The 108,002-nt window shown below is 68.9% G+C and carries 119 protein-coding genes, 1 tRNA gene, 1 other RNA gene and 4 pseudogenes (1 of these 125 running past the window's edge); 66 read left to right on the top strand and 59 right to left on the bottom strand.

The window, feature by feature from the left end; translation table 11 throughout:
- Position 1, top strand: a 1-nt sliver of a protein-coding gene (locus tag ASD38_RS20860; RefSeq protein WP_056463097.1) for an EF-hand domain-containing protein. The gene continues 335 nt to the left of window position 1, outside the view; only 1 of the gene's 336 nt is visible here; its start codon lies off the left edge, out of view; the stop codon is cut by the window's left edge — 1 of its three bases falls inside, at position 1.
- Between the two features lie 35 nt (positions 2-36).
- On the opposite strand, the gene lepB is transcribed toward ASD38_RS20860, so the two are convergent.
- Both lepB and ASD38_RS20850 read right to left on the bottom strand, forming a co-directional pair.
- A complete protein-coding gene (lepB, locus tag ASD38_RS20855) occupies positions 37-813 on the bottom strand; it encodes a signal peptidase I (protein ID WP_056463094.1) in 777 nt (258 codons plus the stop codon).
- A gap of 129 nt (positions 814-942) precedes the next feature.
- Entirely contained in the window at positions 943-3,327 is a 2,385-nt protein-coding gene (locus tag ASD38_RS20850) for a TonB-dependent receptor (RefSeq protein ID WP_056446274.1), read from the bottom strand.
- 236 nt (positions 3,328-3,563) lie between these two features.
- Here ASD38_RS20850 and ettA point away from each other — a divergent pair, with 236 nt between their 5' ends.
- Entirely contained in the window at positions 3,564-5,231 is a 1,668-nt protein-coding gene (gene ettA, locus ASD38_RS20845) for an energy-dependent translational throttle protein EttA (RefSeq protein WP_056445788.1), read from the top strand.
- A 73-nt stretch (positions 5,232-5,304) separates the two neighbouring features.
- Here ettA and ASD38_RS20840 read toward each other — a convergent pair whose 3' ends face one another.
- A complete protein-coding gene (locus tag ASD38_RS20840) occupies positions 5,305-5,736 on the bottom strand; it encodes a hypothetical protein (protein WP_056445785.1) in 432 nt (143 codons plus the stop codon).
- 259 nt (positions 5,737-5,995) lie between these two features.
- Between ASD38_RS20840 and ASD38_RS20835 the strand changes: the two genes are divergently transcribed.
- Positions 5,996-6,955, top strand: a complete 960-nt coding sequence (locus ASD38_RS20835) for a 2-hydroxyacid dehydrogenase (protein ID WP_056463091.1) — start codon at positions 5,996-5,998, stop codon at positions 6,953-6,955.
- On the opposite strand, the pseudogene ASD38_RS24795 reads toward ASD38_RS20835, so the two are convergent.
- A pseudogene (locus ASD38_RS24795) lies at positions 6,952-7,187 on the bottom strand (hypothetical protein); the annotation flags it as partial. The gene ASD38_RS20835 and the pseudogene ASD38_RS24795 overlap by 4 nt on opposite strands.
- 22 nt (positions 7,188-7,209) lie before the next feature.
- Positions 7,210-7,524, bottom strand: a pseudogene (locus ASD38_RS24790) (carboxymuconolactone decarboxylase family protein); the annotation flags it as partial.
- 31 nt (positions 7,525-7,555) lie between these two features.
- Here ASD38_RS24790 and ASD38_RS20825 point away from each other — a divergent pair.
- From ASD38_RS20825 to ASD38_RS20775, 11 genes are all read left to right on the top strand, one after another.
- Positions 7,556-7,951, top strand: a complete 396-nt coding sequence (locus tag ASD38_RS20825; protein WP_056446269.1) for a winged helix-turn-helix transcriptional regulator — start codon at positions 7,556-7,558, stop codon at positions 7,949-7,951.
- Positions 7,952-8,326, top strand: a complete 375-nt coding sequence (locus tag ASD38_RS20820; RefSeq protein ID WP_056445778.1) for a VOC family protein — start codon at positions 7,952-7,954, stop codon at positions 8,324-8,326. It abuts the gene before it with no gap.
- Positions 8,327-8,422: 96 nt separating this feature from the next.
- On the top strand, positions 8,423-9,400 hold the full coding sequence (locus tag ASD38_RS20815; protein ID WP_056463086.1) for an ArsR/SmtB family transcription factor: 978 nt from the start codon (positions 8,423-8,425) through the stop codon (positions 9,398-9,400).
- A complete protein-coding gene (metF, locus tag ASD38_RS20810; RefSeq protein ID WP_056463083.1) occupies positions 9,397-10,341 on the top strand; it encodes a methylenetetrahydrofolate reductase [NAD(P)H] in 945 nt (314 codons plus the stop codon). The genes ASD38_RS20815 and metF overlap by 4 nt, the downstream gene beginning before the upstream one ends.
- A complete protein-coding gene (gene blaCAU / locus ASD38_RS20805; protein WP_056445770.1) occupies positions 10,338-11,216 on the top strand; it encodes a CAU/MBL1b family subclass B3 metallo-beta-lactamase in 879 nt (292 codons plus the stop codon). The genes metF and blaCAU overlap by 4 nt, the downstream gene beginning before the upstream one ends.
- Positions 11,217-11,323: 107 nt before the next feature.
- A complete protein-coding gene (locus ASD38_RS20800) occupies positions 11,324-12,400 on the top strand; it encodes a homocysteine S-methyltransferase family protein (protein WP_056445768.1) in 1,077 nt (358 codons plus the stop codon).
- 11 nt (positions 12,401-12,411) lie between these two features.
- The gene (locus ASD38_RS20795; RefSeq protein WP_056463081.1) at positions 12,412-13,416 is read left to right on the top strand and encodes a D-alanine--D-alanine ligase family protein; all 1,005 of its coding nucleotides are present in this window, start codon (positions 12,412-12,414) and stop codon (positions 13,414-13,416) included.
- A gap of 2 nt (positions 13,417-13,418) precedes the next feature.
- Positions 13,419-13,820 carry a DUF4259 domain-containing protein gene (locus ASD38_RS20790; protein WP_056463078.1) on the top strand — a complete coding sequence of 134 codons (402 nt, stop codon included), beginning with the start codon at positions 13,419-13,421 and terminating at the stop codon, positions 13,818-13,820.
- Entirely contained in the window at positions 13,817-16,486 is a 2,670-nt protein-coding gene (gene metH, locus ASD38_RS20785) for a methionine synthase (RefSeq protein ID WP_056463076.1), read from the top strand. The genes ASD38_RS20790 and metH overlap by 4 nt, the downstream gene beginning before the upstream one ends.
- Positions 16,487-16,717: 231 nt before the next feature.
- Positions 16,718-18,541: a DUF885 domain-containing protein gene (locus tag ASD38_RS20780; RefSeq protein WP_056463073.1), complete on the top strand. Its 1,824-nt coding sequence runs from the start codon at positions 16,718-16,720 to the stop codon at positions 18,539-18,541.
- A 92-nt stretch (positions 18,542-18,633) separates the two neighbouring features.
- The gene (locus ASD38_RS20775; protein ID WP_056463070.1) at positions 18,634-20,082 is read left to right on the top strand and encodes a GH1 family beta-glucosidase; all 1,449 of its coding nucleotides are present in this window, start codon (positions 18,634-18,636) and stop codon (positions 20,080-20,082) included.
- Between the two features lie 48 nt (positions 20,083-20,130).
- On the opposite strand, the gene ASD38_RS20770 is transcribed toward ASD38_RS20775, so the two are convergent.
- Complete coding sequence (locus ASD38_RS20770; protein ID WP_056463067.1) at positions 20,131-21,042, bottom strand: hypothetical protein; 912 nt, start codon at positions 21,040-21,042, stop codon at positions 20,131-20,133.
- 370 nt (positions 21,043-21,412) lie between these two features.
- Between ASD38_RS20770 and ASD38_RS20765 the strand changes: the two genes are divergently transcribed.
- The 5 genes from ASD38_RS20765 to ASD38_RS20745 all read left to right on the top strand — a co-directional run bounded on the left by ASD38_RS20765 (position 21,413) and on the right by ASD38_RS20745 (position 25,496).
- A complete protein-coding gene (locus ASD38_RS20765) occupies positions 21,413-22,108 on the top strand; it encodes a J domain-containing protein (protein ID WP_056463064.1) in 696 nt (231 codons plus the stop codon).
- A 125-nt stretch (positions 22,109-22,233) separates the two neighbouring features.
- Complete coding sequence (locus ASD38_RS20760) at positions 22,234-22,521, top strand: hypothetical protein (RefSeq protein ID WP_056445745.1); 288 nt, start codon at positions 22,234-22,236, stop codon at positions 22,519-22,521.
- Between the two features lie 249 nt (positions 22,522-22,770).
- Positions 22,771-23,061 (top strand): putative quinol monooxygenase, encoded by a 291-nt coding sequence (locus ASD38_RS20755; RefSeq protein ID WP_056445741.1) that lies wholly within the window; start codon positions 22,771-22,773, stop codon positions 23,059-23,061.
- A 5-nt stretch (positions 23,062-23,066) separates the two neighbouring features.
- Positions 23,067-24,278 (top strand): acyl-CoA dehydrogenase family protein, encoded by a 1,212-nt coding sequence (locus tag ASD38_RS20750; RefSeq protein ID WP_056463061.1) that lies wholly within the window; start codon positions 23,067-23,069, stop codon positions 24,276-24,278.
- A 126-nt stretch (positions 24,279-24,404) separates the two neighbouring features.
- On the top strand, positions 24,405-25,496 hold the full coding sequence (locus tag ASD38_RS20745; protein ID WP_056463058.1) for an NADH:flavin oxidoreductase: 1,092 nt from the start codon (positions 24,405-24,407) through the stop codon (positions 25,494-25,496).
- A 129-nt stretch (positions 25,497-25,625) separates the two neighbouring features.
- Here the strand turns inward: ASD38_RS20745 and ASD38_RS20740 are convergent, their stop codons facing one another.
- The 6 genes from ASD38_RS20740 to ASD38_RS20715 all read right to left on the bottom strand — a co-directional run bounded on the left by ASD38_RS20740 (position 25,626) and on the right by ASD38_RS20715 (position 29,577).
- Positions 25,626-26,537, bottom strand: a complete 912-nt coding sequence (locus ASD38_RS20740) for an SMP-30/gluconolactonase/LRE family protein (protein ID WP_056463056.1) — start codon at positions 26,535-26,537, stop codon at positions 25,626-25,628.
- 85 nt (positions 26,538-26,622) lie between these two features.
- Complete coding sequence (locus tag ASD38_RS20735; protein WP_235523917.1) at positions 26,623-27,036, bottom strand: hypothetical protein; 414 nt, start codon at positions 27,034-27,036, stop codon at positions 26,623-26,625.
- Positions 27,033-27,548 carry a dihydrofolate reductase gene (locus tag ASD38_RS20730; protein WP_056463050.1) on the bottom strand — a complete coding sequence of 172 codons (516 nt, stop codon included), beginning with the start codon at positions 27,546-27,548 and terminating at the stop codon, positions 27,033-27,035. The genes ASD38_RS20735 and ASD38_RS20730 overlap by 4 nt, the downstream gene beginning before the upstream one ends.
- Positions 27,549-27,617: 69 nt before the next feature.
- On the bottom strand, positions 27,618-28,046 hold the full coding sequence (locus ASD38_RS20725) for a PaaI family thioesterase (protein WP_056463047.1): 429 nt from the start codon (positions 28,044-28,046) through the stop codon (positions 27,618-27,620).
- Positions 28,043-28,915 (bottom strand): thymidylate synthase, encoded by an 873-nt coding sequence (locus ASD38_RS20720; RefSeq protein ID WP_056463045.1) that lies wholly within the window; start codon positions 28,913-28,915, stop codon positions 28,043-28,045. The genes ASD38_RS20725 and ASD38_RS20720 overlap by 4 nt, the downstream gene beginning before the upstream one ends.
- 107 nt (positions 28,916-29,022) lie before the next feature.
- Entirely contained in the window at positions 29,023-29,577 is a 555-nt protein-coding gene (locus ASD38_RS20715) for a DUF924 family protein (protein WP_056463043.1), read from the bottom strand.
- A 126-nt stretch (positions 29,578-29,703) separates the two neighbouring features.
- Here ASD38_RS20715 and ASD38_RS20710 point away from each other — a divergent pair, with 126 nt between their 5' ends.
- On the top strand, positions 29,704-30,642 hold the full coding sequence (locus ASD38_RS20710) for an RcnB family protein (protein WP_056463040.1): 939 nt from the start codon (positions 29,704-29,706) through the stop codon (positions 30,640-30,642).
- Positions 30,643-30,687: 45 nt separating this feature from the next.
- Here the strand turns inward: ASD38_RS20710 and ASD38_RS20705 are convergent, their stop codons facing one another.
- Positions 30,688-31,635, bottom strand: a complete 948-nt coding sequence (locus ASD38_RS20705) for an NAD(P)H-dependent oxidoreductase (protein ID WP_082554861.1) — start codon at positions 31,633-31,635, stop codon at positions 30,688-30,690.
- Positions 31,636-31,802: 167 nt separating this feature from the next.
- On the opposite strand from ASD38_RS20705, the gene ilvC reads away from it, so the two are divergent.
- Together ilvC and ASD38_RS20695 are read left to right on the top strand one after the other, a co-directional pair.
- The gene (gene ilvC, locus ASD38_RS20700; RefSeq protein WP_056445712.1) at positions 31,803-32,822 is read left to right on the top strand and encodes a ketol-acid reductoisomerase; all 1,020 of its coding nucleotides are present in this window, start codon (positions 31,803-31,805) and stop codon (positions 32,820-32,822) included.
- A gap of 133 nt (positions 32,823-32,955) precedes the next feature.
- Positions 32,956-33,540, top strand: coding sequence for a YceI family protein (locus ASD38_RS20695; protein WP_056463037.1), 585 nt, complete (start codon positions 32,956-32,958; stop codon positions 33,538-33,540).
- A gap of 145 nt (positions 33,541-33,685) precedes the next feature.
- Here ASD38_RS20695 and ASD38_RS20690 read toward each other — a convergent pair whose 3' ends face one another.
- On the bottom strand, positions 33,686-34,498 hold the full coding sequence (locus ASD38_RS20690) for a CAP domain-containing protein (protein WP_056463034.1): 813 nt from the start codon (positions 34,496-34,498) through the stop codon (positions 33,686-33,688).
- Between the two features lie 50 nt (positions 34,499-34,548).
- Here ASD38_RS20690 and ASD38_RS20685 point away from each other — a divergent pair, with 50 nt between their 5' ends.
- Positions 34,549-35,112, top strand: a complete 564-nt coding sequence (locus ASD38_RS20685) for a nucleoside 2-deoxyribosyltransferase (RefSeq protein WP_056445703.1) — start codon at positions 34,549-34,551, stop codon at positions 35,110-35,112.
- A 28-nt stretch (positions 35,113-35,140) separates the two neighbouring features.
- Here ASD38_RS20685 and ASD38_RS20680 read toward each other — a convergent pair whose 3' ends face one another.
- Positions 35,141-35,803, bottom strand: a complete 663-nt coding sequence (locus ASD38_RS20680; RefSeq protein WP_235523924.1) for a tRNA1(Val) (adenine(37)-N6)-methyltransferase — start codon at positions 35,801-35,803, stop codon at positions 35,141-35,143.
- A 239-nt stretch (positions 35,804-36,042) separates the two neighbouring features.
- Here ASD38_RS20680 and ASD38_RS20675 point away from each other — a divergent pair, with 239 nt between their 5' ends.
- On the top strand, positions 36,043-37,053 hold the full coding sequence (locus ASD38_RS20675) for a polyprenyl synthetase family protein (RefSeq protein ID WP_162250259.1): 1,011 nt from the start codon (positions 36,043-36,045) through the stop codon (positions 37,051-37,053).
- 34 nt (positions 37,054-37,087) lie between these two features.
- Entirely contained in the window at positions 37,088-37,657 is a 570-nt protein-coding gene (locus tag ASD38_RS20670) for a hypothetical protein (RefSeq protein ID WP_156390817.1), read from the top strand.
- On the opposite strand, the pseudogene ASD38_RS24105 reads toward ASD38_RS20670, so the two are convergent.
- Together ASD38_RS24105 and ASD38_RS20665 are read right to left on the bottom strand one after the other, a co-directional pair.
- Positions 37,646-37,779 (bottom strand): annotated as a pseudogene (locus ASD38_RS24105) (hypothetical protein); the annotation flags it as partial. The gene ASD38_RS20670 and the pseudogene ASD38_RS24105 overlap by 12 nt on opposite strands.
- On the bottom strand, positions 37,778-38,632 hold the full coding sequence (locus ASD38_RS20665) for an FkbM family methyltransferase (protein ID WP_056463028.1): 855 nt from the start codon (positions 38,630-38,632) through the stop codon (positions 37,778-37,780). The pseudogene ASD38_RS24105 and the gene ASD38_RS20665, both read right to left, overlap by 2 nt.
- Positions 38,633-38,816: 184 nt before the next feature.
- On the opposite strand from ASD38_RS20665, the gene ASD38_RS20660 reads away from it, so the two are divergent.
- Positions 38,817-39,218, top strand: a complete 402-nt coding sequence (locus tag ASD38_RS20660) for a YccF domain-containing protein (protein WP_056445691.1) — start codon at positions 38,817-38,819, stop codon at positions 39,216-39,218.
- 41 nt (positions 39,219-39,259) lie between these two features.
- Here the strand turns inward: ASD38_RS20660 and ASD38_RS20655 are convergent, their stop codons facing one another.
- The 3 genes from ASD38_RS20655 to fumC are packed head-to-tail and all read right to left on the bottom strand — an operon-like array spanning position 39,260 to position 41,399.
- The gene (locus tag ASD38_RS20655) at positions 39,260-39,502 is read right to left on the bottom strand and encodes a type II toxin-antitoxin system CcdA family antitoxin (RefSeq protein WP_056463026.1); all 243 of its coding nucleotides are present in this window, start codon (positions 39,500-39,502) and stop codon (positions 39,260-39,262) included.
- Positions 39,503-39,556: 54 nt separating this feature from the next.
- Positions 39,557-40,003, bottom strand: a complete 447-nt coding sequence (locus ASD38_RS20650; RefSeq protein ID WP_056463024.1) for a GNAT family N-acetyltransferase — start codon at positions 40,001-40,003, stop codon at positions 39,557-39,559.
- Positions 40,004-40,007: 4 nt separating this feature from the next.
- Positions 40,008-41,399, bottom strand: a complete 1,392-nt coding sequence (gene fumC / locus ASD38_RS20645) for a class II fumarate hydratase (protein WP_056463021.1) — start codon at positions 41,397-41,399, stop codon at positions 40,008-40,010.
- Between the two features lie 128 nt (positions 41,400-41,527).
- On the opposite strand from fumC, the gene ASD38_RS20640 reads away from it, so the two are divergent.
- From ASD38_RS20640 to ASD38_RS20625, 4 genes are all read left to right on the top strand, one after another.
- The gene (locus ASD38_RS20640; RefSeq protein ID WP_156390816.1) at positions 41,528-42,082 is read left to right on the top strand and encodes a DUF1697 domain-containing protein; all 555 of its coding nucleotides are present in this window, start codon (positions 41,528-41,530) and stop codon (positions 42,080-42,082) included.
- Positions 42,083-42,281: 199 nt separating this feature from the next.
- Positions 42,282-43,475 (top strand): acyltransferase family protein, encoded by a 1,194-nt coding sequence (locus tag ASD38_RS20635; RefSeq protein WP_056463018.1) that lies wholly within the window; start codon positions 42,282-42,284, stop codon positions 43,473-43,475.
- Positions 43,476-43,604: 129 nt separating this feature from the next.
- The gene (locus ASD38_RS20630) at positions 43,605-43,928 is read left to right on the top strand and encodes a YbjQ family protein (RefSeq protein ID WP_056445672.1); all 324 of its coding nucleotides are present in this window, start codon (positions 43,605-43,607) and stop codon (positions 43,926-43,928) included.
- A complete protein-coding gene (locus ASD38_RS20625; RefSeq protein ID WP_235523916.1) occupies positions 43,928-44,326 on the top strand; it encodes a RusA family crossover junction endodeoxyribonuclease in 399 nt (132 codons plus the stop codon). Before ASD38_RS20630 ends, ASD38_RS20625 begins: the two co-directional genes overlap by 1 nt.
- Here the strand turns inward: ASD38_RS20625 and ASD38_RS20620 are convergent.
- The 8 genes from ASD38_RS20620 to ASD38_RS24960 all read right to left on the bottom strand — a co-directional run bounded on the left by ASD38_RS20620 (position 44,288) and on the right by ASD38_RS24960 (position 49,830).
- Positions 44,288-44,677, bottom strand: a complete 390-nt coding sequence (locus ASD38_RS20620) for a hypothetical protein (protein WP_056445666.1) — start codon at positions 44,675-44,677, stop codon at positions 44,288-44,290. The two genes, ASD38_RS20625 and ASD38_RS20620, sit on opposite strands and share 39 nt — an antisense overlap.
- Before the next feature lie 100 nt (positions 44,678-44,777).
- The gene (locus ASD38_RS20615; RefSeq protein ID WP_056463319.1) at positions 44,778-46,934 is read right to left on the bottom strand and encodes a serine hydrolase; all 2,157 of its coding nucleotides are present in this window, start codon (positions 46,932-46,934) and stop codon (positions 44,778-44,780) included.
- 110 nt (positions 46,935-47,044) lie between these two features.
- The gene (locus tag ASD38_RS20610) at positions 47,045-47,857 is read right to left on the bottom strand and encodes a C13 family peptidase (RefSeq protein ID WP_056463014.1); all 813 of its coding nucleotides are present in this window, start codon (positions 47,855-47,857) and stop codon (positions 47,045-47,047) included.
- Positions 47,858-47,864: 7 nt separating this feature from the next.
- Entirely contained in the window at positions 47,865-48,365 is a 501-nt protein-coding gene (locus tag ASD38_RS20605; protein ID WP_082560831.1) for a PaaI family thioesterase, read from the bottom strand.
- A 4-nt stretch (positions 48,366-48,369) separates the two neighbouring features.
- Complete coding sequence (locus tag ASD38_RS20600; RefSeq protein WP_056445661.1) at positions 48,370-48,855, bottom strand: SspB family protein; 486 nt, start codon at positions 48,853-48,855, stop codon at positions 48,370-48,372.
- 220 nt (positions 48,856-49,075) lie between these two features.
- Positions 49,076-49,440: a transfer-messenger RNA gene (gene ssrA, locus ASD38_RS23540) on the bottom strand.
- The gene (locus ASD38_RS20595; RefSeq protein WP_056445657.1) at positions 49,406-49,705 is read right to left on the bottom strand and encodes an Atu4866 domain-containing protein; all 300 of its coding nucleotides are present in this window, start codon (positions 49,703-49,705) and stop codon (positions 49,406-49,408) included. Before ASD38_RS20595 ends, ssrA begins: the two co-directional genes overlap by 35 nt.
- Positions 49,702-49,830, bottom strand: a complete 129-nt coding sequence (locus ASD38_RS24960; RefSeq protein ID WP_268761032.1) for a hypothetical protein — start codon at positions 49,828-49,830, stop codon at positions 49,702-49,704. Before ASD38_RS24960 ends, ASD38_RS20595 begins: the two co-directional genes overlap by 4 nt.
- A gap of 249 nt (positions 49,831-50,079) precedes the next feature.
- On the opposite strand from ASD38_RS24960, the gene ASD38_RS20590 reads away from it, so the two are divergent.
- Together ASD38_RS20590 and ASD38_RS20585 are read left to right on the top strand one after the other, a co-directional pair.
- Positions 50,080-50,988 (top strand): AraC family transcriptional regulator, encoded by a 909-nt coding sequence (locus ASD38_RS20590; RefSeq protein WP_056463011.1) that lies wholly within the window; start codon positions 50,080-50,082, stop codon positions 50,986-50,988.
- Between the two features lie 109 nt (positions 50,989-51,097).
- Positions 51,098-51,760, top strand: coding sequence for an aquaporin (locus ASD38_RS20585; RefSeq protein ID WP_056463009.1), 663 nt, complete (start codon positions 51,098-51,100; stop codon positions 51,758-51,760).
- A 6-nt stretch (positions 51,761-51,766) separates the two neighbouring features.
- Here the strand turns inward: ASD38_RS20585 and ASD38_RS20580 are convergent, their stop codons facing one another.
- From ASD38_RS20580 to miaA, 7 genes are all read right to left on the bottom strand, one after another.
- On the bottom strand, positions 51,767-52,207 hold the full coding sequence (locus ASD38_RS20580; protein WP_056445648.1) for a hypothetical protein: 441 nt from the start codon (positions 52,205-52,207) through the stop codon (positions 51,767-51,769).
- Positions 52,208-52,300: 93 nt separating this feature from the next.
- Entirely contained in the window at positions 52,301-53,164 is an 864-nt protein-coding gene (locus ASD38_RS20575; protein ID WP_056463006.1) for a hypothetical protein, read from the bottom strand.
- Positions 53,165-53,166: 2 nt separating this feature from the next.
- A complete protein-coding gene (gene ilvN, locus ASD38_RS20570; protein ID WP_056463003.1) occupies positions 53,167-53,718 on the bottom strand; it encodes an acetolactate synthase small subunit in 552 nt (183 codons plus the stop codon).
- Positions 53,719-53,871: 153 nt separating this feature from the next.
- Complete coding sequence (locus ASD38_RS20565) at positions 53,872-55,695, bottom strand: acetolactate synthase 3 large subunit (protein WP_056463313.1); 1,824 nt, start codon at positions 55,693-55,695, stop codon at positions 53,872-53,874.
- Between the two features lie 108 nt (positions 55,696-55,803).
- Positions 55,804-55,851 (bottom strand): hypothetical protein, encoded by a 48-nt coding sequence (locus tag ASD38_RS25175; RefSeq protein WP_369744215.1) that lies wholly within the window; start codon positions 55,849-55,851, stop codon positions 55,804-55,806.
- Positions 55,852-55,968: 117 nt separating this feature from the next.
- Entirely contained in the window at positions 55,969-56,451 is a 483-nt protein-coding gene (locus tag ASD38_RS20560) for a CinA family protein (RefSeq protein WP_056463001.1), read from the bottom strand.
- 60 nt (positions 56,452-56,511) lie between these two features.
- Positions 56,512-57,396 carry a tRNA (adenosine(37)-N6)-dimethylallyltransferase MiaA gene (miaA, locus tag ASD38_RS20555; RefSeq protein ID WP_056462997.1) on the bottom strand — a complete coding sequence of 295 codons (885 nt, stop codon included), beginning with the start codon at positions 57,394-57,396 and terminating at the stop codon, positions 56,512-56,514.
- A 130-nt stretch (positions 57,397-57,526) separates the two neighbouring features.
- On the opposite strand from miaA, the gene serB reads away from it, so the two are divergent.
- Complete coding sequence (gene serB, locus ASD38_RS20550; protein ID WP_056445629.1) at positions 57,527-58,396, top strand: phosphoserine phosphatase SerB; 870 nt, start codon at positions 57,527-57,529, stop codon at positions 58,394-58,396.
- Positions 58,393-59,058 (top strand): HAD family hydrolase, encoded by a 666-nt coding sequence (locus tag ASD38_RS20545; RefSeq protein WP_056462994.1) that lies wholly within the window; start codon positions 58,393-58,395, stop codon positions 59,056-59,058. Before serB ends, ASD38_RS20545 begins: the two co-directional genes overlap by 4 nt.
- A 6-nt stretch (positions 59,059-59,064) precedes the next feature.
- On the opposite strand, the gene ASD38_RS20540 is transcribed toward ASD38_RS20545, so the two are convergent.
- The 4 genes from ASD38_RS20540 to hflK all read right to left on the bottom strand — a co-directional run bounded on the left by ASD38_RS20540 (position 59,065) and on the right by hflK (position 64,151).
- Positions 59,065-61,404, bottom strand: coding sequence for a putative bifunctional diguanylate cyclase/phosphodiesterase (locus tag ASD38_RS20540; RefSeq protein WP_056462991.1), 2,340 nt, complete (start codon positions 61,402-61,404; stop codon positions 59,065-59,067).
- 4 nt (positions 61,405-61,408) lie between these two features.
- Positions 61,409-62,020: a hypothetical protein gene (locus tag ASD38_RS24230; protein ID WP_056462988.1), complete on the bottom strand. Its 612-nt coding sequence runs from the start codon at positions 62,018-62,020 to the stop codon at positions 61,409-61,411.
- A gap of 173 nt (positions 62,021-62,193) precedes the next feature.
- Entirely contained in the window at positions 62,194-63,042 is an 849-nt protein-coding gene (hflC, locus tag ASD38_RS20530; protein ID WP_056462985.1) for a protease modulator HflC, read from the bottom strand.
- A complete protein-coding gene (hflK, locus tag ASD38_RS20525; protein WP_056445617.1) occupies positions 63,039-64,151 on the bottom strand; it encodes an FtsH protease activity modulator HflK in 1,113 nt (370 codons plus the stop codon). The genes hflC and hflK overlap by 4 nt, the downstream gene beginning before the upstream one ends.
- A 110-nt stretch (positions 64,152-64,261) precedes the next feature.
- On the opposite strand from hflK, the gene ASD38_RS20520 reads away from it, so the two are divergent.
- On the top strand, positions 64,262-65,374 hold the full coding sequence (locus ASD38_RS20520) for an Mrp/NBP35 family ATP-binding protein (RefSeq protein WP_056462982.1): 1,113 nt from the start codon (positions 64,262-64,264) through the stop codon (positions 65,372-65,374).
- A gap of 88 nt (positions 65,375-65,462) precedes the next feature.
- Here ASD38_RS20520 and ASD38_RS20515 read toward each other — a convergent pair whose 3' ends face one another.
- The 5 genes from ASD38_RS20515 to ASD38_RS20495 form a co-directional block, all read right to left on the bottom strand.
- Positions 65,463-66,773: an outer membrane protein transport protein gene (locus ASD38_RS20515; protein ID WP_056445612.1), complete on the bottom strand. Its 1,311-nt coding sequence runs from the start codon at positions 66,771-66,773 to the stop codon at positions 65,463-65,465.
- A 273-nt stretch (positions 66,774-67,046) separates the two neighbouring features.
- Positions 67,047-67,955 carry an SDR family NAD(P)-dependent oxidoreductase gene (locus ASD38_RS20510; RefSeq protein ID WP_056445610.1) on the bottom strand — a complete coding sequence of 303 codons (909 nt, stop codon included), beginning with the start codon at positions 67,953-67,955 and terminating at the stop codon, positions 67,047-67,049.
- 200 nt (positions 67,956-68,155) lie between these two features.
- Positions 68,156-69,160 (bottom strand): HlyD family secretion protein, encoded by a 1,005-nt coding sequence (locus ASD38_RS20505; RefSeq protein WP_056445608.1) that lies wholly within the window; start codon positions 69,158-69,160, stop codon positions 68,156-68,158.
- A 21-nt stretch (positions 69,161-69,181) separates the two neighbouring features.
- On the bottom strand, positions 69,182-69,931 hold the full coding sequence (locus tag ASD38_RS20500; protein ID WP_056462978.1) for an ABC transporter ATP-binding protein: 750 nt from the start codon (positions 69,929-69,931) through the stop codon (positions 69,182-69,184).
- Complete coding sequence (locus ASD38_RS20495; protein ID WP_056445604.1) at positions 69,928-71,121, bottom strand: ABC transporter permease; 1,194 nt, start codon at positions 71,119-71,121, stop codon at positions 69,928-69,930. The genes ASD38_RS20500 and ASD38_RS20495 overlap by 4 nt, the downstream gene beginning before the upstream one ends.
- A 309-nt stretch (positions 71,122-71,430) precedes the next feature.
- Between ASD38_RS20495 and ASD38_RS20490 the strand changes: the two genes are divergently transcribed.
- The 4 genes from ASD38_RS20490 (at position 71,431) to ASD38_RS20475 (ending at position 74,741) form a co-directional block, all read left to right on the top strand.
- Complete coding sequence (locus ASD38_RS20490; RefSeq protein ID WP_235523915.1) at positions 71,431-72,192, top strand: EF-hand domain-containing protein; 762 nt, start codon at positions 71,431-71,433, stop codon at positions 72,190-72,192.
- Positions 72,193-72,336: 144 nt separating this feature from the next.
- Positions 72,337-73,617, top strand: a complete 1,281-nt coding sequence (locus ASD38_RS20485; RefSeq protein WP_056446253.1) for a NupC/NupG family nucleoside CNT transporter — start codon at positions 72,337-72,339, stop codon at positions 73,615-73,617.
- Between the two features lie 78 nt (positions 73,618-73,695).
- Positions 73,696-74,088, top strand: coding sequence for a bleomycin resistance protein (locus tag ASD38_RS20480; RefSeq protein ID WP_056445601.1), 393 nt, complete (start codon positions 73,696-73,698; stop codon positions 74,086-74,088).
- A 35-nt stretch (positions 74,089-74,123) separates the two neighbouring features.
- On the top strand, positions 74,124-74,741 hold the full coding sequence (locus ASD38_RS20475; RefSeq protein ID WP_056462975.1) for a glutathione S-transferase family protein: 618 nt from the start codon (positions 74,124-74,126) through the stop codon (positions 74,739-74,741).
- A 149-nt stretch (positions 74,742-74,890) separates the two neighbouring features.
- Here the strand turns inward: ASD38_RS20475 and ASD38_RS20470 are convergent, their stop codons facing one another.
- Positions 74,891-75,340, bottom strand: a complete 450-nt coding sequence (locus tag ASD38_RS20470) for a PaaI family thioesterase (protein WP_056445595.1) — start codon at positions 75,338-75,340, stop codon at positions 74,891-74,893.
- 102 nt (positions 75,341-75,442) lie between these two features.
- Between ASD38_RS20470 and ASD38_RS20465 the strand changes: the two genes are divergently transcribed.
- The 3 genes from ASD38_RS20465 to ASD38_RS20455 all read left to right on the top strand — a co-directional run bounded on the left by ASD38_RS20465 (position 75,443) and on the right by ASD38_RS20455 (position 77,606).
- The gene (locus ASD38_RS20465; RefSeq protein WP_056462971.1) at positions 75,443-75,778 is read left to right on the top strand and encodes a DUF3253 domain-containing protein; all 336 of its coding nucleotides are present in this window, start codon (positions 75,443-75,445) and stop codon (positions 75,776-75,778) included.
- Positions 75,779-75,977: 199 nt separating this feature from the next.
- A complete protein-coding gene (locus ASD38_RS20460) occupies positions 75,978-76,610 on the top strand; it encodes a glutathione S-transferase family protein (RefSeq protein WP_056445589.1) in 633 nt (210 codons plus the stop codon).
- 75 nt (positions 76,611-76,685) lie between these two features.
- Positions 76,686-77,606: a S1/P1 nuclease gene (locus ASD38_RS20455; protein ID WP_056445586.1), complete on the top strand. Its 921-nt coding sequence runs from the start codon at positions 76,686-76,688 to the stop codon at positions 77,604-77,606.
- Between the two features lie 19 nt (positions 77,607-77,625).
- Here ASD38_RS20455 and ASD38_RS20450 read toward each other — a convergent pair whose 3' ends face one another.
- Positions 77,626-78,000 (bottom strand): response regulator, encoded by a 375-nt coding sequence (locus ASD38_RS20450; protein ID WP_056462968.1) that lies wholly within the window; start codon positions 77,998-78,000, stop codon positions 77,626-77,628.
- A gap of 230 nt (positions 78,001-78,230) precedes the next feature.
- On the opposite strand from ASD38_RS20450, the gene ASD38_RS20445 reads away from it, so the two are divergent.
- Both ASD38_RS20445 and ASD38_RS20440 read left to right on the top strand, forming a co-directional pair.
- Positions 78,231-78,818 carry a uracil-DNA glycosylase family protein gene (locus tag ASD38_RS20445; protein ID WP_056445580.1) on the top strand — a complete coding sequence of 196 codons (588 nt, stop codon included), beginning with the start codon at positions 78,231-78,233 and terminating at the stop codon, positions 78,816-78,818.
- Positions 78,815-79,843, top strand: a complete 1,029-nt coding sequence (locus ASD38_RS20440) for an alpha/beta fold hydrolase (protein WP_056445577.1) — start codon at positions 78,815-78,817, stop codon at positions 79,841-79,843. Before ASD38_RS20445 ends, ASD38_RS20440 begins: the two co-directional genes overlap by 4 nt.
- Here the strand turns inward: ASD38_RS20440 and ASD38_RS24785 are convergent.
- A complete protein-coding gene (locus tag ASD38_RS24785) occupies positions 79,825-79,986 on the bottom strand; it encodes a hypothetical protein (protein WP_235523923.1) in 162 nt (53 codons plus the stop codon). The two genes, ASD38_RS20440 and ASD38_RS24785, sit on opposite strands and share 19 nt — an antisense overlap.
- Positions 79,987-80,070: 84 nt before the next feature.
- Here ASD38_RS24785 and ASD38_RS20435 point away from each other — a divergent pair, with 84 nt between their 5' ends.
- The gene (locus ASD38_RS20435; protein ID WP_056462965.1) at positions 80,071-81,132 is read left to right on the top strand and encodes a Leu/Phe/Val dehydrogenase; all 1,062 of its coding nucleotides are present in this window, start codon (positions 80,071-80,073) and stop codon (positions 81,130-81,132) included.
- A 127-nt stretch (positions 81,133-81,259) separates the two neighbouring features.
- On the opposite strand, the gene ASD38_RS20430 is transcribed toward ASD38_RS20435, so the two are convergent.
- A complete protein-coding gene (locus ASD38_RS20430) occupies positions 81,260-82,753 on the bottom strand; it encodes an MDR family MFS transporter (RefSeq protein WP_235523914.1) in 1,494 nt (497 codons plus the stop codon).
- Positions 82,754-82,804: 51 nt separating this feature from the next.
- Here ASD38_RS20430 and ASD38_RS20425 point away from each other — a divergent pair, with 51 nt between their 5' ends.
- Positions 82,805-83,014 (top strand): UvrB/UvrC motif-containing protein, encoded by a 210-nt coding sequence (locus ASD38_RS20425; RefSeq protein ID WP_056445570.1) that lies wholly within the window; start codon positions 82,805-82,807, stop codon positions 83,012-83,014.
- A 54-nt stretch (positions 83,015-83,068) separates the two neighbouring features.
- Here the strand turns inward: ASD38_RS20425 and ASD38_RS20420 are convergent, their stop codons facing one another.
- Positions 83,069-84,889: a CHASE3 domain-containing protein gene (locus ASD38_RS20420; protein ID WP_056445568.1), complete on the bottom strand. Its 1,821-nt coding sequence runs from the start codon at positions 84,887-84,889 to the stop codon at positions 83,069-83,071.
- A 265-nt stretch (positions 84,890-85,154) separates the two neighbouring features.
- Here ASD38_RS20420 and ASD38_RS20415 point away from each other — a divergent pair, with 265 nt between their 5' ends.
- Positions 85,155-85,838 carry a TetR/AcrR family transcriptional regulator gene (locus tag ASD38_RS20415; protein ID WP_056445565.1) on the top strand — a complete coding sequence of 228 codons (684 nt, stop codon included), beginning with the start codon at positions 85,155-85,157 and terminating at the stop codon, positions 85,836-85,838.
- Positions 85,838-86,191 carry a gamma-glutamylcyclotransferase family protein gene (locus tag ASD38_RS20410; RefSeq protein WP_056445562.1) on the top strand — a complete coding sequence of 118 codons (354 nt, stop codon included), beginning with the start codon at positions 85,838-85,840 and terminating at the stop codon, positions 86,189-86,191. Before ASD38_RS20415 ends, ASD38_RS20410 begins: the two co-directional genes overlap by 1 nt.
- 3 nt (positions 86,192-86,194) lie before the next feature.
- Here the strand turns inward: ASD38_RS20410 and ASD38_RS20405 are convergent, their stop codons facing one another.
- On the bottom strand, positions 86,195-86,875 hold the full coding sequence (locus tag ASD38_RS20405) for a UdgX family uracil-DNA binding protein (RefSeq protein WP_056445559.1): 681 nt from the start codon (positions 86,873-86,875) through the stop codon (positions 86,195-86,197).
- Between the two features lie 158 nt (positions 86,876-87,033).
- Here ASD38_RS20405 and ASD38_RS20400 point away from each other — a divergent pair, with 158 nt between their 5' ends.
- Both ASD38_RS20400 and ASD38_RS24355 read left to right on the top strand, forming a co-directional pair.
- Positions 87,034-87,909, top strand: coding sequence for a transglutaminase family protein (locus tag ASD38_RS20400; RefSeq protein ID WP_056445556.1), 876 nt, complete (start codon positions 87,034-87,036; stop codon positions 87,907-87,909).
- Between the two features lie 37 nt (positions 87,910-87,946).
- Positions 87,947-88,090: a hypothetical protein gene (locus tag ASD38_RS24355; protein WP_162250250.1), complete on the top strand. Its 144-nt coding sequence runs from the start codon at positions 87,947-87,949 to the stop codon at positions 88,088-88,090.
- 149 nt (positions 88,091-88,239) lie between these two features.
- Here ASD38_RS24355 and ASD38_RS20395 read toward each other — a convergent pair whose 3' ends face one another.
- Both ASD38_RS20395 and ASD38_RS20390 read right to left on the bottom strand, forming a co-directional pair.
- Positions 88,240-89,418 carry a vWA domain-containing protein gene (locus ASD38_RS20395; RefSeq protein WP_056445553.1) on the bottom strand — a complete coding sequence of 393 codons (1,179 nt, stop codon included), beginning with the start codon at positions 89,416-89,418 and terminating at the stop codon, positions 88,240-88,242.
- Positions 89,419-89,622: 204 nt separating this feature from the next.
- Complete coding sequence (locus ASD38_RS20390; RefSeq protein ID WP_056462960.1) at positions 89,623-90,156, bottom strand: GNAT family N-acetyltransferase; 534 nt, start codon at positions 90,154-90,156, stop codon at positions 89,623-89,625.
- A gap of 16 nt (positions 90,157-90,172) precedes the next feature.
- Here ASD38_RS20390 and ASD38_RS20385 point away from each other — a divergent pair, with 16 nt between their 5' ends.
- The 7 genes from ASD38_RS20385 (at position 90,173) to ASD38_RS20355 (ending at position 96,235) form a co-directional block, all read left to right on the top strand.
- Complete coding sequence (locus tag ASD38_RS20385; protein ID WP_056462957.1) at positions 90,173-91,093, top strand: histone deacetylase family protein; 921 nt, start codon at positions 90,173-90,175, stop codon at positions 91,091-91,093.
- 47 nt (positions 91,094-91,140) lie between these two features.
- Entirely contained in the window at positions 91,141-91,800 is a 660-nt protein-coding gene (locus tag ASD38_RS20380; protein WP_082554859.1) for a histidine phosphatase family protein, read from the top strand.
- A 120-nt stretch (positions 91,801-91,920) separates the two neighbouring features.
- Positions 91,921-92,178, top strand: a complete 258-nt coding sequence (locus tag ASD38_RS20375) for an exodeoxyribonuclease VII small subunit (protein ID WP_056445544.1) — start codon at positions 91,921-91,923, stop codon at positions 92,176-92,178.
- Positions 92,178-92,528, top strand: coding sequence for a tRNA-binding protein (locus ASD38_RS20370; protein WP_056445541.1), 351 nt, complete (start codon positions 92,178-92,180; stop codon positions 92,526-92,528). Before ASD38_RS20375 ends, ASD38_RS20370 begins: the two co-directional genes overlap by 1 nt.
- Entirely contained in the window at positions 92,525-93,409 is an 885-nt protein-coding gene (locus tag ASD38_RS20365; protein ID WP_056445539.1) for a polyprenyl synthetase family protein, read from the top strand. The genes ASD38_RS20370 and ASD38_RS20365 overlap by 4 nt, the downstream gene beginning before the upstream one ends.
- Before the next feature lie 17 nt (positions 93,410-93,426).
- The gene (gene dxs / locus ASD38_RS20360; RefSeq protein WP_056462953.1) at positions 93,427-95,343 is read left to right on the top strand and encodes a 1-deoxy-D-xylulose-5-phosphate synthase; all 1,917 of its coding nucleotides are present in this window, start codon (positions 93,427-93,429) and stop codon (positions 95,341-95,343) included.
- 31 nt (positions 95,344-95,374) lie between these two features.
- Positions 95,375-96,235 carry a glycoside hydrolase family 16 protein gene (locus ASD38_RS20355; RefSeq protein WP_056462950.1) on the top strand — a complete coding sequence of 287 codons (861 nt, stop codon included), beginning with the start codon at positions 95,375-95,377 and terminating at the stop codon, positions 96,233-96,235.
- Positions 96,236-96,261: 26 nt separating this feature from the next.
- Here ASD38_RS20355 and ASD38_RS20350 read toward each other — a convergent pair whose 3' ends face one another.
- The 4 genes from ASD38_RS20350 to ASD38_RS20335 all read right to left on the bottom strand — a co-directional run bounded on the left by ASD38_RS20350 (position 96,262) and on the right by ASD38_RS20335 (position 99,185).
- Positions 96,262-96,750: a hypothetical protein gene (locus tag ASD38_RS20350; protein WP_056445531.1), complete on the bottom strand. Its 489-nt coding sequence runs from the start codon at positions 96,748-96,750 to the stop codon at positions 96,262-96,264.
- Positions 96,751-96,795: 45 nt separating this feature from the next.
- Positions 96,796-98,283: an acetyl-CoA acetyltransferase gene (locus ASD38_RS20345; protein WP_082560830.1), complete on the bottom strand. Its 1,488-nt coding sequence runs from the start codon at positions 98,281-98,283 to the stop codon at positions 96,796-96,798.
- Positions 98,284-98,294: 11 nt separating this feature from the next.
- Positions 98,295-98,927 (bottom strand): glutathione S-transferase family protein, encoded by a 633-nt coding sequence (locus tag ASD38_RS20340; RefSeq protein WP_056462944.1) that lies wholly within the window; start codon positions 98,925-98,927, stop codon positions 98,295-98,297.
- Between the two features lie 182 nt (positions 98,928-99,109).
- Positions 99,110-99,185: transfer RNA gene (locus tag ASD38_RS20335), tRNA-Lys, on the bottom strand.
- An 81-nt stretch (positions 99,186-99,266) separates the two neighbouring features.
- Between ASD38_RS20335 and ASD38_RS20330 the strand changes: the two genes are divergently transcribed.
- Both ASD38_RS20330 and ASD38_RS20325 read left to right on the top strand, forming a co-directional pair.
- Positions 99,267-99,605, top strand: coding sequence for an Hpt domain-containing protein (locus tag ASD38_RS20330; protein ID WP_056445523.1), 339 nt, complete (start codon positions 99,267-99,269; stop codon positions 99,603-99,605).
- Positions 99,606-99,684: 79 nt separating this feature from the next.
- Complete coding sequence (locus ASD38_RS20325; protein ID WP_056462941.1) at positions 99,685-100,512, top strand: TIGR00266 family protein; 828 nt, start codon at positions 99,685-99,687, stop codon at positions 100,510-100,512.
- Positions 100,513-100,662: 150 nt separating this feature from the next.
- On the opposite strand, the gene ASD38_RS20320 is transcribed toward ASD38_RS20325, so the two are convergent.
- Positions 100,663-100,992 carry a chorismate mutase gene (locus tag ASD38_RS20320; RefSeq protein WP_056445519.1) on the bottom strand — a complete coding sequence of 110 codons (330 nt, stop codon included), beginning with the start codon at positions 100,990-100,992 and terminating at the stop codon, positions 100,663-100,665.
- Between the two features lie 49 nt (positions 100,993-101,041).
- Entirely contained in the window at positions 101,042-101,998 is a 957-nt protein-coding gene (gene gcvA / locus ASD38_RS20315) for a transcriptional regulator GcvA (RefSeq protein ID WP_056445518.1), read from the bottom strand.
- Positions 101,999-102,219: 221 nt separating this feature from the next.
- Here gcvA and cobA point away from each other — a divergent pair, with 221 nt between their 5' ends.
- From cobA to ASD38_RS20290, 5 genes are read left to right on the top strand one after another with little or no spacing between them, the layout of a single operon-like run.
- Positions 102,220-103,161 carry a uroporphyrinogen-III C-methyltransferase gene (gene cobA, locus ASD38_RS20310; RefSeq protein WP_056463310.1) on the top strand — a complete coding sequence of 314 codons (942 nt, stop codon included), beginning with the start codon at positions 102,220-102,222 and terminating at the stop codon, positions 103,159-103,161.
- A complete protein-coding gene (locus ASD38_RS20305) occupies positions 103,158-103,523 on the top strand; it encodes a DUF2849 domain-containing protein (protein ID WP_056445515.1) in 366 nt (121 codons plus the stop codon). The genes cobA and ASD38_RS20305 overlap by 4 nt, the downstream gene beginning before the upstream one ends.
- Before the next feature lie 5 nt (positions 103,524-103,528).
- Complete coding sequence (locus ASD38_RS20300) at positions 103,529-105,187, top strand: nitrite/sulfite reductase (RefSeq protein WP_056462938.1); 1,659 nt, start codon at positions 103,529-103,531, stop codon at positions 105,185-105,187.
- Positions 105,171-105,671, top strand: a complete 501-nt coding sequence (locus tag ASD38_RS20295; RefSeq protein WP_056445508.1) for a DUF934 domain-containing protein — start codon at positions 105,171-105,173, stop codon at positions 105,669-105,671. Before ASD38_RS20300 ends, ASD38_RS20295 begins: the two co-directional genes overlap by 17 nt.
- On the top strand, positions 105,671-106,462 hold the full coding sequence (locus ASD38_RS20290; protein WP_442857061.1) for a phosphoadenylyl-sulfate reductase: 792 nt from the start codon (positions 105,671-105,673) through the stop codon (positions 106,460-106,462). The genes ASD38_RS20295 and ASD38_RS20290 overlap by 1 nt, the downstream gene beginning before the upstream one ends.
- 77 nt (positions 106,463-106,539) lie before the next feature.
- Here ASD38_RS20290 and ASD38_RS20285 read toward each other — a convergent pair whose 3' ends face one another.
- Positions 106,540-106,944, bottom strand: coding sequence for a MerR family DNA-binding protein (locus ASD38_RS20285; RefSeq protein WP_056445505.1), 405 nt, complete (start codon positions 106,942-106,944; stop codon positions 106,540-106,542).
- An 88-nt stretch (positions 106,945-107,032) separates the two neighbouring features.
- On the opposite strand from ASD38_RS20285, the pseudogene ASD38_RS24780 reads away from it, so the two are divergent.
- Both ASD38_RS24780 and ASD38_RS25005 read left to right on the top strand, forming a co-directional pair.
- Positions 107,033-107,212, top strand: a pseudogene (locus tag ASD38_RS24780) (glutaredoxin domain-containing protein); the annotation flags it as partial.
- Positions 107,213-107,314: 102 nt separating this feature from the next.
- On the top strand, positions 107,315-107,791 hold the full coding sequence (locus tag ASD38_RS25005) for a MauE/DoxX family redox-associated membrane protein (protein WP_327019764.1): 477 nt from the start codon (positions 107,315-107,317) through the stop codon (positions 107,789-107,791).
- Positions 107,792-108,002: the final 211 nt, after the last annotated feature.

The following is a 108,002-nucleotide window of genomic DNA, read 5'->3' as shown; positions in this document are numbered from 1 at the left end:
AGCTGGGGACACGCCGCAAGGGCATGTCCCCGGCCGCTATTGGATCGGTTTTAGAAAGCGGTCCAACTGCAAGTTCAGCCACGTCCAGGGCTTGAGAAGCGCGGCTCCCGAACGCCAGGACAGCAGCACGAACTTGGCCCTGCCGACCAGGTTCTCGGCGGGCAGCAGGCCCACGCCCAGTTCGCGGGGAAAGCGGCTGTCCAGCGAGTTGTCGCGATTGTCGCCCATCACGAAATACTGGTCGGCCGGGACGACATAGACGTCCGTGTCGTCGCCGGGCTGGCCGGGGCCGCCGTCGTAGGTGACGTAGGCTTGGCCGTTCGGGGCGCGCTCGCCGATCGCCAACACCCGCCGCTGCGGCGCGTCGTGGTCCCGGGTCACGCCCAAGGGCGTCCGCGGGATGGCCTCGCCATTGACGAAGACCTGAGCGCCGCGGACCTGGACCCGGTCGCCGGGCAGGCCGATCACGCGCTTGACCCAGGTCTGGGCGGGATCGCGCGGCAGCCGGAACACCACCACGTCGCCGCGCTTAGCCGAGCGCCCCAACAGGCGTCCCTCGAACAGCGGCGGGTTCAGGGGAAACGACGCGCGGCTCCAGCCATAGGCCAGTTTCGAGACCACGATGTAGTCGCCCGTGACGAGGCCCGGCTCCATCGAGGACGAGGGGATGGTGAAGGGCTGAAAGACGACGACCCGCAAGGCCAGGGCGATGGCGAGGCCGGCGCCGGTGGTGCGGACGATCTCGATCACCTCGCGCCGAACGCTTGCGGCGGCGTGACGAGGAGCGGGGGAGGGGGAGGGTGTGTCGGTCATGCCCAGAGGACGGCCCGCCTCGCCGCGAAAGGCCAGAAAAGCCGTGTCGGGACAGTCGTGAAATCTTGTCCGGACACGAAAAGGGCCGGGATCGCTCCCGGCCCTCCGTCTGTTCGCTGACGCCGCGCCTTAGAACTGCTTGCGGATCGTCAGATAGGCCTGGCGCGGGGCGCCCGGCAGCAGGGTCATGGCCTGGCCGGTCGGGTCGGCCTTGGCCGCGCCGCCCGAGCCGACCGTCGAGATGTAGTCCTCGTCGGTCAGGTTGGTGATGTTGGCCTGGATATCCAGGCCGCGCAGCCAGGCGTTGGTCTCGCCGTCGAAGCGGTAGCCCAGCGTCAGGTCGGCCACCGTGAAACCCTCGACGTGGCCGCCGTTGTTCTCGAACGTATACCAGCGCGAGCTGGTGTAGCTGACGCCGAGATTGGCGAACACGCCCGTGCCCTTGTCATAGCTCAGCACCGCCTTGAACAGGTGCTCGGGCGTATAGATCACGTCCTTGTCCTTGGTGTGCATGGCCACCGCGCCGCCGGCGCCGGGGACATCGTCCTGGTAGGTCGAGCCGTTGTAGGCGTAGGAGCCGTACACCGACCAGGCGTCGGTCATCAGGAACTGACCGGCCAGCTCGACGCCCTGGGTCTTGACCGAGCCGACGTTCGACAACACCGCCGGCAGGCCCAGGATCGGCGGGGCCGTGCTGGCGCTGTCCAGGCGGTTCTCGAAGTCGACGTGATAGAACGCGGCCACGCCCTGGAAGCGGTCGGTCTTGTAGCGGACGCCGCTTTCGAAGGTCTTGGAGGTCTCGGGCTCGAGGTTGTCGCGGATGTAGTTGACGACCGACTGGTTCTGCGAGGCGAACGGACCCGAGGTGGCGGCCGAGACGAAGGCGGCCATGTTCTCGGTATAACCACCGAACAGCTCGATGCCGTTGTTGAAGTTATAGACGACGCCCACCTGGGGCAGGAAGCTGTCCTCGGACTGGATCTTGCCGTTCACGGCGCCGACGACCGAGGTCACCTCGTTCTCGACCTTCAGGGCCTTGAAGCCGAAATTGACCTTCAAGGCGTCGTTGATCGTCCAGACGTCCTGGATGTAGCCGGTCGTGGTCTTGGTGTTGAACTTGTACTCCCACTGCGTGAAGAACGGGTTGGACTGGAAGTCCAGCGGGTCGCGCGACGGAGCCGCCAGGGTCTCGGCGTAGAACCGGCGGGCCTGGTGGAAGTCGTTGTCCTCGGTCCAGAAGCCGGCGCTGATCGCATGCCCGCCCAGGTCGACATAGACGTTGCCGATCAGGCCCTTGCGGTCGATGTCGTACTCGGTGGTGCGGATCGACAGCGGCGCGGCGGTCGAGCCGGCCGTGCCGTAGCCGGGGCTGACGGTGTAGGGCGTGTACCACAGGCCCTGGCCTTGGTTCTTGTGGCCGTAGCCGGTCAGGTCGAAGCGGGCTGTCTCGCCCAGGTCGTGCTTGAGGGCGACGGCGTAGAGGTCGTCGTCGCGGATGCCGGCGCCGGCGTAGTAGGCGTCGTCAGGCGTGGCCACGCCGTACTGGGCGTAGGGGTTGGTCCCGACGCCGGTCCAGTAGCCGCCGCTCAGGATCGGGTTGGGGCCGGCGTAATAGGCCGGGTTGTTGAGCACGGCGCCGACGCCGGTCGCCTTGTTCCAGTCGGGCTGGAAATTGTCCCAGTCGCGGCCCAGGCGCTTGATCATGTCGAACGACATGTCCTGGTAGTCCTGTTCGCGACGCTCGGAGTGGTTCCAGAACGCGGTCAGCGAGCCGGTCTCGCCCAGGGGCAGCACGAGCTTGGCGTCGTACTGGCGCTGCTTCTGCTCGCTGCCGCCTTTCCACTTGTCGGCCTTCTGGTCGACCGCCGAGACATAGCCGCGCAGGCCGCCCAGGCCCTCGATGGCCCCGGTGTCGAGCCGGCCGAACACCCGGTGCATGTTGTCCGAGCCGACGGTGGCGTTGGTCTGGACGTGGAACTCGCGCGACGGGTCGCGGGTGAAGAACTGCAGCGTGCCGCCGAGGTTGCTGGTCGAGGCAGTCGACAGCGAGCCGGCGCCCTGTGCCAGCTCGACCTTGCCCAGGTCCTCGCTGGTGACCGCGCGGCTGACGTGCAGGCCGTTGTAGTTGCCGTAGCTCATGTCGCCCAGCGGCACGCCGTCCAGGGTGAAGCCCAGGCGGCTCTGGTCGAAGCCGCGGATGGCGACGCGGGTCGACCACTCGTAGGCGCCGAACGCGTCGGCCGATTGGAAGCTGACGCCCGGCAGCTTCTCGACGGCGCGCAGCGGGCTCGAGCCGGCGGCCAGCACCTCGATCTGGGTGGTGTTGATGGTCTGGACCTGGCGGCTCTGGCCCTGGCCCAGCACGATGACGGCGTCGACTTCGTTGGCGTCGGCCTCGCTGGCGTTGGGAAGGGCCGCGGCGGCCGCGGGCGCGGTTTCGGCGGCCAGGGCCAGGAGCGGCGCGGCCGACAGCAAGGCGCACAGGGCCCCGCCGAGCATCAGGTGTCGTTTCATGATTTGGATCCCCACGCCGACGCTCAAGGGAGCGGCGCCGGCTTGGAGAGCTGCGGTAACAGCGGCCGGCGACAGCGCGTCGACAGTTTGGTGTCGGGTTTCCGACGGGTCGGTGACAACCGGGTGACGGGCTGTTGCATGCGCGCGCCGGCCGGGAACATTGCGGAATCCCGTCCCGGAGGCTATCTGAGCGCCCGACCCCCGATCCCCCGCTCCAGCGAGAACCGACGCCCCCCATGGCTCAGCAATATATTTTCCAGATGCAGGGCCTGACCAAGGCCTTCCCAGGCGGCAAGAAGATCTTCGAGAACATCTGGCTGTCGTTCTATTCCGACGCCAAGATCGGCGTGGTGGGGGTCAACGGTTCGGGTAAGTCGACCCTGCTGAAGATCATGGCCGGCCTGGACGACCAGTTCTCGGGCGAGGCCCGCGCCGCCGAGGGCGTGCGCCGGGGCTACCTGCCGCAAGAGCCGGTGCTGGACCCGACCAAGGACGTCTGGGGCAATGTCATCGCCGACTGCGAGGACAAGCAGATCTTCGACAAATACAACGAGGCCGCCAACAAGCTCGGCGAGGAATATTCCGACGAGCTGATGGAGGAGATGACCAAGCTCCAGGAGATCATCGACGCCCGCGACCTGTGGGACATCGACTCCAAGGTCGAGATGGCCATCAACGCCCTGCGCTGCCCGCCCAACGACGCCAGCATCGCGGACCTGTCGGGCGGTGAAAAGCGCCGCATCGCCCTGGCGCGCCTGCTGCTCAGCAAGCCCGACATCATGCTGCTGGACGAACCGACCAACCACCTGGACGCCGAGTCGGTGGCCTGGCTGCAGCACCACCTGGAAAGCTTCCCGGGCTGCGTGATCCTGGTCACCCACGATCGCTACTTCCTGGACCAGGTCACCAAGTGGACGCTGGAGCTGGATCGCGGCAAGGGCATCCCCTACGAGGGCAACTATTCCGGCTGGCTGGAGCAGAAGCAGAAGCGCGTCGTTCAGGAGCAGTCGGAGTCCGAGTCCCGCCAGCGCGCCCTGACCCGCGAACTGGAATGGGTCCGCAGCTCTCCCAAGGCCCGTCAGTCCAAGTCCAAGGCCCGTCTGGCGTCGTACGAGGAAATGGTCGCCGCGCAGGAGAACGCCCGCGCCGCCCAGACCCACGCCCACATCCAGATCCCGCCCGGCCCGCGCCTGGGCAACGTTGTGCTGGAAGTCACCGGCCTGGAGAAGGAATACGGCGACAAGGTGCTGTTCAAGGACCTGTCGTTCAAGCTGCCGCCCAACGGCATCGTCGGCGTCATCGGCCCGAACGGCGCCGGCAAGTCGACCCTGTTCAAGCTGATCACCGGCCGCGAGCAGCCCGACCAGGGCACGGTCAAGGTCGGCGAGACCGTCAAGCTGTCCTATGTCGACCAGTCGCGCGACGCGCTGGACGCCAACAAGACCATCTGGGAAGAGATCAGCGGCGGCACCGACGTGATGATCGTCGGCAAGCGCGAGATCAATTCCCGCGCCTATGTCGGCAGCTTCAACTTCAAGGGCGGCGACCAGCAGAAGAAGGTCGGCCTGCTGTCGGGCGGTGAGCGCAACCGCGTCCACCTGGCCAAGACCCTGGCCACCGGCGGCAACCTGCTGCTGCTGGACGAACCGACCAACGACCTGGACATCGAAACCTTGCAGGCCCTGGAAGAGGCTCTGGAAGAGTTCGCGGGCTGCGCCGTGGTCATCAGCCACGATCGCTGGTTCCTGGACCGCCTGGCGACCCACATCCTGGCCTTCGAAGGCGACAGCCACGTCGAATGGTTCGAAGGCAACTTCGAGATGTACGAGGAAGACAAGAAGCGCCGCCTGGGCGCCGACAGCCTGATCCCCAAGCGCATCAAGTTCCAGAAGTTCGCGCGCTAGACCGCGGGCGCTTCGGGAGAAACATCGGACGGGGCGGCCTGCGAAGGCCGCCCCGTTGTGGTTTGGGCCGAGCCTACTTCGGTTCGGTCGGCGCGCCGGGCGTCGTGGTCGAGCCGGGCAGGTTCGAGCCCGGCGCCGGCGTGCCGGACTCCGGCATGGTCGGCGGCGTGGACGGCATGCTGGTCGAGGAGTCCGAGGGCATGCTGGTCGAAGCCGGCGGGTTCACCGAGGTGTCGGGAGCCGGGGTGGTGGTCGTCGTGGTCGTCGTGGTCGACGTCGTGGCCGAGGTGTCGGCCGACATGCCGGTCGAGGCCGAGCCGCTCCACCAGTCCTTGCTGGCCCGCGCCTTGGGCGAGGCCTTCAGATAGGCGTCCAGCTGGGCGTAGGGGATCGGCTGCGACGGACCGGCCACGACCCCGGAGGCCTTGGCTTGCGGCGCGGCCGAAGCGGCGCCCGAGACGAGCGCGGCCAGCGCGACGCCGGCGGCGAGCGTTCTGATCATCATGGGACTATTCTCCAGGCCTGGCGCGCCAACAGGACGCGTCGGCAGAAGAAACCCCTCGGCGCGGCGCCGGTTCACAGCTTGGCCTTTCGCGGCCGTGCTCGGGGACGTCAATCGATCACTATCGCGGGACCTGACCGGCAATGGCGTTCGTTAGGAACTGGAGTAGCTTGATCCCGCCACACTGATCCCGATCTTTCAGGAACAGGTTGCGGATGCGCGGCTCGCGAGTCGCGCGCGTTGTCCGGGATGGAGAAGACGAATGCCTCAAACCCCCGCCGAAAAGCCCCACATCGCTCTTTCGCACGAGATGCTGACGCCGTTGCAGCCGCTTCTCGAGGGGGCGTACCAGGTGCACCGGCTGTGGGACTATCCCGACCGCCTGGCGTTCCTGGACGGGCCGGGGCGCCAGGTGCGGGCCATCGTCCATGCGGGCGAGATCGTGCTGGCCAAGGATCTGCTGGCCGAGATGCCCCGGTTGGGCCTGATCGCCTGCGTCAGCGTCGGCTATGACGGCGTCGACGTGCCGTGGTGCAAGCAGCACGGCATCGCCGTCACCCATTCGACCGGCCTGAACGCCGCCGATGTCGCCGACCACGCCGTGGGCCTGGTGCTGGCCGCCTGGCGCGGCATCGTCGAGGGCGACCAGAAGCTGCGCAGCGGCCACTGGACCACCATGGAGCGGATGAGCCCTCGCCACGGCCTGCGCGGCCGCAAGGCCGGGATCGTCGGCCTGGGCCATATCGGCGAGGCGGTGGCCCAGCGCCTGGAGGCGTTCGAGCTGAAGGTGTCGTGGTGGGCGCCGCGTCCCAAGGAGACCGAACGTCCGCGCGCCAAGACCTTGCTCGATCTGGCCAAGGACAGCGACATCCTGGTGGTCTGCGCCCGTCCCGACGCCACCAACCGCCACATGATCAACCAGGCGGTCATCGAGGCGCTCGGGCCGCAGGGCCTGCTGGTCAACGTGGCGCGCGGCTCGCTGGTCGACGAGGACGCCCTGATCGCCGCCCTCAAGGACGGCCGGCTGGGCATGGCGGGGCTGGACGTGTTCGACCACGAGCCGACGCCCGCCTCGCGCTGGGCGGGCGTGCCGCACACCGTGCTGACGCCCCACACGGCCGGCGCCACCCTCGACAGCATCCCGGCCATGGTCGGGCTGACGGTCGAGAACCTGCGCCGGTTCTTCAAGGGCGAGGCCCTGGCCTCGCCGGTGGACGTCTAGGCCGGAAAGGGCGTGGCGAACGGCTCGGGCGCCAGCCGGAGGCCGTTCGCCAGCAGGCTGACCGTCCGGTAGAAGCCGGCCAGCATCATCAGCTCGATCCGGGCTTCCTCGTCGAAGGCCTCGGACAGGCGGGCCCACAGGGCGTCGTCGACGTCGGCCCTGGCGTTGACCGCGTCGCAGAACGTGATCAGCAGCGCCTCGCGCGGCGTCCAGCAGGCGGCGATCCCCGGGGTCGTCGTGGCCGCCAGCCGCTCGGCGTTCAGTCCGGCGGCGTCCGCGAAGATCGCCGCGTGCACGCCCCACTCGTAGGCCGCGCCGTTCAGGGCGCAGATCCGATGGATGACGATCTCGCGCTCGGCCAGGCTCAGATGGCCTTTGTCGAGCAGGCCGCCGCCCGTGAAGCGGGCGAACAGCCGCGGGTCGCGGGCCAGGGTGCGGAACAGCGACAGCGGCTGGTCGCCGGGCGTCTTCAGGCGATCGAGGGTTTCCTGGACGGCGGCGGGATAGGGCGCCTGGGCCGGTGGAATGCGCGCCGGGGCGATGCGGGTGTTCGTGGCGTGAGCGGACATGGTGGTCTCCTCGTGCTACAGAATCTGTATCATGGTGAAATCCGAGTCCGCTACAAAAATTGAAGCAATCACCGAAGCGCCGCTGCCCGGCGGGCCGGTGCGCGGCTCGACGACGGGCCGACCGGTCATGGCGGCGCTGGACCTGATGGGGCGACGCGGCGCGCTGCGGATCCTGTGGGAGCTGCGCGACGACGCGGTCCTGACCTTCCGCGCCCTGCAGGCGGCGGCCGAGCTGCCTCCTGGCACGCTCAACGCCCGCCTGGGCGAGCTGCGGGCCGCCGGCGTGGTGGCCGCGGCCGGCGGCTATCGCCTGACGCCGCGCGGCGGCCAACTGCTGGACGCCCTTGCGCCATTACAGGCTTGGTCGCAGGCTTGGGCCAAGGATCTGGGGGCGCCCGATCCGTGTTCCGATGCGGAGGAGGGCTAGATGGCCAAGGTGCTGGGCTTGGGCGGCGTGTTCTTCAAGGCCGAGGATCCGGCCGCCGTGGGCGCATGGTACGCGCGCGTGCTGGGCTTCGAGGTGTCCGAATGGGGCGGGGTCGCGTTCGAGCATCCGCGGGTCGGCGGCACGAACTGGTCGCCGTTCGCGGCCGACACCCACTATTTCGAACCGTCGCAGGCGTCGTTCATGATCAACTTCATCGTCGATGACCTGGACGGCGTGCTGGCCAGGGCGGCCGCCGAGGGGGTGGAGCCGACCGGACGTCAGGACGAGGACATGGGCCGGTTCGCCTGGCTGATCGACCCGGCCGGGGTGAAGATTGAGCTTTGGGAGCCGTCGAAAGAGCCTCCCGAGGCATAGTTTACCGCGCCGGCCGATTTGAAAGTCGACGTCGCGCGGGGCGGCGGGTTCGGATTTAGCTTGCCAAATCGGACATAAGGATATCTTTATGTCCCCATGAAGATAGCATCCGAACAGGTCGTGGATCTACTGCGCGCGGCGGGGGAGTCGACCCGCCTGCGCGTGCTGGCCCTGCTGGCGGCCGAAGAGCTGTCGGTGTTGGAGCTGTGCCGGATTCTGGACCAGAGCCAGCCTCGGGTGTCGCGGCACCTCAAGCTGCTGGCCGAGGCCGGGCTGGTCGAACGCTTTCCGGACGGCGCCTGGGTGTTCTACCGCCTGGCCCTGGAATCGCCTGGCCGAGCCGTGATCGGCCGGATCCTGGACCTGATCGACCCGCAAGATCCCGTCGCCCTGGGCGACGCCGAGCGGCTGGCCCTGGTGCGCGCCGAACGCGCGGCCGGCGCCCAGGCCTATTTCGCCCGTAACGCCGCGCGCTGGAACGAAATCCGCTCGCTCTACGTCGACGAGGCCGAGGTCGAGGCCGCCATCCTGCAGGCGGCGGGCGAGGGCCCCTTCGGCGAGATGGTCGATCTGGGCGCGGGATCGGGCCGCATGCTGACGCTCCTCGGCAGCCGCGCCAACGCGGCCGTGGGGCTGGATTTGTCGCAGCAGATGCTCAACATCGCCCGTGACGAGGTGGCCAAGGCCGGTCTCGTCCGGTGCGAACTGCGTCACGGCGACATCTTCGCCACCGGTCTGCCGAACGGTTGCGCGGATCTGGTGACCGTTCACCAGGTGCTGCACTATCTGGGCGACCCCGCCGCGGCCGTGGCCGAGGCCGCCCGGCTGGTGGCCGACGGCGGGCTGTTGCTGATCGCCGACTTCGCGCCGCACGATCACGAGTTCCTGCGCGAAAACCACCAGCACCGCCGCCTCGGCTTCGCCGACGCCGAGATCATCCCGTGGATCGAGGCCGCCGGCCTGGTCCCGGACGCCAACATCGCCCTGCCGCCGACCTCGGCCGAAGGGTTGACCGTGAAGATCTGGACGGCGCGCCGTCCCGCCATTCGAAACGCCGAAAGAAGCGCCGCATGACCGTTTCCGCCCCCCGCCGTGTTCTCGGTCCGGTCGCCCGCGCCGGCGAACGCACCGACCGTCCGCGCGTCTCGTTCGAGTTCTTCCCGCCCAAGACCGAGCAGATGGAAGAGAACCTGTGGGCGGCGATCAAGCGCCTGGCCCCTCTGGACCCGGCCTTCGTCTCGGTGACCTACGGGGCCGGCGGCTCGACGCGCGAGCGCACGCACCGCACGGTCAAGCGCATCCTCGCGGAGACCAGTCTGAAGCCCGCCGCCCACCTGACTTGCGTCGGCGCCAGCCGCGCCGAGGTCGACGAGGTGATCCGCGAATACTGGGAGAGCGGCGTGCGCCACGTGGTGTCGCTGCGCGGCGATCCGCCTCCCGGCGAGGGCGGCATCGGCGGCGTCTATGTGCCGCGCGAGGACGGCTACAGGAACGCCACCGAACTGACCGCGGCCCTGACCGCGATCGCGCCGTTCAACGTGCTGGTCGGCGTCTATCCGGAAAAGCATCCCGAAAGCCCGTCGATCGAACACGACATCGAGGTGCTGAAGGCCAAGATCGACGCCGGCGCCACCCTGGCCATCAGCCAGTTCTTCTTCGACACGGACGCCTTCCTGCGGTTCGTCGACAAGGTGCGGGCCGCCGGGATCACCATCCCGATCGTGCCCGGCATCATGCCGGTGACCAACTTCAAGGGCCTGTTGAAGATGTCGGCCGCCTGCCAGACGGCGGTGCCCGGCTGGCTGGCCAACATCTTCGACGGCCTGGACGAGGACGCCGACACCCGCCGCCTGCTCGCCTGCTCCGTTGCCGCCGAGATGTGCGCCAAGCTGCAGGAGCAGGGCTTCGGCGACTTCCACTTCTACACCCTGAACCGGGCCGACCTGGTCTATGCGATCTGCCGCGTGCTGGGCGTGCGCGAGGCCGCGCCGGCGCCCTCGGAGGCGGCGGCATGAAACGAACGGCGTCAATATTTCTGGCCGCCCTGGCCCTGGCGATCCCGGTCCAGGGAGCGACGACGATCGTCGACAATCAGCCGGCCAGCTGGTCCAAGCCGATCCGGCCCTATCGGGTCGTCGGCAACATCTACTATGTCGGCTCCGAAGGGCTGTCGGCCTGGCTGATCTCGTCGTCGCAAGGCCACGTCCTGCTCGACAGCGGGCCTTCGGCCGCGGGCGCGAAGCTGATCGAGGCCAATATCCAGGCGCTGGGCTTCAAGCTCTCGGACGTGAAGGTCCTGATCAACAGCCACGCCCATTTCGACCACGCCGGCGGGCTGGCCCAGCTCAAGGCCGACACCGGCGCCAAGGTCTGGATCTCGCGGCCGGACGAACCGGCGGTAAAAAAGGGGCAGCACTTCGGCGACAACGACAACGGCCTGACGCCGTTCCCGGCGGTCAAGGTCGACAAGGCGTTCGGCGAGGGCCAGAAGCTGAAGCTGGGCGAGACCACCCTGGTCGCCCACCTGACGCCGGGCCACACGATCGGCTGCACCACCTGGACCACCCAGGTGATCGACCGCGGCCGGCCGCTGAACGTCACCTTCAACTGCTCGACCTCGGTGGCGGGCAACGTGCTGGTCGGCAACAAGACCTACAAAAACATCGTCGCCGACTACCGCGCCACCTTCGCCAAGCTGAAGGCCCTGCCCACCGACGTGATGCTGCCCAGCCACGAGGAGCAGGCCGACCTGCTGGCCAAGCGCAAGAAGATGCTGGCCGGCGACGTCAACGCCTTCGTCGACCCGACGGAAATCGCCCGCTACGCCACCACCTCGGAGGAAGCGTTCGACAAGGAGCTGGCGCGCCAGGAAAGCGCTCGCAAACCGTGATCCTCGTCCCGGCGCCGGCCGGAGCGAGCAGAATTGAGTCCCGCTTCCTCGCGAAGCGCTAGAAAGACCCGAACGGCCGGAGCCCGATCCTCCGGCAGGAGCCGACCATGACCGATCTCACCACCCGAGCGGGGCGCATTGCCGCCCTGAAGGCCGCCGCCAAGGAACGAATCCTGATCCTCGACGGCTCGTGGGGCGTGATGTTCCAGAAGCGCAAGCTGGCCGAGGCCGACTACCGCGCCGAGCGCTTCGCCGACTACGACGGCCAGATGAAGGGCAACAACGACATCCTGTGCCTGACCCGGCCGGACATCGTCGCCGACCTGCACCACCAGTACTACGCGGCCGGGGCCGACATCTCCGAGACCAACACCTTCTCGGGCACCACCATCGCCCAGGCCGACTATCGGCTGGGCAGCGACGTGGTGCGCGACATCAACTTCGAGGGCGCGCGCATCGCCCGTTCTGTGGCCGACGAGTGGCTGGCCAAGGAGCCGGAAAAGCCGCGCTTCGTGGCCGGCTCGATCGGGCCGCTGAACGTGATGCTGTCGATGTCGTCGGACGTGAACGATCCGGGCGCGCGCAAGGTGACCTTCGACCAGGTCTACCAGGCCTATCGCGAGCAGGCGGCGGCGCTGCACGACGGCGGCGTCGACCTGTTCCTGATCGAGACCATCACCGACACCCTGAACTGCAAGGCCGCGATCAAGGCGATCATGGACCTGGTCGACGAGGGCTACGAGGAGCTGCCGATCTGGATCAGCGGCACCATCACCGACCGCTCGGGCCGCACCCTGTCGGGCCAGACGGCCGAAGCCTTCTGGAACTCGATCAAGCACTGCAAGCCGTTCGCCGTGGGCTTCAACTGCGCCCTGGGGGCGGACCTGATGCGCCCGCACATCGCCGAGATGGCCCGCATCGCCGACACGCTGGTCGCCGCCTATCCCAACGCCGGCCTGCCCAACGCCATGGGCGAGTACGACGAGGAGCCGCACCAGACCGGTCACCAGCTGCACGAGTGGGCCAAGGACGGCATCGTCAACATCCTGGGCGGTTGCTGCGGCACCACCCCCGACCACATCAAGCACGTGGCCGACGAAGTGCGCGGCGTGAAGCCCCGCGCCATCCCCGAGCGCCCGAAGGCCATGCGCCTGGCGGGCCTGGAACCGTTCGAGCTGGCCTAGAGATCAAGACGATGCGTACGACTCTTCTTTTCGGCGGCATGAGCCGCGAGCGCCTGGTGTCGGTGGCCAGCGCCAAGGCGTTGTCCGCCGCCTTGCCGGACGCCGACCTGTGGTTCTGGGCCCCCGACGACCAGGTCTATGTGGCCAGCGACGCCGTGCTGCAGGCCCACGAGCGGCCGTTCGAGATCGACCTGCCCACCGAGGGCGCGCCGATCGGCGGCGTCGAAGCCGCGCTCGACAAGGCCAAGGCCGAGGACCGCGTGCTGGTGCTGGGCATGCACGGCGGCGCGGCCGAGAACGGCGACCTGGCGGCCCTGTGCGAGGCGCGCGGCGTGGCCTTCACCGGCTCGGACAGCCAGTCCAGCCGCCTGGCCTTCGACAAGATCGCCACCAAGGCCGCCGTGGCCAAGGCCGGCGTCGTCGCGCCCTCGACCGTCGCACTGGCCGACGCCGAAGCCGCCCTGGCCAAGTACGGCAAGCTGGTCGCCAAGCCGGTGGCCGACGGCTCCAGCTACGGCCTGATCTTCGTCAACGAAGCCGCCGACCTGGAGACCCTGAAGGCCGCCGCCGCCCGCGAGGCCTATGTGATCGAGCCTTTCGTGGCCGGCGCCGAGGCCACCTGCGGGGTGCTGGAGCAGGACGGCAAGGTGTTCGCCCTGCCGCCGGTCGAGATCCGCCCGGCTGACGGCGCCTTCGACTATGTCGGCAAGTACCTGGCCAAGACGACCGAAGAGATCTGCCCGGCCACGTTCGCGCCGCAGGTCAACGCCGCCATGCAGGAGGCCGCCCTGAAGGCCCACAAGACCGTCGGGGCCGGCGGTTATTCGCGCAGCGACTTCATCGTCACCCCGAACGGCCCGATCTTCCTGGAGATCAACACCCTGCCGGGCATGACCGCCGCGTCGCTGTATCCCAAGTCGCTGAAGGCCCAGGGCATCGCGTTCCGCGACTTCCTCGACGGCCAGATCGCCCTGGCGGTCGCCCGCGCCAAACACGTCAGCGAAGGGGCGGCCTGATCATGAGCGCCTGGGCCCACGGACCTTTCGACAACGACGACGCCTTGGATTTCATCGACGACCTGGCCGAGGCGGCCGACTGGCGCACGGTGGTGCAGATCCTCGACCACGTGACCAGGACGGCGGGCTATCTGGAAGCGCCGGAGGGGCAGATCGCCGTGGCCGCCGCCGCCATCGTCGCCGCCTCGGTCGGCGACGTGACGATCCTGCCCGACAATCACCGCGAGCTGAAGGCCGCCCTCGGCGCGCCGCCGGAAGGGGCTGTCGCCCTGGCCCGCTCGGCCCTGGCGCGCGTGGTCGCCCCGGCCTCCGAACTCGACGAACTCTGGCAGGAGGGTGACGACCACGACGCGTGGCTGACCCAGATCGCCGCCCTGCAATCGACCTTGAGCACCGCCCAATGAGACCTGTCTTCGTCAACATTGGTGAGCGCACCAACGTCACCGGCTCGGCCAAGTTCAAGAAGCTGGTGGTCGAGGGCGACTATCCGGCCGCCCTGTCGGTGGCCCGCCAGCAGGTCGAGGCCGGCGCCCAGGTCATCGACGTCAACATGGACGAGGGCCTGCTGGATTCGAAGCAGGCCATGATCACCTTCCTGAACCTGATGGCGGCCGAGCCCGACATCGCCCGGGCGCCGGTGATGATCGACAGCTCCAAGTGGGAGGTGATCGAGGCCGGCCTGAAGTGCGTGCAGGGCAAGGCCATCGTCAACTCGATCTCGATGAAGGAAGGCGAGGCCAAGTTCATCGAGCAGGCCAAGCTGTGCCTGCGCTACGGCGCGGCCGTGGTGGTCATGGCCTTCGACGAGGTCGGCCAGGCCGACACCGCCGCCCGCAAGATCGAGATCTGCGAGAAGGCCTACCGCATCCTGGTCGACAAGGTGGGCTTCCCACCGGAAGACATCATCTTCGACCCCAACATCTTCGCCGTGGCGACCGGGATCGAGGAGCACGACAACTACGCCGTCGACTTCATCGAGGCCACGCGCGAGATCAAGAAGCGCTGCCCCTACGCCCGCGTCTCGGGCGGGGTGTCGAACGTCTCGTTCAGCTTCCGCGGCAACGAGCCGGTGCGCCGGGCCATCCACTCGGTGTTCCTGTACCACGCCATCGAGGCGGGCATGGACATGGGCATCGTCAACGCCGGCGACCTGCCGGTCTACGACACCCTGGACGCCGAACTGCGCGAGGCCGTCGAGGACGTGATCCTCAACCGCCCGCAGCGCACCAACGTTTCCAACACCGAGCGGCTGGTCGACATGGCCCCGCGCTACAAGGGCGACAAGAGCCAGGTCCAGACCACCAACCTGGAATGGCGCAAGGGCTCGGTGAACGAGCGCATCACCCACGCCCTGGTCAACGGCATCACCGACTATATCGATCAGGACACGGAAGAGGCGCGCCTGTCGGTCGAGCGGCCCCTGCACGTGATCGAAGGCCACCTGATGGACGGCATGAACGTGGTCGGCGACCTGTTCGGCTCGGGCAAGATGTTCCTGCCCCAGGTGGTCAAGTCGGCCCGGGTGATGAAGCAGGCCGTGGCCTGGCTGGAGCCGTTCATGGAGGCCGAGAAGGCCGGCAAGCCGCGCGAGCAGGCCGGCCGCATCCTGATGGCCACCGTCAAGGGCGACGTCCACGACATCGGCAAGAACATCGTCGGCGTGGTCCTGCAGTGCAACAACTACGAGGTCATCGACCTGGGCGTGATGGTCCCGGCCGACCGCATTCTGGAAGAGGCCAGGAAGCACAACGTCGACATGATCGGCCTGTCGGGCCTGATCACCCCGTCGCTGGACGAGATGGTGTTCGTGGCCTCTGAGATGGAGCGCCAGGGCTTCACCATGCCGCTGCTGATCGGCGGGGCCACCACCAGCCGCACCCACACCGCGGTCAAGATCGAGCCGGCCTACCACAAGGGCTCCACCACCTATGTGCTGGACGCCAGCCGGGCCGTGGGCGTGGTCTCGGGCCTGCTGTCGGCCAGCGAACGGGATCGCCTGCAGGCCGAGACCCGCGCCGAATATGTCCGCATCCGCGAGCAGTACGCCCGCGGCCAGACGGCCAAGGCGCGCACCAAGATCGCCGACGCCCGCAAGCGCAAGTTCGACATCGACTGGAACGGCTATGCGCCGCCCAAGCCCAGCTTCATCGGCGCGCGCGCCTTCGAGCCGTCGCTGGAGGAGCTGGTCCCGTTCATCGACTGGTCGCCGTTCTTCGCCAGCTGGGAGCTGATCGGCCGCTTCCCGCAGATCCTGGAGGACGACGTGGTCGGCGAGGCCGCCACCGACCTCTATCGCGACGCCCGCGAGATGCTCGACAAGGTCGTCGCCGAGAAGTGGTTCGGGGCCAAGGGCGTGGTCGGCTTCTGGCCGGCCCAGGCCGACGGCGACGACATCGTTCTCTATACGGACGAAAGCCGCTCGACCGAACTGGCCCGCCTGTTCACCCTGCGCCAGCAGATGGACAAGTCCGAGGGCAAGGCCAACCTGGCCTTGGCCGACTTCGTCGCGCCGATCGGGCAGGGGGGCGACTACATGGGCGGCTTCGCCGTCACCGCCGGCCACGGCGAGGACGAGATCGTCAAGCGCTTCAAGGAGGCCGGCGACGACTACAGCGCCATCATGGCCTCGGCCCTGGCAGACCGCCTGGCCGAGGCCTTCGCCGAGTGGCTGCACTACAAGGCTCGTGTCGAGCTGTGGGGCTATGCCAAGGACGAGCGCGAGGACATCGACATCATGATCGCCGAGAAGTACCGGGGCATCCGCCCGGCCCCCGGCTATCCGGCCCAGCCCGACCACACCGAGAAGGGCACCCTGTTCAAGCTGCTGGACGCCGAAGCGGCCACCGGCATGATCCTGACCGAGAGCTACGCCATGAGCCCCGGGGCGGCGGTGTCGGGCTTCTATTTCAGCCACCCGCAGTCGCACTATTTCGGCGTCGGCAAGGTCGATCTCGACCAGGTCGAGGATTACGCCCGCCGAAAGGGCTGGGACCTGGCCAAGGCCGAGAAGTGGCTGTCGCCGATCCTCAACTACGACCCCGGCGCCCGGGCGCGGGGGGAGGCGGCGTAATTTTCCCTCTCCCCTTGCGGGAGAGGGTGGCCTCGCGAAGCGAGGTCGGGTGAGGGGTTGAAGGACATCACCGCCGCGATCAACCGAAAGGCCGGTCGCGGCGGGCTTCGTTTGAGAGACCCCTCATCCGTCAGCCTTCGGCCGACACCTTCTCCCGCAAGGGGAGAAGGATCAGGTTCGTTCTGATGAAAAGCCGCGCTAGGACTCTCTCCGAATCCGGGGAGATCCAGCGTGAGCCAGTTCAATCGACGTGACGTTCTAGCCCTCGGCGCGGCCGCCGCCGCGTTCGGCGGGAGCGCTTTGGCCGCCGCGCCCGGCGACGCCGCCGCCGAGGCCCTGCTGTCCTCGGTCGCCGAGGACCTGATGCGGGAATATCCCGAGAACGCTTCCGCGCTCGGCCTGGACAAGGGCGCGCGGGCCGCCCTGAAGGCCACCCTGACCGACCGCTCGCTGGAAGGCCGCGGCAAGCTGGCCGCCGCCGCCAAGGCGCGGGTCGCCCGGATGAAGGCGGTCGACCGCAAGGGACTGAGCCCGGCGACCGCGCTCGATCTGGGCGTCGTCCAGACCGCCCACGAACTGGCCGTCGAAGGCTTCGACTTCCCGTATGGCGACGCCATCGGCCTGTCGTCGCAGTGGTCGTATCGCAACGCGCCCTACGTGGTGGCCCAGAACACCGGGGCCTTCGTCGAGACGCCTGACTTCCTCGACAGCCTGCACGGCGTGACGGGCGTCGCCGACATCGAGGCCTATCTCCACCGCCTGGAGCTCTACGCCGCCCAGCTGGACGGCGAGACGGCGCGCCTGAAGCACGACGGCGCCCTGGGCGTGATTGCCCCGGACTTCCTGCTGGAAAAGACCCTGAAGCAGCAGAAAGGCGCGCGGGCCGCGCCGATCGCCGACTGGGGCCTGGTCACCTCGCTGGCCAAGAAGGCCAGGGACATCCCCGGCGACCACGCGCGCCGCGCCGCCGCCATCGTCGAGGGCAAGATCGCGCCGGCCATGGACCGCCAGATCGCCGAGCTGACCGCCCACCGCGCCAAGGCCGGGACCGACGCCGGCGCCTGGAAGCTGCCCAACGGCGAGGCCTACTACGCCTGGGCGCTGCGGGCCGGCACGACCAGCCGCATGACGCCCGACGAGGTCCACCAGATGGGCCAGGAGGAGCTGAAGGCGCTGTCTTCGCGCATGGACACGCTGCTGAAGGCCCAGGGCCTGAGCCAGGGCAGCGTCGGCGCGCGGATGAAGGCCCTGGGCGAGGATCCCAAGAACCTGTTTCCCAACACCGACGAAGGCCGGGCCCAGATCCTGGCCTATCTGAACGGCCGGGTGGCCGACATCCGCGCGCGTTTGCCACGCGCCTTCGCCACGCTGGTTCCGGGCAATCTGCTGATCAAGCGGGTGCCGGTCGAGATCCAGGATGGCGCGCCGGGCGGCTACGCGGCGGCCGGCTCGATCGACGGCACGGTGCCGGGCAATTACTACATCAACCTGCGCGACACGGGCATGTGGCCGCGCTACGGCCTGCCGACCCTGACCTATCACGAGGGCCTGCCCGGCCACATCTGGCAGGGCGAATACACCTACAAGCTGCCGCTGGTCCGCTCGCTGCTGGCCTTCAACGCCTATTCGGAAGGCTGGGCCCTCTACGCGGAACAGTTGGCCGACGAGCTGGGCGCCTATGACGGCGATCCGCTGGGCCAGCTGGGTTACCTCCAGTCCATCGCCTTCCGGGCCTGCCGCCTGGTGGTCGACACCGGCATCCACGCCAAGCGCTGGACCCGCGACCAGGCCATCGACTGGTTCGTGGCCACCAACGGCTCGACCCGCGAGGAAGTGCAGGGCGAGGTCGATCGCTACTGCGCCTGGCCGGGCCAGGCCTGCGGCTACAAGGTCGGTCACAGCCAGATCGTTCGCCTGCGCGGCAAGGCCCAGGCCGCCCTAGGCGGCCGCTTCGACCTGCGCACCTTCGACGACGCGGTGGTGATGGGCGGCAACGTCCCGCTGACCGAGCTGGAGGGGGTGATCGACGCCTATGTGAAGGGGCGGCGGGCCTGACCTAAAGGGCAGGCTAGCCAAAGCTCGCGCTTTGCGTTCATCCTGACCCCGCACGAGGGCGTTCGACCCTCGGCGGGGCATAGGGGGCGAAGGTGGGCGACAGGGGCATTAGCCGCCGCGCGTTGGGCGCGCTGGCGGTCGGAGGCGCGGCCAGCGCGACCTTGAGCGGCTGCGACCGCGTGGGCCAGACAGAGGCCACGATCAAGTCCCGCCAGTTCCCGAACGACTTCGTCTGGGGCGTGGCGACGGCGGCCTTCCAGACCGAAGGCTCGCCCAACGCCGACGGCCGCGGCCTCAGCATCTGGGACACCTTCGAGAAGCAGCCGGGGCGGATCAAGGACGGCTCGAACGCCGATGTCGCCACCGACAGCTATCGCCGCTACGCCGAGGACGTCGACCTGATCGCCGGGGCGGGGCTTAAGGCCTTCCGCTTCTCGATCGCCTGGTCGCGGGTCCTGCCCACCGGCTCGGGGACGGTCAACGCCCCGGGGCTGGACCACTACGACCGCCTGGTCGACGCCTGCCTGGCCAAGGGGGTCACGCCCTACGCCACCCTGTTCCACTGGGACCTGCCCCAGGCCCTGCAGGACAAGGGCGGCTGGAGCGCGCGCGACACCGCCAAGAGCTTCGCCGACTACGCCGCCGCCGTGGCCGGGCGGCTGGGCGACCGGCTCAAACACTTCATCACCCTCAACGAGCCGGCCGTGCACACGGTGTTCGGCCACGTGCTGGGCGAACAAGCGCCGGGGTTGAAGGACATCGCCCTGCTGGGCCCGACCACCCACCACATGAACCTGGGCCAGGGCCTGGCGATCCAGGCCCTGCGCGCGGCCCGCGGCGACCTGCGGATCGGCACGACCCAGGCGCTGCAGCCGTGTCGGCCTTCGGGCGGGCCCCTGGCGTTCTGGAACCGTCCAGCGTCCGACGGGCTGGACGCCCTGTGGAACCGGGCCTGGCTGGACCCGCTGCTGAAGGGGACCTATCCGAAGCTGATGGACGACTTCCTCAAGGGGTGCGTCCGCGACGGCGACCTGAAGACCGTCCATCAGCCGATCGACTTCCTGGGGGTCAACTACTACGCCCCGGCCTATGTGAAGCTGGACCTGGCCAGCCCCAGCCACATCGCCCCCGGCGCGCCGCCGAAGGGGGCGGAGCTGGACGCCTTCGGCCGACAGATCGATCCGTCGGGCCTGGCGCAGGTGCTGGAGATGGTCCGCCGCGACTACGGCAACCCGCCGGTGATGATCACCGAGAACGGCTGCTCCGACCCGTTCGGCGATGGCCCGGCGGTGATCGACGACGGTTTCCGATGCCAGTACCTGCGCCGCCATCTCGAGGCGGTGAAGAGCGCGATGGAGGCCGGTTCGCGGATCGGCGGCTACTTCACCTGGACCCTGATCGACAACTGGGAATGGGACATCGGCTACACCTCCAAGTTCGGCCTGGTGGCGATGGACCGGACGACCGGCGTACGCACGCCCAAGGCGTCGTACGGGTGGTTCAAGCAGGTGGCGACGACGGGGTTGCTGCCGACGACTTAGGTGCGGCTGGGGACATGCCCATGGGCATGTCCCCAATCGGCGCCGGCCCTAGTCCGCCTTGCAGATCAGCACGTTCTTGCCGCCGCGCTTGGCGGGGATCAGGCTGCCGGCGCAGGGCTGGGGATTGGCGGGATCGATGATGACCTCGCCCTTGGCGGCGATCGGCATGGCCGCGGGCTTGGCGCCGATCGGCGGCAGATCGGCGGGCTTTTTGGCCGCCGTCTTGGTCGTGGACGGCTTGGCGGTCGTCGTGGCCTTGACCGGCGCCTTGGCGGGCGGGGCCTCGGCGGCGGGCGCTTCGGCCGCGGCGGGCGCCTCCGCGATCGGGGCCGGCGCCTCGGGCGCGGCGGCCGCTGGAGCGGCTTCTTCCTTGACGGCGTCTGGGGCGGGCGTCGGTTCGGCCGGGGCGGCGGCGGGCGCCTGGTCCTTCTTGACGTTATAGTTCAGGGCCTGGCCGAACAGGTTGGACTTGGTCTCCAGGGTCTTGGCGCGGCTGTCGCAGTCGCCGGGCGGGCTCCAGCTCATCCACACCTGGGCCAAGCGCGCCTTCTCGACCTGATCGGCGCCGCTCCAGACCGAGTGGCCCTTCTTGATCGCCGCCGCGCCATATTCCGAGATCGGACGGGGGCTGGCCTTCTCGGCCGCGACGATGGCCGAGCGGTAGACCACCAGGTCCTTCTTGGCCTGGTCGCGCAGCGCCGGATATTCCTTCATCGAGGCCGCGAAGCCGTCGGGACCGGGGAAGGCCTTCTCGATGCGGGTGACCTCGGGCATCACCTTGTCGTACAGCTCGACATAGCCGCCCAGCGCGCCATAGCACCAGCCGACATAACCGTAGTCGTCCGTCGGCGGCGTGTTGGCCGGAGTGGTGCGAGGCGGGGGAGCGGTGGCGGTCGGCGCGGTGGAGACGGGGGCATCCTGGGCGATCAGGGCCAGGGCGAGAAGGAAGGCGGTCGCCATGCGGGCGGAAGTCCTCTTATGGGGCGTCGCTCAGAGAGTCGGTCGCATTCGAATAGAGCATTTCCGGTCGCATTGGGACCGGAGCATGGCGCCGAGGTGTTTTGCACCGCGGTCGGTCAAGCGCCACCATAACGAACGGATCGGCCAAACGCTCCCGCTCCGGGCAAAGATTTCTGTGTGCAGCCGAGCGTTGCGAACCTTGGCCGTTCCTCCGTACGTTACAAAGTTTCAATGTGCGCCGCAGCAAGGACCGGGTGGGGACGCGACTTTTTTATGCTAGAAGGCAAAACGGGAGCGTGATCCGTTGAGAGGCGGGCGACGTATCGCCCCCGTCATACCTCCGCCACGCTTCTGGATTTTCGTCGCAACCATGACCTTCTGGCGCAACATCGCAACCCTGGCCGCGCGACGGTTGGACATGGCGGAATGCCAGGAATGTCCGCCCGGTCTGCCGGGGCAGGATCCCGCGTTCTCGACGGCGGTCACGGCGCTGGGCGCGAAGCTGGCCAAGGCCGACGGATCGGCCGACGGCGACGAATACGCCGCCTTCGCCGAGGTGTTTCATCCCGACCCGGAGTCGGAAAACAACATCCATCGCCTGTACGACCTGGCCCGGCAGACCACGCACGGCTTCGAGAGCTACGCCAAGCGGCTGGCCAAGCGTTATCGCACCTGCCCGCAGATCCTCGAGGACGTGCTGGACGGCCTGTTCCATATTGCCAAGGCCGACGGGGCGGTGACCCAGGAGGAGCTTAGCTATCTTGAGCGCGTGGCCGATCTGTTCGGCATGTCGCCGCTGTCGTTCCGCCGCCTGACCGCCACCCATGTCGGGACCGGGCCGGACGATCCCTACCGCATCCTCGACGTGCCGGCCGACGCCGACGACGCGGTGGTGCACTCGGCCTGGCGCGCGGCGATGTCGGAGGCCCACCCCGACCGCGCCCGGGCCCGCGGCCTGCCGCTGGAGTTCATCGAGGTGGCCGAGGCCAAGTCGGCCGCGATCAACGCCGCCTTCAGCACGGTGATGCGCGAGCGTCGCGAACTGGCGGGACTCGGCGCCAGCTAAACCGCCAATTCGCGGTGGTTAGCGCGGAATTCATTTTGCGGAATGATTGGTCGGGTGTTCAGTTGACGTTCAGTACTGGCGCCCCATCTTGAATCCATGGGCGGGGCACGCCTGCGAGGACGATGATGGAGACAGCTAAGGCTACCGGTATCGCTTGGCGCAGCCTGGCCACGCTGGCCGGTGCCGTCGCGACCTCCATCGCCGTCGCCGTCGCCGCTGTTATCGCGGTGGTGTTCGCCGCCACCCTGGTGGTCATCGGCTTCATGGCCACGGCCCTTCTCGGCCTCGCCGCCTTCGCCCTGCGCGGTCGCGGCGCGACCGCCGCCGCCCCCAGCGGCGACCCCGGCCTGATCGAAGCCCGCCACATGGGCGGCCACTCGTGGGTGGCCTACGGCTGGAACGAGCGGCGGTAGATAAGGCCTTCACCACAAGATCACCGTCATCCCGGGCCTTGTGCCCGGGACCCCTCTGTCTGCCGCAAGGGCAGGAGGGTGGCGCGCTGGCGCGCCATTCTACTTCACCGTCAGCTGAATCAGGGGTCCCGGGCACAAGGCCCGGGATGACGGTTGTGAAGGTAGAGCGCTAGACCCCTTGCCCTATGCCGCCGCTTCCCCGACACTGCCTTCAAACAAGCGTTTGGCCGAAGGCCTCGGGAGGACGACATGATCGGCGTGGTGGCGGTGCTGAAGGTTCAGCCGGACAAGGCGGGCGACTTCGAAAAGGTGTTCCTCGGCCTGGCGGCCAAGGTGAAGGCCAACGAGCCGGGCTGCCTGACCTATCAACTGACCCGCAGCAAGACCGAGGCCGGCGTCTACAAGGTGCTGGAGCTCTACGCCTCGGAAGACGCCCTCAAGCATCATGGCGGGACCGACTACTTCAAGGCCGCCGGCGCGGCCATGGGGCCGTTCATGGCCGGCCGCCCCGAGATCGAATATCTCGACGCGGTGGAGTAGGGGCCTTGGATCTCGCCTTCTCGGCCGAGGACCTGGCCTTCCAGCAAGAGGTCCGCGACTGGATCGCCACGGCCTTCGACGACGACCTGCGCCGCAAGGCGGCGCAGTCGAAGAACGGCTATCTGGACAAGGCCGGCCAGGTGAAGTGGCAGAAGAAGCTGTTCGAGCGCGGCTGGGCGGCTCCTGACTGGCCGGTCGAGCTGGGCGGGGCCGGCTTCACGCCGTCGCAGCGCTACATCTTCAACATGGAGCTGGCGCTGGCCGGCACGCCCAATCCCTCGCCGATGGGGCTGAAGATGTGCGCGCCGGTGGTCATGGCGTTCGGCACGCCCGAGCAGAAGGCCCAGCACCTGCCGCCGATCCTGTCGTCCGACATCTGGTGGTGCCAGGGCTATTCCGAACCCGGCTCGGGATCGGACCTGGCCTCGCTTCAGATGAAGGCCGAGCGCGACGGCGACGACTATGTGCTGAACGGCTCGAAAATCTGGACCACCCACGCCCAGTGGGCCGACTGGATGTTCTGCCTGGTGCGCACCTCCACCGAGGGCAAGCCGCAGGAGGGCATCAGCTTCCTGCTGCTGCCGATGACCCTGCCGGGCATCCAGATCAAGCCGCTGCCCACCCTGGACGGCCCGGCCGAGGGCGAGCAGGAGATCAACCAGGTCTTCTTCGACAATGTCCGCGTGCCGGTCGCCAACCGGATCGGCGAGGAGAACAAGGGCTGGACCTACGCCAAGTACCTGCTGGAGTTCGAGCGCGGCAACGCCTACGCGCCGGGCCTGATGCACATGCTGCGCAAGGTCAAGAAGATCGCGTCGGCCGAGCGGGCCGACGATGGCGGGGCGCTGATCGAGGACCCGGACTTCCGCCGCAAGATCGCCGAGCTGGAGATCGCCGTGGAGTCGTTGAACGCCACCGAACTGCGGATCTTCTCCGGGCGCGGGGCGGGCAAGGCGGTGGGGCCGGCCTCGTCGATGCTGAAGCTGGCGGGCTCGGAAACCCAGCAGGCGATCACCGAACTGGCGCTCGAGGCGGTCGGATCCTACGCCGCGCCGTTCGTGCGCGACACCTGGGCCCCGACCAACGACGGCCGCGCCGGGCCGGACTACGCAGGCCCCGCCGCCCCGGCCTATTTCAGCTACCGCAAGACCACGATCTACGCGGGCTCCAGCGAGATCCAGAAGAACATCATCACCAAGCTGGTGCTGGGGCTTTGATCGCATTGGGGACAGGCGCATACGCCTGTCCCCAGCCGTGCAATCGCCATTTCAGTTTTTCTGGGTGGTCCTGAAACGAAACCCACCGCATAAGCTTTTCAAACAAATGTTTTCTCCGGAGCCGCCATGGCCCTCGACGCCCTGTTCAAGCCGTTCGAATTCAAGTCGCTGAAGCTGCCCAACCGGGTGGTGATGGCGCCGATGACCCGGTCGTTCTCGCCGGGCGGCGTGGCCACCGACGAGGTGGCCGCCTATTACCGCCGCCGCGCCGAGAACCAGGTCGGGCTGATCGTTACCGAGGGCACGGGCGTGGCCCGGCCGGCCTCGCTGAACGACGCCAACGTCCCGCGCTTCCATGGCGAAAAGGAACTGGCGGCCTGGAAGACGGTGGTCGACGAGGTGCACGCCGCCGGCGGTCTGATCGCCCCGCAGCTGTGGCACGTGGGTTCGGCCAAGGGCAAGGACGTGCTGGGCAAGATCGACAGCCCCTCGGGCCTGTCCAAGGCCGGCGGCAACCCGTTCACCGAGCCGATGACCGACGAGGACGTCGCGGACACGATTCAAGCCTTCGCCAGCGCCGCCGCCAACGCCAAGCTGCTGGGCTTCGACGCCATCGAACTTCACGGCGCCCACGGCTACCTGATCGACCAGTTTTTCTGGAACGGCACCAATGTCCGCGGCGACGTGTTCGGCGGGCCCAGCATCGGCGAGCGCAGCAAGTTCGCCGCCGAGATCCTGAAGGCCGTCCGCGCCGCCGTCGGTCCCGACTATCCAGTGATCATCCGCCTGTCGCAGTGGAAGCAACAGGACTACGCGGTCAAGAACGCCGAGACCCCCCAACTGCTGGAGGCCTGGCTGCAGCCGCTGGCCGATGCCGGCGCCGACATCTTCCACTGCTCGCAACGCCGGTTCTGGGAGCCGGAGTTCGAGGGATCCGACCTGAACTTCGCCGGCTGGGCCAAGAAGCTGACCGGCGCCCCGACCATCACCGTCGGCTCGGTGGGCCTGTCGGGCGAGTTCATCGCGGCCTTCGGCGGCGAAGGCAGCCAGCCAGCCTCGATCGACGGCCTGCTGGAGCGCCTGGAGCGCGGCGAGTTCGACCTGGTCGGCGTCGGCCGCGCGCTCCTGCAGGACCCCGAATGGGTGGTGAAGATCCGCGACGGCCGCGAGGACGAGCTGAAGAGCTTCGAGCGCTCGGCGCTGGGGGTGCTGTACTAGGCGACTGGCCTGACAAGAACCTCCCCCCGTGGGGGAGGCGGCGCGACGCGCCGGTGGGGGGAGCAGACCCACCTCGGCAAACTCCCCCCTCCGTCGGCTGCGCCGACACCTCCCCCACAGGGGGAGGAACTACCCGTTGAAGTTCAACCTCAACCCCGCCCGCGGCCACCGCGCCTTGTACAGTTTCCCCGTCCCCGACGCGGTGATCCACGCGTCGCGCATGTCGGCCCCGCCGAAGCAGATGTTGGTGACGATCACGTCGGGCACGGCGAAGTGCTCGGTGGAGCCGTCCGGCGAGAAGGCGGTGATCCCGCCGTTGATGATCGTGGCCACGCAAACCTTGCCGTCGGCCTCGACCGCCAGGCTGTCCAGCAGCTGATAGCCCGGCAGGTTGCAGACCACGTTGCCGGGCAGAAGCGGGACCGGATCGGCCAGCACCCCTGGCGAGGCGATGTCGAACGACCACAGGCGGCCCAGCAGGGTGTCGGCCATGTAGACGGTCTTCTCGTCGGGCGAGAGGCCCACGCCGTTGGGCGAGACGAAGTGGTCGCGCCAGCGGGTGATCTGCGAACCGTCGGCCAGGGCGTAATAGAGGGCCCCGAACTTGCGGCCCTCGGGCGTGCTGCAGCCGTGGTCGGTGAACCAGAAGCCGCCCTGCCTGTCGAACACCAGATCGTTGGGGCCGACCAGGGGCTTGCCGTCGCATTCGGTGTAGAGCGTGGCGACCTTCCCCGTGGCGATGTCGACGCGCTGGATCGAGCCGCCCGTGTGCGAGGGCGGGGTGGGGCCGGGGACGTTCAGACCGCCCATGTCGAAGAACTGGAAGGCGCCGCCGTTGTTGGTGACATAGATCGCCCCGTCCGGGCCGACGGCCGCGCCGTTGGGACCGCCGGGGACCTCGGCGACGGTCTCCTTGCGGCCGTCGGGATGCACGCGGGTCAGGACCTGGCCCTGGATCTCGGTGAGGATCACCGAGCCGTCGGCCATGGCGATCGGGCCTTCCGGAAACCGCAGGTCCTCGGCGACGAGTTCCAGCTCCATGCGTCTCTCCCTGGGATGACGCCTCTAGCGGGCGTACAGAGGGAGTAAACGGGCGTTTGAACGGCCCCGCAAGGCTGACGATGCGTCAGTTCAGATCATAGAGCTCGTAGGCGATCAGCCCGCCGTCGCCGCCCAGGAAGGCGCGGCCGTGAGCCGAGCGCACCAGGGCCTCGCGGTCCACCCACTTGGGCGTGGCGTCCGAGGCGTCCGCGCCCTGCGTCGCGCAAGGCACGGTCAGGCGCACCGACTGCCGGGGCCGGAAGCGTTTGCCGCGCTCGGCCCGGATCGCCCGGCCGAAGACCCGGCAGGAGGCGACCTCGCCGCCGTCCAGCGGCCGCACCTTGACCACGTTGAACACCACCACGTCGGTGGCCGCGGCCCGCGCCAGGCTGTCGCTCTGGCCCAGGCTGACGTCGGCCGAGGCGACGCCGGTCAGGCCGACGCAAAGGGCGATAGCGCCGAGCAGGGCGGCCAAAGACCAGGAACGGGGTCGCATCATCGGCGCTCCAGCACACGAAAAACGAAGGCGTGGTCGTCGTCGGGACCCGCAGAATGCGCCTCGCGACGCACTTCCGTCCAGGCCGCCTCGTCGAAGGCGGGGAAGCTGACGTCGCCTTCGACCTCCGCCTGCACTTCGGTGAGGTACAGGCGCCTCGCCTTGGGCAGGGCGGTCTCGAACAGGGCGCGGCCGCCGATCACGCAGACCTCGTCGATGCCGTCCTCGGCCGCCTGTTCCTTGGCCATCTGCACGGCCTCCAGGAAGCTTTCGCAGACCACGGCCTGGGGCGGCTCGAACGAGCCGTCGCGCGACAGCACGATGTTCATCCGCCCGGGCAGGGGCTTCCTGGGCAGGCTGTCCCAGGTCTTGCGTCCCATGATCACGGGCTTGCCCATCGTGCACGCCTTGAAGATCGCCAGGTCGGACTTCAGCCGCCAGGGCAGGTCGTTGTCGCGGCCGATGACGCCGTTGAGCGAGCGGGCGACGGGGCCGACGGTAAGGATAACGGACATGGGCCCTGTTTACCCTGCGTCGGGCGATGCGGCCACCCGGTCTGTCGGGCGTACGACGTTAGCGGACGATCAGCCGCCGAACGGAACCACCATCTGCTGCGCCGAGGCGCGGGCGATCAGCTCGCCATCCGGGCGGCGGAAGTCGGCCTCGACGTGGATCATGCTCTTGGTCCTGGCGACCACGCGGCCTTCGATCGTCAGGATTTCCGCCTTGCCGACCCGGATGAAGTCGACCTTCAGGTTGCTGGTGCGGAACATGGCGTCGCCGGGCGCGACGGTCATGGCCGCGAAGGCCAGGATCTGGTCGGCCAGGGCGGCGATGTAGCCGCCGAACAGCGAGCCGTCGGCGTTCAGCAGCTCCGGCGCCGGGGTCCAGGTCTTGCGCGCCCAGCCCTCGCCCCAGTCGTCGAGACCGCCGAGCTGAAGCGTTTGAACCACCGGCGGCAGGACGACGTCGCCGCCCTTGAGTTGGTCGAGCCGGTCGGTGGCCCAGGTCAAACGGCGACCGCCGCCTTGATGTGCGGGTGGGCCTCGTAGCCTTCCAGCTGGAAGTCCTCGTAGTCGAAGGCGAACAGGTCGCGCTTGTCGGCCATCTTCAGGGTGGGGAAGGGCTTGGGCTCGCGCTGGAGCTGCTCGCGGGCCTGGTCCAGGTGGTTCAGATAGAGGTGCGCGTCGCCGAAGGTGTGGACGAACTCGCCGGGCTTCAGGCCCGTCACCTGGGCGACCATCATGGTCAGCAGGGCGTAGGAGGCGATGTTGAACGGCACGCCCAGGAAGACGTCGGCGCTGCGCTGGTAGAGCTGGCAGCTGAGCTTTCCGCCACCTTCTCCATCGGGGGCGACGAAGAACTGGAACAGGCAGTGACAGGGCGGCAGGGCCATGTCCTCGACGTCGGCCGGGTTCCAGGCGCTGACGATGTGGCGGCGGCCGTTGGGATTGGTCTTCAGGCCCTCGACCAGGTTGGCGATCTGGTCGATCGACTGGTTGCTCTTTCCGTCTTTGGCGGGCGCGGCCCACGAGCGCCACTGCTTGCCGTACACGGGACCCAGGTCGCCGTTCTCGTCGGCCCACTCGTCCCAGATCTTGCAGCCGTTGTCCTGCAGGTACTTTACGTTGGTGTCGCCGCGCAGGAACCACAGCAGTTCGACGATGATCGAGCGCAGGTGCAGCTTCTTGGTGGTCAGGACCGGGAAGCCCTTGGACAGGTCGAAGCGGATCTGCCGGCCGAACACGCCCAGGGTGCCGGTGCCGGTGCGGTCGCCGCGCTGGACGCCGTTCTCCAGGATGTCGGCGAGCAGGTTCAGATACTGCCGCTCGGGATGGTCGGCGGCGGCCTGTTCGGCGTGGATGGGCGCGATGGCGTTCATGGTCGGACTTTGGGGGCGAATCGGGCCGCTGGGTAGTGCGGCATGGACGATGGTCCACAGGCTCACGGGACTTTTCCCGCCCCTTTATGGGAGGGAAGGGCGGCCAATCACCCCGCGAACCCGCCCTCGTCCAGGAACGCCTGCTCGGCCGCCGTCGTGGTGCGGCCCAGGGCCTTGTTCCGGTGCGGGAAGCGGCCGAAGCGGGCGATGATGTCGCGGTGGACGATGGCCCATTTCAGGGTGTCGGCGTCGCCGGTGTCCTTCAGCAGCCCTTCGCACAGGGCGATGCAGGTCTCCTGGTCGGCCAGCGACTCCGAATGCTCGTAGGGCAGATAGAAGAACGGCCGCAGCTCGGGCGCGACGGCCTTGTCGTGGCCGGCCGCCACGGCGGCGACGGCGATCGAGCGGGCCTTGCCGTCGGTGGCGAAGGCGTGGCCGCTGTCGCGGTAGAGGTTGCGGGGGAACTGGTCCAGCAGGATGATCAGGGCCAGGGCGCCCTCGGGGTCGGCGGCCCAGGCGTCGTACTTGCCGCGCGCGGCGGCCAGGTGGACGGGTTCGAACTTCAGGCGGATGGCCGAGTCGAAGGCGTCTGACTTGGCGAACCACTTGTCCGGACCGGCGGCGGTCCAGAAGCCCAGAACGTCCTGCGGTTTGGCGGTCATGGCGGATCCCCTGGGTGTCTTTCGAAAGGGCGTCGTTCAAACGCGGTTCATGGAGCACGGGCGACACTCAATACAAGGGATGAGCGACAGGGCCGGCACAAGGCCCCTTGGAGCATTTGGAAAGCGATGAAACGTCTGATCACGACCGCCTTGGTCCTGTCCCTGCTGGGCGGGGCCTCGGCCCAGGCCGCCGGCGCGGGGCTGGGCGGAATGCAGGATCACCTGGATCGACGCGGCGGACGCGACTCGGGCGAAGGCGGCGGCTGGCGCCAGCAACGGTCGCAACCACAGCAACCGCAGACCCAGCCGCAAGAGCAACCGCAGGCTCAACCGCAAGCTCAAGCCCGGCCCCAGGGCGGCGATCAGGGCGGCTGGCGTCAATCCGGCGGTGAACGCGGCGATCGCGGCGCTCGACCCGACCGTGACGGCGGCGCTCGCCCGGCGCCCCAGGCCCAACCGCCGCAGCAGCCCGCGCCCGCGCCCCAGGCCCAGAGCCCGCAGCAAGGCCGCGAAGGCGGCTGGCGCCAGGGTGGACGCGGCGGCGGCGAGGACCGCCGAGATCAGGCGCGCGGCGATCAGAACCGGGGCGATCAGAACCGCGGCGACCAAGGTCGCTGGGACCAGAACCGCGGCGACCAGAACCGCGCCGATCGCGGCGACAGGAACCGCGACGGCCAGAACGGCGGCTGGGATCGCGGTCCTGGACGCGGCGATCAAGGACGCGCCGAACAAGGACGGGGCGGCCAGTACAACGGCCAATGGCGCACCCGCGACAATGACCGCCAGCGCTACGACCAGCGTCGCTACCGGCCGGCCTATCACGCGTCGCAGCGCTATCGTGTCGGCGCCTACCGCTATCCGCGCGGCTACTATGTTCGCCATTGGTCGTTCGGCGACTACCTGCCGGGCGGCTGGTACGGCCAGTCCTACTATCTGGACGCCTGGCAATATGGCCTGCCGTTCCCGCCGGTCGGCTGCGAGTGGGTCCGCGTCGGCAATGACGCCCTGCTGGTCGACGTCTGGAGCGGCCAGGTCCTGAGCGTCTATTACGGCCTGTTCTGGTAGACCGAAAAGCGGGGACGCGCGCCAGCGTGCGTCCCCGTCCGGATCTCAGAGGTTCGTCGTCGATTTCGCCGCCCGCTCGTCGTCCTTGGTCGCCACGATCCCCTTCAACGCCACGTGGGCGATGAAACCTTCGACCCAGGCGTCGAATTGAGCCACGTGGTCGGTCTCGGTCATCATGTCGTCGGTCTGGTCGTCGGCGTAGGGCTTGCCCTCGCCGAACACGCCCGCGGTCCATAGGGCGTCCGGAACCTCGATCCCGCTGTAGCGGCACTGCCAGACCAGGCCCTGATAGGCCATTTTCTCGTCCGTGTAGGGCTCCTGGCCCGGATCGAACCAGTCCTTGCGCCTGACCAGCCTGGGCCGCCCGTCCTCGCCCATCTCGTTGGCCCCGCCGTCGCAATAGGTGAAGAACGCCGCCGTGCGGCCTTCCAGGTGGTTCTTGGTCAGCCGCCGCCATTGAGGCGAGCGCTCCAGGGCCTGGGCCTTCAGCGTGTCCTTCTTGTCGATCAGGTCGGGGCGCGGATTGCCGCCGGCCGCGCAGACCAGGCGGTCGAACATCAGCTTGAAATTGGTCGTGGGTCCGTACCAGTTGGTCGGGCCGATGAAGGCCCAGGCGTCGGCCCGGGCCAGGCGGCCGTAGAGGTCCAGGTCCCACATCAGGTCGGGCTGGGTGGCGCTGCGCGGGCCGTAGCAGTTGCAAGGGTACACGCACAGCGCCATCGACGAGCTGACGCAGGCGTTGCAGGCCTGGATCTTGGGCTTGCCGTGCTGGTTGCCCAGGTCCTCGGTGTCGATCTGCCACTCGGGCGGCAGGGCCGCGGCCATTCGCAGCATCAGGGCCCGCGCCTTGGAGTCGAGCCCCGGGCAGCTGTTGTGCCGCCGTTGCGAGCCGGCCATCACCAGCACCCGAAGGGCGCGGTCCTCGCTGGGTTCGGGGGAGACGATGGGCGCGTCCTTGGACGTGTTTGAAGGGGCTTCTTGAGGACTAGCCATGGCGGTGGAACGCCCCAGCGTCTAAAACGTCGCCGCAGAGGCTTTCGGGTCACGGTGTTCTGTCGTCATCGCCTTGACGAAACGGCAAAAAAACGCTCAAACGCCCGGCCTTTGTCGCTTCGCTGTTGCGCGAGGCGGCCATATTTGACCAGTCCTGGAGAAAAAACATGCGCGTCTATTATGATCGCGACGCCGACCTCGCTCGCATCCTGGACAAGAAGATCGCGATCGTAGGCTATGGTTCGCAAGGTCACGCGCACGCTCTCAACCTTCGGGACTCCGGCGCCAGCAACGTCGCCGTCGCCCTGCGCGCCGGTTCGCCGACCGCCAAGAAGGCCGAGGGCGAAGGCCTGAAGGTCATGACCGTCGCCGAAGCCGCCGGCTGGGCCGACCTGATCATGATCCTGGCGCCCGACGAGCATCAGGCCGCGATCTACAAGAACGACATCGCCCCCAACATCCGCGACGGCGCGGCCCTGCTGTTCGCCCACGGCCTGAACGTGCACTTCGGCCTGATCGAACCCAAGGACACCATCGACGTGCTGATGGTCGCCCCCAAGGGCCCCGGCCACACCGTGCGCGGCGAGTACCAGAAGGGCGGCGGCGTGCCCTGCCTGATCGCGGTGCACCACAACGCCACCGGCAACGCCCTGGACCTCGGCCTGGCCTACGCCTCGGCCATCGGCGGCGGCCGTTCGGGCATCATCGAGACCAACTTCCGCGAGGAATGCGAAACCGACCTGTTCGGCGAGCAGGCCGTCCTCTGCGGCGGCACGGTCGAGCTGGTCCGCGCCGGCTTCGAAGTGCTGGTGGAAGCCGGCTACGCGCCGGAAATGGCCTATTTCGAGTGCCTGCACGAACTGAAGCTGATCGTCGACCTGATGTACGAAGGCGGCATCGCCAACATGAACTACTCGATCAGCAACACGGCCGAGTACGGCGAATACGTCACCGGTCCGCGCATCATCACGCCGGAAACCAAGGCCGAGATGAAGCGCGTGCTGGAAGACATCCAGTCGGGCAAGTTCGTCCGCGACTTCATGCTTGAGAACCAAGTGGGCCAGCCGAGCTTCAAGGCGACCCGTCGTCGCTCGGCCGAGCACCAGATCGAGGAAGTCGGCGGTCGCCTGCGCGCCATGATGCCCTGGATCGCCAAGAACAAGCTGGTGGACGTGGCCAAGAACTAGGCTTCGGCTTCATCGCTGAAACGACGAACGGCGGGCTCGAAAGGGCCCGCCGTTTTCGTTTGGGCGCTTGCCGTCCGCCGTCGCTCGCGTGAAGCTTGCACGATCCCGCTGAACGGGATGAGGGGAACGCTCGATGAAACGCCTGCTCGCCGTCCTGACCGCCTGCGCCGCCCTGGGCGCGACCACCGTGCCGGCCGCCGCCGCCGAGGTCGCCTACAAGCTCGACGAGGCCCATACCGAGACGACCTTCGTCATCGACCGCTTCGGCTACACCTCGGTGATCGGCATCTTCGCCAAGTCGGAGGGCACGATCTGGCTGGACGAGGCCGCGCCCGAGAAGTCGCGCGTCGAGGCCACGGTCACCGTCGACAGCCTGCTGACCGCCAACGCCACTCGCGACGAGCACGTCAAGGGCGAGCGCTGGCTGAACGCGGCCAAGAACCCGACCATGACCTTCAAGTCCACCAAGGTGGAGAAGACCGGCGACACGACGGCCAAGGTCACCGGCGACCTGACCATCATGGGCGTGACCCTGCCGACCACCTTCGACGTCAAGCTGAACAAGCTCGGCTCGGCCCCGAACAACAACACGAAGCAGGCCGGCTTCACCATCACCGGCGCGATCAGCCGCAAGGCCTTCGGCAGCGCCGGGGCGGCGGGCATGATCGGCGACGCCGTGGCCATCCGCATCGAGACGCTGGGCGTGGCGCAGCCTTAGGGCCGATCGGCTTTCGGCTTCGGAAGCGAAAACCTCGTCCTTCGACAAGCTCAGGATGAGGTTTTCTACTGCTGTCGCCTGCTCTTGGTCCTCATCCTGAGCTTGTCGAAGGACGAGGATCACGCACCGTGTCCGAAGGTAAGCCCTAGCCCAGCACGAACACCGGCCCCCAGGCCACCAGGTGCTTCCGCGCGCCGGTCGACAGGTGCGGGCGCAGCTGCCAGGCGCCCGGCGGCAGGGTCCGGGCGCCGGGGGCCTCGACATAAGTCTCGATCAGGGCCTCGGCGCCGGGTTCGGAGATCGAGAACTGGTCGATGCGCGGGACGGCGTTCGACAGGGCCGCGGCGATGGCGGCGACCGACGCCACCCGCAGCGGGGCGGGGGCGGCCAGGCGGGCGGAGACCTCGGCATAGGCCCCGACCGCGAGCACCTCGCGGCCCTGACGCAGCACGCCGTAGCCGACATGGGTGAAGCCGGGCGCCAGCAGGTTGGCGCGGTGGCCCGCGCTGCCCTTCCACTGGCCCATGATCTGGTCGGGCCGCACCGCGCCGCTGCCGTTCATCCGCTCGGCGATGTTCTCGCCCGGGGCGCCGATCAGGTCGCGGGCCAGCAGGCCCACCCGGGCGGCGGGGCCGAAGCCCTCGCGGGTCATGTGGTCGAAGACGCTCGTGCGGGCGACGTCGGCGGCGTGGGCGCGGGCCGCCAGGGTCAGGCCGGGGTCGTGCGCCAGCTCGGAGAGGCCCTGGCCGCGCCGGAAGATGTCGCCCAGGTCGTGCAGGTCGGTCTCGAAGTCGGGATCGAAGTCACCCCGGTTCTCGGCCAGCTGGCGACGCAGGCGGCGGTCATAGGCCAGCCAGGGGGCGCTCATGGCGGCCCGCGCGGGGTTGGGGACGAGACATGGCGTGACCAGGGCGGAAGCGGTCGCGGCGATCAGCGTGCGGCGGTTTGGGGCGTTCATGGTCCTCTAGGCGGTTGACAGCGTCCCGTTTCGGCAAGCTCTAAGGGTCTATGAGACCCGTACGTTCCATCTGGCTGTCCGGACCCGAGCCTTGGCTTCCTGATGCCGAGGCGCAAGGTTCGCGTCAGCGCGCCCTATGCCTAGACAACGGCTTCACCGGCCTGACCGCTCCCGCCATCGTCGAGATCCAGGCCGACAATGTCGAGATCCAGGCCCGCGAACTCTATGCCGAGAGGATGGCCAAGCTGCGACAGGCCGACGCCGGGATCATCAACCTGACCCCGTTCCGCGGCCCGTCCTGCGCCAGCGCCGCCGCTTTCGAGGCCGGGGTGCTGGCCGGACTGGGGCGGCCGATCATGGCCTATGTGAACATCGCCGACGAAAGCGAGGCCGAATATGTCGACCGGGTCGAGGTGCATGTCGGCGCCCAGCGCGACGAGCACGGCGTCTGGCGTGACGGCGACGGCTGCGTGGTCGAGGACTTCGGCCTGCCCGAGACCCTGATGCTGTGGGCCGAGGCCCGCCGCCTGTTCGTGATCATCACCGACGACCCGCTCCACGACCTGACGGGCCTGGAAATGTGCCTGGAGGCGTTGACGCTGTACGCGGAGTAGGGGGCAAGTGGGTGAGGTGAACCCGTCCCTACGTCCATCCTAGTCCAGCATCGCCCCGCAGGATCGCCTCGGCCGCCGCCGAATGTCCCGATCCCTCGCGGTCGTGCAGCACCAGCGGCGGCAGCAGGATCAGCGGCGCCTTGCCGGTCTTGATCGCCCGCACGATCACCCGCTTGGCCGGGGCGTCGGCGAAGGGCGCCACCGGGCGGATCTTGAACGAGCCGGCCTTGGGGGCCAGCAGGGCCAGGATGTCGGCCAGGCGGTCGGCGCGGTGGATCAGGGTGATGGTCCCGCCCTCGCGCACCGCCTTCAGGCAGAAGCCCGTCCAGGCCGCCAACCCGCCGTCGGCCATCCAGGCCCCGGATTTCTCGGGAGAGGGCGCGCGCAGGGCGCCGGGATCGTCGAAAAACGGCGGATTGCCGATCACCGCGTCGAACACCGGCAGGTCCAGGGCCCGAAAGCCGCGCTCGACATCGCCGGAGACGATCTCGACACGATCCCGCAGGGCGTTGAGCACGACATTGCCCCGCGCCAGGTCGGCGGCGGCGGGGTCACGCTCCAATCCGACGAATCGGGCGCCCGGCCGCCGGGCCGCCGCCGCCAGCAAGGCGCCGCCGACGCCGCAGCCGGCCTCGATCACCCGCTCGCCCGAACCGGCGTCGCAGGCGGCCGCCAAGAGAGCCGCGTCCATGCCCGCCCGGTAGCCCGCCACGGGCTGGCGCAGCCTGACGCGGCCGTTCAGGACGGTGTCTTCGGTGACCCCCGAGGGGTTCGGAGGGGCGGGTATCTCGTCCGGCAACGTTTCAAGCCTTGTGCTCGCCTTGACCCTGACCTATCCCGCCAGCATTGTCGCTCGCAACGGCTGATCAAGCCCGAGGGACGCGAGGCGCACGCCGACCGCCGGCGGGCGTCAGCAGGGAGAGTATGGTTTTGGACGCAGCTGCAGCGACCCTCGCCCGGGAGCCGGGATCGGTGGATCGTCTCGTGCGGCTGGCCGCCGCCGACATGGCCGGGGTCGACGCCCTGATCACCGCGCGCATGCAGAGCGAGGTTCCGGTCATTCCCGCCCTGGCCGAGCATCTGATCGCCGCCGGCGGCAAGCGCCTGCGCCCGCTGCTCACCGTGGCCGCCGCGCGCCTGGCCGGGTCGGACAACGACACCTGCCTGAAGCTGGCCGCCGCCGTCGAATTCATCCACACCGCCACCCTGCTGCACGACGACGTGGTCGACGGCAGCCAGTTGCGGCGCGGCAAGGTCGCGGCCCACCTGATCTGGGGCGCGGCCCAGAGCGTGCTGGTCGGCGACTTCCTGTTCGCCCGGGCCTTCGAGCTGATGGTCGAGACCAACTCGATGAAGGCGCTGGAGATCCTGGCCAAGGCCAGCCGGGTCATCGCCGAGGGCGAGGTGCTGCAGCTCACCCGCAGCCACGACCTGAACCTATCGCAGGCGCTCTATCTCGAAATCATCGGCGCCAAGACCGCCGAGCTGTTCGCCGCGGCCTCGGAAGCCGGCGGCGTCTCCGCCGGAGTCTCTCCGAGCCAGTCGGACGCCCTGCGCGCCTACGGCATGAACCTGGGCCTGGCCTTCCAGCTGGCCGACGACGCCCTGGACTACGGCGGCACGACCGAGGCCCTGGGCAAGAACGCCGGCGACGACTTCCGCGAAGGCAAGGCCACCTTGCCGCTGCTGCTGGCCATCGCCCGCTCGGGTCCGCGCGAGGCCGAATTCTGGGAGCGGGCCATCGGCCGTCGCGAGCAGACCGAGGCCGACTTCCGCCGGGCCCGCGAGCTGATCGTCGGCACCGGATCGCTGGAGGCTACGCTGGATCTGGCTGGAGGCTATGCCGACAAGGCCAAGGCGGCGTTGTCCGGCTTCCCGGCCAACGACTGGCGCCTGAGCCTGGAGAGCCTGGCCGACTTCGCGGTCAGCCGGCGAACCTGACATGACGTGGGCGGGGGGATCCAGGATCAGCAACATGCTTCCGCTGCCGCCGGAAGGCCCGCTGCCGTCCCTGAACACCGTCCTGAAGGCCACGCCCGAAAATCCCAGCGGCGATCCGCACGGTCATGTCCACCAGGCCGGCGGGACGGCCGGCAAGGTGGTCGGCGGGGGCTTGGGCGTGGTGGTCGTCCTGGGCGTGCTGCTGCTGATGTTCGGTCCGATGCTGTGGGCGCCGGTGGCGGCCGCCCTTTCGGCCGCCGTACGGGTCAAGGCCCTGACGCATAATGGCTGGGCGAGCGCCGGCGCGGCGATCGCCGCCGGCCTGGCCGTCGCCTTCGTCCAATTCCTGCTGCTGGTCCAGAAGAGCCCGCTGCTGCGCTATCCGGCCGTGCTGCTGTTCTCGCTGGCCTGGGTGGGCGGGCTGTGGCTGGAATTGACGGCTCCGCCGCACAACTGGCTGACGGCGCCGCCCTGGCATGCGCCGGGTCCCTGGGCGATTGCTCTGGTCGGGGTCGGCACGGCGGCCTATGCGGGCCTCTACCTGCTGATCCTCGCGCGCTTCGGCAAGGGCCCGTGGGCCAGCCGGTGGCAGCTGATCAAGTAGGCTGAACCTTCCTGCGTCCTTCGAGGCCCGCTGCGCGGGCGCCTCAGGATGAGGAACGTTTTGCTGAATTCCTCATCCTGAGGTGCGAGCCGAAGGCGAGCCTCGAAGGACGCAACGCGCCTAGGCCTTCGCCTTCAGGCACAGGTCCAAATGGGTGCCGTTGTCGTCCTCGACGTGGCGCGTCCAGGCCGCGTCGATAGCGGCGATCACCTCGGCCGCGCTGGCGCCCTTGACCGCCTCGCGCTTCTTCTTGCGGTGCAGGATCTCCACGCCGTAGCCCAGGTCCAGGAAGAAGCTCAGCAGGGCCGAACCCTCGGCGCGCGAGGTCTCGGCCTGGAAGGCCGGCGAATATTCCAGGAAGGTGATCGGCTTCTGCTCGGCCATGAAGGCCTTGGCGCCCATGAAGGCGCGGTATTCCATGCCCTCGATGTCGATCTTCATCACGTCGACCCGCCCGAGCTCGCCGCGCAGCAGGTCGATCGGCACGACCGGCGCGAAGTCGTAGTCGCTCAGGTCGTCCGGCGCGGCTTGGCCGGCCGGCTCCAGCTGGTGGTTGTTGTGCATGGTCTGGCGGCGCAGGAAGGCCGTCTCCAGCTTGTCGGACACGCCCACCAGGATCAGCCGGATGTTGTCGATGGCGTTGGTCTTGGCGCTTTCCAGGATCACCCGGCCGTTGCCCGGGCTCATCTCGATGGCGATCACCCGGCCGGTCGGCCCGACCTTCTTGGCGGCGGGCAGGGCGAAGGCGCCCCAGCTGGCCCCGACGTCCAGCACGGTCATGCCGGGCTTCAGGGTCTGCAGGAAATAGTCCAGCACCCAGGGCTCGTAGTCCTTGCCGTCCAGCAGCTGCTTGGTGATCACCCAGTGATCGGGCATGCGGAAGGTGCAGCCGCGGAACTTCACCGAGGCCGGGACCGGGGCGACGCCGACCGGCAGCGAGATCGCCTGGTGCTTCTTCTTGCGGAACAGACCCATGGAGCCCTCGTGGCGGCGCGGCGCCTTGGAATCAAGCGCGGCGGCTTCGTTTCTCGACCGACACATAGCGATAGCTTGTGGCAAGGTCACGTCCGCCGGGCGAGAAAGGTGAAGCTCGACATCGATCGCGATTCGTCGCACGCCTAGGCCGCGCCCTGGGGCCACGCTTTCGCCGGAGACCGTCATGATCCGCCTGTTGCTCAACATCCTGTGGTTCATCTGCGGCGGCTTCATCTCGGGCTGCCTGTGGCTGCTGGGCGGCGCGCTGCTGGCCATCACGATCGTGGGCCTGCCCTATACGGGCGCGGCCTGGCGCATCGCCGGCTTCGCCTTCTGGCCCTTCGGCAAGGAGCTCGTGCCGCGCGAGCTGGTCACCGGGCGCGAGGACCTGGGCACCGGCGGCCTGGGCTGCGTGCTCAACGTGATCTGGTTCCTGCTGGGCGGCTGGTACATCGCGCTGTCGCACCTGATCGCCGCCGCCGCCGAGGCCGTGACGATCATCGGCATCCCGTTCGCGATCAAGGACCTGCAGCTGGCCATCGCGGCCATCGCCCCGATCGGGCGGACGGTGGTGGACCGGCGCTAGGCGTCAGAAGCCGGTGAATAGGCGGTCGACGGCGCGGCGGATCACCAGGTTCGCAGATCGTCTCCGAACGCGCCGTGCTCTTCGACGAACCGGTTGAGTTCTTTGATTGCCTCGGCGTTCTCCTGTGACCACCTCCGCGCGCGTTCCTCGGCGCCGGCGGGGTCGATCTTCTGGAGGTGCAGCCGCAGCTGGGTCTCGCTCATGCCGGCGACGGAAATCCCCAGCCGCTTGGCCTGAGCCAGCAGTTCCGGATCGATGCCGATGTCGAGTTCGACCTTGCCCATGGGCGGAGGCTAACACGGCCCTCGACCGCCTGACAGGCGCGGAAACTGGCGTTTCTAGCTCGCGCTCCGCCGCAACACGTGCGTCCAAGGCCCCGTATCGTCCGGTGAAAATCCCTGCGCCTCCCAGAACGGGGCGGCGGCGGGGGAGGCGGCGGCGTTGCAGGTCAGGAGATCGACCTGGTCGAGGGCTTCCTGCACGAGGGCCGCCGCCAGGGTCCGCGCCACGCCCTGGCGGCGGAAGGTCGGGCGGACGTAGAAGCGGCGCACGCGACGGGCCGGCTCGTCGGCGGCGGGTTCGACCGACAGGCCGCCGATCCCCGCCAGCTCACCGGCCAGCAGCGCGCCCAGCAGGGCCTCGCCGTCGCCGTCGAAGCGCTGGCCGCCGCCGGTCCAGCCCTCGGCCAGCCGCGCCATGTTGCCGACGCCCTCGCTCGCCGCGTCGGCGAGGAGGGCGTCGAAGCCGTCCGGCAGGTCTTCAGAGATCCGGATCAGCTGGATCAAAGGGTCAGCCCGGCGAGATCATGTTCTCGGGGCGGACGTACTGGTCGAACTCTTCGTTGGTCAGGTAGCCGCCGCCGACGGCTTCCTCGCGCAGGGTGGTGCCGTTCTTGTGCGCGGTCTTGGCGATCTTGGCGCAGATGTCGTAGCCCAGCTTGCCGTTCAGGGCCGTGACCAGCATCAGCGAGTTCTCGACGCCCTTCTTGATGTTGTCGACGCGCGGCTCGATGCCCACGACGCAGTTGTCGGTGAAGCTGATCGCGGCGTCCGACATCAGACGCACCGACTGCAGGAAGTTGTAGGCCATCACCGGATTGAAGACGTTCAGCTCGAAGTGGCCCTGGCTGCCGGCGAAGGTGACGGCGGCGTGGTTGCCGAACACCTGGACGCAGACCTGGGTGAGGGCCTCGCACTGGGTCGGGTTGACCTTGCCGGGCATGATCGACGAGCCGGGCTCGTTTTCCGGCAGGCTCAGTTCGCCCAGGCCCGCGCGCGGGCCGCTGCCCAGGAAGCGGATGTCGTTGGCGATCTTGAACAGGCTGGCGGCGACCGTGTTGATCGCGCCGTGGCTGAAGACCATCGCGTCGTGGGCGGCCAGGGCCTCGAACTTGTTCGGGGCGGTGGTGAAGGGCAGGCCGGTGATGGCGGCGATCTGGGCGGCCACCTTCTCGGCGAAGCCTACGGGTGCGTTCAGGCCGGTGCCGACGGCGGTGCCGCCCTGGGCCAGCTCCATCAGCTTGGGCAGGGTGCTCTCGATGCGCTCGATGCCGTTGGCCACCTGCTGGGCGTAGCCGCCGAACTCCTGGCCCAGGGTCAGGGGCGTGGCGTCCTGGGTGTGGGTGCGGCCGATCTTGATGATCTTGGCCCAGGCGTCGGACTTGGCCTTCAGCGCCGCGTGCAGGTGCTTGAGGGCCGGCAGCAGGTCGTGGACGATCTGCTCGGCGCAGGCCACGTGCATCGCCGTCGGATAGGTGTCGTTCGACGACTGGCTCATATTGACGTGGTCGTTGGGGTGGACGGGCTTCTTGCTGCCCATCTCGCCGCCCAGCATCTCGATCGCGCGGTTCGAGATCACCTCGTTGGCGTTCATGTTCGACTGGGTGCCCGAGCCGGTCTGCCAGACCACCAGCGGGAAGTGCGCGTTCAGCTTGCCGTCGATGACCTCGTTGGCGGCCGCCACGATGGTCTCGGCGATCTTCGGGTCCAGCTTGCCCAGGGCCAGATTGGCCTCGGCGGCGGCGCGCTTGACGATGCCCAGGGCGCGGACGACGGGAAGCGGCTGCTTCTCCCAGCCGATCTTGAAGTTGCCGAGCGAACGCTGGGCCTGAGCGCCCCAGTACTTGTCGTTCTCGACGGCGATCGGGCCAAAGGTGTCGGTCTCGTTGCGCGTGGCGGTCATGCGGCGGGTCTCCCGGAAATCTGTCGAGCGGGGGTCTAGACCCAAGGCGGGCGGAGGGCAACGCTCCCGACTTGCGAAGCCGCACCGGCGACGCTACGACAAGAACGTTCGAGGAACGGAGTTCGCCGATGAGCCCCCACATCGCCCTGCTGCGGGCCGTCAATGTCGGCGGCCGCAAGGTGCTGAAGGACGACCTGCTGGGCCTGGCCAAGGACCTGGGCTTCGACGACGCCAAGACCCTGCTGGCCAGTGGCAACCTGGTGCTATGGGGGAAGGGCGGCCCCCACAAAAGCGATGCGGACGCCGACATCGAAAGGCGCCTGGAGGACGGTCTGGAGAAGCGCATGGGCCTGCGCACCGACTTCATGGTCCGCTCGCCCGCGGAGCTGAAGGCGATCATCGCCGCCAATCCGTTTCCGGATCTGGTCGAGGCCCGGCCAAGCCACCTGGTCGTCAACTTCCTCAAGCATCCGATCCCGGCGGCCGACGTCGAAGTGCTGCGCGCGGCGATCACCGGCCGCGAGCGGGTCGAGGGCGGCGGCAAGGAGCTCTATGTCGACTTCATCGACGGCATCGGCGAGTCGATGCTGGATCGCGACTGGAAGAAGACCAAGAAGGCCCCGGTCGGCACCGCCCGCAACTGGAACACGGTGATGAAGCTGGCCGCGATGGCGGGAATCTGAGGCGGGAAGGGCGGTCGTCCTGACCCGGACGAGAGAGCGTCAAGATCTTGAGATCCGGTCGTTTTCGCAGGATTTGACGGCGCCGCGCGCATGATCTGATCAGTCTGGTCGGCGCATGATATGTAACGGACAAATCCATTTCTGATTGACAGCGCTGTCTTTCATGGTCATATCTCTCGAAACACAGGGGAGGGCGACCATGGGCTCGGCGAAGGCTGGCGATGGACGGATCTTGGCGCTCGACGTCTTGAGAGGACTGGCCGTCGCCGGCATGATCCTCGTGACCAGTCCCGGATCGTGGGACCAAAGCTATGGGCCGCTCAAGCACGCGGCCTGGAATGGCTGGACCCCGGCCGACCTGGTGTTTCCCACCTTCCTGTTCTGCGTCGGCATGGCGATCGGCCTCTCGGCGCCGCGCCTGCGGGCGGGGGATCGGGCCTCGGCCGCGTTGTGGGTCAAGGTGGCCCGCCGGACCGGCCTGCTGATCCTGCTGGGCTTGGTGCTCAACGCCCTGCCGACCTTCGACCTGGCCCACCTGCGCATACCCGGCATCCTGCAGCGGATCGGCCTGTGCTACGCCCTGGCCAGCGCGGTCTGTCTGCTGCCCGCCAAGCCGGCCGCCGACGGAACGCCGCGGATCGATATCGGCGTCACCGCCCTGGCCGCCGTGGCGCTGCTGGTCGGCTATTGGGCGCTGCTGGCGTTCACGCCGGTTCCCGGCTTCGGCGTCGGGCGGCTGGACTCGCACGGCTCGCTGCCGGCCTTCGTCGACCGGGCCGTGTTCACGATCCCGCACCTGTGGCCCTACGGCCTGACCGAGGGCGTGGGCGTGACCTACGACCCGGAGGGCCTGCTCTCGACCCTGCCGGCGACCGTCAACGTGCTGCTCGGCGCGATCGCCGCCACGATGCTGACCCGGCGCTCGGAGCGGGGCGCGGAGGGGGCGGCCAGTCTCGTCCCGCTGTTGGTTCTGGGCGCGGCCCTGGTGGTCGCCGGCCTGGCGCTGGTTCCGGTCGTACCGGTCAACAAGCGGATCTGGACGTCCAGCTTCGCCCTGTTCAGCAGCGGCGCCTCCTTGGTCGCCCTGGTCGTCCTCCAGGCCGTCCTGAAGGTCCGGGCGGCCCGGATCATCGCGGCGCCGCTGAAGGTGCTGGGCGGCAACGCCATCCTGGCCTTCGTGGTCTCGCAGGTGCTGGGCGCCTGCGGCGGCCTGACACTGAAGCATCGCGCGGGCCTTCCGGACCTGACGCCCCAGGGCTTCGGCTTCGAGACGGCCCAGCGGCTGACCGCGGATCCCTACCTGGCCTCGTTCCTCTGCGCCCTGGCGATCCTGACCTTGATCACGCTGGTGATCGCCCCGTTGCACCGGCGCGGGATCCATCTGCGGCTCTAGGTATTTGTTTCGACGCATTTTCTTCACGCGAACCGATGTCCACTTCGCTCGAAAGTGCTCTAGTCATGGCGGGGTGCCGAGCGGTCCGATATAGGGGCGGGACGCACCTCCGCTCTTTGGGAGACTCCCATGCTCGTCGCCACCACCAACGACCTGCCCGGCTACCGTGTCGTCGCCCATCTGGGCCTGGTGCGAGGCGTCACCGTCCGCTCGCGCAGCGTGATCGGCAATCTGGGCGGCTCGATCCAGTCGATCTTCGGCGGCAAGCTGTCGATCTATGTCGACCTGGCCGAGGCGGCCCGCAAGGAAGCCTACGACCTGCTGGTGGCCCACGCGGCCGAGCTGGGCGCCAACGCCGTCATCGCCATGCGCTACGACGCCAACGAGATCATGGAAGGCATCACCGAGGTCCTGGCCTATGGCACCGCCGTGAAGGTCGAGCCCCAAGCTTGATGCCGGGGGGAATGGACGACGGCTGGACGCATCACGGCAAGGTCAGGGCCCGCGAGGACGGCGGCGAACTGACCCTGGTGGTCGACGGCCTGACCACCCAGGCCAAGTACTACAAGCCGCTGATCTACGAGTTCTTCCGCAAGGTCTGGCGCGGTTCGCGGCCGGCCTGGGGCGAGTTCTCGGTCGAGATCGGCATGGAGTTCGTCGGCGAGCCGCCGTGGATGGACCTGGACAACCTGGCCAAAGCCCTGCTGGACGCGATCAAGGGCTACGCCTTCCACGACGACGCCCAGGTCGCCCGGCTGCTGGTCGAGCGCCGCCCGGCCGAGCGCGAGCGGATCGTCATCGTGGTGCGGAAGCTAGAGTCGCGCTTTCTGCGGGCCACGCTCGAAGACTGACGCTCCCACCGCGAACAGCAGCACCAGCATGAAGGCGCCGTAGCGGCCCTGGCTGGCCGGGTCGTCGGACATCAGTTTCTGGAAGTTGGCCAGCACCAGGTCGGCGCCGGCCAGGATCGGCATGCCGTAGGCCAAGGCCGGGAACAGCCGCCGACCGCGCGGAATGCGCCGCAACCGCGCCGTCGCCTGGAACACGAAGGTCACGGCCGCCGCCGCCGCGAAGGCGTTCAGCGCGTAGAACCAGAAGGCCTGCTCGAGCAGGCCGTTTCCGTAGGCGGCGTAGAACAGCGTGGCCGCCAGCCAGGCCAGCAGGCCGGCCAGACCGAAGATGGCGGCGTCCAGTTTTGACACGATCGGCTCCCCCCGAGGCTTTCTCGGGGAGGGCGGTGCATGGGACGTGCCGACTTAAATTCCGCTCATCCCGGCGAATGCCGGGATGAGCGGGTGAAAGTCAGGTGTTCCAGAACTCCAGGAAGCCCCACGCCGCCAGCAGCAGCGCGAAGCCCAGGAAGATCAGGGTCGTGCAGGTGAAGGCCAGCTTGCGCAGCGAAACCCAGCTGTCGACCCGGCGGCCGCCGCGCCACACCAGGGGCAGCATGGCCAGGGTGGCGATGGTCAGCAGGGTGGCGACGAAGGCGCAGGCCGAGGCGCTCAGCAGCCAGCCGCTGGGCCAGCCGTAGAACACCTTGGCCAGATCGCTGGCGCCGTTGGCGAACACCCCGACGCCGATCAGGGCGATCAGCCAGAGGATGGCCTGGATGGTCTGCAGCAGGCTGGCGCGGGCCTGGGTCGGGGTCTGGCGCGCCTCGCGGCGATCGCGGGTGGCCACGCCGATCAGGGTGGCGATGGCCGCCAGGGCGGTCAGCACGGCGAAGGTCGTCAGCAGGGCGGGCTGATGCGGGAAGCCGACGCGCTCGAACGCCGCCTCGCCCATCGGCGAGAAGAACCGCGTGACCTTGCCGTCGTCGCGCTGGAAGACCAGCAGGCCCGGGCCGCTGACCGGCGCGAAGGTGTCGGGCTGGTCGGTCGCCGTCCATTGGCTGGACTTGCGGTCGATCGTCAGGGTCAGGCGGCCGTCCGGGGCGGCGCGCACGGTCGCCTCGCCGATCAGGCGGTCGATGAAGCCCTCCAGCCCGCCATAGGCGCGGCGGGTGGTCAGGAACTGGCCTTCATAGGCCCGCGCCTCGTCATGGGTGATCCGGCTGGCGGCGGGGATCTCGGGGCGCGGGGCGTAGAAGCGCTCGAGGATGGTCGAGGGCAGGCTGCTGGGCAGGTCGGCGCCGGTGTCGGTGTTGACCGCCACGAAGATGCCCAGGCCCAGGTCGGGAACCATGACCATGTTGGAGTGGAACCACAGGGTCGCGCCGGCGTGGCCGAAGCCGCGGCGGCCGCCGGGCAGGGGGATGTCCTGGAAGCCGGCGTTCCAGCCGGGGGCGCCGTCGGCCGGGCGGTAGGTCGGGGTGCGGAACAGCGCGCCGGTCTTGGACGAGAAGATCGTCTTGCCGTCGATGGTCCCGCCGTTCAGCAGCAGGGTCATGTAGCGGGCCATGTCGCCGGCGGTGCTGGAGGCCGAACCGGCGGGCGCGATGTGGCCGATGAATTCGGGCGCCTCGGTCTGGAAGCCCAGCGGGGTCCACCGGAAGCCGTCCGACAGGTCGGCCGCCAGGTTCGGCGCCATCGGGGCGGGCAGATTGTCCTGCCACGGACGGTTTTCGCGGAAGGTGGTGTGCGTCAGGCCGGCGGGCAGGATCACCTGTTCGGCGACCACCTTCTCGAACGGCTGGCCCGTCACATTGGCCAGGGCCGCGCCGGCCAGGCCGACGCCGTAGTTGGAATAGGCCGGCAGCAGGCCCGGCTCGCGCACGCGGTTGGGGCGCTCCTGGCGCAGATACAGCTCCAGCGGACGCTCGCGGCGCGGGTCGCGCTCGAACAGCTGGCCCAGGGCCCGGTCCTCGAACCCGGCGGTGTGGGTCATCAGGTCGCGCAGGCGCACCGGGGTCTTCTTGCCCTGGTCCTTCAGCTGCAGCTTCTCGGGCAGGTAGATGTTGATCGGGGTGTCCAGGCGCATGCGCCCGGCCTCGACCTCGTTCATCAAGGCGATCCAGGTGAAGGTCTTGGAGATCGAGCCGATGCGGAACAGGGTCTTGTCGGGATCGACCTTGCGGCCGTCCTTCAGGCTGGCGACGCCGTAGCCCTTCTTCAGCACCACCTGGCCGTTCTGGACGACGGCGATGGTCACGCCGGCGATATGGTCGCGGAGCATGCGATCGCGCACGACGCCGTCGACATAGGCTTCGAGATCGGCGGCCGGCAGCGGCGCCGACGGGCTGGTCAGGACGGGCGACGGGGTCGGGGCGGCGGCGCTCGACGCTGTCGCGGGCGCGGGCGTCGCGGCGGCCGGCGCGGCGGATTGCGGGCGCGGGGCGCGGCGGCGACGGACGGTCGCCGTATAGGGAACGGGGGCCGACGGCAGCGTGGCGGTCGGAGTCGTGGCCGGCGGCGGTCCCGCGGGGGCGACGTCTTGGGTTTCAGCCATCGTCGCGCCGAAAAGGCCGCAACCGATGATCGCCGCCGAGAGAACGGCCCTGAACGAAAGACGCAGCGTCACGAACAAGACCTCGCCGGCTATGGAAAACTAAGGTGAGCAGACTTCTAGGGCGCCCCGGCCGGGGATCAAAGGGGCTGTGGTCCGCCTTCCGCCTCTTTCCCGTGGACGCCCTATCGTTCAGCGCCGCTCGAAAGCGTGGCGGCGGCGGGTTTCGCCGAGCCTCGCGGCGGCGGGCGCGGAAAGGCGTAGAGCGGCAGCAGCGGCCGTAGGCCGGCGCCGATCCACAGCTGCGGCTCTGAGGCCGGCTCGGCCCCGGTGTCGCGCTCGCGCCGGGCCACGCAGCCCTGGACCGCTCGACCCAGGGCCGCGAAGTCACGGGCGGTCGGCGCGGACGACAGGAAGCAGTCGTCGAAATAGGGGTACTTGTCGTCCTCGCTGCAGCCGAACGAGGTGCGGTCCGACCGCGCCGCCGTCAGAATCATCCGGTCCTCGCGCTGCAGGGGTTTGACGAAGACGCCGGAGAAGCAGGCCGAGACCACGACGATCGATGGGCGCGCCGGGCAGGCGTCGTCGATCACCGCCGCCAGCAGGCCGGGCGGCAGGATGTCGTCGTCGAGCACCGCGCCCTCGGGCGCGCCGTGGCTGGTGAGGTAGACCAGGCAGCCGGCGGTGTTCTTCGTCGCCAGGTCGCGCAGGTCGTCGTGGATGGCGCGCAGGTCGGTCTTGCTTGGCCTCACGGTCGGATAGCGCTTGGGACGCACCGAATACTGACGGATGGCGTCGGGGGCGAAGCCGAGGCCCGCCAAGGTCAGGCCGATGTCGCGGCGGGCGTTGTCGAAGGCCTCGGTCGGACCGCCCGAATGGGCGTGCCAGTCGCCGGCCACGACGACCGCGGCCCAGTTGGAGAAGGGGCCCTCGGCGTGCGCGGGGACAGCGAGCAGCGGCAGCAGCAAACCCAGAACCAGGCTCGCGAACCGCTGCATGGCCGGTCTACTTCTTGAATTTCGAGAACGGCGTCGGGATCGCCGTGGCGCTGGCCTTGGCCAGCAGCCGGCCTTCGGGGTCGTAGAGTTCGCCTTCCAGGAAGCAGACGGTCTTGCCCCAGCGGACCACCCAGCCGACGCCCTTGAGCGGGCCGGGCAGGGCCGGCCGCAGGAAGCTGGTCTTCATCTCCAGGGTCGGGACCACGCAGGTCATGCCCGAGGTGATCATGCCCGCCACCGACATGCACTCGTCCAGCATGGCGCAGACGAATCCGCCCTGGACCTGGCCCATCGGATTGCCGACCGCCTCGACCGAGGGCTCGAAGGCGATCTCGACCCGGCGTTCGGCCTGGCTGACCGACAACATGCGGAAACCCAGGGTGCGGGCGCTGCCCGGCGGGTTCTTGGATGCGAGAAATCGCGCGAGGATCGCCTCGTCCGTCAAGGTTTGCGGCGTGTCCGAAGCCACGTTGCTTGGGGTCACATCGTTTGGGGCGATGTCGCTCACGCGGCTATTTCTTGCGGAACTGGTCGAGGGAGATGATCTTCGGAGCCTCTTCGCCGCCCTCGGTGGTGGCGACGACCTCGGGTTCCGGCTCGGGCTCGGGCGCCTGCGGGATGATTTCCGGAGCCTCGAACTGCAGGGCGAACTGCACCGACGGGTCGTAGAACCGGGTCACCGCCGCATAGGGGACCGACAGCCGCTTGGGCTGGCCGCCGAACTTCAGGGTCACCGAGAAGAAGGTCTCGCCCGGCGCCAGGTCCCAGTACTGGTGCTGCAGGATGATGGTCATCTCGTCGGGATACTTGCCCAGCAGGTCCTGCGGGCCCGAGACGCCCGCCGCCTGGGTCTTGAAGGTGATGTACAGATGGTGCGGTTCGGGCAGGCCGCCGGGCGCGGCGGCTTTCCTCAGCGCGGCCTTCACGACGCCGCGCAGGGCGTCCTGGGCCATCGCCTCGTACTGCATCAGATCTTCAGGCGGATTGGTCTGGGCCATGCGGTCCATCGTAAAGCGGGAACTGGAACGAAGCGAGCAGAGTAGCGTGTCGCGGGGAAGCGGCAAAGGTGGAACGGGCGTCAATTTTGAGAGAGCTTTCCCTCCCCACAAGGGGGAGGGAAAGGCGCGGAGTTTGAATATGGAAAGTGGAGGGATTCTGTTGGCAGGCTCCCGCATCCCTTCGCAAGGAAGAGGAGGGAGCCTCGGCGATGTCGTGGAAAGTGGAGGGATTCTGTTGGCAGGCTCCCTCCGGGCCCCGCCTAAGGATCTGAACCCCTAGGACTTAAGAGGCGAGATCACCCGCACCGCATTACGCGGCGATGGCGAACTCTTCAGCGAAGTTATCGTTCGCAGTTAGTTTAGCGGCCCGATACGGTGAGCCACGCCGAGAGAAAGCATACACCTTTACACGTCTGTCGATGCTGATCGGCCCCATGCATTCCCGTGATAACTCGGGAGGTCTTGGTGGAGCCGCCGGGAATCGCACCCGGGTCCAGTCCGCTTATTACGTGCGCGTTTATCCCCATAGTCCGGGCGAACCCGAACGAACTCAATATAGGGGGTGGGAGGCGTGGAGGGAAGGCCGCCCGTGTTTTTGGCCATGTCCGGGGTGGCGGCGACGCTGGGCGCGGGGCGGCGGGGTCAGGCTCAGGCGGCCCTCGGTCAGCCGGCCGGCCAGCTGTCCGCCGCCGTCCTCGAACAGGCGAACGTCGTCGCCGACCAGCTCGTAGTGGCCTTCGAAGACCAGTTCGCCGTCGTGGTGTTCCTCGAACCGGCCGTCGAGGCGCAACTCCAGGCTCACCGCCCCGTTGGCGCTGGCCCAGACGCCGGAGACGCGGCGGCCGATCAATGGACGGCTCCCCAATGGACGCCGCTCAGGGCCGAGGCGGCGGTGACGAGGGCGGCGGCGGTCGGCCAGGCGGCGACGAACCACCGAGGCGCGGCCTGGGGCCGGCGGGGCGTAAAGCGTGTCATGATATCCTCGGGGGCGGACGGCCGCTGCGTCGTTCGGTCCCGGGTCCCCAGACCCTAGGAAAGGGCGAGAGCTCGGAAAGGGGCGGCGACGGCGGCGAGGCGGGATGTCGCCACCATGACTCATGGATCGCCGTTCGCGATAGACCGATGCTGCCCCTTGATTGCACGATCCTGCACATCACCTCTGACAGGCGTGACCGGCAAGCCCGGCAGGCGTAGGACAACGTCCGCCCGCAAAAGGAAATGCCGATGGTCGAGCAAGGCGAACTCGCCGCGCTGATTGAACGATACGCGCCTCACGACGGTGAGCACGGCATCTGCGACAAGGCCTCGCTGCATCGCGCGAGCCAGCCCACCGAACCCAAGCACGGCGTGTTCGGCGCGGCGGTCTGCGTGGTGGCCCAGGGCCGCAAGCAGGTGCTCAGCGGCGGTTCGGTGCTAGTCTACGACGCGCTGAACTATCTGGTCGCCTCGGTGGACCTGCCGGTGATCGGCCAGGTGATCGAAGCCTCGCCGCGGGAGCCCTATCTCAGCTTCCGCATGGACCTCGACCCGGCGGTGATCGGCGACCTGCTGCTGCAGCTGGGCGGCGAGCCGGCCCTGGCCCAGGACGCCGGGCCGCTGATCGGGGCCATGGCGGTCAGCCAGGTCAATCCGCCCCTGCTGGACGCGGTGATGCGGATGGTCCGGCTGATCGACACGCCGCGCGACGCCGCCGTCCTGGCCCCGCTGATCGAGCGCGAGATCCTCTACCGCATGCTGCTGGGCGATCAGGGGCCGCGCCTGGCCCAGATCGCCCGGGCCGACGGCCGCATGCGCCAGGTCAAGCGGGCCATCGGCTGGATCACCCGGCACTTCAACCAGCCGTTCAGCATCGAGGAGCTGGCGGCCGAGGCGCGCATGAGCCCCTCGGCCCTGCATCGCCACTTCAAGGCCGTGACCGCGCTCAGTCCCCTGCAGTACCAGAAGCAGATCCGCCTGCAGGAGGCGCGCAAGCTGATCCTGGCCCAGCGGCTGGACGCCGGCTCGGCCGGCCACGCGGTGGGCTATGACAGCGCCTCGCAGTTCAGCCGCGAATACGCCCGGCTGTTCGGCGCGCCGCCGCTGCGCGACGCGGCGCGCCTGCGGGCCCGGCCCGACATGCTGCTCGACACCTAGGGCGCGGCGTCGACCGCCCTAAAGGTTTTCCCCCATTTCTGGTCTGGCCAAAGAAGGACAAGCTCGCCGAGCTTGTCTTCGAGGCGAGCTGGGAGAGGGAGCGGGTCAGATGTCTAAGTTCGTCGCCGAGTTCATCGGCACGTTCGCCCTGGTGCTGTTCGGTTGCGGCGCGGCGGTCCTGGGCGGCGACCATGTCGGGCAGCTGGGCATAGCCCTGGCCTTCGGTTTCGCGATCGTGGCGATGGCCTACGGCATCGGCCCGGTGTCGGGCTGCCACGTCAATCCGACGGTCAGCCTGGCGGCCTTCGTGGCCGGGCGGATGAGCGCCAAGGAGATGCTGATCTACTGGGCCGCCCAGTTCGCCGGCGCCGTCGCCGGCGCCGCGGTGCTGCTGTTCATCGCCGGAGGCACGACCCACGGCCTGGGCCAGAACGGCTGGGGCCCCGGCTATGGCGGCGGATTCGGGGTCGAGGCGGCCTTCGCCTTCGAGGTGGTGATGACCGCCCTGTTCGTGATCGTCATTCTGGGCGCGACCGGCGCCGACGCCGCCCCGGGCTTCGCGGGGCTGGGCATCGGCATCGCCCTGGCGGTGATCCACATCGTCGGCATCCAGGTGACCGGCGTCTCGGTCAACCCGGCCCGCAGCCTGGGTCCGGCGATCTTCGTCGGCGGCCAGGCCCTGGCGCAGCTGTGGTTGTTCTTCGCCGCCCCGACGATCGGCGCGGTGCTGGGCGCGCTGCTCTACCGCTTCAACGTGCTGAAGGTGGGCTGAGGCGGTCTAGTGCGGCAGGTCGGACCAGTTGATCACGACCGAGTTCTTGGATTGGCCGACCAGGGTCAACTTCTGGCCGTGGTCGTCGCTGAACACGTCGAAGATGTAGCGGGCTCCGGGGCGCTCGACGTTCTTGAGGACCTTGCCTGAGCTGTCGAAGGTGACCAGGGCGAACGAAGTCCGATTGTCGGCGTAGCTGAACACCCAGGTCCTAGTCGGGCCGTAGTAGATGACGGGGCAGGTCTTGCTGGTCGGCGCGCCGTCGACCGGCGCGTTGATGCAGGCGGTCTGCAGCCCGGCGGGAATCGACGGGACCTCGGCGGAGGGGACGAACTGGATCTGGGGCGTGTTCGGCACGGCCTGGGCCTGGGCGGCGGCGCTCACGCCAAGGGTGGCGACGGCGCCGGCGACGCACAGCAAGGACTTCAGCGAAACGATCTTGGTCATGTCGGCTTCTCCCCCAGACTTATGGCCAAGCTAGATAACGGCGTTATGCCGAGTCTGCAATCGCCACGCGTGGGCGCGCCGCGGGTTGAGGCCCTACTTGTCCGGAGGCGCGGGCGTGGCGGTTTCCGTCGGCTCTTCCGCCGGCGCGGGCGCGGCGGGCGGCTGGGGGCGGTTGCCGGTCCCGGGCTTGAGCCGTCCGCCCGAGGCGATCAGCGAGTCATAGGCCTGTTGCTGGCGTGAGAAGTCGCCGCCGCGGGCGAACATCGCGTCGAACCGGGCGTCGCGGCCCGAGGCCGCCGACAAGGCGGCCGCAAGGGCCGGGGCGATCGAACCGACCTCGGCGTCGTCGCAGGCCCGGCGCAGGTGGCGCGCCTGGCCGGGGACCAGCAGGGTGACGTCCCACGAGACCCCCTCCAGGCACACCGGCTCCACCGCGCCGCCGCCATAGTCGACGGTCACCGAGCGCGGCTGGCTCCACAGCGGGGCGCCGACCAGCGCCTTCAGCGGCGCGATCTGCTGGGTCGCGAGTTCGGCGTCGATGTCGACCCGGCGGCCGATCTCGGGCGTGCAGCAGCCCAGGCCGGCGCGGGCCTGGACGAAGGCGCGGCCGTCGCGGCGCACGGTGACCCGGACCACCGCCTGGCGCACCCCTGTCGCCGGCCGAGCCCAGACCTCGAGCACCAGCTCGCCGGGCTTGATCAGCTGGCTCTGCAGGGGCTGCAGGCCCCAGAGGCGGTAGAGCAGGGGATCGACGCCGTTGTCGATCGGAACCAGCGTCTCGCCGGGACGCAGGCGGCGGCCCTGGAACGGGTCCTGCTCGGGCGGCGGCTTGGGGATCTCGGGCGACCACCAGATGACGGGATCGGGCGGAGGCGGCGGGCCAGGCTGGGGCGCGGGTTGCTGGCCGGCGAGGGGGAACCCCAACAGGAGGCCGGCCAAAAGCATCGCGCCTGTCATGGCTACATTCCTTCAACACCCCGCTCGATGGAAAGCACGCCGGTGCGCGACAGTTCCACCAGGCCCAGCGGCCGCATCAGATCCAGGAACTTGTCGATCTTCGACGGCGCGCCCGAGATCTCGAACACGAAGCTCTCCAGGGTGGTGTCCACCGGCTTGGCGCGGAAGATCTCGGCGATGCGCAGGGCCTCGACCCGATCGCCCCCCTGACCGCGCACCTTGACCAGGGCCAGCTCGCGCTCGACGCCGTTCGGGTCGCGCGTCACGTCGTGCACGCGGCGGACATTGACCACCTTGTTCAGCTGGGCCTCGATCTGGTCGAGCACCTGGCGGGTGCCGCGGGTGACCACGGTGATCCGGCTGGTATGGGCCTTGCGGTCGGTCTCGGCGACCGTGAGGCTTTCGATGTTGTAGCCGCGCGCGGCGAACAGCCCGACCACGCGGTGCAGCACGCCCGGCTCGTTGTCGACCAACAGGGCGAAGGTCGCGGTCTGCTCGACCTGGGCGTTGGGAGCCATGTCGTAGGCGGAGGCGGGGTGAAGGTCGGTGGTCATGGTGTTGTTGTAGCCCCTAACTTTGGAAATTTCCCTCCCCCTTGTGGGGAGGGGGGACCAGCGAAGCTGGTGGGTGGGGTCTGCTGACTCATCAAGCCCCACCCGACCCCTTCGGGGCCACCCTCCCCACGAGGGGGAGGGAAGAGCGTCAACTTAGACCAGCCCCGCGCCCGCCGCCCCGATGACATTCCCGATGTCCTCGACGTCGCCCATGATCATTTCGTTGTGGGCCTTGCCCGAGGGGATCATCGGCAGGCAGTTCTCGTCCTTGGTCACCATGCAGTCGAAAATCACCGGCCGGTCGCTATTGATCATCTCCAGGATCTTGGCGTCCAGCTCGGCGGGGTCCTCGCAGCGGATGCCCACCGCGCCGTAGGCCTCGGCCAGTTTGACGAAGTCGGGCAGGCTGTCGGAATAGGAGTGGCTGTAGCGTTCGCCGTGCAGCAGCTGCTGCCACTGGCGGACCATGCCCATCCGCTCGTTGTTGAGGATGAAGATCTTCACCGGCAGCTCGTACTGGATCGCCGTCGACAGCTCCTGGATGCACATCTGGATCGAGGCTTCGCCCGCGATGTCGATGACCAGGGCGCCAGGATGGGCCAGCTGCACGCCGATGGCGGCGGGCAGGCCGTAGCCCATGGTGCCCAGGCCGCCGGAGGTCATCCAGCGGTTGGGCGCCTCGAAGCGGAAGAACTGCGCCGCCCACATCTGGTGCTGGCCGACCTCGGTGGTGATGTAGACGTCCTTGTCGCGGGTCAGGTCGTACAGGCGCTGTATGGCGTGCTGCGGCTTGATGGCGTCGCCGGACTGGCGATAGCGCAGGCAGTCGCGGGCCCGCCACTCGTCGATCTGCCGCCACCAGTCGCCGAGCGCGACCTTGTTGGGCTTGTGGCCCGCCGCTTTCCAGGCGGCGATCAGGTCTTCGAGCACGCTGCCGGCGTCGCCGATGATCGGCAGGTCGACGCGGACGTTCTTGTTGATCGACGAGGCGTCGATGTCGATGTGGATCTTCTTGCTGCCCGGCGAGAAGGCGTCCAGGCGGCCGGTGACCCGGTCGTCGAAGCGGGCCCCGACGCAGATCATCACGTCGCAGTCGTGCATGGCGTTGTTGGCCTCGAACGTGCCGTGCATGCCCAGCATGCCCAGCCAGGCCGGATCGGCCGCCGGGAAGGCGCCCAGGCCCATCAGGGTCGAGGTGACCGGCGCCCCGGTCATGGCCGCGAACTCGCGCAGGGCCTGGCTGGCCTTGGGGCCGGCGTTGATCACGCCGCCGCCGGTGTAGAAGACCGGTCGGCGCGCCTGGGCGATCAGCTTGGCGGCCTCGGCGATGCGGTTCTGGTCGCCCTTGGTCCTGGGATTGTAGGCGTGGGTCGAGGCGACCTCGGTCGGGCCGTAATACTCGCCCTTGGCGAACTGGACGTCCTTGGGGATGTCGATCAGCACCGGGCCCGGACGGCCGGTGGTGGCGATCTTGAACGCCTCGTGGATGATCTGCGGCAGGTCGCGGACGTCTTTGACCAGGTAGTTGTGCTTGGTGCACGAGCGGGTCATGCCGACCGTGTCGGCTTCCTGGAAGGCGTCGGTGCCGATCAGGTGGGTGGGGACCTGGCCGGTGATGACCACCATCGGGATGGAGTCCATCAGGGCGTCCATGATGCCGGTGATGGCGTTGGTCGCGCCTGGGCCCGAGGTGACCAGCACGACGCCGGGCTTGCCCGAGCTGCGGGCGTAGCCCTCGGCGGCGTGGGTGGCGCCCTGTTCGTGGCGGACCAGGATGTGCTGCAGGCGCGGCTCGTGGAACAGCGCGTCGTAGATCGGCAGCACCGCGCCGCCCGGATAGCCGAACAGCACCTCGACGCCCTGGTCCACGAGGCCGCGAACCACGATCTCGGCGCCGGTCATGGCGCGCCCTTCTTGAGAAAGAGAGGGGATCGTCTGGGCGGGAGCCTGGCTCTCGATGGTCTGGTGGGCGGTCATGGCGGTGATCCGGGGGCTGGGAAGCTTGGCTTGGGGCAAGGCAGAAAAGAAAAAAGGCCCCGAAGGACCTTTTGTGCGCGCGACCGATCTATCAACGTGACTTCAAGGTCACGCCGTGAACGGCCGCTCCATAAGTACGATCATGGTGTTGCGCACGAGTGTTGCTCCAAATGGATGATTGGGGAATGCCATGCTCGCCGAGGGGCGTCAAGGCGCGGTTTGACGCAAGAAACGACCCGTTGCTCCCATGCAACGGCGTTCTGGGAGCGAAACTTAGCCCAAGGTTTCCAGCAGGAGGGCAAGAGCGTGCTCGGCGAACCGCCGCATGTTGGTCTCGCGGTCGTCCAGGCCCGTCTCGACGGTAAGACTGACCTCCTTGTCCGGCCCGACCACGGCGGTGCAGCTGTGGCCGGCGGCGTCGCCGTAGCGGTTGCCGTCCGGCCCGGCCGCGCCGGTTTCCGACAGGCCCCACGTCGCCTTCAGGTTCTTGCCGGCCACCCGGGCCAGCAGCACGGCGTAGGGCTCGCTGGCCGATCGCAGGCCGTCCATGGCCTTCTGCGGGATGTCCAGCAGGGTCAGGCGGGCGCGGGCCGTGTAGACCACCGCGCCGCCGACATAGAACTTCGACGCCCCCGGCACGGCCAGCAGGGCCGCCGAGATCAGCCCGCCGGTCGAGGATTCGGCCACGGCGACGGTTTCCCCCCGTTCGGTCAGGCGGGCGGCGACGGCGGCGGCGAGGCGGGCGAGTTCGGTCATGGCGGGGTCTCGGCTAAACAAATGCTGCGCTCGTTCCGACGAAGGTCGGGATGAAGGGATTTATGAGAGATCGGGAACGACCCGTTCCCAATCCGGCGTCTGGTTTCTGAACCAGGTCATCTGCCGCTTGGCGTAGCGCCGCGTCTCCTGCCGCGCCGCGTCCAGCGCCGCGTCCAGCGTGGTCTCGCCCCGCAGATGGGCGGCCAGTTCGCGGTAGCCGACGGCCTTGAGCGCGGGGAGGGACGGGTCCAGACCCCGGGCCTCCATGGCGCGCACCTCGTTCAGCGCTCCGTGCTCGACCATCAGGCCCAGGCGGGCGTCGCAGCGGTCGTAGAGCTCGGCGCGCGGGGGATCGAGCACGACGCCGCGCCACGTCCCTGCAGCCAGGGCGGGCTTGGTGTCGGTCTGCCAGGCGGTCAGCGACTTGCCGGTGGCGACGGCCACGGCGTGGGCGCGGACCAGGCGCTGGCGGTCACCGATCTCGATGCGCTTCTCGGCCTGCGGGTCCAGCCGCGCCAGCACGTCGCGGAACTCCGGCTCGCCCTGGGCGGCGTAGAGCAGGGCCGAGACCTCGCGCTGGGTCTCGGACACCGGCGGCACGTCGGCCAGGCCGTGGGTCAGGGCGCGGAAATACAGGCCCGTGCCCCCGACCACGATGGCGGGGCGGCCCCGCGCGGCGATGTCGGCCAGGGCCTGGGTCGCCGCCGTCAGCCAGCGTCCGACCGACCAGCCGTCGGCCGCGTCGGCCACCCCGAACAGGTGGTGCGGCGCCTGGGCCAGCTCGTCCTCCGACGGCCCGGCCGTCAGCACCCGCAGGCCCGCATAGATCTGCATGGAGTCGGCGTTGACGATCTCGCCGCCGCGCTCGCGCGCCAGCTTCAAGGCCAGGGCCGACTTGCCGCTGGCGGTGGGACCGGCGATCAGGACGATGTCCGCTTCAGCCAATTCTCGATCCAGCCCGTACTCAGTTTCGACCTCGCCAGGACAAACCACGAAACGCCAGGCGGGCGCCATCCTCGCGTCATGACGGAAGCTAGTGGTTGACGCGGGCGGCTTCCTCCAATAGCCGCCCCTCATGCTCGCGATCACCCTCGTCTCGCCCGATCCCGCCGCCCTGGCGGAGGCCGTTGCCGCCGTGCGCGCCGCGTTGGCGGTTTCGTCCGAAGCCGTGTTGGGGGAGGGAGCGCTGGACCTGCTGATCGACGGGCCGCCGGTGGAGACCCACCAGGCGGTCAAGGCCGCGGTCGACGAACTGCCGGTCGACTTCGCCGTCCAGCCGGTCGAGAACCGTCGCAAGCGGCTGCTGATCGCCGACATGGACTCCACGATTATCAACGTCGAGTGCCTGGACGAACTGGCCGACTTCGCCGGGGTCAAGGACAAGGTCTCGGCGATCACCGAGCGCGCCATGCGCGGCGAGCTGGCCTTCGAGGGCGCGCTGCGCGAGCGGGTCGGCATGTTGACGGGCCTGTCGGTCGACGCCCTGCAGGCCTGCTACGACGACCGCGTGAAGCTCAATCCGGGGGCGCGCACCCTGGTGCGGACCATGGCCGAGCACGGCGCCCGCTGCGCCCTGGTCTCGGGCGGCTTCACCTTCTTCACCTCGCGGGTGGCCCAGGCGGCCGGCTTCCACCTCAATCGCGCCAACACCCTGATCGAGGCCGACGGCCGGCTGACGGGCACGGTCGGCGAGCCGATCCTGGGCAAGGAGGCCAAGCTGGCCGCCCTGCGGGAGGAAACGGCGGCCCTGGGCCTGACCCCGGCCGACGCCCTGGCGGTGGGCGACGGCGCCAACGACCTGGCGATGATCGAGGTCGCGGGCCTGGGCGTGGCCTATCGCGCCAAGCCGATCGTCGCGGCTCAGGCCCACGCGAAGGTCGACCACGCCGATCTCACAGCCTTGCTCTACTTCCAGGGCTTCACCGCCGCCGAGTTCGTCTCGTGACCTTCCCGCGCGGCGTCCAGGCCGTGGTGTTCGACATGGACGGCCTGCTGCTGGACACCGAGACGGTCTACCAGGCGGCGATGATCGAGGCCGGCCAGGCGTTCGACATCGACTTCACCGCCGCGACCTACCGATCGATGGTCGGCAAGACCAATCCGGAATGCGCGGTGATGCTGCGCGAGCTCCATGGCGAAACCTTCCCGGTCGAAGACTATTTCGCCCGCGTCTGGAGCGACGTCGAGATCCTGCTGGAGGCCGAGGTGCGGCTGAAGACCGGGGTGATGGAGATCCTCGACTATCTGGACGCCCTGGGCCTGCCGCGGGCCATCGCCACCTCCAACAGCCGCCAGGCGGTGGACCGCTATCTGGGGCGCTTCGATCTGGTCAGGCGCTTCCACGCGGTGGTCGCCAACGGCGACGTCACGCGCCACAAGCCGCACCCGGATCCCTATCTGGAGGCCGCCCGCCGGCTGAACGTCCACCCGACCCTGTGCCTGGCCCTGGAGGACTCCCACCCCGGCGTCCGCGCGGCGCACGCGGCAGGGATGATGACGATCATGGTGCCGGACATCCTCGACCCGAACGAGGAGATGCACGACAAGTGCGTGCACGTCGCCGACAGCCTGCACGTGGTGCTGGGCCTGCTGAAGGCCGCGGCCTAGTTCACTTCAACCCTCTCCCACTGGGAGAGGGTTCGAGATTTGCCAATCCCCCAGGAACACCACCAGCTTGTCCAGCGCCATGGGCCTGGCGATGTGGTAGCCTTGGGCGAGGTCGCAGCCCATCATCTGCAGCATGGCCAGGGCCTGGCGGCTCTCGACGCCTTCGGCGGTGACCTTCAGGCCCAGGCTGTGGGCCAGATCGATGGTCGACTTGACCAGCAGGGCGTCCTTGGCGTCGTTCTCCAGGGACAACACGAAGGCCTTGTCGATCTTCAGCTCCTCGGCGTTGATCTGCTTCAGATAGGCCAGGGACGACAGGCCCGAGCCGTAGTCGTCGATCGACACGGGGATTCCGGCGGCGTTCAGCTTGGCCAGCACGCCCAGGGCGACGTCCGGATTGCCGATCACGGCGGTCTCGGTGATCTCGAAGCAGAAGCGGGCGCCGGCGGCGGCGATCTTCTCGATGGCGCGATCGGCGAATTCGGCGTCGTCGATCAGGCGACCGGAGATGTTGATCGAAATCGTCAGGTCATGGCCGACCTCGCGCAGCGCGCGCTGGTCGAGGATGGCGCGGTCGATCACGCAGTCGGTCAGGGCGCGGATGTGGCCGGTCTCCTCGGCCATGCCGACGAACAGGTCCGGCCGCAGCAGGCCGCGGGTCGGGTGGGCCCAGCGCACCAGGGCCTCCAGGCCGGTGATCGCGCCGCTGCGCAGATCCAGCTTGGGCTGATGATGCAGGAACAGGGCGCCGGTCGCGACGCCTTGCAGCATCTCGCTCATCAGCGACAGGTTGCCGGCCGGGTCGCCATAGGCCGCCGCATCGAAGATCGACACCTTGCGGCCGCAGGCGCGGGCCTGGTCCAGCGCGATCATCGCCTGTTCGATCAGGCGCGGCGCGTCGATAGTCCCGGCCTCGGCCGCGGCCAGGCCGTTGGTCATGTGGACGTCGACCAGCTCGCCGCCCAGGCGGACGGGCGCGGCCAGGTCGACGAGCGCCTTTTCAATGAGCGGCACGACCTCGTCGGTCAGCGCTGTCAGGCGGGAGATCACGCAGAGGGTCGAGGTCGTCAGGCGGCCGACCACGGCCTCCGGATCGATCACCTGGATCCGCGCGCCGATCTCCGCGACCAGCTGGGTGAACAGGGCGTAGCCGATCGCGCTGCGCAGGACGGTGAAGCGGTCCAGCCCCAGGGCCCCGACCACGACCTGCTCGCCCGGCGCCAGGCGGGCCATGCGCGCCTCGATCTCACGCTCCATGGCCAGATGGTTGGGCAGGCCGGTCTCGGCGTCGCGCAGGGCCAGCTCGGTGATCCGAACCTCGCGTTCGCGGATCTCGGCGGCCATCAGGTTGAAGCTGTCGGAGAGATGGCCGATCTCGTCGCTGGAGCGCACGTCCACGTGCACGGCCTCGCCGCGCCGCAGACGCCGGGCGGCGTCCTCCAGGGCGGCGATCGGCCTGGCGATGTCGCGCGACAGCGCCCAGCTGGCGGCCACGACCAGGGCCGCGCCGGCCAGGACGGCGATGAACACCGCCGCCATCAGCGGCTGATAGGGCGCCATGGCCAAGGCCATGGGATAGCGCAGGACCAGCGCCGCCGGCGTCTGGCCGTCCAGTGTTTTCAGTCGTTTGACCAGAACCAGGTTGTCGCCCGCGGCCGTGCGCAGGCGGGTCGGCGCGGAGACCGCCTTGCCCGCGGCCGTGGCCGTGGCGACCAAGGCGCCCAGCGCCTTGGCGTCGGCGGTCTTGTCGGTGGTCACCCAGGTCTCGCCGCGTCGGTCGAACACCTGGGCGTCCAGGCGGATGGCCGCCAGCTGTTCCAGGGCCGTCATTTCGCGATCGTCGAGCCGCGCCCCGAACACGATCCAGCCGGTCAGGTTGGGCGACATCACGGGCGCGGAAATCAGCTGGTAAGGCGCGCCGTCGACGACGAACACGCCTTGGGCCCCGTCCTCGTGATCCAGGGCGCTCCACAGCTTGCCGATGTCGATCTTGGCCGGGTCGACGCCGACCACGTCGCCGTCGATCCCGACCATGAAGGCCAGTTCCAGGCCCATGCGCTGGCGCAGGTTGGTCACCGCGGAGTCGACGGTCGGGGCGTCGCGGGTGGCCACGGCGGCGCGGAAGCCGAAGTCGCGCGACAGCAGGTCGGCCCCGTCGCGCAGCCGCTGGGTGCGCAGGGCCCACACGCTGTCGAACACCGTGCCGGTCGCGGCCAGCTCCCCGCGGACCTGCTGCTGGGCGTTGTTGGCGATGGTCAGGTAGACGCTCACGGCGACCAGGCTCAGGGCCAGGGCGAACAGACCCGCGTAGAGGACGGTCAGCTTGGTCTGGAGCCGTTTGAACATCGGATCAGTGCCCGCCCGGGCGAAGTTCGATCGTCGCGGTCTCGCGCGCCGCGCCGCGAACGGCGGTGAGGGCCAGGGTCTTCTCGTTCTTCGGCGCCCGCAGATAGGGGTGCCAGACCTTGGCGACGACCGGACCGTCCGGCAGGCCATGGATCACGGCCACGCCGCCGGCGTCGCTCTTGGCGGCATAGGCTGTGTCGACCACCTTGATGAAGCCGACCATCTGGTCGTGGATGTTGCAGCCGATCGCCGCCACGCCGACCGCCGACAACCTGACGGAGCGGCTCTCTTCGCGGCCGTACAGCTTCAGTTCGAACTTGTTGCCGTCGGAGAACGAATAGACGTGGTGGCGGACCTTATCGAGATTGGGGAACGACACCTCGGCTCCCGCCGGCACGATCAGCACGAACGGGGTGAACTGGATGTTCCGCTGGGCGACGCGATAGGGCCAGTCGAACTTGATCGGACCCCTGGTCGGCTGGCCGTTCGGATAGACGGTGACGACCGCGTCCGAAACCGGTTTGCCGTCAGGCCCACGCACCGAAACCGTCAGGTCCGCGGCGCGGGCGGATCCCGTCAGTATTGTCGCCACGAAGAGTATCGGCGCGATCTTCATGCGCCTGCTTAGCCTTGGCGCCGTGAAATCCCAGTTAACAGGCCCGGGGCGGCGTTTCAGGCCAAGACCTGCGACAATTTGACCTGTTCGAGGTTGCGCAAGGTCTTGCCCCGGGGCGTTTCAAGAAAAAGGCCGGCGGAGTGATCCGCCGGCCTTTTGGGTTTGTTTCGATCTCAGCCCGCCGGACCTTTCTCGAAGTACTTGAAGAATGCGCTGTCGGGCGAGAGCACTAGGGTGGTGTCGCCCTGGCCCAGCGCCTTTTCATAGGCCGACATCGACCGGTAGAAGGCCGCGAAGCCCGGGTCGCGGCCGAAGCTGGAGGCGAACAGCTGGGCGCGCTGGGCGTCGGCGTCGCCGCGGATCTTCTCGGCCTCCTCGTAGGCGGTGGCGACGATCTCGCGGCGCTTCTGCTCGCCGATGGCGCGCAGCTCGGCGGCTTCCTGCTTGCGGGCCGTCTGCATGCGCTCGAACACCGCCTGCTCGTTGGTCGGCGGCAGGTCGGCGCGCTTGATGCGCACGTCGATGACCTGGACGCCCAGGTTGGACGCGGCCACCTGGCGGGCGACGCGGTCGCGGATGGCGGCCATCACCTGGGCGCGCTTGCCGGCGATCACCTCTTCGGAGGTCGAGCGGCCGATCTCCTCGCGCAGGGCGGCGTTGACGATGCGGTCCAGGCGGTCTGTGGCGACGCTTTCCTGGCCCAGGGTGCGGTAGAACTGGCGCGGGTCGGTGATGCGGTAGCGGACGAAGGCGTCGACCACCAGGCGCTCCTGGTCGGCGGCCGTGACCTCTTCAGGCTGGGCGTTGATCATCTCGATGTTGCGCTTGTCGAACCGGATGACGGTGTCGAACGGGCTCTTCACGTGCAGGCCGGGCGTGCGCACGGTGCGCACCGGATCGCCCAGGCGGACGATCAGGGCCTGCTGCTTCTGGTCCACCTTGAACAGGGTGAAGTTGGCCAGGATCAGCAGGAACAGCGCGCCGATCCCGGTGGCGACGACGGACGGGTTGAGGCGGTTCATCGGACGGTCCCCTCGGCGGCGGCGGTGCTGGCGGCGACGGAGGTCCTCGGCCTGAACGTGTCGGGCGGCAGGATCACGGGGGCCGTGGCGCCCTTGTTGTCGATGATCACCTTGTTGGACCGCTCCAGCACGCGCTGCATGGTCTCGATATAGAGGCGCTCGCGGGTGACGGCCGGGGCCAGCTTGTACTGGGCGTAGACCTGGTTGAAGCGGTCGGCGTCGCCGGCCGCCTCGCGCACGACCTGCTCGCGATAGCCCAGCGCGGCCTGCCGGATCTGGGCGGCCTCGCCGCGGGCGTTGTTGGCGGCGGACTCGGCGTTCTGGGCGGCGCGCTGCACGTCGCGATAGGCCTCCAGCACCGGGGCCGGCGTGGTGGCGGCCTGGATGTTGACGCTCTGGATCGAGACGCCGACGTCGTAGCGGTCGAGGATGCGCTGCATCAGCACCTCGGTCTGGTCCTGCACCTGGCCGCGGCCGGTGGTCAGGATCGGGGTGAGGGCGGTGCGGCCGACCACTTCGCGCATGGCGCTCTCGGCGACGTCCTTGATCACGACATCGGGGTCGCGGACGTTGAAGGCGTATTTGGGCGCGTCCGAGACCTTCCACTGAACGGTGAAGCTGAGATCGACGATGTTCTCGTCGCCGGTCAGCATCAGGCGCTCGTCGGATATCGGCTGGCTGACCGAGCCGCCGATGTCGAGGGTCTGGATCGAGGTGAAGGGCACCAGCTCGGCGTGCTCGATCGGCCAGGGCAGGTGGTAGCGCAGGCCGGGCTGGGCGGTGCGGCTATAGGCGCCGAAGGTGGTGACGACCGCCTGCTCCTTGGGCTGGACCACATAGCAGCCCGAGACAGCCCACAGGGCGACCAGGCCCAGGGCCGAGACGGCGATCGCGCGTCCCCGGCCAGGGCCGCCGAAGGTCTGGCGCATCCGGTCGGACAGGCGCTCAAGCAGGGCGTTGACGTCGACCGGCGGAGGCGGGCCGCCGGACCCGCCGGGGCCGCCGCCGGGACGCGGCCCTTCGCCCCTGTTGCGATCCGGGTCCTTCTTGCCGTCGTTTGGCGGCGGGGATCCCCAAGGTCCGGGGCCGGCGTTGTCATTCCAGGGCATGGGCGGCTTGGTCTTCCGGTCACAGCGAATGGCGGGCCAAATGGCGGGGTTGTAAAACCATCCCCGCACGCGGATATGAAAGCCCCCGCAGAACAAGGCAAGACAATCCCGTGACCGCAGCTTCCCCCGCCACCCTCGACGACGCCCGCGCGGCGCTGGATCTGATCGTCGATCCGGTTTCCGGCCAGGGGTTGGTCGCGGCCGGCCTGGTCCAGGGTCTGGTGATGCGCGCCGGACGCGCCGGCTTCATGCTGGAGGTGCCGGCGTCCCAGGCGGCGACCTACGCCCCGGTGCGCGAGGCGGCCGAGAAGGTTCTGGCGGGCCTGCCGGGCGTCGAGGTCGCCCAGGTCGTGTTGACCGCTCAGGCGGCCGAGGGCGCGACCCGGGTGCGCAAGGGCGCCAAGGTCTCCGAAGACGGCCAGGCCAAGCTGGTCCCGCCGCCGGAGGCCGAAAAGCCCGCCCATGTGAAGCACGTGATCGCCGTGGCCTCGGGCAAGGGCGGGGTGGGCAAGTCCACCGTGGCCACCAACCTGGCCTGCGCCTTCGCCGCCCAGGGCCTGCGGGTGGGCCTGCTGGACGCCGACGTGTACGGCCCCTCGGCGCCGCGCATGATGGGCGTCGACGGCGAGCCCAGCTTCGAGGACGGCAAGCTGCAGCCGCTGGAGGCCCACGGGATCAAGCTGATGTCGATCGGCTTCCTGGTCGACGAGGGCAAGGCGATGATCTGGCGGGGCCCGATGGCCTCGTCGGCCGTGCGCCAGATGATCCACGACGTGGCCTGGGGCTCGGCGGCCGCGCCGCTGGACGTGCTGGTCGTCGACCTGCCGCCCGGCACCGGCGACATCCAGCTGACCCTGGTCCAGAAACTGCGGATCGACGGGGCGGTGCTGGTGACCACGCCGCAGGAGATCGCCCTGATCGACGCCCGCCGCGCCGCGGCGATGTTCGGCAAGACCGCCACCCCGATCCTGGGCCTGATCGAGAACATGGCCTTCTTCGCCGACCCGGCCGGCGGCGCCCCGATCCCGATCTTCGGAACCGGCGGCGGGGTGGAAGAGGCCAAGACCCTGGGCGTGCCGGTGCTCGCCCAGGTGCCGATCGAGATCGCCGTGCGCGAGGCCGGCGACGCGGGAACGCCGGTGGTGCTGCGCGCGCCGGACAGCGCGGCGGCCAAGGCGTTCGTCGGGGCGGCGAAGATGTTGTGGGATGGGGTGAAGGGGTAGGCGGAGGGGGGCGTCCCGCCGCGCGCCAGAAGAAAAAGGCCGCCCGGGTTTCCCCGGGCGGCCTCTTCTTCATCAGCTCACGTCGAACCTAGAAGCTCCAGCGCAGGCCCGTCGACAGGACCACGGCCGAGCCGCCGACGTCGCCTTGGAGGTTCAGCCGCGTCGCCGCCGGCGTGCCGGCATAGAACGTGTCGATGCGGTTGATCTTGCTGTCCTTGAAGCTGATGTACGACACGGCCGCGTCCCACTGGATGGCGTCGGTCGCCTGCCAGGTGCTGCCGAACGCATAGAGCGTCCGATCGCCGTCCGGCACGCGGGCGGTGCGGCCCACGTTCGGCGTCGGCGTCGGGTCGTACTGCACGCCGCCTCGCAGGGTCAGCTTCGGATTGACCTCGTAGTCGATGCCGAAGGCCGCGGTGGTGGTGTCCTCGTAGTTCTGTTCGCTGATGCTGCCGCCGCCCGGATAGGAGACGACGATCTGGTCGAACTCGCTCCAGCCGATGCGGGAAATCGAGGCGTTCAGCGTGGTCTTGTCGTCAACCTTCCAACGGGCGCCGAGGTTGGCCATCCACGGGGTGGTGATCTTGGCCACGCCGTCGGTGCTGATATTGCCGCCGGCCAGCGGGCCCAGCAGGCCCGAGACGACGACCTTGCCGTCCAGTTCGTGCTCAATCTTCGAACGATAGGACGCGCCGATCGTCAGGGCCGGGGTGGCGTGGAACTGGGCGCCGACGTTCCAGCCGTAGTCCCAGTTGCCTTCGCCCTTCAGCGAGGACGCGCCGTCGGGCAGGGCCGGCGACAGGTTCGGCAGGGCCGAGCTCAGTTCGGCGTCGGTGTACTGGGCCGAAACGCCCACGCCCAGGTCGAGCTTGTCGTTGACGCGATAGGCCACCGTGCCGTTGACGTCGACCGTCAGCAGGCTGGACTTCAGGGCGTCGTAACGCGTCCAGCTGTTGCCGTTGTAATCGGTGGTGAAGTTGTAGGGCGCGGCGACCGTCAGGCCGACGGCCAGCTTGTCGTTGATGCGGAAGGCGCCGGCCAGGTTGGGGACGATGCCGTTGTTGATCGGGCCGCCGGCGATGTGGTCGCCGCCCACCGAGGTGGTCAGGCCGCCCGGGATGACCGGACGGGTCAGGGTCGAGCCGTCGTCATCGACCTGGGAGTCGACCTGGACGAGGTGAACGCCGCCGTAGATCTCGTTCTTGTCGAGACCGGCGATCGAGGCGGGGTTCCACCACAGGCTGGCGGCGCCGCGGTCGGCGACTTCGCCCGAATAGGCGCGGCCGGCGCCGCGCACGGATTGTTCCTGCAGATAGAAAGCGGCGGCCGAGGCCTGCGAAGCGACGACCAGGGCGGCGAGCGCCACGCCGGCGGCGAGGGAGGTACGCGAGAGAGACATGAAAGACGACCTTCTGGGGAGGAAGCTCCGACGCCCTTGATGGCGCCGGTTGCCGTCGCTCTAACGCATTAAGTCAAAAAACGTTGCTTTTTATTCGTGTAACGGTGAATTTTATACATCAAGTCAAATAATATGACCCAAAATCGCCGGTCTATATTTCGACGTTACGTCAGAAGTGCTTGAGGTTGCCTAAATTTGGCGCGAACGAGCTGACGTAAGGGAAATCTACGCCGAGCTCGTTCGCGCCGTGGTTCAGTAACGTCCGGCGAAGACCTAGCCGCCCGCGAGCTTGCGGAAGAACTTCGCGCCCTGTTCGCCGCCGTTGAAATAGGCCTTCTGGTCGGGCTCGGCGGTGATCTTGTCCCAGTTGTCACGCACTTCCTCGGCCGACAGCCCGCCTTCGCCCAGATAGACGCCCTCGGTCTCGAAGATCCGCGACAGGGCGAAGGCGCCCGCGCCGGCGGTCAGGATCGCGCCGGTCGGGGCGTCTTCCGACACCAGATAGACCACGCCCGGGGTGACATATTCCGGCTTCAGCTTCTCCAGCACCTCCGGCGGCATCAGGCCTTCGGTCATGCGGGTGGCGGCCACCGGGCTGATGGCGTTGATCTTGACGTTGTTCTTGGCGCCTTCCAGCTTCAGCGTGTTCATCAGACCCAGCACCGCCATCTTGGCCGCGCCGTAGTTGGACTGGCCGAAGTTGCCGTACATGCCCGAGGACGAGGTGGTCACGACGATGCGGCCGTAGTTCTGGGCCTTCATGATGTCCCAGACGGCCTTGATCGGCTTGAAGGTGCCGAACACGTGGACCTGGATCACGGCCTCGAAGTCGGCCAGCTCCATCTTGGTCAGGGTGCGGTCGCGCAGGATGCCCGCGTTGGCGATCAGGATGTCGATCCGGCCCCACTTGTCCATGGTCGTCTTGACCAGGTCGGCGACTCCGGCGTCGTCGGTCACCGAGGCGCCGTGGGCGATGGCCTGGCCGCCGGCCGCTTCGATCTCGGCCACGACCGCCTTGGCCGCCTCGGACGAGCCGCCCGAGCCGTCGACGCTGCCGCCCAGATCGTTAACCACCACCTTGGCCCCGCGCCGCGCCAGCTCCAGCGCATGCTGCCGGCCCAGACCGCCACCGGCCCCCGTGACGATCGCCACCTGACCGTCGAACCGGATATCGTCCGCCATGCTCTTCTCTCCCTCAAACGCGTGTTTGGTTTGGCGCGTTTGTGCGGCGCGGGAGAGGGGGCGTCAAGATGGAGCCTTTCCCCCTTTGGGGGAGGAGGCCGCGCAGCGACCGGAGAGGGCAAGCATCAGGTGCGGAGCGGGCGAACACTTGCCCCCTCCGCGCCCGCGGCGCTCCTCCCCCAGAGGGGGAAGAGGGCGCCTTACGCCTTCTTCTTGTCGCCCCCGGCCACCGGCGGCTTGGGCTGGTCGCGCTTCACGCCGGCCTTCTGGCCGGGCTTCATGAACTTCACCAGCACGCGCTGGCCGACCAGCATCGGGGCGCCGTCAGCGCTGACCACCACCTCGACGACCCGCTCGTCGCTGCGCTGGCTGGGATCGTCGGAGGCCAGCTTGCGCGCCCCGAACACCGCGGCGCGGCGCAGGACCTTGCCGATGTAGGTCTTGGTCGGGTCGCCTTCCGGCTGGATCTCGACCTCCTGGCCGATCGTGACGTTGGGGATGTCGGCCTCGACGATCTCGGCGCGGACGATGCGGGCGGTCTGGGGCTCCAGATCGAACATCGGGGTGACGTTCAGGGTCGAGGCGCCCGAGCCGGGATTGGCGTAGCGGCGGGCGATGCGGCCATTGGCCGGGGCGCGGATCACCGTCAGTTCCTGGTTGTAGCGGGCCTGGGCCAATTGGGCGGTCGCCACCTCGATCGCGGCCTGTTGCGCCTGGATGTTGGCGTTGGCCGAGGCGATCTGGTCCTGGGCGGCGTCGAGGCGCTGGCCGGCCACGAAGTTGGAGGCCGACAGGTTCTGCAGGCGCTTGTACTCGCGCTGGCCGGTGCGCAGCTGCACCTGGTGGACGGCCAGCTGGGCGCGGGCCGAGGCCAGGCTGGCCGAGGCGGTGGCGGCGGCCAGACGGGCGTCGTCGTCCTCCTGCTTGGCCAGCTCCTGGCCGGCGACCACGTCCTGGCCCTCCTGCACGAACACCTCGCGCACGATGCCCTGGCGGCGCGCGGCCACCTGGATGATGCCGCCCTCGACGTCGGCCTTGCCGTTGGCGATGGCGGCGTAGGGGCTGGGCTCCTCCTGGACGGCGGCGGCCTCGAGCTTCTTCTTCTTCTCGGCGGCCTGGCCCTTCATGAAGAAGAACCCCCCGCCGCCGAGCAGGACGAGGGCGATGACGATCCAGAAGGCGGGACGGCGCAGGAACGCGGGCATTTTGAGAGTTTCCCCAGAAAGTCAGTGGCTGAGCGGCGGAGGATTGGCGTCGGGCGTTCGACGCACGTCGTCCATGATCTGGCCGTCTTCGATGTGGATGACGCGGTCGGCATAGGCCTCCAACCGCGGGTCGTGGGTCACGCAGATCACCGCCGCGCCGCGCTCGGTGGCGGCTTGGCGCAGCAGGCGGATGACCACCTCGCCGCTTTTGCCGTCGAGCGCCGAGGTGGGTTCGTCGGCGAAGATCAGGTTCGGGTTCTTGGCCAGGGCGCGGGCGATGGCCACGCGCTGCTTCTCGCCGCCCGACAGTTCGGACGGCCGCTGGTTGACGCGCGGACCCAGGCCCACCGACTCCAGCACCGCCTGGGCGCGACGGCTGGCCTCGCCGGGGCCGACGCCCTGATACTTCAGCGCCGTCATCACCTGCTGCTTGGCGGTCAGGGCCGGGAACAGGTTGAAGCCCTGGAAGATGAAGCCGCAGTGGTCCAGGCGGAACTTGTCGATCTTGCCCGGCGACAGCTTCCACAGGTCGGAGGCCTCCATCGCCGCGACCTTGCCTTCCTCGGGCTTGAGCAGACCGGAGAGGACGGCCACGAGAGTCGACTTGCCCGAGCCCGACGGGCCCATGACCATGGTCACGTCGCCGTGCCGGGCGTCGAAGTCGACGCCCTTGAGCACCTCGACATAGGTGCGGCCGGTCTTGAAGCGCTTGACCAGGCCCTTGGCCTTCAGGGCGATTTCGCCGCGCTTGTGGCTGTGGTCGGCGATCATCGCAAAAGGTCCGCGGGTTGGCTGTTCTTCAGGACGCCCAGCGACAGGAAGCCGGACAGCATGGCGATGACGACGAGGAACACCGCGACCACCCCGACCAGCACCGGCGGGAAGGCCATGGGCACGCCGTTGGCCGTCGCGATCAGCCAGCACAGCCAGGTCAGCAGGCCCGAGGCCAGCACGCCGGTTATGCCGACCCAGAAGCTGAGCTCCATGACGATGTTGCGCAGGTCGCCCATCGACACGCCCAGGGCGCGCAGGCTGGCGAACTCCTTGATGTTGGCCATGATCGCCTGGCGCAGGGTCTGCCAGGTGATCACCACCCCGATCAGCAGGCCCAGGAAGGCGGAAAAGCCCAGGATGATGCCGATGATCTGATCCTCGAACATCGCGCCGGAATTGGCGTCGGCCAGTTCCTGGCGGGTCCAGGCGCGGAACTTGCCGTCGCCCTTCTTGTTCAGCTGGGCCGCGACGATCTCGGCGCGGGCCGGGTCGCGGATCTGCACCATCAGCGGACCGACCCGCTGGCCGGTGTCGGCCTCGCCCAGCATGCGCAGGGTGTCGCGCGACATCACCAGGGTGGGCTGGATGATGTTGGGATAGCCGTCGGTGACCACGCCGATGGTGATGGTCTTGCCGTTGTAGAGCGCCTTGTCGCCCTTCTTGACCCCCAGGCGGGGCAGGGCGGTGCGGTCGACCGCGACGGCGTAGGGCTGGCGCAGGGCCTCGACCATGCTGAGGCTGTAGTCGGTCGGCACGGTGACGTAGCCGGGGATGGCGTCGATGACCGTGACATTGACGAACTCGCTCTTGCGGCCGCCGCCGCCGCCCTTGCCGCCCTTCTTGGCGCGGGCCTCGGCCTTGGCCTGCTGCTCGGGCGTCAGGATGTTCTGGAAGCGGCCGCCGGACCCGTCCAGCGGAGCCACCTGCAGCACCTCGGGGTGGGTGTAGACCAGCGGGATCATCCGGCGCGGCAGGCCGGACGGCCCGCCGTTGAACAGCGCCTTGGCGCCGGGACCCAGGATCATGATGTCGGCGCGGGCGCGGTCGATCTGGGCGGTGAAGCCTTTGCCGATGCCGACGAAGATGCCGACCTGGGCCAGAACCAGCAGACCGGAAAACGCCAAGGCGACCACGGCCGCCATGTATCGACGCCACTCGTACAACAGTGTGGCCAAGGCCAACGACATGCGCGATCCGCTCCCCAAATCTAGGGTTGCAGCAATGCCCGGCGAACGACAAGCGGCCAAGTTAAATCGAGGTAAGACGCGCGACGCGTGCTTTGGAAGCGGCGCCTTGCCTCTATCGGCGGCGCGGCGGCGCGTGCGCGCCGTCAGGCGAAGCTTCCCGATCCCCTCCCGGCGCATCGATGGGCGGGGCATTGTATCACCGGCGTAACAGATTGAAATAAGGCACGTTTTTCGCACCTCGCTCACCGCGTCGAGTTTCGGCGCGGGCGTCGGCGCAGGGACCGGCGCGCCTTCCCAAAGGAGAGATCGATGACTATTTCCAGTGTTGGGTCTTCTTCGCTTTTGCAGCAGCTGCTGCAGGCGAGAGCGACCGCCCAGGTCCAAACCGCCGGCGACTCGACATCGAGCGATCCGGTCGCGTCGGTGGGGCAAAACCTGCCGTCGGGCGGCAGGAACGGTCCGCCGCCGCCGATGCAGGGCTGGTCTTCGTCGGGCCAGGGTTTCAGCGCCGATACACTGGCCTCGCTGCTCTCGACACAGCAGACGGATCAGAGCGACCGCGCCGCCTCGATGTTCGCCGACGCCGACGCGGACGGCGACGGGACGGTGACCAGCGACGAACTGGCCACGGCCATGGCGGCCCACGCCCCGACGGACCTGCCGGCCGACGCGCCCGGCGCCGCGGACATGGCGTCCGACATGCTCGCCAAGGGCGACGCGGACGGCGACGGGGCGCTGTCGCTGAGCGAGTTCCAGGCCATGAAGCCGCCCCAAGGCGGGATGGGCGGACCGCACGGGGCCGGCGGCCCGCCGCCCGGTCCGCCGCCCAGCGACAGCGCCGACGCCGGCGGGTCCTCGACCAGCGCCTCGACCGACGCCGCCGACCTGAACGGCGACGGCGTGGTCACGGCCGACGAGCTGGCCCAGACCCTGACCTCGGCGGTCGACCAGCTGGGGTCGGACGTCTCGACCGACGCCGCCGATCTGATGCGAAAGCTGCTCAGCCAGCTGGCCGCCGGCCTGGCCGACGCGACCGCCTCGACCACGTCTTCGGTCGACGTCGCGGCCTGAACCCCGGCGCGCGAGGGACGGGCGGATCGCTCGGCCCTCGCGGTCCGCGCAGCATAGCGCTTGCGCCGCGCCCCCCATTCATAGTCATTTGGTCCCTTGGCTGCGTCGCGGGGGCGCGTCGCTCATTTAGGATCTTCCGCCTTGATCTTCCTTCCCGAGAACGTCCAGGCCCTGTCGGGCGTGGCGCTGATCCTCGGCCTTTGCTGGCTCGTGTCCGAGAACCGCAAGCGCTTTCCGCTGGTGCTGGCCGTCTGCGCGATCGCCATCCAGCTGCTCCTGGTCTTCGTGCTGTTCCGTCTGCCCGCCACGCGCGACGCGCTGCAGGGCGTGAACGGCGCGGTCGAAGGCCTGGCCTCGTCGACCCAGGCGGGCACCAATTTCGTGTTCGGCTACCTGTCGGGCACCACGCCGCCCTACACCGAGACCAATCCGGGGGCCGGCTTCCTGTTCGCCTTCCGCGTCATGCCGGTGATCCTGGTGGTCTGCGCCCTGTCGGCCCTGCTGTGGCACTGGGGCATCCTGAAGTGGCTGGCCAAGGGCCTGGGCTTCCTGTTCCAGAAGACCCTGGGCCTGCGCGGCCCGCCGGCCCTGGCCACCGCCGCCACCATCTTCATGGGCCAGATCGAAGGCCCGATCTTCATCCGCGCCTATCTGGAGCGCCTGACGCGGTCGGAACTGTTCATGCTGATCGCGGTCGGCATGGCCTGCGTGTCCGGCTCGACCATGGTCGCCTACGCCACCATCCTGCACGACGTGCTGCCCAACGCCGCCGCCCACGTGCTGGCCGCCTCGCTGATCTCGGCCCCGGCCGGGGTGCTGCTGGCCCGGATCATGGTGCCCGGCGACCCCAGCGAGAAGTCCGACGACCTGGACCTGGCCGAGGAGGACAAGACCTACGGCAGCTCGATCGACGCGGTCATGAAGGGCACCACCGACGGGCTGCAGATCGCCTTGAACGTCGGCGCCACCCTGATCGTCTTCATCGCCCTGGCCACCATGGTCGACAAGATCCTGTTCGCCCTGCCGATGGTCGGCGGCGAGCACCTGAGCATCGCCCGCGTGCTGGGCATCGTCTTCGCGCCGCTGGCCTGGGCCATGGGCATCCCCTGGAAGGAAGCCGGCAGCGCCGGCGGCCTGCTGGGCGTCAAGCTGATCCTGACCGAGTTCACCGCCTTCATCCAACTGGCCAAGGTGGGCCCCGAACTGCTGGACCCGCGCACCCGGATGATCATGACCTATGCGTTGTGCGGCTTCGCCAACATCGGCTCGGTGGGCATGAACGTGGCCGGCTTCTCGGTGCTGGTGCCCGCGCGTCGGCAAGAGGTGCTGGGCCTGGTCTGGAAGGCGATGATGGCCGGCTTCCTGGCCACCTGCCTGACCGGTTCGCTGATCGGCCTGATGCCGCGAGGCTGGTTCGGGCTCTAGCGTCGGGATCCTGTCCAGGCGTCCGCGTCTGGACAGGACCCTCACTGCGGCGTTTGCTCCGTCCAGGAGGCGCCGGCGATGTCGAACTTCATCCAGATCACCCCCTTCATGCACGTGCCGGCCCTGGAGCCGGCCCTGGCGTTCTTTACCGACATCCTCGGGTTCGAGACGCTGTTCCGCGCAAACGACTACGCCTATGTCGAGCGGGAAGGGGCGGGGGTCCGCATCCTGGCCGGGCAGGGCGAGGACGGGGCGCCGCCCGGCAACCGACGCTTCGCCTACTATGTCGACGTCCGCGACGTCGACGCCCTGTACGCCGAGCTCAAGCCGCGGCTCGACACCCTGCCGCCGCGCGACGTCCATGGCCCGGCGAACAAGCCCTACGGCCAGCGCGAGCTGCTGGTCCTGGCCCCGGACGGCAACCTGATCGCGTTCGGCCAGGCGATCGCGGGCTTTTCTTCCGTGCCGTAAACCGCGCATCCTCCGGCCAAACTCGGGAGGACACCATGAAGCTCTACGACAGCCGCCGCGCGCCCAATCCCCGCCGCGTGCGCTGGTTCATGGCCGAGAAGGGGATCGAGGACATCGAGATCGTCGATGTCGACATCTTCGGCGGCCAGCACCGCACGCCCGAATACCTGGCCAAGGCCGGCCTGCCCAACGTGCCGGCGCTCGAGATGGACAACGGCCAGACCATCACCGAGTCGGTGGCCATCTGCCGCTACCTGGAGAGCGTCTATCCCGAGCCCAACCTGTTCGGCCGCGACGCCTGCGAGGCCGCGGTGGTCGAGATGTGGATGCGCCGCGCCGAGATGATGGTCGCCACGCCGCTGATGATGCTGGTGCGCCATACCCATCCGGCCCTGGCGGCCATCGAGACCCAGGTTCCCGAGATCGCGGCGAGCAACAAGGCGATCGCCGAGAAGGGTCTGAAGATGCTGGACCGTCAGCTGGCCCAGAGCGAATTCATCGCCTGCGACCGGCTGACCATGGCCGACATCCTGGCGGCGACGGGCCTCGACTTCGCCCGGATGGCGCGGTTCCGGCCCGATCCGGAGCTGGTCAACGTCAAGCGCTGGCTGGACGGGATGATGGCGCGGCCGGCGGCGAAGGCGGGGGTGTAGGGGGACCGGGTTTAGTCCCTCCCCCTTTGGGGGAGGTGATCGCGAAGCGATCGGAGGGGGGAGTTTTAGGACGGTCGATCCTGCCTGCGGCGCGGCCGCAATATCCCCCCACCGGCCTTCGGCCGCCTCCCCCACAGGGGGAGGGCCAACTAGCGTTGGCGGATCTTCTTGATCACGCCCGAGAAGTTCAGCATCGGCGCACCGCCGGTCGAGATCAGCCCGCGCACGAACAGCAGCGAGCCGCCGGCCTTGGTGACCTCGCCGGTCGACTCCACCAGGTCGCCGGCCTTGGCCGGGCCCAGGAACTCGCCGTTCAGGCTGACGGTGACGGCGCGGACGTCCTTCAGGTGCGCCCACGAGATCGAGAACAGCGAATAGTCGGCGAAGGTCATCATGCAGCCGCCATGCATGAAGCCGCCGCCGTTCATGTGGCGGGCCTCGGCGCGGAAGGCGCTGCGAACGACGCCGTTCTCTTCCTTGAAGTAGAACGGCCCGGTCTGGTCCTCGAAGGCGTCCATGCCGGCCCAGGTGCGCCAGCCGGCCCACTCGCCCTGCGTCACCAGCTTGGGCCCGTCCCAGATCTCGTTGCCGCCGTCCATGATCCCGTCCCTTGCGTTGTCTTTGAGGACCTAAGGCGCGGCGTCGCTCGAGGCAAGCGGCCGCGCTCGCGCTGCTGACGGATTCGTGGCATCCCTCCGCCCATGACCACCCCGATCCCCTCTTCCCCGATCCAAGACACCATCCTGTCCCAGCTGGCCGCCGTGGCCGCCGGCAAGTCCATCGACCCGATGTCGGTCGCCAAGGCCGTCGAGCCCGAGCGCTGGCAGCGCGTGCTGGGCCACGTGCGCACCAACGCCATCGAGCTGGCCCGCGAGGGCAAGATCGTCATCCTGCGCCACAACAAGCCGGTGAATCCGGAGCAATTCCGCGGCGTCTACCGGCTGCGCCTGCGGATGGAAGGCGACCCGACCAGCTTCGAGGACGTCGCGGACGTCGCGGACGATGCGGTGGTGGGCGATGAGGGCGGCGAGGCATAGCCTTCACGCCTTCCAACCTTGTCATCCCGGACAAGCGCGCAGCGCGCCGATCCGGGACCGACGCCTGAACGCCACGCTTCCGGCGGTCCCGGGTCTGCGCTTCGCTCCGCCCCGGGATGACAGGCCTTGGGCCACCTAAGTCTTGATTAAAAACTAAACCCGTGGACCTATGAGCGAAACTCAACAGGGAGGGTCCACCATGATCGTCTACGGCTCGTCGTTGTCGCCCTTTGTGCGCAAGACCCTGGCCTTCGGGGCCGAGAAGGGGCTGACGCTGGAGAACAAGGTCTCCGCGCCCGGTTCGCCCGACCCCGAGTTCCTGGCCTGCAGCCCGTTCAAGAAGATCCCCGGCTTCAAGGACGGCGATTTCCAGATCTCCGACTCCACGGCGATCATCACCTATCTCGAGGCGCTGCATCCCGAGCCGAATCTGATCCCGCTGGATCCGCGCAACCGGGCCCGGGCGATCTGGTTCGAGGAATATGCCGACACCATCGTGGTCGGCGCGGCCGGGCCGCTGTTCTTCAACCGCATCGTCGGCCCGCGCTTCATGGGCATGGCCACCGACGAAGCCGCCTGCGCCAAGGCCGAGAACGAGACCCTGCCGCCGATCCTCGACTACCTGGAACGCACGATCCCGGACTCCGGCTTCCTGCTGGAGGACCGCCTGACCCTGGCCGACATCGCCGTGGCCAGTCCGTTCGCCAATCTGGGCCATCTTGACTTCGACCTGTCGCGCTGGCCCAAGGCCAAGGCCTATTCCGCCGCCATCCTGGCCCGGCCGTCGTTCGACCACTGGATCCAACGGGAAAAGCGGTTCCTGGGCGCTTAGGCCCGACCCTTCGTCGCGTCGCCCTTGACCGCGAGGACGGCGCGGCGCCTGCTCGCGGCAAAACTGGGGGGAAGCATGCGTGGAACCGCGATCGCGGTCGCCGTTTCGGCGGCCCTGGGGCTGGGCGCGCTCACGCCGGCGCCCGCCCTGGCCTGGAACGACCAGGGGCACATGGCGACCGGCGACATCGCCTATGACGCCCTGTCGGCGCGCGACCCCAAGGCCGTCGCCGCGATCGTCGCCATCATGGCCAGCCATCCCGACCACGCGGCGTTCGAGCGGCAACTGGCGGGGCTGACCGGCAAGGCGCGCGAGCGGCGGCTGTTCGCCCTGATGGCCCGCTGGCCCGACGATACGCGGGGCAGCCCGCACGACCGGCCCGAATGGCACTATGCGCTGAAGGCGGTCTCGTTCTGGCGCTTCGTTCTGCCGATCACGGCGGGCGGCGCCGACAAGGCGTTCCGCGAGCAGCTGGCGATCGCCCGCGACCCCAAGGCGCCGCGCGCCGACCGGGCCATCGCCCTGTGCTGGACCATGCACCTGGTCGGCGACCAGCATCAGCCGCTGCACGCCGGCCACTGGATGTCGTGGAAGTTCCCCAAGACCGACCGGGGCGGCACGATCGCCTATGTACGCTGGGCGCCCGGCGGGCCGAGCGTCGACCTGCACGAGTTCTGGGACGGGGTCCCCAATCGCCCGGGCGGGCGCGAGGCCGGCTCCGAGGCCCTGGCGGCCAGCGTCGAGGCGGCGCACCCCCGTCCGACCGCCGGCGGGCTGGGCCCGGATCCGTACAAGGCCTTCCAGGGCTGGGAGCGTGAAAGCTGGGTGCTGGCCAAGACCGTGGCCTACCAGGACGGAGCCCTGGCCACCGGCAAGACCCGGGCTCAGGCGCCCGTGCTGCCCAACGGCTATTGGGCCCGCGCCCGCGCCCTGGCCGACCTGCGGGTGGCGACGGCGGGCTACCGGATGGCGGACGTGCTGGCGCTGGTGCGGTAGCGGGTCGCCCGCGCGCGGCCTAGGCCGTCGCGGCGGGCATGGTGCGGTCCAGCGCCTCCATCATGCGGGCGGGATGGAAGGGCTTGTCGATGAATTCCGAACGCTCGACCCCCTCCGAGGCGAAGCGGGCGGCGGCGGCCGCGGAGATGTAGACGACGGGCAGGCGCGGATAGGCGACCCGTGCGCAACGGGCGACATCGAAGCCGTCGCCGCCGATCCCCAGGTTGATGTCGGTGATCAGGGCCGACAGCGTCTCGCGCTTGCCGATGATCTGGCGCGCTTCTTCGGCGCAGAAGGCTTCGATCACCTCGTAGCCCGACTCGCGGAGAACCAAACAGTTCAGGAGGCTCGAAATGCGGTTGTCCTCCACAAAGAGGATCCTGGGAATCGTCATGCAAAAATCCTTTGGTTGGATGTGTAACCCTCCGGGCGAGTTTTGTTTCCAGCCGCGTGATTAATTCTCGTTCTGTCGGCAAGGCGACATAAGACTATACACGTAGTTACTGAATAGATATTCATCCCTAAGACCAGATTGTGTTCGGGGTTTTGATCGCGAAGACTGGAAATCGGCCACGGCTGGCGACTGGGCTTGTCTTTGGGCCTGAGCCGCCTACCTCCAGCTCCATGCCGCTGGACGCCATCCTCGCCGATATCCGCGCCTGCCGGGCCTGCGCGCCGTATCTGCCGCACACGCCGCGGCCGGTGGTGCGGGTGGGCGAGGGGACGCGCCTGCTGATCCTGGCCCAGGCGCCGGGGCGGCTGGTTCACGAGACCGGCCTGCCGTTCAACGACCCGTCGGGAAAGCGCCTGCGCGACTGGATGGGGATCGACCGCGAGACCTTTTACGACCGCCGGGAGATCGGCGTGGCGGGCATGGCCTTCTGCTTTCCGGGCACCAATCCCAAGGGCGGCGACTATCCGCCCCCGCCGCGCTGCGCCCAACTCTGGCACAAGCCGCTGCTGGCGAAGCTGCCGAAGGTCGAGCTGACGCTGCTGGTCGGGAGCTATGCTCAAGCCTGGGCGTTGGGTACGCGGATGAAGGCGAACATGACCGACACCGTCGCCGCCTGGCGCGGCTATATCGACGAGGGCGTGCTGCCCCTGCCGCACCCCTCGTGGCGCAACACCGCCTGGCTCAAGCGCAACCCGTGGTTCGACGCCGAGGTCGCGCCCTATCTTCGCCGCCGAGTGGCGGGCATTCTGGGGTCATGAACCGTCGGATTCTTCTTCTTGGGGCGTGCGCGGCTAGCTTGGCCGCCTGCGCCCCGGTCACCCAGCAGCCCGGCCCGGGCCAGCTCGGCTATCGCGGGCCCCGGCTGGACGACGACGGCCTGTTCAGCTTCGACGGCAAGAAGCTGGGCATGATGAAGTGGCTGCCGGCGCAGGGCCAGCCCGTCACCCAGGTGATCGTCGGCCTGCACGGCATGAACGACTATTCGAACGCCTTCCACCTGGCCGCGCCGTTCTGGGCGCAGCAGGGGATCGCCACCTACGCCATCGACGTCCGCGGCTTCGGCCGCTCGCCCGACCGGGGCGTCTGGGCGCCGCCGGACCTGGTCATCGAAGACATCCGCACGACCGTCGCCCTGGTCCGCGAGGCCCATCCCGAGGCCAAGGTCGCCCTGGCCGGCGTCAGCATGGGCGGGGCGCTGGCCATCACCGCCATGGCCTCGGACCGGCCGCCGGCCGCCGAGCGGCTGCTGCTGTTCGCGCCGGCGGTCTGGGGCTGGTCGAACCAGCCTCTGCCCTACAAGACCAGCCTGTGGATCACCGCCCACACCACGCGCAGCTGGGTGGTCAAGCCGCCGGAGTGGCTGGTCAAGAACGTCCAGCCCACCGACAACATCGACGAACTGCGGCGCATGGGCCGCGATCCGCTGATGATCTGGGGCGCGCGCTCCGACACCCTCTACGGCCTGGTCGGGCTGATGGAGAAGGCCTGGTCGTCGCTGGGCAAGGTTCAGGCGCCGGTCGCCTATTTCTACGGGGCCAACGACCACATCATCCCCAAGGAGCCAACCATGGAGGCGGTCCGCCGGCTCAAGCCCGACGACCGCTCGGCCTATTACGCCAACGGCTGGCATCTGCTGCTGGTCGACAAGCAGGCCCCGGTGGTGTGGGCCGACGCGGCCTCGTTCCTGAAGGACCCGCTGGCCGACCTGCCGTCCGGCGCGCCGCCGATCCCGGGGGCGCCGACCGCGCCGAACGTGGTGCGTAGTCAGCTGTCGAAGCAGTAGGGGCGTCGAGGCCGTGCGTCCTTCGAGGCCCGCTGCGCGGGCGCCTCGGGATGAGGAGCTTTGTTGCCGCTGAATTCCTCGTCCTGAAGTGCGAGGCGCAGCCGAGCCTCGAAGGACGCACGGCGCCCGGCTCCACGAAACAGGTGCGGCGAAGCGGGGGCTTGTTCGCTCAAGCCCGCCAGCGTACACCCCGGCGCAATCTTTCTGGCTAAGGCGAGACCGACGGCATGACTTTGTTCGATTCCCCGGATTTCGAGGGACATGAAGGCGTTCACGCGTTCTTTGACGAAAAAACCGGCCTGAAGTCGATCATCGCCGTCCACTCCACCGCGCGCGGCCCGGCCGCCGGCGGCTGCCGGATGTGGGACTATTCCAGCGCCGACGCCGCCGTGACCGACGCCCTGCGGCTGTCGAAGGGCATGTCGTACAAGAACGCCATGGCCGACCTCGACTTCGGCGGCGGCAAGGCCGTGATCATCGGCGACGCCCGCAGCCAGAAGACGCCGGAGCTGTTCGAGGCCTTCGGCCGTGCCGTCGAGAGCCTGAACGGCCAGTACTGGACGGCCGAGGACGTCGGCGTCTCGCCGGCCGACCTGGTCGCCACGCGCCGCACCACCAAGTACGTCGCCGGCCTGGAAGGCCACGCGGCCGCCTCGGGCGATCCGTCGCCGGTCACCGCCGAGGGCGTGTTCCGCGGCGTGCGCCTGTGCGTCCAGCGGGCCCTGAACCGCGACCTGAACGGCGTCACCGTCGCCATCCAGGGCGTGGGCCATGTCGGCGCCTATCTGGCCGAGAAGCTGCACGCCGCCGGCGCCAAGCTGATCATCGCCGACGTCAATCAGCACGCCCTGGACGAGGTGGCCGCCAAGACCGGCGCCAAGATCGTCTCGACCGACGCCATCTTCGACGTCGACGCCGACGTCTTCGCGCCTTGCGCGCTGGGCGGCGCGATCTCGACCACCACCCTGCCGCGCCTGAAGGTCAAGGTGATCGCCGGCGGGGCCAACAACCAGCTGGCCGACAAGACCATCGGTCAGGCGGTGTTCGAGCGCGGCATCCTCTACGCCCCCGACTACGTGATCAACGGCGGCGGCATCATCAACGTGGCCGGCGAGATCCGCGCCCTGGAGGCCGGAACGGCCTTCGATCCGAACTGGGTGGCCGCCAAGCTCGACCGCCTGGCCCAGACCCTGGGCGAGGTGCTCGACCACTCGCTGGTCGACCGCCGCGCCGCCAACCTGGTCGCCGACGAGATCGCCCGCGCGCGCATCGCGGCGGCCCGGGCTTAGACTCACCTTTCTCACCCTCTCCCATGGGGAGAGGGCGGGGCCCGCGCGAAGCGTGGGAGGGTGAGGGGGTTCTGAGCCAACCGGCGCGCCGGCAGGGCGTTCGTGTGAAATCATCACCCTCCCGCCGCTACGCGGCGGGTCCCTCCCTCTCCCTCTGGGAGAGGGTGCTTCTAACCCGCCCTGAAATCTCCGACCCCGCGTCCCGGTCCAGCCGCAGATAGACCGGCAGGGCCAACAGCGTCACCACGCCGATCGCCACGAACGGCCAGGTGAACCGGTCGGGCGTCAGGTGGGCGCCGTGGCCGCGCGCCAGGTGCAGCATCAGACCGCCGAAACTGACTCCCAGCGCCAGGCCGACCTGCTGGGCCACGGCCGACAGGGTCGAGGCGGACGCGACCTTGGCCTGCGGCACGTCGGCATAGGCGATGGTGTTGGCGGCGATGAACTGGTTGGAGCGGCAAAATCCGCCGAGGAACAGCACGCCCGTCATCACCGCCATCGGCGTGGCCAGGGTGAAGAAGCCGGGGGCGGCCGTGAGCGCCGCCGTCAGGGTCACGAACACCGCCAGCGAGGTGCGGAAGCCGAAGCGCCTGAGACCGGCGGCGGCGAACGGGCGGGCGATCAGCACGCCCACGCCCGTGCCCAGGGTCACCGCGCTGGCCTTCAGCGGGCTCCAGCCCAGGGCCACCTGCAGCAGCAGCGGCATCAGGAACGGGCTGGCCCCGATGCCCAGCCGCACCAGCGTCCCGCCCAGCAGGCTGGCGCGGAAGGTGCGGTGTTTCAGCAGGGAGAGGTCGAGGATCGGCTTGGCCGTGGCCTTGGCCAGGCGCAGGTAGAGCCAGCCGCTGGCCAGGGCCAGGGTCAGCACCGCGGCCTGGCCCCACCACGGCAGCAGCGACAGCCCCGCCGTCTCGGCCACCACCACCAGGCCGCTGATCGCCACGGCCGACAGCAGGAAGCCCGCGGTGTCGAACCGGCCCATCTCGGTCGGCGGGCTCCTGGGCACGAAGCGCATCACCGCCGTCATGCCCAGCAGGCCGATCGGCAGGTTCAGGTAGAAGATCCACGGCCAGTCCGCGACGCTGAGCACCAGGCCGGCCAGGGGCGGGCCGATCAGAGGGCCGATCAGGGCGGGCATGGTGAACCAGCCCATGGCCCGGATCAGCTTGTCCTTGGGCGTCGAGCCGACGACGATCAGCCGGGCGACCGGGGTCATCATCGCCCCGCCGATCCCCTGCAGGATCCGCGAGGCCACCAGGGCCTCCAGATTCCGCGACAGCCCGCACAGGGCCGAGCCGGCCAGGAACACCACCATGGCCGTCATGAACACCCGCCGCGCGCCAAAGCGTTCGGCCGCCCAGCCGCTGGCCGGCGTGAACACCGCCAGGGCCAGGATGTAGGAGGTCAGGGCCAGCTTCAGGTGGATGGGGTCGACGCTGAACGCCCGGGCCAGGGTGGGCAGGGCCGTCGACAGGGCCGTGGAGTCGATGAACTCCATCAGAAGGGCGCTGGCCACGGCCAGCGAGATCAGGCGGGTTCCGCGAACCGACTTGTCTGGCGAAGGGGCGGGCTGATCAATCGACACGCCCGGCGACTTACGCCCGCCGGCGGTGGACCTCAAGTCGAACGGACATCTCGCGCGTTATGGTCAGGCGCATGTCCGGAGCCCGCGATGACGCAGGAAACCCATCTGTCCGAACTGGAGGAGGAGATGGCCCAGGCCGTCGCCTCCGAGGACTTCGAAACGGCCGCCGCCCTGCGCGGCCAGATCGACCAGATCCGCCGCGACCTGAGGATCATGGAGCAGCCCGGCGCCGACGCGCCCCAGGCCGCCTATTTCAAACATCGCGAGGCCGGCAAGGCGGGATTCCGTCCGCTATAGGCATCCAGCGTCTGGGACGAGGACCACCCCACCGCGCATGAAGACCGACCCCGCCTACTCGCCGGAAAGCGCGTCGCGCAGCTCCCGATCCAGCTGCTCCAGCGTGAACGGCTTGGTCAGCAGGCGAGTGCCGGCGTCCAGGGTGCCGTTGTGGACGATGGCGTTGCGGGTATAGCCGGTCATATAGACCACCTTCAGGTCCGGCCGCAGAACCAGGGCGGCGTCGACCAGCTGGCGGCCGTTGGAGCCTGGCATGACCACGTCGGTCAGCAGGATGTTGATCTCCGGACGCTGGCCCAGGCGCTCCAGCGCCACGGCCGCGCCGTCGGCCTCTATCACCTTGTAGCCCAGCTCGCGGGCGGCGCTGACCGTGAAGCTGCGCACGCCCGGATCGTCCTCGGCGATCAGCACGGTGAACGCCCCGCCGTTGGCCACGATCGCCCGCGGCGCCACCGGCTCGTCGACGGCCAGTCCTTGCGTGTCGCGGGGCAGGTAGAGCTTGACCGTCGTGCCCACGCCCAGCTCGCTGTAGAGCTTGATGTGGCCGCGCGACTGCTTGAGGAAGCCGTGCACCTGCGACAGGCCCAGGCCGGTGCCTTCGCCCAGCCGCTTGGTGGTGAAGAACGGGTCGAAGGCCCGCTCCATCACCTCGGGCGTCATGCCGCCGCCGGTGTCGGTGATCGCCACCAGCACGAACTGGCCGGCCACCACCTCGTCGTGGGCGTCGGCATAGGCCTTGTCGAGGAAGGCGTTGGACGTCTCGATCGTCAGCCGGCCGCTGGTCCCGCCGTCCTGGCTCATGGCGTCGCGGGCGTTGACGGCCAGGTTGAGGATCGCGCTCTCCAACTGGGGCGTATCGACGAAGGCGCGCCAAAGGCCGCCGGCCAGCACGGTCTCGACCGCGATGTTCTCGCCCAGCGCCCGGCGCAGCAGCTCGGACATGTCGGCCACGCATTTGTTGACGTCGGTGGGCTTGGGGTCCAGCGGCTGCTGGCGCGAAAAGGCCAGCAGGCCCTTGGTCAGGGCGGCGGCGCGATTGGCGCCGGACAGGGCGTTTTCGGCCAGGCTGAGCAGCTTTTCCTGCCCCGCCAGCCGGCGGATCAGCATGTCCAGATTGCCGACGATGATCGCCAGCATGTTGTTGAAGTCGTGGGCGACGCCGCCGGTCAGCTGGCCCAGCGCCTCCATCTTCTGGGCCTGGCGAAGCTGGGCCTCGGCGCGTTCGCGCTGGGCGATCGCGCTCTCCAGCGCGCGATTGCGCTCGCCCAGCTCCCGGGCGTGGCCCCGGGTCTCGCGGGCGACGGCGAAGGCCAGCAGGGCGGCGGCGGTCAGGGCCAGCACGATCACGCCGATCAACAGCGAGCGCTGGGTGGCGACGGCGGCCTGACGCTGGGCCAGAAGGTCCGCCTCGATGGTCTCGAACGATTGGCTCAGCACGCGGACGCGGTCCATCTGGACCTTGCCCATATCGGTCTTGAGGCGGGCGATGGCGGCGTCGGCGCGGCCGGCGCCCGCCATGGCCACGGTGCGGTCAAGCTCGGCCATCTTGGCGTCCATAGCCTGGATCAGGTCCGCGGCGCGCCGCAGTTGGGCCGGATTGTCGGCCACCAGGGTCCGAAGTTGGCTCTTCAGGGCCGGCAGACGATCGTGGGCCTGCTCGTAGGGCCGCAGATAGGCCGGATCTTGGGTCAGCAAATAGCCGCGTTGGGCGGTTTCGGCGTCCTGCAGCGCGCTGAACGTCACCGCCTGCACCCGCCGCACCTCCAGCGAATGCGCCGCCCAGCGTTCGGCCCCCGCGCTGGTGACGGCGACGACGATGGCCGCCACGGCGGCGCAGAGCAGCAGCAGGAAGCCCACGACGAGGCTCAGACGCATGCCCCGCCTTTGCGGCGCGGCGTTGGTCGACAGGTCACGCGCCAAACTCGATTACTCCCCCGATGGGTCCCGTCCCTTCGACCCCGGCTTGATACGAGAAATCGAGGAGGGCGCCAAATTCCGAGAGGCGCCGGGCGCCGAAACGGCGGTCGATGGGCGCCGCGCTGGCGCCGCATCCAGAATTCCTCCGTCCGCGTTCCATCTTGACGCTTGCGCCAATTTCGAACGGCCGTAAGACTTCCCCACAGGTAAAGGGGATACCGTAGTGAGTCCGAAGAGCGACGGCGCGACTGTCACCACCGCGCCAGAAACCGACGTCGAGGGCGTCGACAACGAAGCCGTCACCAAGAATCTGGTGTTCGTCGCCGCCGAGCGCCTGTTCGCGCTGCACGGCTTCCAGAACGTCTCGGTGCGCGACATCACCGCTGCGGCGGGCGTCAACCTGGCTTCGGTGAACTATCACTTCGGGTCCAAGGACGCGCTGCTGTACGAGATCTTCCGTCGGCGCACGGTCGAGCTGAACCGCGAGCGGGCCAAGAAGCTGCACGAGGCCACCGACCGCTTCGAGGGCAATCCGCCGGTGCGCGAGATCCTGGCCGCCCTGCTGACCCCGCCGCTGAAGTGGCTGGCCCCCGACCACGAGCGCCGCATTTCGCTGCAGTTCCTGATCCGGGCCCGCAGCGAGGGCACCGACGAGATCCGCAAGGTCCTGCAGACCGACGTCACCCACCTGCGCCGCTTCTCCGACGCCCTGCTCAAGGCGCGCCCGGACCTGCCGTCCGAGGAGATCTACTGGCGGCTGCACTTCACCCTGGGCATGCTGCACAACAACCGCTTCGCCGAGTTCGACCGCCTGAACGTGCTGTCGGAAGGCACGACCAGCGAAGCCGACGTCGAGGCCCTGCTGGGCCGCATGCTGGCCTTCGCCGAGGCGGGGTTCTCGGCCTGATGACGGAGGCGGCCGGGGCTCCGATCCGCCTGTTCTCGTACGGCACGCTGCGGCAGGAGAACGTGCAGATGGAAACGTTCGGCCGCCTGTTGAAGGGCGAGACCGACGCTCTGCCGGGCTACGCGCTGTCGATGGTCGAGATCACCGATCCGGACGTCATCGCGACCAGCGGCGCGGCGTTCCATCCGATCGTCCGGGCCAGCGGCGACGCGGCCGACGCGGTCGCGGGCACGGTGTTCGAGATCACCGCCGCCGAACTGGCGGCCGCCGATTCCTACGAGGTTTCCGACTACAAGCGCGTGGCGGTCCGCCTGACGTCGGGACGCGACGCCTTCGTCTACGTGAAGGCCTGACGTTCAGTCGGCGGCCAGGCGCGCCGCCAGCTTCAGATCCTCGACCAGTTCGGCATAGGCGCGATCCCTGGCGTCCGGATCGGGGATCCGCAGCATGAAGGACGGATGCCAGCTGACCAGGCCCTGTTCGCCGCCGTCCAGCGCCTGGCGCCGGCCGCGCGACTTGCCGATCGGCAGGGCCTTGCCGAACACCGCCTGCACCGCCGTCGCGCCCAGGGCCAGGATCACCTTGGGTCGGACCAGCCGGCGCTCGGCGTCCAGCCACCAGCGGCAGGCCTGGACCTCGCCGCGGTCCGGCGTCTTGTGCAGCCGGCGCTTGCCCCGCTGTTCGTGCTTGAAATGCTTGACCGCGTTGGTGACGAACACCCGGTCGCGATCGACCCCGGCCTGCGCCATCGCCCGGTCCAGAAGCTGGCCGGCCGGACCGACGAACGGAACGCCCTGCCGGTCCTCCTGGTCGCCGGGCTGCTCGCCGACGATCATCAGGGCGGCCTTGGCTGGACCAAGGCCCGGCACCCCCTGGGTGGCGTCGCGCCATAGATCGCAGCGGCGGCAGACCTGGACCCCGGCGGCCACCGCTTCCAGATTGACCAGGTTGCTCTCGCCGAACGACCCGTCGCGGGCCTGCCTCTGGGCGGCCTTGAGCGCGCGTTCCGAGGGTTTGACGGGCTGGAGGGCGACCATGGCCTTGGGGCTTTCTCGATCAAAATCCGGAATGGACGTCGGCGGGATCGGGTTCCCTCGGCGGCGCTCGAACGGCGATTGTTCCTATTTTGTTCCGGGCGTGTCAATCACCCGTCCGTGACGGAACGAAGCCGGCCCGGCGGGGTTATGCAGAGCCTATGGCGCGGCTCGGCATCCTTCATGAAACGCGGTACAGCTACGCCCGGCCGGTCGGCTTCGGGGCGCATCGGCTGCTGATCCGGCCGCGCGACAGCCACGCCATCCGCATCAGCGAGGCCTCGCTGCAGACGTCCTTGCCGGGCGAGACCCGCTGGACCTACGACGCGGTGGGCAACTGCGTCTGCTGGTTCACGCCGAAGGGCGAGGCCGACAGCCTGACCATCACCAGCCGCCTGGTCATCGACCGCTTCCCCGCGCCCCTGACCAGCCTGCGGATCGACGACCCGCACACCGTCTCGCCGATCGTCTACGCCCGCGAGGACCGGGCGGTGCTCAATCCATTCATCACCCCCGCCACCGAGGACGAGGACCGGGTGCTGCTGCGCTGGCTGCGCGGCCAGATGGAGCGGCCCGACGAGCCGGCGGTCGATTTCCTGCTGCGGATGAACCGCACGATCCACGACCAGTTCGACTATGTCCCCCGCGACGAGGCCGGCGTCCAGTCGCCGGCGCAGACCATCGCCATCGGCAGCGGCACGTGCCGCGACTTCGCCTGGCTGATGGTCGAGGCCCTGCGGCGGCTGGGCTATGCGGCGGTGTTCGCCACCGGCTACGTCTACAGTTCCGGCGCCGCCGTGCGCGGGGCGGGGGCGACCCACGCCTGGTGCGAAGTGTTCCTGCCGGACCTGGGCTGGACCGAGTTCGACCCGACCAACGGCCTGGCGGAGTCGCCGGACCTGATCCGGGTGGCGGCCACCCGCACGCCCGGCGAAGCGCGGCCGGTGTCGGGCACCATCATCGGCGAACCCGGCGAGGCGCATCTGAGCGTCCGGGTCGAGGTGCGCCTTCTGGACGCCCTCGAGGCGGCGGCATGATGAAAATGACAAGAAAAATCGGGAGGATGGAAGGATGATGAAACCGTTCCAACAGCAAGCCCCTCTGGGCGGCGGCCACCTGCCGCATCCCGAGCCCAAGCCGCAGCACGGCCAGAAGCCGGACGCCGAGTGCCTGAAGGTGCCGGAAAAGCGCTCGTTCGAGCCGCGACCGGGGCACTGAAGGTCCTCCCCCTGTGGGGGAGGTGTCGGCGAAGCCGACGGAGGGGGGAGAGTGATCGGAAGGCGACCACAACCCGGATCGGCGCCCCTAAAACTCCCCCCCACCGATCGCTGCGCGATCGCCTCCCCCACAGGGGGAGGGCTTGGAGACTACCCCCGCACCAGCTCCCGCATGGCCTTGTCCAGGCCGTCGATCGTCAGCGGGAACATCCGGTCGTTCATCAGCTGCTTCATCACGCCGATCGACTGGGTGTAGTCCCAGTGCCGTTCGGGCGTGGGGTTCAGCCACACGGCGCTCTGGTAGATGTCGGTGACCCGGCTCATCCAGATGGCCCCGGCCTCCTCGTTCCAGTGCTCGACGCTGCCGCCCGGATAGGTGATCTCGTAGGGGCTCATCGTGGCGTCGCCGACGAAGATGATCTTGTAGTCGTGGGGGAACTTGTGGAGCACCTCCCAGGTCGGGATCTTCTCGACCTGGCGGCGGCGATTGTCCTTCCACACCGCCTCGTACAGGCAGTTGTGGAAGTAGAAGAACTCCAGGTGCTTGAACTCGGTCTTGGCGGCGCTGAACAGCTCCTCGCAGAGCTTGATGTGGCCGTCCATCGAGCCGCCGATGTCGAAGAACAGCAGCACCTTGATCGTATTGCGCCGCTCGGGGCGCATCTGGATGTCCAGATAGCCCTTTTCGGCCGTGCCCTTGATCGTGCCGTTCAGGTCCAGCTCGTCCAGCGCCCCCTGGCGGGCGAACTTGCGCAGGCGCCGCAGGGCGACCTTGATGTTGCGAGTGCCCAGCTCGACCGAGTCGTCGAGGTTCTTGTATTCGCGCTTGTCCCAGACCTTCACGGCCCGGCCATGGCGGCTCTTGTCCTGGCCGATGCGGACGCCTTCGGGATTGTAGCCGTTGTTGCCGAACGGGGACGTGCCGCCCGAGCCGATCCACTTGTTGCCGCCCTCGTGGCGCTCCTTCTGCTCCTTCAGGCGCTCCTGCAGGGTCTCCATCAGCTTCTCGAAGCCGCCCATGGCCTCGATCTGCGCCTTCTCCTCGTCGGTCAGGAACTTCTCGGTCAGGGCCTTGAGCCATTCGGCCGGAATGTCGGCGGTCAGGCCGTCCTCGACGGTCTCCAATCCCTTGAACACGTGGCCGAACACCCGGTCGAACTTGTCGAGGTTCTTCTCGTCCTTCACCAGGCTGGCGCGCGACAGGAAGTAGAAGTCCTCGATCCGCCGATCGATGACGTCCTTGTCCAGGGCCTCCATCAGCAGGAGATATTCGCGCAAGGATACGGGAACCTTGGCGGCGCGGAGCTCGGAGAAGAAGCGCAGGAACATGGGCGGACTTTCGAACGGTTGTTCGAAGGATGGAGGTTTAGAGCGTCAGGCGCAAGCGGACGCCCCCTCCGTCACGATGCGTATTCGCATCGCGCCACCTCCCCCGCGTTGCGGGTGAGGAGGAGGCCGCGCCGACGTCTTCTCCTCACCCGTGAAACGGGGGAGGTGGCGGGCGAAGCCCGACGGAGGGGGCGTCCAGCCGGGTCACCCCCTTCTCAGGATGAACTCCAGGTCCCGTGTCTGGCCTACCGGGAAGTGGTACTCCCCGACTTTCTCGAACCCCTTGCTCCCATACAGCTTCTGCGCCCCGAAGTTCTGGGACCACACCCCGATCCACAACGGCCGCGGGCCGTCTCGTTCCAGCCAGTCGAGCGCCGTCTTCAAGAGCAGCGAGCCGCGTCCGCCGCCCTGGAAGGCCTTGAGCACATAGATCCGGTGCAGCTCGCCGTCGTCGGGTCCGACGTCCTCGTGGGGCAGGCCGCAGGGGCCGGCCGTGGCGTAGCCGATCGCCTCGTCGTCCAGCTCCAGCAGCCAGGTCGCCTTGTCCGGATCGGCCAGGTCGCGCCGCGTCCGCTCCAGGCCGTAGGCGTAGGCCAGGAAGGTCTCCAGGTCCTCGGTCGGATAGAGGTGGGCGAAGGTCTCGCTGAACGTGCGGGCGCCCAGGCTGGACACCGTGTCGGCGTCGTCGACGGTGGCTCTTCTGATCGTGGGGGGGCGGATGGTCGGGGCGGTGTTCAAGGGTTACGATCCTCGCATGGATGTCGCGCTCTATACGCACCTGGATATGCTCGACCACCGGCCCGGCGACAACCACGTCGAACGGCCCGAGCGCCTGCGGGCGGTGATCGACGCGCTGAACGACGACGGCCGCCTGGACCTGGAGAGCGTCGAGGCCCCGCTGGTCGACTACGCCGACCTGGCCCGGGTCCATCCCCAGGGCTTCATCGACAATGTCCTGGCCGCGGCCCCGAGCAGCGGCCGGACGGCCCTGGACCCCGACACCGTGCTGTCGGCGGGCAGCCTGACCGCCGCCCGCCGCGCCGCCGGGGCGGTGGTCGCCGCGACCCGGGCCGTGGCGGCGGGGCAGGGGACGCGGGCCTTCTGCGCCGTCCGCCCGCCCGGCCACCACGCCGAACCGGACACGGCGATGGGGTTCTGCGTGTTCTCTAACATCGCCGTGGCGGCGCGGGTCGCCCAGGCCTCGGGGCTCAAGCGCGTGGCGATCGTCGATTTCGACGTCCATCACGGCAACGGCACCCAGGCCACGTTCGAGCACGATCCGACGGTGTTCTTCGCCTCGATCCACCAGTCGCCGCTCTATCCCGGCACCGGCGATCCGTCGGAGATCGGCGTCGGCAACGTCGCCAACGCGACCGTCGCCCCGCATGCGCCGCGCGAGGTCTGGCGCAAGCGCTTCGAGGGCCTGATGGCCAAGGTCGACGGATTCGCGCCGCAGTTGATCCTGGTCTCGGCCGGTTTCGACGCGCACGTCCGCGATCCGCTGGCCGCCCAGAGCCTGGAGGCCGAGGATTTCGCCTGGGCGACGCGAGCGATCGCCTCGGTCGCGAACCGCCGTTGCGGCGGGCGTATTGTTTCCTCGCTCGAGGGCGGTTACGACCTAGAAGCGCTCGGCCGCTCGGCGGCGGCGCATGTCAAAGCGTTGCAAGAGGGGTGAGAGGTTCGAGAGGTCGCGCGTGGCGCGAAACCGAACCTCCAAAATCTATGGCCGACGAATCCGCCGACCACCTTTCCGCCCCGGAATCCTCTGGGCTGGCGACTTCCGGAGCCGTCGGCGCCCTTGCTGGCGCGCGTCCCGGCGCGATCACCCTGGCCCGTCACGGCGAGCCGGCCCTGTCGCGCAAGGTCCGCTTCAACGCGCCGGCCTATGGCGAATGGTGGGCGCGCTACGAGGAGGGCGGCCTGCTGCCCGGCCAGACCCCGCCGGAATCGCTGAAGGCCACCGCCAGACGGGCGGGGGTGGTGATCGCCTCGACGCGCCGGCGATCGATCGAGACCGCCGCCGCCGTGGCCGACGGCAAGGCCTTCGCCACCGACCCGCTGTTCATCGAGGCCCCGCTGCCGCCGCCGCCCTGGCCGCTCTGGATCAGGATGTCGCCCAAGAACTGGGGCTTCTTCGCGCGGTTCTGGTGGTGGTTCTTCGACCATCACGCCGGCCAGGAGAGCCGGGCCCAGGCCGAGATTCGCGCCGACCAGGCCGCCGATCTGCTGATCGACCTGTCGAAGAACGGCCAGGAGGTGCTGCTGGTGGCCCACGGCTTCTTCAACACCATGATCGGCCTGTCGCTGCAGAAGCGCGGTCTGAAGAAGACGCGGGACCAGGGGTTCAAATACTGGTGCGTGAAGCGCTTCGAGCGGCCCTAGGCGCCTCCGCGAGCGACAGGGGCGCCGAGACCCCGAACCCTGTTCACCAAAAGCCCCGCCAATGGCGTTGCTCGCGCCGCGGCCCGCCACTAGGGTGCGCCTGTTCGCCCCGGAGTAGAAATGATCAGTCCCCAAGATCTTGAAGGCATGAGCTTCGAGCAGGCCCTGCAGCGTCTGGAGCAGATCGTCGGCGAGCTGGAGTCCGGCAAGGCCGAGCTCGAGCGCTCGATCGAGATCTACGAGGACGGCGCGGCCCTCAAGGCCCACTGCGAGAAGAAGCTCGAGGCCGCCCGCCTGAAGGTCGAGAAGATCGTGCTGGGGCAGGGCGGCGCGACCCAGGGCGGCGCGATAAGCGCCGAAGCGGCCGAGTTCAACTGATGGGTCAGTCGTCGCCGCAGATCGGCTACGAGGACTTCGAGCGCGTCGATATCCGTATCGGCACGGTGATCGAAGCCACGCCGTTCCCGGAGGCGCGCAAGCCCGCCTACAAGCTGCTCATCGATTTCGGTCCCCAGATCGGGATCAAGAAATCCTCGGCCCAGGTGACCAAGCACTACGGCCTGGGCGAACTGATCGGCCGTCGCGTGGCCGCCGTGGTCAATTTTCCGCCGCGCCAGATCGGTCCCATGAAGTCCGAGGTCCTGTGCCTGGGCTTTCCGGACGCCGAGGGGGGCGTGGTGCTGATCGACGTGGACCGTGACGTTCCCAACGGGGGTAAGCTGTTTTGATCGACCTCGAAAAGCGCATCGTCCAGGCCGCCGACATCGTCACCGTGGCGCTCGACGAACTGCTGCCGCGCGCCGACGGTCCCGAGAGCCGTCTGACCGAGGCGATGCGCTACGCGGCCCTGGGCCCCGGCAAGCGCCTGCGGCCGTTCTTCGCCCTGGAGACGGGCAAGATGTTCGACCTGCCCGAGCGGCCGGTCCTGCGCGCCGCCTGCGCCCTGGAATGCATCCACGCCTACAGCCTGGTGCACGACGACCTGCCGGCCATGGACGACGACGACATGCGCCGAGGCCGTCCGACCGTCCATATCCAGTACGACGAAGCCACCGCGATCCTGGCCGGCGACGCCCTGCAGACCGCCGCCTTCGAGATCATGGCCCATCCGGACACCCACGACGACGGCCATGTCCGCTCGGAGCTGGTGCGCAAGCTGGCCATCGCCTCGGGCGCCAGGGGCATGTGCGGCGGCCAGATGATCGACCTGCTGGGCGTCCGCGACGACCTGGGCGCGGTGGCCCGCATGCAGCGCCTGAAGACCGGGGCCCTGATCGCCTTCGCCTTCGAGATCCCGCTGATCATCGCCCGGGCCAAGGATTCCGAGCGCGCGGCCCTGATGGGATTCGCCCAGGACCTGGGCCTGGCCTACCAGATCGTCGACGACATCCTGGACGAAGAGGGCGACGAGGCGGTGCTGGGCAAGGCCGCCGGCGGCAAGGACGCCGCCAAGGGCAAGGCCAACTACGTCACGCTGCTCGGCCTTGATGCGGCCAAAGAGCGCGTCAATCTATTGGCCGCGCAAACCAAGTCACATCTCGATATTTTCGGCGAACGGGCTGAACATCTGCGTCGTAGCGTGGATTTCGTGCTGGACCGCCGCAACTGACCGCGCTTTCTTCGGACATGCCTGTTTTGACCCCTCTTCTCGACACCATCTCGTCACCGGCCGACACGCGCGGCCTCAGCGTGGCTGAACTGAAGCAACTGGCGAACGAGGTGAGGGCCGAAACCATCGACGCCGTCTCGGTGACCGGCGGCCACTTGGGCGCGGGCCTGGGCGTGGTCGAGCTGACCGTCGCCCTGCACCACGTGTTCGAGACGCCCAAGGACATCGTCATCTGGGACGTCGGCCACCAGGCCTATCCCCACAAGATCCTGACTGGTCGCCGCGACCGCATCCGCACCCTGCGCCAGGGCGGCGGGCTGTCGGGCTTCACCAAGCGGGCCGAGAGCGTCTACGACCCGTTCGGCGCGGCCCACGCGGCCACCTCGATCTCGGCGGCCCTGGGCTTCTGCGCCGCCCGCGACGCCAAGGGCGAGAACAACAGCGTCATCGCCGTGATCGGCGACGGCTCGATGAGCGCCGGCATGGCCTACGAGGCGATGAACGCCGCGGTCGACACCACCAAGCGCCTGATCGTCATCCTCAACGACAACGACATGTCGATCGCCCCGCCGGTGGGCGGCATGAGCGCCTATCTGGCCAACCTCGTCTCGGGCGGCGCCTATCGCAAGGTGCGCAAGCTGGGCAAGACGGTGGTCGAGAAGCTGCCGACCCCGATCCGCGACGCGGCCCGCAAGGCCGAGGAATACGCCCGCGGCATGGTCACCGGCGGCACCTTCTTCGAGGAGCTGGGCTTCCACTATGTCGGCCCGATCGACGGCCACGACATGGACGCCCTGGTCTCGGTGCTGAAGAACGTCAAGGAATTCAACGAAAAGCCGGTGCTGGTCCACGTCGTCACCCAGAAGGGCAAGGGCTATGGCCCGGCCGAGGGCGCGGACGACAAGCTGCACGCGGTGGTCAAGTTCGACGTGGTCACCGGCCAGCAGCACAAGGCCGCCGCCGGTCCGCCCAGCTACACCAAGGTCTTCGCCCAGGAACTGATCAAGCACGCGGCGGTCGACGACAAGATCGTGGCCATCACCGCCGCCATGCCGTCGGGCACGGGGCTGGACCTGTTCGGCAAGGCCTATCCGCACCGCACCTTCGACGTCGGCATCGCCGAGCAGCACGCGGTGACCTTCGCCGCGGGCCTCGCCGCCGACGGCATGAAGCCGTTCGCGGCGATCTATTCCACCTTCCTGCAGCGCGGCTACGACCAGGTGGTCCACGACGTGGCCATCCAGCGCCTGCCGGTGCGCTTCGCCATGGACCGCGCCGGCCTGGTCGGCGCCGACGGTCCGACCCACGCGGGCACCTTCGATCTCGGCTTCATGGGGGCGCTGCCCGGCATGGTGCTGATGGCCGCCGCCGACGAGGTGGAGCTGGCCCACATGGTCGCCACCGCCGTGGCCATCGACGACCGCCCCAGCGCCTTCCGCTATCCGCGCGGCGAGGGCCTGGGCCTGACCATCCCCGAACTGGCCGCCCCGCTGGAGATCGGCAAGGGCCGCATCGTCCGCGAAGGGACCAGCGTGGCCATCGTCTCGCTGGGCACCCGCCTGGCCGAGTGCCTGAAGGCCGCCGACCTGCTGGCCGCGCGCGGCCTGTCGGCCACCGTCGCCGACGCCCGCTTCGCCAAGCCGCTGGACGTCGACATGCTGCTGCGTCTGGCGCGCGAGCACGAGGCGATCATCACGGTGGAGGAGGGCGCCATCGGCGGCTTCGGCGCTTTCGTGCTGCAGGCCCTGGCCGCGCACGGCGCCCTGGACCGCGGCCTGAAGATCCGCACCCTGGTGCTGCCCGACGTCTTCCAGGACCAGGACAAGCCCGACGTCATGTACGCCCAGGCCGGCCTCGACGCCGAGGGCATCCTGCGCGGGGCCCTGTCGGCCCTGGGGATCGACAACGTCAGCGCGGCGGGGCGGCGGGCTTAAGCGCCCACGCGTCGGACGCCGGGGAGGAGCGATGCTGAAACGGATCATCGCAAGCCTGCTGCTGCTCGCCTCGAGCTCCGCGCTGGCCGACCCCAAGGGCGAGGCCAACTACAGCGTGGACCTGCCCAACAGCCGACCGGCCGACGCCCGGCTGGTCTGGTCGGACGAGTTCGACCTTCCCGTGGTGGATGCGCGTAAATGGGCGTTCGACACCGCGCGAAACAAGCTGGGCTGGTGGAACAACGAGTTGCAATACTACGCCGCCGGTCGCCGCGAGAACGTCCGTGTGGCGGATGGTCGGCTGGTCATCGAGGCGCGCCACGACGACCTGGCCGATCCGAAGCCGGCCGACTGGGGCGGCCAGCGCTACAGCTCGGCCAAGCTGATGACCCAAGGGCTGGCCGACTGGACCTACGGCTTCTTCGAGGTGCGGGCCAAGCTGGCCTGCGGTCGCGGGACCTGGCCGGCCATATGGATGATGCCCGCCGACCCGGCGGCGCCCTGGCCGCAGGGGGGTGAGATCGACATCATGGAGCATGTCGGCTGGGACCAGGGCACGGTGCACGGCACGCTGCACACCGGGAAGTATAATCACGCGATGCACACGGCGCGCGGCGGAGCGAGCAAACTGCCCGACGTCTGCGGCGCCTTCCACCGCTACCAGCTGGACTGGAACAAGGACCGCATCCTGATCGGCGTGGACGACCGCGCCTACGTGCGAATCGACAACGACCAGCCGGGCGACGTCGGCGCCTGGCCGTTCGACAAGCCGCAATACCTGATCCTGAACCTCGCGGTGGGCGGCTGGGGCGGCCGGCAGGGCGTTGACGACGCCGCGTTCCCCGCCCGGTTCGAGGTGGACTATGTGCGGGTCTACCAGCGGGGCCGCTGAGTTGCGGGATCAGGCGGTGAGCGCGTTCAGGCCTCGCACGCCTTGAAGAACGCCTTCACCTGCCGCTGGTCGGCGGGGGCGGCATCGACGGGGTGGCGGTCGTCGGCGACCAGCAGGTCCAGGTCGCCGGTGCGGCGGAAGGCCCGCAGGGCCGAGGCGTCCACGCTGGTGCGGGCCTGGAGCAGGCCCTCGCTCATGTCCGAGGGCGCGGCCTGGGCCTTCAGGCGGGTGACCTTGCGGCCGGACGCCAGGGCGATCTCGTCGCCCGTCAGGCCGGTCGCCGTCAGGGTCACGGCCGAGGCGCGGGGCGCGCAGGCCATCATCACCACCACGTCGTCGCTGTTGGGCCGGCCATAGGCCAGCTTGGGGCCTTCCTCGGCGCTGTCCATGTAGTTCCAGGCGTAGCCCTGCTGGCTGGACTGGTCATGGGCGCAGCCGCTCAGCGTCACGCCGCCCAAGGCCAGGACCAGGAGCAGAGCGTTGGGGAGCAGGCGGTTGAACGGGCGACGGGGCATGGACGGGTTCCTTCATCACAGGAACGCCGCTCCGGCCTCATGGGTTCAGAGCCGCCAGTCCAGCACGCCGTCGCCGTCCGCGCGCAGGGTTCCGGTCCGGCCGATCGGGAAGGCGTCCGGATCGGTCAGGGCCGCCAGGGTGTCGGCGTCGGCGGCCGGGACCCGCGCCAGGGCCCGGGCGCCCTCCAGGGTCCGCACGATGGCCACGCCATGGGTCGGCGCGCCGTCGCGGTCGTAGAGCACCGTGTGGGTCTCCAGCACGGCCTGGCCCGCCGCGTCCTCGACGAAGGCCGGGACGGGGCCGCGCCGGGCGTCGGCCGGCGCCTGAACGCTGATCTCCTCCAGCGACCTCGCGCCGTCCGGGGCGGGGCGGTCGGCCAGCACCAGGCCGTGATGCTTGGTGACGAACTCGCCCTGGCCGTACAGCAGGCCGGTTCCGCCGTCTCCCCGCAGCCGCCGGGTCATGGCGACGGCGGCGTGGGTCATGTAGTCGTTCATCGGCGCCCCGAAGAAGGTCAGGCCGCCGGTCACGGTGGGCGTCACGCCCGCCGGCAGGCCCAGGGTCCGCCGGGCCATCTTCGGCACGCAGGGGAAGCAGCTGTAGAGCTCCAGGGCGTCGAAGCCGCCCGGAGCCATGGCGCCGACCGTCTCCAGCACCGCGTCCTGGGCGACCGAGCCGTGATAGTGGTCGCGTCGCAGGTAGTCGCCCGGTTCGCGCGCCGCCGCCCCGCCCCAGACGAACACCAGCCGCTCGTCGGGGACGCCGGCGGCCCGGGCGGCCGCCAGACTGGTCACGATCACCGCCGCGCCCTGGTTCACCTGCATGTTGGCGACCATCAGCTTGGTGTAGGGCCAGGCGATCGGTCGGTTGTCGGGGCGCGGGGTGGTGATCTGGTCCGGCGTGAAGGCCGTCTTGATCCAGGCGTTGGGCTGGCCCGCCGCCACCGCGGCATAGGCCGACCACAGGGCGCCGGATTCCGCCAGGGCCTGGCGCGGCGTCTGGCCCCAGTGATGGGCGGCGGCGTTCTCGTAGAACGGATAGACGCTGACCGGCAGGAAGACCCCCAGCTTCAGGGCCAGGGGATGGACCTCGATGCGCGGTCCGCCGCCCGCGGCCGTCGGCTTGGGCGTCCAGGGCAGGTCGATCCCGGCGGCGCGGGCCTTGTTGACGCTCCACTGCGCCTCGGCCCCGACCACCGCGCAGACCTCGGCCTCGCCCCGGGCGATGCGGATCGCGGCCTCGTGCAGGAACCGCACCGGGCTCTCCCCGCCGACCGGGCCGTAGACGGCGCGGGCCGGGGCGATGTCGAGCCGGGCGCACAGCTCGCCCGCCGCGTCGGCGTAGCGCCAGCTGAGCTGGTTGACGACGTCCAGCGAGGCGATCCTGTCGAGAAAACCGCCGCCCGCGTCGGCGTCGGCCTCGCGCAGGGCCGCTTCCATCAGGGCCAGGGGCTCCAGGGCCTTGGAGAGGTCGCTCGGCCGGTCCAGCGCCTCGCCGACGCCGATGATGACCGGGACGCGGTCAGGGTTCACGGGGGTCGGGCTCACAGGACGGGTTCTCCGGCGCTTTCGGCGACCAGGGCGCGCTGGTAGCCGTCGCGGGCCTTCATCCGCGCCAGATGGGCCTTGAAGGCCTCGGGGAAGCTTTCGGAGAAGCCCAGCTGCTCGCCCAGCTTCAGGGCGTAGGCCACCGAGATGTCGGCCATGGTGAAGCGGCGGGCGGCGACATAGCCGCTGTCGTCGAGCAGCTTGGCCGCCGCCTTCAGCCGCGACAGGAACCACTGCACATAGTCGGCCGCCGCCTGGGGCAGGCGGCGCTCCTCGGGCTCGAACACCGCGTAGCGCAGGTGGATGGTCTGGGGGAAGGTGAGGGTGGCCTCGCCCATGTGCAGGAAGTTCAGATAGGCCCCGAAGCCGGGCTCGTCGGGCGCGACGGTCAGGTCGCTGGGGCCGTATCGGCGCGCCAGATATTCGCCGATCGCCGCCGACTCGCTCATCAGGGTGTCGCCGTCGATCAGGGTCGGCGTCGTGCCCATGGGATTGACGTCCAGATAGTCCGGCTCGCGGAAGCGGGGCGGGAACGAGGTCAGCTTCAGCGCATAGGGCAGGCCCAGCTCCTCGAGCGCCCACAGGGCCCGGAACGAGCGCGCGCCGACGCAGTGATAGAGGGTGATCATCGGTCGCCTCCCGTCTTGTTGGAGGCAACATCCGACGGAAAGCCGCATGAGGCCATCGTGCCCTTACGTCCGGCCCTTACATCCATTGGGGCGGCGCCGTAGAACAGCAGGGCGCGGACAGGACGCAACGCCAGGCATGGCGGCGTCCCCAGAGGGGAAAGTCATTGAGTCTTGGGAGGAAATGGTGGGCGCAGTAGGATTCGAACCTACGACCCGCTGATTAAGAGTCAGCTGCTCTACCAACTGAGCTATGCGCCCGCGCGGCCCGAAGCGGTGGTTTGCCTCGGCGGCGAGGCGCGGAACATACGCAAAGAATCTTGGAACGCAAGGGACTATTTTTTGGCCAGACGAGATATCAGCGGAGCCGTGGATTTCGCCTATCTGGAAGGGTTCGCGATGGACGATTCCACGGTCATCGACGAGGTGCTGGCGCTGTTTCGCGAGCAGGCCGCGCTGTGGACGCCGATGCTCGACAAGAGCCATCCGGGCTGGGCGGACGCGGTCCACACGGTCAAGGGCGCGGCGCGGGGCGTCGGGGCTTTCGCGCTGGGCGACGTCTGCGCCGAGGCCGAGGCCGGGACCAAGAGCCTGGGCGACGTGCGCAACGCCCTGGACCTGGCCCTGATGGACATCGCCGCCTACGCCCACGAACGGGCGTTGCGGTCGCTGAAGGGGTAGGGCGGCTTACCGAAGCGTAATTGGCGCGTTCCGACACGCTTGCCTAAGTTGCGGCGAGTTCAACCGGAGCCCCAAACCCATGCCTCCCAGCCCTTGGTCGCACACCCGCAGCGCCGCCGTCGCCGACGACATCGATTTCGAGATCAAGGGCCAGGAGCTGCAGTTCCTGGAGATCGAGCTGGACGCCGGCGAAAGCGCCGTGGCCGAGGCCGGGTCGTTCGTCTGGAAGGACGCCAGCGTCCAGATGACCACGGTGTTCGGCGACGGCTCGGGCGACGCCGGCGGCGGCTTCATGGGCAAGCTGCTGGGGGCGGGCAAGCGCCTGGTCACCGGCGAGAGCCTGTTCACCACCGTCTTCACCCACACCGGTTCGGGCAAGGCGCGCGTCGCCTTCGCCGCGCCCACGCCGGGGAACATCCTGCCGCTGAACCTGGGCCAGCTGGGCGGCACGCTGATCTGCCAGAAGGACAGCTTCCTGGCCGCGGCGCGCGGGGTGTCGATCGGCATCCACTTCCAGAAACGCGTGATGACCGGCCTGTTCGGCGGCGAGGGCTTCATCATGCAGCGGCTGGACGGCGACGGCTGGGTGTTCGTGCAGATGGGCGGCACCCTGGTCGAGCGTGAGCTGAAACCCGGCGAGGAGCTGCACGTCGACACCGGCTGCCTGGCCGCCTACACCCCCGGCGTCGATTTCGACTTGGTCATGGCCGGCGGCGTGCGCAGCGTGCTGTTCGGCGGCGAGGGCCTGTTCTTCGCGCGGCTGCGCGGGCCGGGGAAGGTCTGGATCCAGTCGCTGCCGTTCTCGCGCCTGGCGGGGCGGATGCTGCAGGCGGCCCAGGGCGGCGGCGGCAACCGCGGCGAGGGCTCGATCCTGGGGCAGATCGGCAACCTGATCGACGGGAATTAGGCGAAGCGCTTTCCCTCCCCCTTGTGGGGAGGGTGGACCGCGTAGCGGGACGGGTGGGGGATCGGCGCAGGGTGTCGGCTCAGCAAGCCCCACCCGACCTTGGCGCTGCCAGGGCCACCCTCCCCATAAAGGGGAGGGAAGAGCTCCCGCTCAGCCCTTCGTCCGGTCCCAGCTGTCGTATTCATAGGCGATGCAGCGGTCGATCAGCGTGCGCCAGACCGGCTCGGCGATGGCTTCCGACAGGCCCGACTCGCGCGCGGCGGCCTTGACCTTGTCGACCACGTCCTCGATCCGCGCGCGGTCGAACACCTTGGAGCGGTCGGCCTTGATGCGGGCGGCGGCGTCCATGTAGCCCTGGCGCTCGGCCAGCAACCGCACCAGCGCCCGGTCCAGGGCGTCCACGCCCTTGCGAACGTCGGGCATGGTCGAGCAGTCGGCGGGGGCGAGGCGCTCGTCGACCGTGAGAGTCGTCTTGATCATGCGCTCCTTTAAGCCGGTTCCGGCCGCCGGGGCCACCCCGAACCTTGAGCTAGATGCCCGCGCCGTTGTCCATGGTGAGGAGGGCCGCTTCGTGGGCCGCCGCCTCGGCCTGCAGCCACGAAACGAACGCCTTCACCTGCGGCAGACGTCCCTTGGCCTTGGGATGGACGACGTAATAGGCGAAGTCGACGGCCGTGGGAATTTCGAACGGAATGACCAGGCGGCCGGCGTCGAGATCGGCCTGGGCCAGGGTCTGTTTGGCCAGGGCGACGCCGCGTCCGTTGGCGGCCGCCTCGATCACCAGGCTGGACTGGTTGAAGCGCGGACCGCGCGCCCCGTCGACCGACTTGATGCCTCGCGCCGCCAGCCACATGGCCCAGTCCGGGCAGCTGTCGTCGGCGTCCGGCGAGCCGTCGTGCAGCAGGATGTGGCGGGACAGGTCCTCGGGCGATTCCAAGGGGTTGGCGGCCAGCAGTTCAGGCGAGGCGACGGGGATCACGGTCTCGCTGAGCAGGCGGACGACCTCCAGTCCCGGATAGCGGCCCGAGCCGTAGCGGATGGCCAGGTCGACCTCGCCGGCCGCGAAATCCACGACCTCCATGCCGGCCGACAGCCAGACGTCGACCTGGGGCTGGGCCTGCTCGAACTTGCCCAGGCGCGGCACCAGCCACTTGGCGGCGAACGAGGGGGCGGCGGTGAGGGTCAGGCGGCGGCCGTCGACGGCGGCGGTCAGCAGGCTGGCGGCCTCGGCCAGACGGTCGAAGGCCTCGCGCAGGGCGGGCAGGGCGGTCTGGGCCGCGTCGGTCAGCAGCAGGCCCTTGGGCGTGCGCTTGAACAGGGCCGCGCCGACATAGTCCTCGAGATTCTGGATCTGCTGGCTCACGGCGCCGGGCGTCACCGACAGCTCGTCGGCGGCGCGGCTGAAGTTCAGATGGCGCGCGGCCGCCTCGAACGCCCGCAGCGCGTTGAGGGGCGGGAGCCGCCGTCGTTCGGACTGTCGTTCCATGAGTTTTACTGAACGCCCCGGCAGAAGACCTTGTTTGCGAAGTGGCCCGCTCGCGACCAATTTGCAAGCGTTCGCTGATGGAGACGGCCCTTTTCATCGACGAACGCGGGCGGGGCGGACTCTAGGGTTCGCCCCGCAATGCTTTCGGCGCGACCGGTTCGGCGATGTCGCCGGTCCGGGGCGTCGGCAGCGGCGTCCAGCTGATAGAGGACCTGAATCGCATGGCTCGGCCCACGGTCCGATCCGCTTCCCGCTCCAAGGCCGGTCTCGTCGCCCTCGGCGGCGGGACGGGCGTCCGCCTGCCCGGTCGCGTGACCCTGGTCGGCGCGGGTCCTGGCGATCCCGAGCTGCTGACGATCAAGGCCCTGAAGGCCCTGCGGGCCGCCGACGTGGTGGTCCATGACGGCCTGGTCTCCGACGAGATCCTCGACCTGGCGCCCGCCGCGGCGCGGCGCATCAACGTCGCCAAGCGCAAGTCGCGCCACACCCTGCCGCAGGACGACATCAACCAACTTCTCGTGGCCCTGGCGCTGGACGGCCTGACCGTCGTGCGGCTGAAGGGCGGCGACCCGTTCCTGTTCGGCCGCGGCGGCGAGGAGCTGACCGCCTGCCGCGAGGCCGGCGTCGACTGCGCCGTGGTGCCCGGGATCACCGCCGCCCTGGCGGCCTCGGCCGGCGCCGGCGCGCCCCTGACCCATCGCGGATCGGCCCAGGCCGTGACCTTCGTCACCGGCCACGCCGCGCACGGCGAACCGGACCTGGACTGGACCGCCCTGGCGCGCCCGAACCAGACCGTCGTCGTCTATATGGGCGTCAGCACGGCCGGCCTGATCGCCGAGCGCCTGACGACCGCCGGCCGCGCCGGCTCGACCCCCGCCCTGATCGTCGAGAACGCCAGCCGCGCCGACGAGCGCCGCATCCTGACCACCCTGGCCGGCCTGGCGCTCGCCGCCGAGGGCCTGAAGGGCCCCGCGCTGCTGATGGTCGGCGAGGCCATGGCCATGGCGGACGCCCTGCCGGACAACCCCGTCCTTCGACAAGCTCAGGATGAGGTTGTCTCGGGCGTGGCGAATGGCGCCGACCATTCAGTAGACCTCATCCTGAGCCTGTCGAAGGACGAGGGCGCATCCCCCGCCGTTCAACGCGTGAGTCCCCGTCGATGAAAGCTGTCACCGCCAATCGCCTGATCGACGGCGAGGTCGTGTTCTGGAAGACCGGCGCCTGGGTCGAGGGCTTCGGCGAGGCCCAGCTGTTCGACGAGACCCAGGAGGCCGAGGTCGAGGCCGTGGTCGCCAAGGGCAAGGCCCAGCCGACCGTGATCGTCGACCCCTATCCGATCGACCTGGCGCCGGTGGACGGCGGCCTGGCCCCGGTCAGCTACCGCGAACGCATCCGGGCCCTGGGCCCCACCAACGAACCCACCCACGGCAAGCAGGCCGTCGGCGGCGAGGTGATCGAGGCCCTGCGCCATGCCCATGGCGCGGCCCGCTCGACCGGCCGCGTCGACCTGATCCGCAGGAAATAGCCGACATGTACCTGTACGACGCCATCGACCGCGAATTCCTGACCGACCGCTCCAACGAGTTCCGGCATCAGGTGGCCCGCCGCCTGGCCGGCGAGCTGACCGAGGACCAGTTCAAGCCGCTGCGGCTGATGAACGGCCTCTATCTGCAGCTCCACGCCTACATGCTGCGGATCGCCATTCCGTACGGCTCGCTGAACGCCCGCCAGGCCCGCCGCCTGGCCTGGATCGCCCGCACCTACGACAAGGGCTACGGGCACATGACCACCCGTCAGAACATCCAGTTCAACTGGATCAAGCTGAAGGACGCGCCCGACATCCTGGACGCGCTGGCCGAGGTGGATCTGCACGCCATCCAGACCAGCGGCAACTGCATCCGCAACGTCACCGCCGACCCCTATGCCGGCGCCACGGCCGAGGAGATCGACGATCCGCGCGTGTGGTCCGAGGTCCTGCGCCAGTGGTCGACCCTGCACCCGGAATTCAGCTTCCTGCCGCGCAAGTTCAAGATCGCCGTCACCGGCGCCCTGACCGACCGCGCGGCGGTCAAGGTGCACGACATCGGCCTGATCCTGCGCAAGGGTCGCGACGGGGCGATCGGCTTCGAGGTGATCGTCGGCGGCGGCCAGGGCCGCACGCCCTATGTCGGCCCGACCATCAGGTCGTACCTGCCGTCCGAGCACCTGCTCAGCTATGTCGAGGCGATCCTGCGCGTCTACAACCGCCACGGCCGCCGCGACAACATCTACAAGGCCCGGATCAAGATCCTGGTCGCGGCCCTGGGCGCCGAGGAGTTCGCCCGCCAGGTCGAGGAGGAGTGGGGCAAGATCAACGCCGAGCGCGCCGACCTGCCGGCCGCCGAGCTGGCCCGCATCCGCGCCGCCTTCGCCCAGACCCGGTTCGAGACCCTGCCGGCCGTGTCGGAGGCCTTCGAGGCCGCCCGCGCCGCCAGCCCGGCCCTGCGACGCTTCGCGCGCAACAACGTCAAGCCGCACAAGCAGCCGGGCTACGCCATCGTCGAGGTGTCGCTGAAGGCCATCGGCCAGACCCCGGGCGACGCCACGGCCGAGCAGCTGGACGTCGTCGCCGACCTGGCCGAGCACTACAGCCTGGACGATCTGCGCGTGACCCACGCCCAGAACCTGGTCTTGCCGCACGTGAAGCTGGACGACCTGCCGGCCGTGCACGCGGTGCTGGAGTCCGTCGGCCTGGCCACCGCCAACATCGACCTGGCCAGCGACATCATCGCCTGCCCGGGCCTGGACTACTGCGCTCTGGCCAACGCCCGCGCCATCCCGATCGCCCAGGACATCGCCCGCAAGTTCGCCGACCCGGACCGGGCCGAGAAGGTGGGCGAGCTGAAGATCAAGATCAGCGGCTGCATCAACGCCTGCGGCCACCATCACGTGGCCCACATCGGCATCCTGGGCGTCGACAAGAAGGGCGAGGAATTCTACCAGCTCTCGCTGGGCGGCTCGGGGGCGGAGGACGCCAGCATCGGCCGGATCCTCGGCCCGGGCCTGTCGGCCGACAAGGTGGCCCCGGCCATCGACGCCCTGGTCGAAGCCTATCTGCACATCCGCACCGGCGAGGAGCGCTTCCTCGACACCTATCGTCGCGTCGGCCTCGAGCCGTTCAAGGAGGCGGTCTATGCCCAAGCTGATTAAGCTGGACGGCGATACGGCCCAGTGGGCGCAGGACGTCTTCACGCACGTGGCCGACGACGACGCTCTGCCCGAGGGCGACGTGATCCTGTCCCTGGCCCGTTTCCAGGCCGAGGGCGAGATCCTGCTGTCCAACAGCCGCCGCGTCGGCGTGCGGATCGAGCCGGATCAGGAGGTCGAGGCCCTGGCCTATGACCTGCCGCGCCTGTCGGTGGTGGCCCTGGCCTTTCCGAAGTACCGCGACGGCCGCGCCTACACCTCGGCCCGCCTGCTGCGCGAGCGCCTGGGCTTCACCGGCGAGGTGAGGGCGGTCGGCGACGTGCTGCAGGAGCAGGCCGGCTTCATGGTCCGCTGCGGCTTCGACGCCTTCGAACCCAATGACGGCGCCACGCCGGAGGCCTGGACCAAGGCCGCCCATCGCTTCCGCCATGTTTATCAGCGGGCGGCCGACGACCGTCCGGTCGCTTTCGAGGAAAGGGGCGCCTAGTGGCTTACGACCAGACAGCGACCGAGGTGAAGCCGGCCGCCGCGATGCGGCCCCTCGTCCCGATAAACGGGGCCGCCGACCTGGCGGCGCGGCTGGACGCCGAGCTGCGCGACGCCCATCCGCTGACGATTCTGCGCAAGGCCTACGAGACCTTCGGCGACACGCTGGCCCTGGTCAGCTCGTTCGGGGCCGAGTCGGCGGTGCTGCTGCACCTGGCCAGCCAGGTTTCGAAGGACATCCCCGTGCTGTTCCTCGACACCGGCATGCTGTTCGGCCAGACCCTGGACTACCGCAAGGCGTTGACGACCCGTCTGGGCCTGACGGACGTGCGCGACCTGCGGCCGGCCTATACGGATCTGGCGGTCACCGATCCCAAGTCCGACCTCTGGCGCACCGACACCGACGCCTGCTGCCACATCCGCAAGGTGCTGCCGCTGGACCGCGCCCTGGGCGAGTTCGCCGCCTGGACGACGGGCCGCAAGCGCTTCCATGGCGGCGACCGCCTGCGGCTGCGGGTGGTCGAGGAGTCCGAGGGCCAGATCAAGTTCAATCCGCTGGCCAACTGGGGCAAGGCGGAGCTGGAGTCCTACGTCGCCGAATACGACCTGCCGGCCCACCCGCTGGTGGCCCAGGGGTTCCCGTCGGTCGGCTGCTGGCCGTGCACCAAGCCGGTCGACGACCCCGCCGCCGACGTCCGCGCCGGCCGCTGGGCGGGCCAGGACAAGACCGAGTGCGGCATTCACGTCGCCCGCGCGCCGGGCGGCGCGCCGACCGTGGGCGACGGGATCTAGGGTCTACCCTTGGAGGTCGGCTTTCAGCGCTGACGCCCGTTTCCTATTTCGACCCGTTGCCGACGCGCGACGCCGCCCTACGGCTCGAAGGCGGTGATGATCGGGCAGGGTCCCTGCTCGCCCAATGAACAGGCATCGGCAAGTCGGCTCAACGCCGCCCGCGCCGCCTTCAATTCCCAAATCTTGGCGTCCAGCGCGGCGATGCGCGCTTGCGCCATCTGGCGTGCTCGAGGCCGGTCATCGGTCACGTCGAGCGCGATCAGCTCGCCGATCTCCTCCAGGGTGAAGCCCGCGGTCTGCGCTGACTTGATGAACCGCAGCCGCCGCACTTCATCCTCGCCATATCTGCGCACGCCGCCGCCGAGGCCAGGTCCCACGGGCCGGGGCGGTTCAGGCATAAGCCCGCGGCGCTGGTAGTAGCGCACCGTCTCGACGCCCACCCCGCCCGCCCGCGCAAGGACTGCAATGGTCATGTCCGACATGGGCTTGTCTCCGTACTATGGTACGGAGACTATATGGTGGGAGTGAAATCACCATCAAGCGAGAGCTGAGATGACCACTCTGACCAAGACGGCCCAGGTGCACCGCATGGTGATGCCTGGGCACACCTGTCCCTATGGGCTCAAGGCTCTCGACCTTCTGAAGCGCAAGGGCTTCACGGTCGAGGACCAATGGCTTGAGACGCGGGAAGAGACCGACGCCTTCAAGGCCGAGCATAACGTAAAGACCACGCCTCAGGTCTTCATCGATGGAGAGCGGATCGGGGGCTACGACGACCTGCGCCGCCGCTTCGGTCTGAAGGTGGCCGACCCCGGGGCGACCAGCTACCGGCCCGTCATCGCGGTCTTCGTCATGACCGCTCTGATGGCGTTGGCCGCCAGCCAGGCCGTTTACGGCTCGCCGTTCACGACGCGCGCCGGGGAATGGTTCATCGGCTTCAGCATGGTCGTGCTGGCGATGCTGAAGCTGCAGGATGTGGAGAAGTTCTCCAGCATGTTCCTGAATTATGACCTGCTGGCGAAGCGCTGGGTCCCTTACAGCTATATCTACCCGTTCGCGGAAGGGCTGGCCGGCGTGCTGATGATCGCCGGGGTCCTGACTTGGCTGTCGGCGCCCATGGCGCTGTTCATTGGCGGCGTCGGGGTCGTCTCGGTGTTCAAGGCCGTCTACGTCGACAAGCGCGAGCTCAAGTGCGCCTGCGTCGGCGGCTCCTCCAACGTGCCGCTCGGGTTCCTCTCCCTGACCGAGAACCTGATGATGATCGCCATGGCCGTCTGGATGCTCCTGGCGAAGGCGGGCGTCGGAGCGGCCGCGGCCGTCATGCACTAGCCGATGCGGAGGGACTCCAGCCGAGGCGCGCCCGACTTGGGCGGCCACCCTGTTGGAAAAGGCGGCGCAATAAATCCGTCCCCATCGCTCCCGGCGTGTTTCTCCAACGAATTCAACGTCGAAAATCCACTTATCCTCCCTCTCTCCCGCCACGGCATAATCAGACCATCTCGAGGCGATGGGGAGGGCGCTAAGGCCTGCGACCTTCGCG

Origin of the sequence: Caulobacter sp. Root487D2Y, from assembly GCF_001427165.1 — a bacterium.
Classification (GTDB): Bacteria; Pseudomonadota; Alphaproteobacteria; order Caulobacterales; family Caulobacteraceae; genus Caulobacter.
Note: the sequence above shows the minus strand (reverse complement) of the source record. Positions and strands in the feature narration are given on the sequence as shown.

Bases quoted from the DNA above. Each gene is read 5' to 3' on its own strand.
- ASD38_RS20380 (WP_082554859.1), top strand. From the start codon at position 91,141: ATGGCCGACGAATCCGCCGACCACCTTTCCGCCCCGGAATCCTCTGGG.
- ASD38_RS20510 (WP_056445610.1), bottom strand. From the start codon at position 67,955: ATGGCGGACGATATCCGGTTCGACGGTCAGGTGGCGATCGTCACGGGG.
- ASD38_RS20600 (WP_056445661.1), bottom strand. From the start codon at position 48,855: ATGGCCCAGACCAATCCGCCTGAAGATCTGATGCAGTACGAGGCGATG.
- serB (WP_056445629.1), top strand. From the start codon at position 57,527: ATGCTCGCGATCACCCTCGTCTCGCCCGATCCCGCCGCCCTGGCGGAG.
- ASD38_RS20420 (WP_056445568.1), bottom strand. From the start codon at position 84,889: ATGCGTCTGAGCCTCGTCGTGGGCTTCCTGCTGCTGCTCTGCGCCGCC.
- ASD38_RS20375 (WP_056445544.1), top strand. From the start codon at position 91,921: ATGATCAGTCCCCAAGATCTTGAAGGCATGAGCTTCGAGCAGGCCCTG.
- ilvN (WP_056463003.1), bottom strand. From the start codon at position 53,718: ATGACCACCGACCTTCACCCCGCCTCCGCCTACGACATGGCTCCCAAC.
- ASD38_RS20660 (WP_056445691.1), top strand. From the start codon at position 38,817: ATGATCCGCCTGTTGCTCAACATCCTGTGGTTCATCTGCGGCGGCTTC.
- blaCAU (WP_056445770.1), top strand. From the start codon at position 10,338: ATGAAACGAACGGCGTCAATATTTCTGGCCGCCCTGGCCCTGGCGATC.
- ASD38_RS20465 (WP_056462971.1), top strand. From the start codon at position 75,443: ATGACCACCCCGATCCCCTCTTCCCCGATCCAAGACACCATCCTGTCC.
- ASD38_RS20740 (WP_056463056.1), bottom strand. From the start codon at position 26,537: ATGGAGCTGGAACTCGTCGCCGAGGACCTGCGGTTTCCGGAAGGCCCG.
- ASD38_RS20755 (WP_056445741.1), top strand. From the start codon at position 22,771: ATGATCGGCGTGGTGGCGGTGCTGAAGGTTCAGCCGGACAAGGCGGGC.
- ASD38_RS20590 (WP_056463011.1), top strand. From the start codon at position 50,080: ATGGTCGAGCAAGGCGAACTCGCCGCGCTGATTGAACGATACGCGCCT.
- ASD38_RS20460 (WP_056445589.1), top strand. From the start codon at position 75,978: ATGATCGTCTACGGCTCGTCGTTGTCGCCCTTTGTGCGCAAGACCCTG.
- ASD38_RS20410 (WP_056445562.1), top strand. From the start codon at position 85,838: ATGACGGAGGCGGCCGGGGCTCCGATCCGCCTGTTCTCGTACGGCACG.
- ASD38_RS20305 (WP_056445515.1), top strand. From the start codon at position 103,158: ATGAAAGCTGTCACCGCCAATCGCCTGATCGACGGCGAGGTCGTGTTC.
- ASD38_RS20695 (WP_056463037.1), top strand. From the start codon at position 32,956: ATGAAACGCCTGCTCGCCGTCCTGACCGCCTGCGCCGCCCTGGGCGCG.
- ASD38_RS20760 (WP_056445745.1), top strand. From the start codon at position 22,234: ATGGAGACAGCTAAGGCTACCGGTATCGCTTGGCGCAGCCTGGCCACG.
- ASD38_RS20720 (WP_056463045.1), bottom strand. From the start codon at position 28,915: ATGAACGCCATCGCGCCCATCCACGCCGAACAGGCCGCCGCCGACCAT.
- ASD38_RS20735 (WP_235523917.1), bottom strand. From the start codon at position 27,036: ATGATGCGACCCCGTTCCTGGTCTTTGGCCGCCCTGCTCGGCGCTATC.
- ASD38_RS20355 (WP_056462950.1), top strand. From the start codon at position 95,375: ATGCTGAAACGGATCATCGCAAGCCTGCTGCTGCTCGCCTCGAGCTCC.
- ASD38_RS20705 (WP_082554861.1), bottom strand. From the start codon at position 31,635: ATGGCTAGTCCTCAAGAAGCCCCTTCAAACACGTCCAAGGACGCGCCC.
- ASD38_RS20815 (WP_056463086.1), top strand. From the start codon at position 8,423: ATGAAGATAGCATCCGAACAGGTCGTGGATCTACTGCGCGCGGCGGGG.
- ASD38_RS20470 (WP_056445595.1), bottom strand. From the start codon at position 75,340: ATGGACGGCGGCAACGAGATCTGGGACGGGCCCAAGCTGGTGACGCAG.
- ASD38_RS20295 (WP_056445508.1), top strand. From the start codon at position 105,171: ATGCCCAAGCTGATTAAGCTGGACGGCGATACGGCCCAGTGGGCGCAG.
- ASD38_RS20370 (WP_056445541.1), top strand. From the start codon at position 92,178: ATGGGTCAGTCGTCGCCGCAGATCGGCTACGAGGACTTCGAGCGCGTC.
- ASD38_RS20625 (WP_235523916.1), top strand. From the start codon at position 43,928: ATGCCGGGGGGAATGGACGACGGCTGGACGCATCACGGCAAGGTCAGG.
- ASD38_RS20730 (WP_056463050.1), bottom strand. From the start codon at position 27,548: ATGTCCGTTATCCTTACCGTCGGCCCCGTCGCCCGCTCGCTCAACGGC.
- ASD38_RS20685 (WP_056445703.1), top strand. From the start codon at position 34,549: ATGAGACCCGTACGTTCCATCTGGCTGTCCGGACCCGAGCCTTGGCTT.
- gcvA (WP_056445518.1), bottom strand. From the start codon at position 101,998: ATGGAACGACAGTCCGAACGACGGCGGCTCCCGCCCCTCAACGCGCTG.
- ASD38_RS20505 (WP_056445608.1), bottom strand. From the start codon at position 69,160: ATGCCCGCGTTCCTGCGCCGTCCCGCCTTCTGGATCGTCATCGCCCTC.
- ASD38_RS20340 (WP_056462944.1), bottom strand. From the start codon at position 98,927: ATGATCACCCTCTATCACTGCGTCGGCGCGCGCTCGTTCCGGGCCCTG.
- ASD38_RS20285 (WP_056445505.1), bottom strand. From the start codon at position 106,944: ATGTCGGACATGACCATTGCAGTCCTTGCGCGGGCGGGCGGGGTGGGC.
- ASD38_RS20425 (WP_056445570.1), top strand. From the start codon at position 82,805: ATGACGCAGGAAACCCATCTGTCCGAACTGGAGGAGGAGATGGCCCAG.
- ASD38_RS20770 (WP_056463067.1), bottom strand. From the start codon at position 21,042: ATGGCGACCGCCTTCCTTCTCGCCCTGGCCCTGATCGCCCAGGATGCC.
- ASD38_RS20585 (WP_056463009.1), top strand. From the start codon at position 51,098: ATGTCTAAGTTCGTCGCCGAGTTCATCGGCACGTTCGCCCTGGTGCTG.
- ASD38_RS20820 (WP_056445778.1), top strand. From the start codon at position 7,952: ATGGCCAAGGTGCTGGGCTTGGGCGGCGTGTTCTTCAAGGCCGAGGAT.
- dxs (WP_056462953.1), top strand. From the start codon at position 93,427: ATGCCTGTTTTGACCCCTCTTCTCGACACCATCTCGTCACCGGCCGAC.
- ASD38_RS20450 (WP_056462968.1), bottom strand. From the start codon at position 78,000: ATGACGATTCCCAGGATCCTCTTTGTGGAGGACAACCGCATTTCGAGC.
- ASD38_RS20565 (WP_056463313.1), bottom strand. From the start codon at position 55,695: ATGACCGCCCACCAGACCATCGAGAGCCAGGCTCCCGCCCAGACGATC.
- ASD38_RS20495 (WP_056445604.1), bottom strand. From the start codon at position 71,121: ATGTCGTTGGCCTTGGCCACACTGTTGTACGAGTGGCGTCGATACATG.
- ASD38_RS20540 (WP_056462991.1), bottom strand. From the start codon at position 61,404: ATGTTCAAACGGCTCCAGACCAAGCTGACCGTCCTCTACGCGGGTCTG.
- ASD38_RS20395 (WP_056445553.1), bottom strand. From the start codon at position 89,418: ATGTTCCTGCGCTTCTTCTCCGAGCTCCGCGCCGCCAAGGTTCCCGTA.
- ASD38_RS20490 (WP_235523915.1), top strand. From the start codon at position 71,431: ATGACTATTTCCAGTGTTGGGTCTTCTTCGCTTTTGCAGCAGCTGCTG.
- metF (WP_056463083.1), top strand. From the start codon at position 9,397: ATGACCGTTTCCGCCCCCCGCCGTGTTCTCGGTCCGGTCGCCCGCGCC.
- ASD38_RS20690 (WP_056463034.1), bottom strand. From the start codon at position 34,498: ATGAACGCCCCAAACCGCCGCACGCTGATCGCCGCGACCGCTTCCGCC.
- ASD38_RS20635 (WP_056463018.1), top strand. From the start codon at position 42,282: ATGGGCTCGGCGAAGGCTGGCGATGGACGGATCTTGGCGCTCGACGTC.
- ASD38_RS20515 (WP_056445612.1), bottom strand. From the start codon at position 66,773: ATGTCTCTCTCGCGTACCTCCCTCGCCGCCGGCGTGGCGCTCGCCGCC.
- ASD38_RS20680 (WP_235523924.1), bottom strand. From the start codon at position 35,803: ATGGACGCGGCTCTCTTGGCGGCCGCCTGCGACGCCGGTTCGGGCGAG.
- ASD38_RS20435 (WP_056462965.1), top strand. From the start codon at position 80,071: ATGACTTTGTTCGATTCCCCGGATTTCGAGGGACATGAAGGCGTTCAC.
- ASD38_RS20300 (WP_056462938.1), top strand. From the start codon at position 103,529: ATGTACCTGTACGACGCCATCGACCGCGAATTCCTGACCGACCGCTCC.
- hflK (WP_056445617.1), bottom strand. From the start codon at position 64,151: ATGCCCTGGAATGACAACGCCGGCCCCGGACCTTGGGGATCCCCGCCG.
- ilvC (WP_056445712.1), top strand. From the start codon at position 31,803: ATGCGCGTCTATTATGATCGCGACGCCGACCTCGCTCGCATCCTGGAC.
- ASD38_RS20455 (WP_056445586.1), top strand. From the start codon at position 76,686: ATGCGTGGAACCGCGATCGCGGTCGCCGTTTCGGCGGCCCTGGGGCTG.
- ASD38_RS20480 (WP_056445601.1), top strand. From the start codon at position 73,696: ATGTCGAACTTCATCCAGATCACCCCCTTCATGCACGTGCCGGCCCTG.
- ASD38_RS20445 (WP_056445580.1), top strand. From the start codon at position 78,231: ATGCCGCTGGACGCCATCCTCGCCGATATCCGCGCCTGCCGGGCCTGC.
- ASD38_RS20575 (WP_056463006.1), bottom strand. From the start codon at position 53,164: ATGACAGGCGCGATGCTTTTGGCCGGCCTCCTGTTGGGGTTCCCCCTC.
- ASD38_RS20715 (WP_056463043.1), bottom strand. From the start codon at position 29,577: ATGACCGCCAAACCGCAGGACGTTCTGGGCTTCTGGACCGCCGCCGGT.
- ASD38_RS20745 (WP_056463058.1), top strand. From the start codon at position 24,405: ATGGCCCTCGACGCCCTGTTCAAGCCGTTCGAATTCAAGTCGCTGAAG.
- ASD38_RS20405 (WP_056445559.1), bottom strand. From the start codon at position 86,875: ATGGTCGCCCTCCAGCCCGTCAAACCCTCGGAACGCGCGCTCAAGGCC.
- lepB (WP_056463094.1), bottom strand. From the start codon at position 813: ATGACCGACACACCCTCCCCCTCCCCCGCTCCTCGTCACGCCGCCGCA.
- ASD38_RS20840 (WP_056445785.1), bottom strand. From the start codon at position 5,736: ATGATGATCAGAACGCTCGCCGCCGGCGTCGCGCTGGCCGCGCTCGTC.
- ASD38_RS20630 (WP_056445672.1), top strand. From the start codon at position 43,605: ATGCTCGTCGCCACCACCAACGACCTGCCCGGCTACCGTGTCGTCGCC.
- ASD38_RS20670 (WP_156390817.1), top strand. From the start codon at position 37,088: ATGCTTCCGCTGCCGCCGGAAGGCCCGCTGCCGTCCCTGAACACCGTC.
- metH (WP_056463076.1), top strand. From the start codon at position 13,817: ATGAGACCTGTCTTCGTCAACATTGGTGAGCGCACCAACGTCACCGGC.
- cobA (WP_056463310.1), top strand. From the start codon at position 102,220: ATGGCTCGGCCCACGGTCCGATCCGCTTCCCGCTCCAAGGCCGGTCTC.
- ASD38_RS25005 (WP_327019764.1), top strand. From the start codon at position 107,315: ATGACCGCTCTGATGGCGTTGGCCGCCAGCCAGGCCGTTTACGGCTCG.
- ASD38_RS20800 (WP_056445768.1), top strand. From the start codon at position 11,324: ATGACCGATCTCACCACCCGAGCGGGGCGCATTGCCGCCCTGAAGGCC.
- ASD38_RS20440 (WP_056445577.1), top strand. From the start codon at position 78,815: ATGAACCGTCGGATTCTTCTTCTTGGGGCGTGCGCGGCTAGCTTGGCC.
- ASD38_RS20475 (WP_056462975.1), top strand. From the start codon at position 74,124: ATGAAGCTCTACGACAGCCGCCGCGCGCCCAATCCCCGCCGCGTGCGC.
- ASD38_RS20710 (WP_056463040.1), top strand. From the start codon at position 29,704: ATGAAACGTCTGATCACGACCGCCTTGGTCCTGTCCCTGCTGGGCGGG.
- ASD38_RS20655 (WP_056463026.1), bottom strand. From the start codon at position 39,502: ATGGGCAAGGTCGAACTCGACATCGGCATCGATCCGGAACTGCTGGCT.
- ASD38_RS20350 (WP_056445531.1), bottom strand. From the start codon at position 96,750: ATGCCCCGTCGCCCGTTCAACCGCCTGCTCCCCAACGCTCTGCTCCTG.
- ASD38_RS20580 (WP_056445648.1), bottom strand. From the start codon at position 52,207: ATGACCAAGATCGTTTCGCTGAAGTCCTTGCTGTGCGTCGCCGGCGCC.
- ASD38_RS20790 (WP_056463078.1), top strand. From the start codon at position 13,419: ATGAGCGCCTGGGCCCACGGACCTTTCGACAACGACGACGCCTTGGAT.
- ASD38_RS20835 (WP_056463091.1), top strand. From the start codon at position 5,996: ATGCCTCAAACCCCCGCCGAAAAGCCCCACATCGCTCTTTCGCACGAG.
- ASD38_RS20500 (WP_056462978.1), bottom strand. From the start codon at position 69,931: ATGATCGCCGACCACAGCCACAAGCGCGGCGAAATCGCCCTGAAGGCC.
- ASD38_RS20560 (WP_056463001.1), bottom strand. From the start codon at position 56,451: ATGACCGAACTCGCCCGCCTCGCCGCCGCCGTCGCCGCCCGCCTGACC.
- ASD38_RS20665 (WP_056463028.1), bottom strand. From the start codon at position 38,632: ATGGGTCTGTTCCGCAAGAAGAAGCACCAGGCGATCTCGCTGCCGGTC.
- ASD38_RS20640 (WP_156390816.1), top strand. From the start codon at position 41,528: ATGAGCCCCCACATCGCCCTGCTGCGGGCCGTCAATGTCGGCGGCCGC.
- ASD38_RS24230 (WP_056462988.1), bottom strand. From the start codon at position 62,020: ATGAAGATCGCGCCGATACTCTTCGTGGCGACAATACTGACGGGATCC.
- ASD38_RS20765 (WP_056463064.1), top strand. From the start codon at position 21,413: ATGACCTTCTGGCGCAACATCGCAACCCTGGCCGCGCGACGGTTGGAC.
- ASD38_RS20610 (WP_056463014.1), bottom strand. From the start codon at position 47,857: ATGCAGCGGTTCGCGAGCCTGGTTCTGGGTTTGCTGCTGCCGCTGCTC.
- ettA (WP_056445788.1), top strand. From the start codon at position 3,564: ATGGCTCAGCAATATATTTTCCAGATGCAGGGCCTGACCAAGGCCTTC.
- ASD38_RS20385 (WP_056462957.1), top strand. From the start codon at position 90,173: ATGGATGTCGCGCTCTATACGCACCTGGATATGCTCGACCACCGGCCC.
- ASD38_RS24355 (WP_162250250.1), top strand. From the start codon at position 87,947: ATGAAACCGTTCCAACAGCAAGCCCCTCTGGGCGGCGGCCACCTGCCG.
- ASD38_RS20825 (WP_056446269.1), top strand. From the start codon at position 7,556: ATGGTGAAATCCGAGTCCGCTACAAAAATTGAAGCAATCACCGAAGCG.
- ASD38_RS20325 (WP_056462941.1), top strand. From the start codon at position 99,685: ATGCCTCCCAGCCCTTGGTCGCACACCCGCAGCGCCGCCGTCGCCGAC.
- ASD38_RS20795 (WP_056463081.1), top strand. From the start codon at position 12,412: ATGCGTACGACTCTTCTTTTCGGCGGCATGAGCCGCGAGCGCCTGGTG.
- ASD38_RS20850 (WP_056446274.1), bottom strand. From the start codon at position 3,327: ATGAAACGACACCTGATGCTCGGCGGGGCCCTGTGCGCCTTGCTGTCG.
- ASD38_RS20320 (WP_056445519.1), bottom strand. From the start codon at position 100,992: ATGATCAAGACGACTCTCACGGTCGACGAGCGCCTCGCCCCCGCCGAC.
- hflC (WP_056462985.1), bottom strand. From the start codon at position 63,042: ATGAACCGCCTCAACCCGTCCGTCGTCGCCACCGGGATCGGCGCGCTG.
- fumC (WP_056463021.1), bottom strand. From the start codon at position 41,399: ATGACCGCCACGCGCAACGAGACCGACACCTTTGGCCCGATCGCCGTC.
- ASD38_RS24960 (WP_268761032.1), bottom strand. From the start codon at position 49,830: ATGACACGCTTTACGCCCCGCCGGCCCCAGGCCGCGCCTCGGTGGTTC.
- ASD38_RS20400 (WP_056445556.1), top strand. From the start codon at position 87,034: ATGGCGCGGCTCGGCATCCTTCATGAAACGCGGTACAGCTACGCCCGG.